This is a genomic window from Mycobacterium sp. MUNTM1, assembly GCF_054660795.1.
The window spans coordinates 1-105,693 of record NZ_BAAGDE010000017.1; the positions used below are offsets into that span (position 1 = coordinate 1).

Annotated in this window: 107 protein-coding genes and 3 pseudogenes; 49 read left to right on the top strand and 61 right to left on the bottom strand. The window is 66.3% G+C overall.

From position 1 onward, the window contains the following. A pseudogene (locus tag ACYQ8K_RS11945) lies at positions 1-238 on the top strand (glucose-6-phosphate dehydrogenase); the annotation flags it as partial. Between the two features lie 24 nt (positions 239-262). Here ACYQ8K_RS11945 and ACYQ8K_RS11950 read toward each other — a convergent pair. Beyond that, the gene (locus ACYQ8K_RS11950; protein ID WP_459969126.1) at positions 263-1,186 is read right to left on the bottom strand and encodes a class I SAM-dependent methyltransferase; all 924 of its coding nucleotides are present in this window, start codon (positions 1,184-1,186) and stop codon (positions 263-265) included. 186 nt (positions 1,187-1,372) lie between these two features. On the opposite strand from ACYQ8K_RS11950, the gene ACYQ8K_RS11955 reads away from it, so the two are divergent. Together ACYQ8K_RS11955 and ACYQ8K_RS11960 are read left to right on the top strand one after the other, a co-directional pair. Then, on the top strand, positions 1,373-2,254 hold the full coding sequence (locus tag ACYQ8K_RS11955) for an HpcH/HpaI aldolase/citrate lyase family protein (RefSeq protein ID WP_459969128.1): 882 nt from the start codon (positions 1,373-1,375) through the stop codon (positions 2,252-2,254). Positions 2,255-2,371: 117 nt separating this feature from the next. Beyond that, the gene (locus ACYQ8K_RS11960) at positions 2,372-3,607 is read left to right on the top strand and encodes an osmoprotectant NAGGN system M42 family peptidase (RefSeq protein ID WP_459969130.1); all 1,236 of its coding nucleotides are present in this window, start codon (positions 2,372-2,374) and stop codon (positions 3,605-3,607) included. A 4-nt stretch (positions 3,608-3,611) separates the two neighbouring features. Here the strand turns inward: ACYQ8K_RS11960 and ACYQ8K_RS11965 are convergent, their stop codons facing one another. The 3 genes from ACYQ8K_RS11965 to ACYQ8K_RS11975 all read right to left on the bottom strand — a co-directional run bounded on the left by ACYQ8K_RS11965 (position 3,612) and on the right by ACYQ8K_RS11975 (position 6,667). After that, positions 3,612-5,069: an aldehyde dehydrogenase family protein gene (locus ACYQ8K_RS11965; RefSeq protein WP_459969132.1), complete on the bottom strand. Its 1,458-nt coding sequence runs from the start codon at positions 5,067-5,069 to the stop codon at positions 3,612-3,614. Between the two features lie 97 nt (positions 5,070-5,166). Further along, positions 5,167-5,934 carry a class I SAM-dependent methyltransferase gene (locus ACYQ8K_RS11970; protein ID WP_459969134.1) on the bottom strand — a complete coding sequence of 256 codons (768 nt, stop codon included), beginning with the start codon at positions 5,932-5,934 and terminating at the stop codon, positions 5,167-5,169. 49 nt (positions 5,935-5,983) lie between these two features. Further along, positions 5,984-6,667, bottom strand: a complete 684-nt coding sequence (locus ACYQ8K_RS11975) for a GAP family protein (RefSeq protein ID WP_459969136.1) — start codon at positions 6,665-6,667, stop codon at positions 5,984-5,986. A gap of 224 nt (positions 6,668-6,891) precedes the next feature. Between ACYQ8K_RS11975 and ACYQ8K_RS11980 the strand changes: the two genes are divergently transcribed. The 3 genes from ACYQ8K_RS11980 (at position 6,892) to ACYQ8K_RS11990 (ending at position 8,846) form a co-directional block, all read left to right on the top strand. Beyond that, positions 6,892-7,371 carry a lipocalin-like domain-containing protein gene (locus ACYQ8K_RS11980; RefSeq protein ID WP_459969138.1) on the top strand — a complete coding sequence of 160 codons (480 nt, stop codon included), beginning with the start codon at positions 6,892-6,894 and terminating at the stop codon, positions 7,369-7,371. Continuing rightward, a complete protein-coding gene (locus tag ACYQ8K_RS11985) occupies positions 7,372-8,133 on the top strand; it encodes an SDR family NAD(P)-dependent oxidoreductase (RefSeq protein WP_459969140.1) in 762 nt (253 codons plus the stop codon). It abuts the gene before it with no gap. Between the two features lie 68 nt (positions 8,134-8,201). Then, on the top strand, positions 8,202-8,846 hold the full coding sequence (locus tag ACYQ8K_RS11990; RefSeq protein WP_459969142.1) for a class I SAM-dependent methyltransferase: 645 nt from the start codon (positions 8,202-8,204) through the stop codon (positions 8,844-8,846). A gap of 1 nt (position 8,847) precedes the next feature. On the opposite strand, the gene ACYQ8K_RS11995 is transcribed toward ACYQ8K_RS11990, so the two are convergent. Beyond that, positions 8,848-9,501 carry a biliverdin-producing heme oxygenase gene (locus tag ACYQ8K_RS11995; protein ID WP_459969144.1) on the bottom strand — a complete coding sequence of 218 codons (654 nt, stop codon included), beginning with the start codon at positions 9,499-9,501 and terminating at the stop codon, positions 8,848-8,850. A gap of 106 nt (positions 9,502-9,607) precedes the next feature. Then, positions 9,608-10,948 (bottom strand): MFS transporter, encoded by a 1,341-nt coding sequence (locus ACYQ8K_RS12000; RefSeq protein ID WP_459969146.1) that lies wholly within the window; start codon positions 10,946-10,948, stop codon positions 9,608-9,610. Between the two features lie 207 nt (positions 10,949-11,155). On the opposite strand from ACYQ8K_RS12000, the gene ACYQ8K_RS12005 reads away from it, so the two are divergent. The 7 genes from ACYQ8K_RS12005 (at position 11,156) to ACYQ8K_RS12035 (ending at position 17,646) form a co-directional block, all read left to right on the top strand. After that, entirely contained in the window at positions 11,156-11,863 is a 708-nt protein-coding gene (locus tag ACYQ8K_RS12005; RefSeq protein WP_459969315.1) for a maleylpyruvate isomerase family mycothiol-dependent enzyme, read from the top strand. Between the two features lie 301 nt (positions 11,864-12,164). Then, positions 12,165-12,785: an LLM class flavin-dependent oxidoreductase gene (locus ACYQ8K_RS12010; protein WP_459969148.1), complete on the top strand. Its 621-nt coding sequence runs from the start codon at positions 12,165-12,167 to the stop codon at positions 12,783-12,785. Between the two features lie 19 nt (positions 12,786-12,804). Then, positions 12,805-13,074: a hypothetical protein gene (locus ACYQ8K_RS12015; RefSeq protein WP_459969150.1), complete on the top strand. Its 270-nt coding sequence runs from the start codon at positions 12,805-12,807 to the stop codon at positions 13,072-13,074. After that, the gene (locus ACYQ8K_RS12020) at positions 13,071-14,432 is read left to right on the top strand and encodes an NtaA/DmoA family FMN-dependent monooxygenase (RefSeq protein ID WP_459969152.1); all 1,362 of its coding nucleotides are present in this window, start codon (positions 13,071-13,073) and stop codon (positions 14,430-14,432) included. The genes ACYQ8K_RS12015 and ACYQ8K_RS12020 overlap by 4 nt, the downstream gene beginning before the upstream one ends. Before the next feature lie 220 nt (positions 14,433-14,652). Further along, positions 14,653-15,552, top strand: coding sequence for a carboxylating nicotinate-nucleotide diphosphorylase (gene nadC, locus ACYQ8K_RS12025; protein ID WP_459969154.1), 900 nt, complete (start codon positions 14,653-14,655; stop codon positions 15,550-15,552). Continuing rightward, positions 15,545-16,264 carry an orotidine 5'-phosphate decarboxylase / HUMPS family protein gene (locus tag ACYQ8K_RS12030; RefSeq protein ID WP_459969156.1) on the top strand — a complete coding sequence of 240 codons (720 nt, stop codon included), beginning with the start codon at positions 15,545-15,547 and terminating at the stop codon, positions 16,262-16,264. The genes nadC and ACYQ8K_RS12030 overlap by 8 nt, the downstream gene beginning before the upstream one ends. 8 nt (positions 16,265-16,272) lie before the next feature. After that, positions 16,273-17,646, top strand: coding sequence for an MFS transporter (locus ACYQ8K_RS12035; RefSeq protein WP_459969158.1), 1,374 nt, complete (start codon positions 16,273-16,275; stop codon positions 17,644-17,646). A 595-nt stretch (positions 17,647-18,241) separates the two neighbouring features. Here ACYQ8K_RS12035 and ACYQ8K_RS12040 read toward each other — a convergent pair. Beyond that, entirely contained in the window at positions 18,242-18,784 is a 543-nt protein-coding gene (locus ACYQ8K_RS12040; protein WP_459969317.1) for an FKBP-type peptidyl-prolyl cis-trans isomerase, read from the bottom strand. Between the two features lie 183 nt (positions 18,785-18,967). Between ACYQ8K_RS12040 and ACYQ8K_RS12045 the strand changes: the two genes are divergently transcribed. Beyond that, positions 18,968-19,246: a hypothetical protein gene (locus tag ACYQ8K_RS12045; RefSeq protein WP_459969160.1), complete on the top strand. Its 279-nt coding sequence runs from the start codon at positions 18,968-18,970 to the stop codon at positions 19,244-19,246. Positions 19,247-19,249: 3 nt separating this feature from the next. Here the strand turns inward: ACYQ8K_RS12045 and ACYQ8K_RS12050 are convergent, their stop codons facing one another. The 5 genes from ACYQ8K_RS12050 to ACYQ8K_RS12070 form a co-directional block, all read right to left on the bottom strand. After that, positions 19,250-19,714, bottom strand: coding sequence for a DUF732 domain-containing protein (locus tag ACYQ8K_RS12050; RefSeq protein ID WP_459969162.1), 465 nt, complete (start codon positions 19,712-19,714; stop codon positions 19,250-19,252). A gap of 415 nt (positions 19,715-20,129) precedes the next feature. After that, positions 20,130-21,290: a serine hydrolase domain-containing protein gene (locus tag ACYQ8K_RS12055; RefSeq protein WP_459969164.1), complete on the bottom strand. Its 1,161-nt coding sequence runs from the start codon at positions 21,288-21,290 to the stop codon at positions 20,130-20,132. Further along, a complete protein-coding gene (locus tag ACYQ8K_RS12060) occupies positions 21,287-22,750 on the bottom strand; it encodes a biotin carboxylase (protein ID WP_459969319.1) in 1,464 nt (487 codons plus the stop codon). The genes ACYQ8K_RS12055 and ACYQ8K_RS12060 overlap by 4 nt, the downstream gene beginning before the upstream one ends. Positions 22,751-22,984: 234 nt before the next feature. Beyond that, complete coding sequence (locus ACYQ8K_RS12065; protein WP_459969166.1) at positions 22,985-23,458, bottom strand: SRPBCC family protein; 474 nt, start codon at positions 23,456-23,458, stop codon at positions 22,985-22,987. After that, positions 23,455-24,150, bottom strand: a complete 696-nt coding sequence (locus ACYQ8K_RS12070) for a DUF899 domain-containing protein (RefSeq protein ID WP_459969168.1) — start codon at positions 24,148-24,150, stop codon at positions 23,455-23,457. The genes ACYQ8K_RS12065 and ACYQ8K_RS12070 overlap by 4 nt, the downstream gene beginning before the upstream one ends. Before the next feature lie 165 nt (positions 24,151-24,315). Between ACYQ8K_RS12070 and ACYQ8K_RS12075 the strand changes: the two genes are divergently transcribed. Beyond that, positions 24,316-24,624 carry a hypothetical protein gene (locus tag ACYQ8K_RS12075; RefSeq protein ID WP_459969170.1) on the top strand — a complete coding sequence of 103 codons (309 nt, stop codon included), beginning with the start codon at positions 24,316-24,318 and terminating at the stop codon, positions 24,622-24,624. A gap of 406 nt (positions 24,625-25,030) precedes the next feature. Here the strand turns inward: ACYQ8K_RS12075 and ACYQ8K_RS12080 are convergent, their stop codons facing one another. The 6 genes from ACYQ8K_RS12080 to ACYQ8K_RS12105 form a co-directional block, all read right to left on the bottom strand. Beyond that, positions 25,031-28,393 carry an ATP-binding protein gene (locus tag ACYQ8K_RS12080; protein ID WP_459969172.1) on the bottom strand — a complete coding sequence of 1,121 codons (3,363 nt, stop codon included), beginning with the start codon at positions 28,391-28,393 and terminating at the stop codon, positions 25,031-25,033. After that, positions 28,386-29,108 carry a DUF4194 domain-containing protein gene (locus ACYQ8K_RS12085; protein ID WP_459969174.1) on the bottom strand — a complete coding sequence of 241 codons (723 nt, stop codon included), beginning with the start codon at positions 29,106-29,108 and terminating at the stop codon, positions 28,386-28,388. The genes ACYQ8K_RS12080 and ACYQ8K_RS12085 overlap by 8 nt, the downstream gene beginning before the upstream one ends. After that, positions 29,105-30,580, bottom strand: a complete 1,476-nt coding sequence (locus tag ACYQ8K_RS12090) for a DUF3375 domain-containing protein (RefSeq protein WP_459969321.1) — start codon at positions 30,578-30,580, stop codon at positions 29,105-29,107. The genes ACYQ8K_RS12085 and ACYQ8K_RS12090 overlap by 4 nt, the downstream gene beginning before the upstream one ends. A 195-nt stretch (positions 30,581-30,775) precedes the next feature. After that, positions 30,776-31,822: a helix-turn-helix transcriptional regulator gene (locus ACYQ8K_RS12095; RefSeq protein ID WP_459969176.1), complete on the bottom strand. Its 1,047-nt coding sequence runs from the start codon at positions 31,820-31,822 to the stop codon at positions 30,776-30,778. 190 nt (positions 31,823-32,012) lie between these two features. Continuing rightward, the gene (locus tag ACYQ8K_RS12100) at positions 32,013-32,456 is read right to left on the bottom strand and encodes a hypothetical protein (RefSeq protein ID WP_459969178.1); all 444 of its coding nucleotides are present in this window, start codon (positions 32,454-32,456) and stop codon (positions 32,013-32,015) included. A gap of 15 nt (positions 32,457-32,471) precedes the next feature. Continuing rightward, positions 32,472-32,993: a hypothetical protein gene (locus ACYQ8K_RS12105; RefSeq protein WP_459969180.1), complete on the bottom strand. Its 522-nt coding sequence runs from the start codon at positions 32,991-32,993 to the stop codon at positions 32,472-32,474. A gap of 206 nt (positions 32,994-33,199) precedes the next feature. Between ACYQ8K_RS12105 and ACYQ8K_RS12110 the strand changes: the two genes are divergently transcribed. Then, complete coding sequence (locus ACYQ8K_RS12110) at positions 33,200-33,628, top strand: cellulose-binding domain-containing protein (RefSeq protein WP_459969181.1); 429 nt, start codon at positions 33,200-33,202, stop codon at positions 33,626-33,628. A 178-nt stretch (positions 33,629-33,806) separates the two neighbouring features. Beyond that, positions 33,807-34,415 carry an LGFP repeat-containing protein gene (locus ACYQ8K_RS12115; protein WP_459969183.1) on the top strand — a complete coding sequence of 203 codons (609 nt, stop codon included), beginning with the start codon at positions 33,807-33,809 and terminating at the stop codon, positions 34,413-34,415. Between the two features lie 121 nt (positions 34,416-34,536). Here the strand turns inward: ACYQ8K_RS12115 and ACYQ8K_RS12120 are convergent, their stop codons facing one another. The 3 genes from ACYQ8K_RS12120 to ACYQ8K_RS12130 form a co-directional block, all read right to left on the bottom strand. Then, complete coding sequence (locus ACYQ8K_RS12120; RefSeq protein ID WP_459969185.1) at positions 34,537-34,998, bottom strand: MPT63 family protein; 462 nt, start codon at positions 34,996-34,998, stop codon at positions 34,537-34,539. Positions 34,999-35,204: 206 nt separating this feature from the next. Beyond that, positions 35,205-36,032 (bottom strand): DUF1906 domain-containing protein, encoded by an 828-nt coding sequence (locus ACYQ8K_RS12125; RefSeq protein WP_459969187.1) that lies wholly within the window; start codon positions 36,030-36,032, stop codon positions 35,205-35,207. A 158-nt stretch (positions 36,033-36,190) separates the two neighbouring features. Beyond that, complete coding sequence (locus ACYQ8K_RS12130) at positions 36,191-37,885, bottom strand: GMC family oxidoreductase (RefSeq protein WP_459969189.1); 1,695 nt, start codon at positions 37,883-37,885, stop codon at positions 36,191-36,193. A gap of 299 nt (positions 37,886-38,184) precedes the next feature. Between ACYQ8K_RS12130 and ACYQ8K_RS12135 the strand changes: the two genes are divergently transcribed. From ACYQ8K_RS12135 to ACYQ8K_RS12150, 4 genes are all read left to right on the top strand, one after another. Then, positions 38,185-38,430: a hypothetical protein gene (locus tag ACYQ8K_RS12135; RefSeq protein WP_459969191.1), complete on the top strand. Its 246-nt coding sequence runs from the start codon at positions 38,185-38,187 to the stop codon at positions 38,428-38,430. Positions 38,431-38,781: 351 nt separating this feature from the next. Then, entirely contained in the window at positions 38,782-39,021 is a 240-nt protein-coding gene (locus tag ACYQ8K_RS12140) for a type II toxin-antitoxin system Phd/YefM family antitoxin (protein WP_459969193.1), read from the top strand. 26 nt (positions 39,022-39,047) lie between these two features. Beyond that, positions 39,048-39,443, top strand: coding sequence for a PIN domain-containing protein (locus ACYQ8K_RS12145; RefSeq protein WP_459969195.1), 396 nt, complete (start codon positions 39,048-39,050; stop codon positions 39,441-39,443). Positions 39,444-39,832: 389 nt separating this feature from the next. Continuing rightward, a complete protein-coding gene (locus tag ACYQ8K_RS12150) occupies positions 39,833-40,408 on the top strand; it encodes a helix-turn-helix domain-containing protein (protein WP_459969198.1) in 576 nt (191 codons plus the stop codon). Between the two features lie 49 nt (positions 40,409-40,457). Here the strand turns inward: ACYQ8K_RS12150 and ACYQ8K_RS12155 are convergent, their stop codons facing one another. The 4 genes from ACYQ8K_RS12155 to ACYQ8K_RS12170 form a co-directional block, all read right to left on the bottom strand. Further along, positions 40,458-41,195, bottom strand: coding sequence for a hypothetical protein (locus ACYQ8K_RS12155; RefSeq protein ID WP_459969201.1), 738 nt, complete (start codon positions 41,193-41,195; stop codon positions 40,458-40,460). A 1,040-nt stretch (positions 41,196-42,235) separates the two neighbouring features. Beyond that, positions 42,236-42,466: a DUF6400 family protein gene (locus ACYQ8K_RS12160; protein ID WP_459969203.1), complete on the bottom strand. Its 231-nt coding sequence runs from the start codon at positions 42,464-42,466 to the stop codon at positions 42,236-42,238. Positions 42,467-42,714: 248 nt separating this feature from the next. Further along, positions 42,715-43,542: an acyl-CoA thioesterase gene (locus ACYQ8K_RS12165; protein ID WP_459969205.1), complete on the bottom strand. Its 828-nt coding sequence runs from the start codon at positions 43,540-43,542 to the stop codon at positions 42,715-42,717. Positions 43,543-43,568: 26 nt separating this feature from the next. After that, positions 43,569-44,576 (bottom strand): CobW family GTP-binding protein, encoded by a 1,008-nt coding sequence (locus ACYQ8K_RS12170; protein WP_459969207.1) that lies wholly within the window; start codon positions 44,574-44,576, stop codon positions 43,569-43,571. A gap of 263 nt (positions 44,577-44,839) precedes the next feature. Here ACYQ8K_RS12170 and ACYQ8K_RS12175 point away from each other — a divergent pair, with 263 nt between their 5' ends. The 7 genes from ACYQ8K_RS12175 (at position 44,840) to ACYQ8K_RS12205 (ending at position 53,297) form a co-directional block, all read left to right on the top strand. Then, complete coding sequence (locus ACYQ8K_RS12175; protein WP_459969209.1) at positions 44,840-46,471, top strand: PPE domain-containing protein; 1,632 nt, start codon at positions 44,840-44,842, stop codon at positions 46,469-46,471. A 46-nt stretch (positions 46,472-46,517) separates the two neighbouring features. Next, the gene (locus ACYQ8K_RS12180; RefSeq protein ID WP_459969211.1) at positions 46,518-47,135 is read left to right on the top strand and encodes a TetR family transcriptional regulator; all 618 of its coding nucleotides are present in this window, start codon (positions 46,518-46,520) and stop codon (positions 47,133-47,135) included. 39 nt (positions 47,136-47,174) lie between these two features. After that, the gene (locus ACYQ8K_RS12185; RefSeq protein ID WP_459969213.1) at positions 47,175-47,846 is read left to right on the top strand and encodes an enoyl-CoA hydratase-related protein; all 672 of its coding nucleotides are present in this window, start codon (positions 47,175-47,177) and stop codon (positions 47,844-47,846) included. Positions 47,847-47,916: 70 nt separating this feature from the next. Continuing rightward, positions 47,917-48,843, top strand: coding sequence for an alpha/beta hydrolase (locus tag ACYQ8K_RS12190; RefSeq protein ID WP_459969215.1), 927 nt, complete (start codon positions 47,917-47,919; stop codon positions 48,841-48,843). A gap of 211 nt (positions 48,844-49,054) precedes the next feature. Next, positions 49,055-49,663 (top strand): TetR family transcriptional regulator, encoded by a 609-nt coding sequence (locus ACYQ8K_RS12195; protein WP_459969217.1) that lies wholly within the window; start codon positions 49,055-49,057, stop codon positions 49,661-49,663. Between the two features lie 302 nt (positions 49,664-49,965). Beyond that, entirely contained in the window at positions 49,966-50,400 is a 435-nt protein-coding gene (locus tag ACYQ8K_RS12200; RefSeq protein WP_459969219.1) for an MmpS family transport accessory protein, read from the top strand. Next, positions 50,397-53,297, top strand: a complete 2,901-nt coding sequence (locus ACYQ8K_RS12205) for an MMPL/RND family transporter (protein WP_459969221.1) — start codon at positions 50,397-50,399, stop codon at positions 53,295-53,297. Before ACYQ8K_RS12200 ends, ACYQ8K_RS12205 begins: the two co-directional genes overlap by 4 nt. Here the strand turns inward: ACYQ8K_RS12205 and ACYQ8K_RS12210 are convergent. The 6 genes and pseudogenes from ACYQ8K_RS12210 to ACYQ8K_RS12235 form a co-directional block, all read right to left on the bottom strand. Beyond that, positions 53,290-54,072, bottom strand: a complete 783-nt coding sequence (locus ACYQ8K_RS12210; protein ID WP_459969223.1) for an SDR family oxidoreductase — start codon at positions 54,070-54,072, stop codon at positions 53,290-53,292. The two genes, ACYQ8K_RS12205 and ACYQ8K_RS12210, sit on opposite strands and share 8 nt — an antisense overlap. A gap of 97 nt (positions 54,073-54,169) precedes the next feature. Beyond that, positions 54,170-55,093: a TIGR03564 family F420-dependent LLM class oxidoreductase gene (locus ACYQ8K_RS12215; RefSeq protein WP_459969225.1), complete on the bottom strand. Its 924-nt coding sequence runs from the start codon at positions 55,091-55,093 to the stop codon at positions 54,170-54,172. Between the two features lie 227 nt (positions 55,094-55,320). Beyond that, entirely contained in the window at positions 55,321-55,689 is a 369-nt protein-coding gene (locus ACYQ8K_RS12220) for a SpoIIAA family protein (protein ID WP_459969227.1), read from the bottom strand. A gap of 107 nt (positions 55,690-55,796) precedes the next feature. After that, positions 55,797-56,663: a hypothetical protein gene (locus ACYQ8K_RS12225; protein ID WP_459969229.1), complete on the bottom strand. Its 867-nt coding sequence runs from the start codon at positions 56,661-56,663 to the stop codon at positions 55,797-55,799. Positions 56,664-56,677: 14 nt separating this feature from the next. Continuing rightward, positions 56,678-57,907, bottom strand: coding sequence for an acyl-CoA dehydrogenase family protein (locus ACYQ8K_RS12230; RefSeq protein WP_459969322.1), 1,230 nt, complete (start codon positions 57,905-57,907; stop codon positions 56,678-56,680). An 81-nt stretch (positions 57,908-57,988) separates the two neighbouring features. Next, positions 57,989-58,119: pseudogene (locus ACYQ8K_RS12235) on the bottom strand (DUF1801 domain-containing protein); the annotation flags it as partial. 48 nt (positions 58,120-58,167) lie between these two features. Between ACYQ8K_RS12235 and ACYQ8K_RS12240 the strand changes: the two are divergent. The 3 genes from ACYQ8K_RS12240 to ACYQ8K_RS12250 all read left to right on the top strand — a co-directional run bounded on the left by ACYQ8K_RS12240 (position 58,168) and on the right by ACYQ8K_RS12250 (position 60,663). Then, positions 58,168-58,974 (top strand): acyl-CoA thioesterase, encoded by an 807-nt coding sequence (locus ACYQ8K_RS12240; protein ID WP_459969231.1) that lies wholly within the window; start codon positions 58,168-58,170, stop codon positions 58,972-58,974. A 62-nt stretch (positions 58,975-59,036) separates the two neighbouring features. Next, positions 59,037-59,555: a nuclear transport factor 2 family protein gene (locus ACYQ8K_RS12245; RefSeq protein ID WP_459969233.1), complete on the top strand. Its 519-nt coding sequence runs from the start codon at positions 59,037-59,039 to the stop codon at positions 59,553-59,555. 7 nt (positions 59,556-59,562) lie between these two features. Further along, on the top strand, positions 59,563-60,663 hold the full coding sequence (locus ACYQ8K_RS12250; protein WP_459969235.1) for an NAD-dependent epimerase/dehydratase family protein: 1,101 nt from the start codon (positions 59,563-59,565) through the stop codon (positions 60,661-60,663). A gap of 5 nt (positions 60,664-60,668) precedes the next feature. On the opposite strand, the gene ACYQ8K_RS12255 is transcribed toward ACYQ8K_RS12250, so the two are convergent. After that, positions 60,669-61,640 carry an aldo/keto reductase gene (locus ACYQ8K_RS12255; protein ID WP_459969237.1) on the bottom strand — a complete coding sequence of 324 codons (972 nt, stop codon included), beginning with the start codon at positions 61,638-61,640 and terminating at the stop codon, positions 60,669-60,671. 92 nt (positions 61,641-61,732) lie between these two features. Here ACYQ8K_RS12255 and ACYQ8K_RS12260 point away from each other — a divergent pair, with 92 nt between their 5' ends. Beyond that, a complete protein-coding gene (locus tag ACYQ8K_RS12260; RefSeq protein ID WP_459969239.1) occupies positions 61,733-63,067 on the top strand; it encodes an acyltransferase family protein in 1,335 nt (444 codons plus the stop codon). 74 nt (positions 63,068-63,141) lie between these two features. Further along, positions 63,142-64,014 carry a pyridoxamine 5'-phosphate oxidase family protein gene (locus ACYQ8K_RS12265; protein WP_459969241.1) on the top strand — a complete coding sequence of 291 codons (873 nt, stop codon included), beginning with the start codon at positions 63,142-63,144 and terminating at the stop codon, positions 64,012-64,014. A gap of 6 nt (positions 64,015-64,020) precedes the next feature. On the opposite strand, the gene ACYQ8K_RS12270 is transcribed toward ACYQ8K_RS12265, so the two are convergent. Continuing rightward, positions 64,021-64,662 carry a TetR/AcrR family transcriptional regulator gene (locus ACYQ8K_RS12270; RefSeq protein WP_459969324.1) on the bottom strand — a complete coding sequence of 214 codons (642 nt, stop codon included), beginning with the start codon at positions 64,660-64,662 and terminating at the stop codon, positions 64,021-64,023. Between the two features lie 108 nt (positions 64,663-64,770). On the opposite strand from ACYQ8K_RS12270, the gene ACYQ8K_RS12275 reads away from it, so the two are divergent. Genes ACYQ8K_RS12275 through mhpA form a run of 3 tightly spaced genes read left to right on the top strand, consistent with a single transcriptional unit; the run spans position 64,771 to position 68,353 of the window. Beyond that, complete coding sequence (locus ACYQ8K_RS12275) at positions 64,771-65,901, top strand: VOC family protein (protein WP_459969243.1); 1,131 nt, start codon at positions 64,771-64,773, stop codon at positions 65,899-65,901. Next, on the top strand, positions 65,898-66,836 hold the full coding sequence (locus ACYQ8K_RS12280) for a fumarylacetoacetate hydrolase family protein (protein WP_459969245.1): 939 nt from the start codon (positions 65,898-65,900) through the stop codon (positions 66,834-66,836). Before ACYQ8K_RS12275 ends, ACYQ8K_RS12280 begins: the two co-directional genes overlap by 4 nt. Then, positions 66,833-68,353: a bifunctional 3-(3-hydroxy-phenyl)propionate/3-hydroxycinnamic acid hydroxylase MhpA gene (gene mhpA, locus ACYQ8K_RS12285; RefSeq protein ID WP_459969247.1), complete on the top strand. Its 1,521-nt coding sequence runs from the start codon at positions 66,833-66,835 to the stop codon at positions 68,351-68,353. Before ACYQ8K_RS12280 ends, mhpA begins: the two co-directional genes overlap by 4 nt. Before the next feature lie 5 nt (positions 68,354-68,358). On the opposite strand, the gene ACYQ8K_RS12290 is transcribed toward mhpA, so the two are convergent. The 10 genes from ACYQ8K_RS12290 to ACYQ8K_RS12335 all read right to left on the bottom strand — a co-directional run bounded on the left by ACYQ8K_RS12290 (position 68,359) and on the right by ACYQ8K_RS12335 (position 77,995). Beyond that, positions 68,359-69,246 carry a universal stress protein gene (locus ACYQ8K_RS12290; protein ID WP_459969249.1) on the bottom strand — a complete coding sequence of 296 codons (888 nt, stop codon included), beginning with the start codon at positions 69,244-69,246 and terminating at the stop codon, positions 68,359-68,361. 99 nt (positions 69,247-69,345) lie between these two features. Then, positions 69,346-70,260: a formate/nitrite transporter family protein gene (locus ACYQ8K_RS12295; protein WP_459969251.1), complete on the bottom strand. Its 915-nt coding sequence runs from the start codon at positions 70,258-70,260 to the stop codon at positions 69,346-69,348. Then, complete coding sequence (locus ACYQ8K_RS12300; protein ID WP_459969253.1) at positions 70,257-70,526, bottom strand: hypothetical protein; 270 nt, start codon at positions 70,524-70,526, stop codon at positions 70,257-70,259. The genes ACYQ8K_RS12295 and ACYQ8K_RS12300 overlap by 4 nt, the downstream gene beginning before the upstream one ends. After that, positions 70,523-71,155, bottom strand: coding sequence for an RNA polymerase sigma factor (locus ACYQ8K_RS12305; RefSeq protein WP_459969255.1), 633 nt, complete (start codon positions 71,153-71,155; stop codon positions 70,523-70,525). The genes ACYQ8K_RS12300 and ACYQ8K_RS12305 overlap by 4 nt, the downstream gene beginning before the upstream one ends. Before the next feature lie 10 nt (positions 71,156-71,165). After that, on the bottom strand, positions 71,166-72,233 hold the full coding sequence (locus ACYQ8K_RS12310; RefSeq protein ID WP_459969257.1) for an acyl-CoA dehydrogenase: 1,068 nt from the start codon (positions 72,231-72,233) through the stop codon (positions 71,166-71,168). A gap of 5 nt (positions 72,234-72,238) precedes the next feature. Further along, a complete protein-coding gene (locus tag ACYQ8K_RS12315) occupies positions 72,239-72,763 on the bottom strand; it encodes an OsmC family protein (protein WP_459969259.1) in 525 nt (174 codons plus the stop codon). A gap of 164 nt (positions 72,764-72,927) precedes the next feature. Further along, positions 72,928-74,244 carry an iron uptake transporter deferrochelatase/peroxidase subunit gene (efeB, locus tag ACYQ8K_RS12320; RefSeq protein WP_459969260.1) on the bottom strand — a complete coding sequence of 439 codons (1,317 nt, stop codon included), beginning with the start codon at positions 74,242-74,244 and terminating at the stop codon, positions 72,928-72,930. Between the two features lie 2 nt (positions 74,245-74,246). Further along, a complete protein-coding gene (gene efeO / locus ACYQ8K_RS12325; protein WP_459969262.1) occupies positions 74,247-75,500 on the bottom strand; it encodes an iron uptake system protein EfeO in 1,254 nt (417 codons plus the stop codon). Continuing rightward, positions 75,460-77,070 (bottom strand): iron uptake transporter permease EfeU, encoded by a 1,611-nt coding sequence (efeU, locus tag ACYQ8K_RS12330; protein ID WP_459969264.1) that lies wholly within the window; start codon positions 77,068-77,070, stop codon positions 75,460-75,462. The genes efeO and efeU overlap by 41 nt, the downstream gene beginning before the upstream one ends. A gap of 91 nt (positions 77,071-77,161) precedes the next feature. Further along, a complete protein-coding gene (locus ACYQ8K_RS12335; RefSeq protein WP_459969266.1) occupies positions 77,162-77,995 on the bottom strand; it encodes a DUF3097 domain-containing protein in 834 nt (277 codons plus the stop codon). A 219-nt stretch (positions 77,996-78,214) separates the two neighbouring features. On the opposite strand from ACYQ8K_RS12335, the gene ACYQ8K_RS12340 reads away from it, so the two are divergent. Beyond that, positions 78,215-78,502 (top strand): DUF3349 domain-containing protein, encoded by a 288-nt coding sequence (locus ACYQ8K_RS12340; RefSeq protein WP_459969268.1) that lies wholly within the window; start codon positions 78,215-78,217, stop codon positions 78,500-78,502. 47 nt (positions 78,503-78,549) lie between these two features. On the opposite strand, the gene ACYQ8K_RS12345 is transcribed toward ACYQ8K_RS12340, so the two are convergent. The 5 genes from ACYQ8K_RS12345 to ACYQ8K_RS12365 form a co-directional block, all read right to left on the bottom strand. Further along, positions 78,550-79,620, bottom strand: coding sequence for an ABC transporter ATP-binding protein (locus ACYQ8K_RS12345; RefSeq protein ID WP_459969269.1), 1,071 nt, complete (start codon positions 79,618-79,620; stop codon positions 78,550-78,552). Between the two features lie 2 nt (positions 79,621-79,622). Further along, the gene (locus ACYQ8K_RS12350) at positions 79,623-80,444 is read right to left on the bottom strand and encodes a carbohydrate ABC transporter permease (protein ID WP_459969325.1); all 822 of its coding nucleotides are present in this window, start codon (positions 80,442-80,444) and stop codon (positions 79,623-79,625) included. A 7-nt stretch (positions 80,445-80,451) separates the two neighbouring features. After that, on the bottom strand, positions 80,452-81,297 hold the full coding sequence (locus ACYQ8K_RS12355) for a carbohydrate ABC transporter permease (protein WP_459969327.1): 846 nt from the start codon (positions 81,295-81,297) through the stop codon (positions 80,452-80,454). A 119-nt stretch (positions 81,298-81,416) separates the two neighbouring features. Beyond that, positions 81,417-82,745: an ABC transporter substrate-binding protein gene (locus tag ACYQ8K_RS12360; protein WP_459969271.1), complete on the bottom strand. Its 1,329-nt coding sequence runs from the start codon at positions 82,743-82,745 to the stop codon at positions 81,417-81,419. Next, positions 82,735-83,730: a sigma-70 family RNA polymerase sigma factor gene (locus ACYQ8K_RS12365; protein ID WP_459969273.1), complete on the bottom strand. Its 996-nt coding sequence runs from the start codon at positions 83,728-83,730 to the stop codon at positions 82,735-82,737. Before ACYQ8K_RS12365 ends, ACYQ8K_RS12360 begins: the two co-directional genes overlap by 11 nt. 168 nt (positions 83,731-83,898) lie before the next feature. On the opposite strand from ACYQ8K_RS12365, the gene ACYQ8K_RS12370 reads away from it, so the two are divergent. Further along, complete coding sequence (locus ACYQ8K_RS12370) at positions 83,899-84,249, top strand: DoxX family protein (protein ID WP_459969275.1); 351 nt, start codon at positions 83,899-83,901, stop codon at positions 84,247-84,249. Between the two features lie 12 nt (positions 84,250-84,261). Here the strand turns inward: ACYQ8K_RS12370 and ACYQ8K_RS12375 are convergent, their stop codons facing one another. Both ACYQ8K_RS12375 and pncA read right to left on the bottom strand, forming a co-directional pair. Beyond that, positions 84,262-85,062 (bottom strand): ketosteroid isomerase family protein, encoded by an 801-nt coding sequence (locus ACYQ8K_RS12375; RefSeq protein WP_459969277.1) that lies wholly within the window; start codon positions 85,060-85,062, stop codon positions 84,262-84,264. Continuing rightward, the gene (pncA, locus tag ACYQ8K_RS12380) at positions 85,062-85,622 is read right to left on the bottom strand and encodes a pyrazinamidase PncA (protein WP_459969279.1); all 561 of its coding nucleotides are present in this window, start codon (positions 85,620-85,622) and stop codon (positions 85,062-85,064) included. Before pncA ends, ACYQ8K_RS12375 begins: the two co-directional genes overlap by 1 nt. Positions 85,623-85,723: 101 nt before the next feature. Between pncA and ACYQ8K_RS12385 the strand changes: the two genes are divergently transcribed. After that, positions 85,724-86,791, top strand: coding sequence for a DoxX family protein (locus tag ACYQ8K_RS12385; protein ID WP_459969281.1), 1,068 nt, complete (start codon positions 85,724-85,726; stop codon positions 86,789-86,791). Here the strand turns inward: ACYQ8K_RS12385 and ACYQ8K_RS12390 are convergent, their stop codons facing one another. From ACYQ8K_RS12390 to ACYQ8K_RS12410, 5 genes are all read right to left on the bottom strand, one after another. Then, positions 86,792-87,370 carry an AAA family ATPase gene (locus ACYQ8K_RS12390; RefSeq protein WP_459969283.1) on the bottom strand — a complete coding sequence of 193 codons (579 nt, stop codon included), beginning with the start codon at positions 87,368-87,370 and terminating at the stop codon, positions 86,792-86,794. 24 nt (positions 87,371-87,394) lie between these two features. After that, positions 87,395-87,784 (bottom strand): TA system antitoxin ParD family protein, encoded by a 390-nt coding sequence (locus ACYQ8K_RS12395; RefSeq protein WP_064881567.1) that lies wholly within the window; start codon positions 87,782-87,784, stop codon positions 87,395-87,397. 68 nt (positions 87,785-87,852) lie between these two features. Next, positions 87,853-88,347: a gluconokinase gene (locus ACYQ8K_RS12400; protein WP_459969285.1), complete on the bottom strand. Its 495-nt coding sequence runs from the start codon at positions 88,345-88,347 to the stop codon at positions 87,853-87,855. Beyond that, on the bottom strand, positions 88,348-90,360 hold the full coding sequence (locus ACYQ8K_RS12405) for a DUF7064 domain-containing protein (protein WP_459969287.1): 2,013 nt from the start codon (positions 90,358-90,360) through the stop codon (positions 88,348-88,350). It lies immediately after the preceding gene. An 18-nt stretch (positions 90,361-90,378) separates the two neighbouring features. Beyond that, positions 90,379-91,896, bottom strand: coding sequence for a carboxylesterase/lipase family protein (locus ACYQ8K_RS12410; protein WP_459969289.1), 1,518 nt, complete (start codon positions 91,894-91,896; stop codon positions 90,379-90,381). A gap of 79 nt (positions 91,897-91,975) precedes the next feature. On the opposite strand from ACYQ8K_RS12410, the gene ACYQ8K_RS12415 reads away from it, so the two are divergent. Then, complete coding sequence (locus tag ACYQ8K_RS12415) at positions 91,976-92,650, top strand: hypothetical protein (protein ID WP_459969291.1); 675 nt, start codon at positions 91,976-91,978, stop codon at positions 92,648-92,650. Here ACYQ8K_RS12415 and ACYQ8K_RS12420 read toward each other — a convergent pair. Together ACYQ8K_RS12420 and ACYQ8K_RS12425 are read right to left on the bottom strand one after the other, a co-directional pair. Then, positions 92,640-93,608 (bottom strand): SDR family NAD(P)-dependent oxidoreductase, encoded by a 969-nt coding sequence (locus ACYQ8K_RS12420; RefSeq protein WP_459969292.1) that lies wholly within the window; start codon positions 93,606-93,608, stop codon positions 92,640-92,642. The genes ACYQ8K_RS12415 and ACYQ8K_RS12420 overlap by 11 nt on opposite strands. Then, positions 93,605-94,819, bottom strand: coding sequence for a cytochrome P450 (locus ACYQ8K_RS12425; protein WP_459969294.1), 1,215 nt, complete (start codon positions 94,817-94,819; stop codon positions 93,605-93,607). Before ACYQ8K_RS12425 ends, ACYQ8K_RS12420 begins: the two co-directional genes overlap by 4 nt. Positions 94,820-94,911: 92 nt before the next feature. On the opposite strand from ACYQ8K_RS12425, the gene ACYQ8K_RS12430 reads away from it, so the two are divergent. Continuing rightward, on the top strand, positions 94,912-95,541 hold the full coding sequence (locus ACYQ8K_RS12430; protein ID WP_459969296.1) for a TetR/AcrR family transcriptional regulator: 630 nt from the start codon (positions 94,912-94,914) through the stop codon (positions 95,539-95,541). 6 nt (positions 95,542-95,547) lie between these two features. Here the strand turns inward: ACYQ8K_RS12430 and ACYQ8K_RS12435 are convergent, their stop codons facing one another. The 3 genes from ACYQ8K_RS12435 to ACYQ8K_RS12445 all read right to left on the bottom strand — a co-directional run bounded on the left by ACYQ8K_RS12435 (position 95,548) and on the right by ACYQ8K_RS12445 (position 98,249). Further along, positions 95,548-96,171, bottom strand: coding sequence for a hypothetical protein (locus ACYQ8K_RS12435; protein WP_459969298.1), 624 nt, complete (start codon positions 96,169-96,171; stop codon positions 95,548-95,550). A 142-nt stretch (positions 96,172-96,313) separates the two neighbouring features. Next, positions 96,314-97,396: an NAD(P)H-dependent amine dehydrogenase family protein gene (locus ACYQ8K_RS12440; RefSeq protein ID WP_459969300.1), complete on the bottom strand. Its 1,083-nt coding sequence runs from the start codon at positions 97,394-97,396 to the stop codon at positions 96,314-96,316. A 64-nt stretch (positions 97,397-97,460) separates the two neighbouring features. Continuing rightward, complete coding sequence (locus ACYQ8K_RS12445; RefSeq protein WP_459969302.1) at positions 97,461-98,249, bottom strand: SDR family NAD(P)-dependent oxidoreductase; 789 nt, start codon at positions 98,247-98,249, stop codon at positions 97,461-97,463. 205 nt (positions 98,250-98,454) lie between these two features. On the opposite strand from ACYQ8K_RS12445, the gene ACYQ8K_RS12450 reads away from it, so the two are divergent. Continuing rightward, positions 98,455-99,054 (top strand): TetR/AcrR family transcriptional regulator, encoded by a 600-nt coding sequence (locus ACYQ8K_RS12450; protein WP_459969304.1) that lies wholly within the window; start codon positions 98,455-98,457, stop codon positions 99,052-99,054. 21 nt (positions 99,055-99,075) lie between these two features. On the opposite strand, the gene ACYQ8K_RS12455 is transcribed toward ACYQ8K_RS12450, so the two are convergent. Next, positions 99,076-100,176 carry an NAD(P)H-dependent amine dehydrogenase family protein gene (locus ACYQ8K_RS12455; protein ID WP_459969306.1) on the bottom strand — a complete coding sequence of 367 codons (1,101 nt, stop codon included), beginning with the start codon at positions 100,174-100,176 and terminating at the stop codon, positions 99,076-99,078. A 317-nt stretch (positions 100,177-100,493) separates the two neighbouring features. Between ACYQ8K_RS12455 and ACYQ8K_RS12460 the strand changes: the two genes are divergently transcribed. The 7 genes and pseudogenes from ACYQ8K_RS12460 to ACYQ8K_RS12490 form a co-directional block, all read left to right on the top strand. After that, complete coding sequence (locus tag ACYQ8K_RS12460) at positions 100,494-101,141, top strand: hypothetical protein (protein ID WP_459969329.1); 648 nt, start codon at positions 100,494-100,496, stop codon at positions 101,139-101,141. A gap of 188 nt (positions 101,142-101,329) precedes the next feature. Next, positions 101,330-102,859, top strand: a complete 1,530-nt coding sequence (locus ACYQ8K_RS12465) for a MorD protein (RefSeq protein ID WP_459969307.1) — start codon at positions 101,330-101,332, stop codon at positions 102,857-102,859. A gap of 22 nt (positions 102,860-102,881) precedes the next feature. Beyond that, positions 102,882-103,682 carry an AAA family ATPase gene (locus ACYQ8K_RS12470; protein ID WP_459969309.1) on the top strand — a complete coding sequence of 267 codons (801 nt, stop codon included), beginning with the start codon at positions 102,882-102,884 and terminating at the stop codon, positions 103,680-103,682. A 16-nt stretch (positions 103,683-103,698) separates the two neighbouring features. Continuing rightward, on the top strand, positions 103,699-103,827 hold the full coding sequence (locus ACYQ8K_RS12475; RefSeq protein ID WP_007770904.1) for a hypothetical protein: 129 nt from the start codon (positions 103,699-103,701) through the stop codon (positions 103,825-103,827). Next, on the top strand, positions 103,824-104,519 hold the full coding sequence (locus ACYQ8K_RS12480) for a hypothetical protein (protein ID WP_459969311.1): 696 nt from the start codon (positions 103,824-103,826) through the stop codon (positions 104,517-104,519). The genes ACYQ8K_RS12475 and ACYQ8K_RS12480 overlap by 4 nt, the downstream gene beginning before the upstream one ends. Before the next feature lie 14 nt (positions 104,520-104,533). Beyond that, complete coding sequence (locus ACYQ8K_RS12485; RefSeq protein ID WP_459969313.1) at positions 104,534-104,956, top strand: hypothetical protein; 423 nt, start codon at positions 104,534-104,536, stop codon at positions 104,954-104,956. 13 nt (positions 104,957-104,969) lie between these two features. After that, positions 104,970-105,617, top strand: a pseudogene (locus tag ACYQ8K_RS12490) (dihydrodipicolinate reductase); the annotation flags it as partial. Between the last annotated feature and the right edge of the window lie 76 nt (positions 105,618-105,693).

Below are 105,693 nucleotides of genomic sequence, written 5' to 3' on the forward strand. Positions count from 1 at the left end.
CGTGCTGGAGGCCTACGAACGACTGATTCTCGATGCGATGCGCGGCGACCACACGCTGTTCAACACCGCGGAAGGCATCGAATCATTGTGGGAGCGTTCGGAAGATCTGCTCACCGATCCGCCGCCGGCTAAGCTGTATCAGCCGGGCACGTGGGGCCCCAACGCGATCCACCAGTTGATCGCGCCGAATGCGTGGCGGCTGCCCTTCGAGCGGGAGTGGCGCGAGGCCAGGCCTTAGCGGAGGCGCTGAAACGCCTCGGGCTCAGGGCAATTCGGCGCTGAGGTAACTGATCGCGTGGCGGAATTGCTTGAGGATTTCGTTGTCCGGCAGCACGAATCCGTAGTGGGCATAGACCTGTTCGGTGGGGTGCCGGGTGACGTTCCAGCCGGTGGCGCCCAAGTGCTCGGCGGCGGGGCGGCGCTCCCCGAGCCAAATCAGCTCGGCGACATCGATATCCAGTCCGTGCCGCCGCCAGGTGCTGCGCATCGCCCGGGCCCGTTCGTCGGTGAAGACGCTCATGTCGGTGATGTTCTCGGTGGCCAGCCGGCTGCCCGGCGCGCTGAGCGCGGTGATGTTGTCCAACAGCCGGTCCTGCGCATCGGGCGGCAGATAGGGCAGCAGACCTTCGGCGATCCACGCGGTGGGGGAGTCGGTGTCAAAGCCGCTGGCGCGCAGTGCGGTTGGCCAGTCATCGCGGAGATCGATGGCGACGGTGCGGCGCTCGGCGGTCGGTTCCGCGCCGATCTGGGCGAGCGTGGCGGTCTTGAAGGCGATCACCTCAGGCTGGTCGACCTCGAAAACCACCGTGCCCGATGGCCACGGCAACCGATAAGCCCGCGCGTCGAGTCCGGCGGCCAAGATGACGGCCTGCCGGATGCCGGCGGCAGTAGCGGTGGCGAAGAAATCGTCGAAAAACCTGGTCCGCACCGCCATCTGCTCACGCCGCTGCTGCAACGTCATCGGCATGTCGTCGGTGTCGAGCGGGATCTGGCCGTCCAGCATGCGGACGAAGAACGGATGCCCGACCGCCCGCACCAACGGCTCGGCGAACCGGTCATCGAGAAGTGGATCCGGTTCGCGCGAGGCCAGCGCGCGGGACGCCGCGACCATCGTCGCGGTCGCCCCCACGCTGGAGGCCAGGTCCCAGCTGTCGCCCTCGGTACGCGCCGAGCCAGATGATGACATTCGCTTTCCCCTTCCGGGATCCACCCGCCGCGTCGGCCAATTCGCCCTCGTGGCCGCTCACCGCCGGCGACTACACCACCGGTACCGAAGGGTACTTTCTGGCTATGCCGCGCGCACCACGCACCCGTCGCGCGGGCATCTGGCTCGCGTCCCCGCTGCACGACGACTCCGAAAGTGAATCACTCCATGGCACCGACCTTGCGCCCGCGCCGATCCGCCCTGTACCTGCCCGGCAACAAGCCCCGCGCACTGGAGAAAGGTAAGTCGCTGCCGGCGGACGTGCTGATTTTCGACCTCGAGGACGCCGTAGGGCCCGACGCGAAAGCCGATTCGAGGGCGGCGGTGTGCGACGCGATCTCGTCGCAGAGCTACCGGCCCCGCGAGGTCGTGGTGCGGATCAACGGGTTGGACACCGAATGGCACCACGACGACCTGGCCGCCGTGGCCGGATCGACGGCCGACGGCGTGCTGGTGCCCAAAGTCGAGACGGGCCAACAGGTTCGAGCGCTGGCCGAGGCGCTCGACGCCTTGGGGGCGCCGAAGTCGTTGCAGCTGTGGGTGATGATCGAAACGCCACGAGCCTTTCTGCGGGCCGAGGAGGTCGCCTCGGCCAGCGATCGCCTGGCCGGGTTGGTGGTGGGCACCAACGACCTGGTCAACGAGCTGCACGGCCTGCACGTCCCCGGGCGCGCGCCCGCCGTGCCCGCCCTCGGCCTGGCGTTGTTGGGAGCGAGGGCGGCCGGAAAGGTGATCTTGGATGGCGTGTTCAACGACATCACCGACGAGGGCGCATTCCGGGCCGAGGCCCAGCAGGGCCGCGAAATGGGATTCGACGGCAAGACCCTGATCCACCCGTCGCAGATCGCCCCCGCCAACGAGCTGTTCGGTCCGTCACACAAGGAGCTGGAGGACGCTCGCAAGATCGTCTCGGCCTACGAGCAGGCGCAGGCGGCCGGGACCAGCGTGATCACGGTCGATGGTCGCATGATCGAGAGCCTGCACGTCCGCGATGCCCAGCGAATCCTGACCCTCGCGGATTTGATCGCGGAGATGGAAGCCGCCTCCTAGGACGGTGGACATGTCGGGCGCGCGCTGGCGGGGGCGCGACGGCTGCCCGCCACGGGCGTTGGGTGCCGCGCACACGGTAGGTTGAACGCGTTCGGCGACGACTCGAGAGGAGACCAAGTGGGCCAGACCGCGGCCATGGCCGAGGCCGACCGCACGTGGATGATCGACACGCTGCTCGCGCTGCTGCAGACCCCGAGCCCGTCCGGGCGTACGGACGCGGTGATGCAGGTGATCGGCGACATCCTCGATGACTTCGGGGTGCCATTCACGCTGACCCGGCGCGGCGCGCTGACCGCCGAACTCGCGGGTGCGTCCGCGACCACCGATCGGGCGCTGGTGGTTCACTCGGACACCATCGGCTGCATGGTCCGCGAGCTCAAGGACAACGGGCGCCTTGAAATCGTTCCCGTGGGCACCTTTTCGGCGCGGTTCGCCGCGGGCGCCCGGGTGCGCATCTTCATCGACGACCCCGACGAGTTCATCACCGGCACCGTCATGCCGCTGAAAGCCAGCGGGCATGCGTTCGGCGACGCGATCGACACGCAGCCCACAAACTGGGAACACGTCGAGGTTCGCATCGACCGCAGGGTGTCGACGCGAGAGGACCTGGTTCGGCTCGGCTTGCAGGTCGGTGATTTCGTGGCCTTGATCACCAGCCCCGAGCTCACCGCCGACGGTTTCATCGTCTCGCGTCACCTGGACGGGAAGGCGGGCGTCGCGATCGCGCTCGCCCTGGCCAAGAACTTCTCCGAGAACAAGGTGGTGCTGCCGCACCGCACCACGATCATGGTCACCATCACCGAGGAGGTCGGCCACGGGGCCAGCCACGGCCTGCCCGCGGACGTCGCCGAGCTGGTCTCGGTGGACAACGCGGTGTGCGCGCCCGGCCAGCATTCCCTCGAGGACGGCGTGACGATCCCGATGGCCGACATGCACGGCCCATTCGACTACCACCTGACCCGCAAACTTTGCCGGCTCGCACAGGAGCAGGGAATTCCGTTCGCCCGTGACATTTTTCGTTACTACCGCTCCGATGCCGCCGCGGCTATCGAGGCCGGGGCCAACACTCGCGCGGCGCTGGTCGGCTTCGGGCTCGACGGCAGTCATGGCTGGGAGCGCACCCACATCGATTCGCTGGAAGCCGCCTACAACCTGCTGCACTGCTGGCTGCAGACACCGTTGACGTTCGCCAAGTGGGACGCCAAGCCGACCGGCAGCCTGCGTGACTTCCCGTCGTCGAAACAGCCCGCACCCAGCGAGCGGTGGGTGCCGCTGTCCCGCGGCGATTACGAAAGCCCCGGCGAGGCATCGCCCGGAACGGTCTGGCCACCATCAGAGGGCCCGCAGGCCTGAGGCGCTACATCTGGGCCCAGACGATCTTGGTCTGTAGGTAGGTCTCGATTCCGGCCTTGCCGGACTCGTGGCCCCAGCCGGACTGCTTGTAGCCGCCGAACGGCATCGAGTGGTCATACGGGAAAGCGCAGTTGAGCCCGACTGTTCCTGCCTTGAGCCGCTTGGCCAGTCGGTGGGAGCGGCCGAGGTCCTTGGTCCACACCGTGGCGGCCAGCCCGTAGGTGCTGTTGTTGGCCAGCGCGACGGCCTCGTCCTCGTCGTCGAACGGCAGGATCGTGACGACCGGCCCGAAGATCTCCTCCTGGAACAGCCGGCTGGTGTCGGGATCGACGTTGGTGACGACCGTCGGGTGCACGAAGTAGCCCTTGCGGTCGAGCCGGTGGCCGCCGGTGACGATCTCCGCGCCGTCGGACCTGCCCTGTTCGAGGTATCCCAGCACGCGATTGAGCTGCTTCTGGCTGATCAGCGGGCCGCTCATGGTGCCCTCTTCTTTGGGGCCGCCCATCTTCATAGCGTTGGCAACCATCGCCATGCCCTCGACGACCTGCTCGTAGACCCCGCGCTGCACCAGGATGCGGGAACCGCACACGCAGGCCTGGCCCGAGTGGACGAACGTGCCGAACGCCGACATCGGGATCGCCTTCTTCAGCTTCGCGTCGTCGAAGATCAGCACCGGCGACTTGCCGCCCAGCTCCAGGGTGACCTTATTGAGGTTGCTGTCCGCCGAGGCGTGCACGATCGCGCGGCCGACCTCCGTCGAGCCGGTGAAGGCGACCTTCTCCACTCCCGCGTGCGCGGTGATGGCCGCGCCGACGGTGTGTCCGTAACCGTTGACCAGGTTGGCTACCCCGTCGGGCACCCCGGCCTCGGCCAGCAGGCGCATCAGGACGTGTGCCGAAAGTGGTGTCTCCTCAGCGGGTTTGACCACGCTGTTGCAGCCTGCCGCCAGCGCCGGCGCGAGCTTGGCGCAGAAATTGAACACCGGCCCGTTCCACGGGAAGATCAGCCCGACCACGCCGTAGGGCTCACGCACCGTGTAGGCGTGCATGTGCGAGTCGACGCCGGTCAGGCCGCCGGTGTTGACGTCCCGCGCAATGCCGTCGATCTTGGTGCACCAGCCGGCGTAGTAGCGGAACCACTCGGCGCCAATTTTCACCTGCATCTCCGCCTGGGCGGGATACATTCCGGCGTTGAGCATTTCGAGCTCGGCGAGAAGATAGGCGTTCTCGTCGATCAGATCGGCGACGCGCCACAGGATCTTGGCCCGCTCATAATCGGGCTTGCCGGACCAGATCCCGGACTCCGCGCTGGCTTTCGCGCGCGCAACCGCCCGGTCGACGGCTTCGGGTCCGCAGTCGGTGAACGAACCGATCTGCTCCTCGGTGGAGGGATCGAAGATCGCGATCACGTCACCGGTGCCGGGGCGCTCCCGAACCTCGTCCAGTACGGATTGCACCGTCATGCGTCTCCTCCTCGCCGGGCCGGTTGCGGCAGAAGTTACGCGCTTAACCCCTGTGCTGTCTACGACATTCGGAAGAAACGCGCCCCCGGCGCGGCGGCTAGCGGCCGCGGGCGATCCGGTCGGCGCGCCAGCACCGGGACTGCATCGGGATATCGATGGCTTCGGCGCCGGGGAAACGCTCGGCCAGGACGGCTCGGGCGCTGTCGAGCCGCCGCGCGCGGTCGTCTGGAGAGGCGATGATCACCCGGCTGTAGGTGCCGAGCATCGCGACGACATCGTCGATCTTCATGGTCCGCACGAACCCGAAAGTCTCGCGCGCGACGTTGTGGAAAACCTGCGGATCGGGAAGGACGACGTTCTCATGGCGCCGGCGGAAGCGGTCGGGCGCATCCAGTTCGGACGTGTCGTCCCCGGGCAGCACCTCGAGGTCGCGAACCCAGTCGACGTCGCGATCTCGGCTGGTCCAGATCAGCCCGAACCGCCCGCCGTCACGCAATACCCGGCCGATCTCCGGCACCGCCCGTTCGGGGTCCATCCAGTGCCACGCCGACGAGACGAACACGGCGTCGGCGGATTCGTCGGGAAGGGGAATCGCTTCGCCGGTGCCCGCCACGGCGCGAACCCCGGGAGACCGCTCAGCCAGCACGGCGCGCATCCGCGCATCGGGCTCGACGGCGACGACGTGCGCCGCCCGGCCGACGAGCGTGCGGGTGAACAACCCGGTGCCCGCTCCGACGTCGACGGCCACCTCACAGCCGGATGGCAACAACCAGTCCACCGCCTGCTGCGGCGGGTGCGGCCGCAGCCCGTCGTAGTCCTCGGCGATCGAACCGAAGGACATTGCGCGCTCTCGACGATCAGTCACACGCGACAAGGTAATCCGTTTCGCTGTGCGGGAGATGAGAAGTTGTGCGTCACCAGAGTGCGCTGTGATTGACCAGGGCATCGGCGATGAGTCCGGTTCCGAAAACCAAAAACAACAGCCGCACAGACATCGGCCCGTAGCGGGTGAGCGCACGGACGATCGCGCGCTGAATGCGCTTGGCTCGCATGGTTTTCCTCATCGAGAGGGCAAGGATCAGCAGCGGCGGCGAGAGGGCGATCGCCCAGTAGGCGATGATGGCCAGTGGCCAGAGCGGCGGTCGTGGATGCAGCGCGGCGAGCATCGCCAATCCGGTGAGGTACGGCACGGCGGTCGGGGCCTGGCCGCTGCCCACCGCGACCCCCAGGAATCCGAGCAGCCACGGCCGTTGCCGCATCGCCGCCAGCGCCCAGCCGGGTGCCGATGATTGTGCGGTCAGCGGGAAGTAGGCCACACCGAGCAGGACGATCCCCAGCAGCAGTTCGCCCCGGAAGCGGATGGCCGGTGTCAGGTGAAAGTCGAGCGCCTCGGTGATGAAGCTGATGCCCAGCACGGTGCACACGCCGAAGGCCGTCGTCACCGCGAACACGCCCGCGATATAGCTCAGGGCGCCGGGAATCGGTGACCGGCGACCCAGCCGGCTGTCGAAGATGACGGCCGAAACCACTCCGACGTTGAGCACATTGAGCGAGTCGAGGAATGCCAGTCCGGCAAGCGCCAACGCCAGGGCCGCCACGCGTCTGTACCGGGCCTAGCGTGCTGCGTACGGCGGGCGGCACACGGACCACGGCAACAGGACCAAGGCGGCGATCATGCCGCAGACTCTAGTGCGAGTGAGAATCTGCCGGGCGACGCCGCCGCTTGTCACCGGCGATGCGGGGGGCGACGGCGTTGAGACAGCCAATGCGCGGCATTATCGATGCGTCGGCGGAGCGGTGACACCACGGAGGAGCACCAACGATGAGCACACCCACCACGCAGAATCTGCGTAAGTACCTCGTCGGGGCCTGGACGCTGGAGTCCTACGAGAGCTCCGACGTGGATGGCACGAACGTGCGCTACCCGCTGGGAACCGACGCCCGCGGAATCATCATGTACACCGCCGACGGCTACATGTCCGCCCAGCTCATGCGCGCGGGACGCGCGCCGATCGCCCGCGGTGATCTTCAACTCGGCACCGACGACGAATTGGCCACGGCGGCCCGGGGGTATCTGGCCTACGCCGGCCCGTACAGCGTGCTCGACGACGGCGTGATCGCCCACCACGTCGATGTCAGCCTGCTACCCAACTGGATCGGCGGAACCCAGTACCGCGCAGCGCAAGTCGGCGACGACCGCCTGCAGCTCGGCCCCGTCGAGCCCGTGCTCGTCAAGGGCAGGCTCCGCAACGGACGCCTGATCTGGCAGCGCGCGAAATCAGCGCGACCTCAGGAGAACTGAATGGGATTGCTCGACAACAAGATCGCTGTCATCACCGGTGCCAACTCCGGGATCGGGCTGGCCACCGCACAGCGGTTCATCGACGAGGGCGTCGACCGGGTCTTCATCACGGGCCGGCGCCAGCCCGAACTCGACGATGCGGCAAGCACATTGGGCCCGCGCGCCGCCGCAGTGCGCGGTGACGTCGGAAGACCGGAGGATCTGGACCGGCTCTACGCCGAGGTCGCGGCCGCCGGCCACGGTCTCGACATCGTGATGGCCAATGCGGGATCGACGCGGGTGGCGCGGCTGGGGGAGATCACCGACGACGACCTCGACACGCTGCTGAACACCAACGTCAAGGGAGTCGTCTACACCGTGCAGAAGGCGCTGCCGCTGCTCAACGACGGCGCCTCCGTCATCCTGACCGGCTCCACCACCGCCGATCGGGGCCGGGCCGGGCTCAGCGTCTACGCCGCCACCAAGGCGGCGGTCCGGTCACTCGCCCGCGCGTGGGCCAACGAACTCGCCGACCGCAACATCCGGGTCAACGTCATCGTGGCAGGATCGACGGCCACGCCGGGCAGCAACGCGCTGGCCGCGCAAACCGATCCCGACGCTTCGATCGAACAGTTCCGCGCCGAACGCATCACCACGATCCCGCTGGGCCGCTTCGCCGATCCCATCGAGATCGCCAATGCCGCAGTGTTTTTGGCCAGCGATCTGTCCAGCTTCAGCACCGGGTCCACGGTCACCGCCGACGGCGGCTTCAACCAAGTCTGACCCGTTCCGAAAAGTCAGCGTGCGTAAATGGGTAGCGATCCGCTAATGATTCGATGAAGATTGATGGGATGTCGACCCCTTCCGCCGCCTTTGCCCGGGACCCCGCCACCGCGGCCTACTATGATCAGCGTGCAGCCGAATATGACGAATGGTATTTGGAGCGAGGGCAATTCGCCCAGCGTGACCGGCCAGGGTGGAGCGCCGAAGTCGAACGCGTGGTGAGGCTGGTCGCCGACCTGCCGGTCGCCCGCACGTTGGACGTCGCTTGCGGCAGCGGGTTTCTGACCCGCCACTTACGCGGCGTTGTGGTGGGAGCGGACCAGAGCCCGGCCATGGTCGAACTGACCCAATCGCGGTTGCCGCACGGCGTGGCAATCGTGGCTGACGCCTTGTCGTTGCCCTTTGCGGACAACGCCTTCGACCGCGTTTTGACTGGACACTTCTACGGGCATCTTCCCGCTGATGAACGTCAAGCCTTTTTGTCCGAGACACACCGGGTGGCGGGGGAGCTGATCGTCATCGATTCAGCACTGCGCGCCGGAGTGGAACCAGAACAATGGCAAGAACGGATCCTCAACGACGGATCCCGTCACCGCGTCTTCAAGCGCTACCTCGGCGGCCAGCAATTGGCGGACGAACTCGGGGGACAGGTGCTGTTCGACGGCACCTGGTTTGTCGCCGCGCAGGTTCGCTGGGGCCGCCCCGCGGCATGATTCAGCGTCGATGATCCGCGATGCCGTCGGCCAATTCGTCGAAGATGGCCTGGTTCAGGCCGAAGGCGAATTTCACCTCGCCGACGATGCGATCGATGTCGCCGGTGTCGGCGCGAAGGGCGTCGAGGCGAGCGCGATAGGCGTCTTTGTACGGTTTGGGCCGCACCGGGAAGTCGTAGAAGGCAAGGCCCTCGCCGCCGAGATCGAATGTGCGATCGAGGATTTTGCCGATACCCCGGCCGCCGGAGAGATCCCCGAGATAGCGCGTGTAGTGGTGGGCCAACAGCGCCCCACCCCACGTGAGCGCACCGAGCCGCTCGGCGTAGGCCGCCGCGGCGGGGGAGTCGACGTCGCGGGCGGCCCCCTGGGGCAACCAGTGCTCGAGGTCGGCATCGATGGCCGTCAGGCGCTCCAGCGCGGGGTCGTACACGGCGGCAACCATCGGGTCGTCGCGGCCGGCGCGGATCGCGTCCTCCAGCGCCGCATACACCACGCGTAACCGGAGTAAGTAATCGGAATAGCCCGCCGCGCCAATCCGTCCGGCGAGCAGCTCGGACATGAACGGGCTCCGCTCGGCGGCGTCATGTTCGGCCGCCGAGCCATCCTTCATCGCGACCGACAGGCGGCGGCTTGGTGGGACGGCGCTCGAGCACATGACCTGCTCAGATTACATTGGTGATCGCGGCGGGGCGGGTTACCGCGGCGCAGGCGAATCAGCGCCGGGCACATCCGACCGGAAGGGCGCGGCATGTTCGCCACCCTCATCGCCTCGCGGGTCGATCTCGCCGCGTTGCGGTCGGAGGCGTCGGCTGCGAACGGATGCCGAGAAGCCATGCCAGCGAACCGACTGCAGCAAGTCCGGCCGCCGCCGCTAGCGGGATTGCGAAGGACGCGGTCACGTACGCCAGGAAGCCGGTGACGATTGGCCCCAACAGTCCGCCAACATTGCTCACACCGTTGATCATTCCGGCGGCTGACCCGGATAAGTTCAAGTGCCGCACCACGTCTTGGGTGGCGGCCCAGGATGCCCCATTGGCCAGTGAGATTCCCGAGGTCGATACGCACAGGCAGGCAACTGCGACAGTGCTCGATGTCGAAAACGCGGTGCCTAGCACGGCCAGCGCCGCAGCCATTCCGGCGACCAACACCAACTTGCGTGCGCTCAGCGCAGACAAGCCACGCTGGTAGGCCACGTCGGATAGGCGCCCACCGATCAGCGTCACCACGAAAGCGCAGATCCACGGAACCGAGCTTAACCAGCCGGATTTCAGCAGACTCAGGTGCCGATCGGCGACCAAATAGCTGGGTACCCAGCTGACGAAGGTATACAGGACGTACATCAAACAGAAATATCCCGCGGTGATCGCCCAGATCTCCCGGTGTTTCAACAGGGTCTGCCACGGCGCGCGGCCTTGGCTCGGGTAGGGCTCCTGCCCTCTTTCAATCAACTCAAGCTCGTCAGCGGAGAGCCGTTTGTCCTGCGTGGGGTGGCGGTACCACAGCCACCACGCCCCCGCGACCACCGCCGACAGTGCGCCGGTGGCAACGAAACTGCTGCGCCAGCCGTAGGCGCTGACCAACGGGGCAAGGAGCGCTGGTCCGACCGCTGAACCGAGTGAGACCCCGGAGATGAACACGCTGCTGCCCAACCCACGCTCGGTGCGGGGCAACCAGTCCGACACGGTTCGGACCGCAGCGGGGATGAATGGTGACTCACCGACGCCCAGCAATAAGCGCGGGCCGAACATGCTTGCCACTGAGTTGGCTGCCGCACCGAGGAAGCTGGCTAGCGACCACACGGACAGTGCCGCTGTGTAGGCCACGCGGGGGCCGACTCGGTCTACGAGTATGCCGGCGGGCGCATTGAGCAATGTGTAGGTCCAGCTGAAGCTAGACAGCAACACTCCCATGACGGCGGGATTGGTGTGAAATTCCTTGATTAGCAAGGGCGCTGACACCGACAGATTGGTCCGATCCACATAAGCGACGGTCGTGACCAGCAGCACGAACACGATCACAAGCCATCGGCGCCATTGGCGCTGCGGCCGAACAGCTTGGGCCCGTGGCGTCGCCGGCGTCTGGGCCCTACCTGCGACAGACACGTGAAGGTTCCTCAGCAAGATCCCCGGTGGCCGGCGGAATTGTCCGCCGGATGAGGCGATTCATCTGCACATCGCAGGCCTCAATCGAAATGATCAGGTATGAATCCAGTTTCGGCAGGGTTCTCGCTCTAGCTGAGTCTAAGTATGTCGCTTTGAACGCGACCGGTGCCAGAGTCGGATTACGCAGTGGGGAGGTAGTTGCCCAGTATGGACGGGTTGGCGGCGTTCGCTCTTGTGGCCGAATCGACTCGACGCTTCGTTGAGTCGGTGGCGCGATTATCCGATGCCGAAGTCGGTGGGGCGACGCTCATTCCGCCGTGGACACGCGGGCATGTCATCACGCATGTGGCACGTGCTGCGGATAGCTATTGTCGACTGCTGGCCGGGGCCACCGAGGGCCTGGCCACGCCTCAGTATCCGAGCATGGAGTTTCGCGCCGAACAGATCGAGGCCGGCGCTGGCCGGTCGGTCGATGAGCTCGTCTCCGACGTCACCGCGAGTTCAGATCGATTCGAGCAGGCCATGCGCAGCCTTCCGGCCCACGCCTGGCGGGCTAAGGTGCGAATGCGACCCGGTGAACTGCGGGCCCCGGCGGTCCTGCCGTTGATCCGACAGCGTGAGCTCGAGGTGCACCACGTCGACCTCGCTGTCGGCTACCGGTTCAGCGACATCGCCGCCGAAACCGCCGGGTGGATTATCGACGATATTCTGATGGAGCTGCAACGCAGGGACCCTGTTCCGGCGCTCGCTATTAAGGCGACTGACACTGGCCTGACCCGCGAGCTAGGAGTGGGCGCACCCCTGATCTCTGGAACGCAAGCGGATATTTTGGCCTGGCTCAGTGGCCGCTCCAACGGAGCCGGGTTGTCGAGCAGTGGGGGCAACGAGGTGCCGTTGGCCGCCTACTGGATTTAGGGCACCGTGGGTCGGTCTGCCGTCGACGGCAACGCAGCGACCTTCAGATACGCCTGTGCTAGCACAAACCGCGGTCCTGCCGTAGCGGCGAAACCCGCTCGTCCACATAGGTATTGATCACCGCCGGTAATCCAGGCGATCAAACATGATGTAATGCAAGGGGTTTGACTTCGCCTGTGCTAGCTGCAGGTTTGGCCAACGTTGATCCTAATCATTGGCGTCATCGCCAATACGTCCTAGATTTTCGGCGACCGATAATCGGTGGGGATCGTAGGCCAGGTGCTGGTATGGGGAGGGGTTTGTGCCGCAGGTTTCTGAAGCGCGACGTCGATTGCATTTGGGCCAACTGGTCGATTCTCGGGCTGATGCAGCGCAGCTCATTGCGGCAGTGCGCGAAGCCGAAGTTGCGAAATTCGACTTCGTGCTGTTCGACGGTGGGCGCGCCGCCGGCGCGGCCAGTGCTGCGCTCGATCCGTTCACGGTGGCGGCCTACGCGGCCGTGCGCAGCAGCCGGATCGGTCTGCTGGTGGCGGCCGACCCCTTGCGGTATGAGCCATTCAATCTGGCCCGTCTGGTCGCATCGCTGGACCACATCTCCGGAGGGCGAGCCGGTTGGTATCTGGCCAGTGCGCCGGCCGATGCGGCGCAGTCCCGTATTCGCGAATTCGTCGCTGTTGTACGCGAACTGTGGGACAGCTGGGCCGACGGCGCATTCATCCGGGACAAGGCCAGCGGAAGGTTTGTCGACCCCGAGAAGATCCGGACCATCGACCACGTTGGGAAGCACTTCCGGGTGCGCGGACCGCTGAATGTGGCCCGTCCACCCCAGGGGCAGCCGGTGCTGGCTCGTGCCGGGGGGGGCCGACGATCCGGTTCCAGCCCAGATTGGGGCCGAACTGCTCTTGCCTTCGGGCGCAGGTGATTCGGTCGGGGGATCGTTGGTGCTGCCGCACCTGGCCAGTCGCCGCCTGGCCGAAGACCCGGCCGCCACCGCCGATGTGATCGAAAGCGAATTCGCCGCTGGCGCGGTGGACGGATACCTGCTGCCCCCGCCGCCACTGCCCGAACAACGGTCCCCCTTCAACGAACTGGTGCTGCCGCTGCTGCGTCGGCGCGGGCTGTTCCGGCACGACTACACAGACGACACCCTGCGCGCGCACCTGGGATTGGCCCGTCCGGCGCGCCGCCGCGAGCGGGCGGTGGCCCGATGACGCGGCGTCTGCACCTGGGCTTGATGTTCTGGGCCACCGGCACCCACCCGGCGGGCTGGCGACACCCGGACTCACACGCGGGCGCCGCCTACGACGTCGGCTTCATCCAACAGGTCTCCCGAATTGTCGAAGACGCCCACTTCGACTTCGTGTTCCTGGGTGACCGATTGGCCTCCGATCCGTCGCTGGCGCGCACGAATCCGGCGCAGATGTCCCGGCTGGAGCCGTTCACCGCGGGAGCGGCCATTGCCGCGGCGACCGAGCGCATCGGGATCGTCGTGACCGCGAACACCACCTACTACGATCCGCTCGCGGTGGCGCGGATGACCGCATCACTCGATCACCTGAGCGACGGGCGCATCGCGTGGAACCTGGTCACCGGCGCCGACCCGGCGGCGGCGGCCAACTTCAGCCGGGACGAGCACTGGAACGGCGACCGGCGCTATGACTGCGCCGCGGAGTTCCTCGATGTCGTGCGCGCGCTGTGGGACAGCCGCGACGAGTCCGCCGGGCAACTCACGTCGATCGACCACAAGGGCCGATTCTTCGAGGTGGCCGGCACGCTGGAGGTCGCTCGCCCGCCGCAGGGGCAGGTGGTGCTGCTGCAGGCCGGAACGTCGGACCGCTCGCGTGACCTGGCAGCCAGGGAGGCCGACGTGATCTTCTCCGGTCACCACGATTACGAGTCGGCGCGCGAGTACTACTCGGATGTCAAGGAGCGGGCGGTCGCCTACGGGCGTGACCCGGATGACCTGTTCATCCTGCCGGGCCTGAGCGTCGGGGTCGGTGCAACCACCCGCGCGGCGGTGGCCGACCAGGACCTGCTCAACGCATTCGTGCCCCTGGACCCCGAGGACGAGATCACGGGCCCCCTGCACGGCGGCGGCGCGCTAGGGCAGCGGCCGCGACGCAACCTCACCTCGGTGTCTCTGCAGTTGGGCGTGGACGTGCGGGGTAACGACCTGGACGCCGCGGTCCCGGCCAGTCTGGAGGACGAGCTCAGCGAACCGGGCCGCGCCCTGCTCACCCAGGTGCGCCAGCTGACCCATCGGGAGCTGTCCGGACCGGACCGGATCACCTACCGGGACCTGATCGACGGGATGGGCGTCGGCACCGGGCGGGCCTCGGTGGTGGGCGACGCCAAGCACGTCGCCGACTTCATGCAGCACTGGTTCGACGGCGGTGCTGCCGACGGGTTCAACATCTTCCCCCCGCATGTGCCGGGCTCGGTGCACGCGTTCATCGACCTGGTGGTGCCGGAGCTGCGGGCCCGAGGACTGCATCCAGAGGGCTATGCGGGCAAGACCTTTCGCGACAACCTCGGTCTCGCTGTGCCGCCCAACCGCCACTTGACCTGAGACATTCGGCTCGTCGCGCTTTTTACCGCAGACATGGATCGGCCGACCCCCTAATCTCGATTCACGGGGTGCCTCGGTGAGATCGATTCGCGGACAACGTCTCTGCGATCAAGGCTGTGTCGCATCAGCTCGTCTGCTGAGTGCCGGAGCACCACGGCTCCGGTTCGTCGAGTTCCCGCACCGCCGGAGCCGGTGCGGGCCTGAGCGCGAGGTGAATCGGATGCAACTGTCGAGTTTCATGGTCCGGCCGTTCGTGGAGCAGGGACTGCGCGAGGAGCTGGGTGCGGGCGACACGACCGGCGGCTTTTTGGCCGGCCCCGACGACCTCAGCTCGGCGCTGATCTACGCCAAGAAGCCAGGCGTGGTGTGTGGGCTGTTGCTCGCCGAAGAGACCATCAAAACGGTCGAGCCGGGTGCCCGCGTCTCCGCCGAGGTGCGCGACGGCGACGAAATCCGGCCCGGCGACGTGCTTCTGCGCATCGAGGCTCGCGCGTTGACGCTGCTCGCCATCGAACGCGCCGCACTGGACTGGCTCCAGCACCTTTCGGGCATCGCCACGAAGACCCGCCGCTACGCGAGACTGGTAGAGCCGTACGGCGTTCGCATAGTCGATACGCGCAAAGGTGTGCCCGGCATGCGCGTCCTGCAGAAGTACGCCGTCCGGGTGGGCGGCGGCCACAACCATCTGTTCGGACTGCACAACGCCGTCCTGATCAAGGACAACCACATCAAGATCGCGGGCAGCATCACCGCGGCGGTGCGGACATTGCGCGCCGAGGCGCAGCACACCTTCAAGATCGAAGTGGAATGCGAGACGCTGGACCAGATCGAGGAGGCCATTGCCGCCGGAGCCGAGATCATCATGTTCGACAACATGGATCTCGGCACCATGCGCCAAGCCGTGGCCTTGATCGCGGGGCGCGCGCTGACCGAGGCGTCGGGCGGTGTCCGCGAAGACAACATCGTTGAGTGGGCTCAGCTCGGAGTCGACGTCATCTCCATCGGAGACCTCACCCACAGCGTCGAGGCCGTCGACCTCAGCCTCGACATCGGCGAAATCAAACCCAGCGCACAACGATTCATCTCCCGGGCGCTGCAGGCAGACATCGTCCGTGCCTGAGACCGACGGCGGCGTCGTTCCCGCCCTCGACGTCGACTCCGTCGACGCCCTCAAGCACCTCGTCGAGCTGACCACCGATGTCGACGGCATCGTCGCCTATAAGCTCGGAATAGCCGGCGCCCTGCGCCTCGGCCTGCCGGGCGCGGTCCGCGCGATCCGCGAGATCTCTGACCTACCAATCATCTACGACCACCAGAAGGCGGGGCCCGACATCCCGGACATGGCCCGCAGATTCTCGGCCGTGTGCCATGAGGCCGGGGTCAACAGCCTGATCCTGTTTCCGCTCGGCGGGCCGGGGGCGGTTCGCGAGTTCGTCTGCCAAGCGCGACAAGTGGGCCTGGCACCGATCGTCGGGGGCGCGCTGCCGTTCCCCGAATACTCTGCGAGCGGCGGCGGCTACGTTGCCGACGACGCGCTCGAGCGCATCCTCGCCGCCGCGCTCGGCCACGGCGCCATTGATTTCGTGCTACCGGCCCACGATCACGCGCTGGTCGGTCGGCACAGCCGGTTCCTGCGGGAGCATATCGACCGACCGGGGTTGTTCCTGCCGGGAATCGGACCGTTGGGCGGCAGCATTCCCGAGGCGTTCGCCGCCGCGCCTGGGTGTCGGCGTTACGCCGTTGTGGGCAGAGCGATCACGGCGGCCGATGATCCGCGCGAGGCCGCACGGCGGCTCGGCGGCCAGGCGTTGACCGCGGCGACGACGGACTAAGGAGCAACATGGCAACAACGTCGTCATCGATACCGGCGACCGATGTCGGCCCGGCGGATCACAGAGTCACCGAAGTCCGCGGAAGTCGGCTCTGGGCAGCGGTTCTCGCCTCGGTTATCGGCTTCGCGTTCGACCTCTACGACCTGTTCATCCTGCTGTTCGTGGCGTCGGCCATCAGCGAACTGATCTTCCCCGCGAAAAGCCCCACGCTGTCCCTGGCCGCGGTGTACGCGTCGTTCGCGGTCAGCCTGGTCATGCGCCCACTGGGGTCCTTCGTCTTTGGGCCGTACGCCGACCGACTCGGACGCAAGCGTCTGCTGGTGATCACAACCGTCGGTGCCGGCCTTTCGACGGCGCTGATGGGAGCGGTGCCCACCTTCGCCGCCGCCGGTATCACCGGACCGATCGCGTTCATCCTGCTTCGGCTGGTGCAGGGCCTGTTCGTCGGCGGCATCGTGGCGTCGACGCATACCCTGGCCACCGAGACGGTGGCCGAGAACGTGCGCGGCGTGATCTCGGGGGTGGTGGGCGGTGGCGCCCCGGCCGTCGGCGCGGTGCTGGCGTCGATCGTGAATCTGTTGCTCCATATCGCCTTTCCTGGAGCACAGTTCGCCGTGTGGGGTTGGCGCTTCATGTTCTTCACCGGCCTGCTCGGCGCGCTGGTGAGCCTGGTCATCCTACGCAACGCCGACGAGTCCCCGTCGTGGCAGCAGCAACGCGCGACCGGTGAGCTGACGGAGGCCCCGGTCCGCAGCCTCTTCAAACGCGACCGGCGATCGCTCTCGCTCAACTTCCTGGTCGTTTCCGGTGCGGGCACCTCGTACTACCTGACCTCGGGCTACCTGCCCACCGTGTATCAGAAGATCAACAAGCTGAGCGGCACTCAGACAAGCAACTTCCTGATCTGGATCAGCATCATTGTCGTCATCGGCGGCGTGGCCTCCGGGGCGCTGAGCGAGGTGCTGGGCCGCAGGAAAACGCTGCTCGCCGTCGGCTCGGTGACCATTGTCGTTGTGCCCTGGTTGTATTGGCAGATCACCCGCCTCGACGCAACCTCGCCGGGGCTGATCCTGCTCTACTCGCTAATCCTGGTCTTCTTCTCCAACGCGATGTACGGGCCGCTGATGATCTATCTAAACGAGTCGTTCCCCACCCGCGTGCGCGCCACCGGGACCGCATTCACCTGGAACGGAGGATTTGCGGTCGGCGGTCTGATGACGAGTGTCGTCACGTTGACTAGCCCGACGCTCGCCGACATCCCCTCACGTCTGATCGCTTTCCTGATCGCGTGGTATGTGATCTTCCTGGTCGCCGTCTTCGCCGGGTCCGAGCCCCGGCGCGGTCTCGAGCGGGAGGCCACGCAGGCTCAGATTTTCAAATAGCCGCTGTCCCGAATAGGTGCGCCGAGCCGGTGGATGGTCTGCGCCGCCGACCTGTGCCGCGCCGTCGAACGCGACGGCCGCATCTTCGCCCGCGGCGCCCCCACGCCCGGGCCAACCCCTGCCGTCCTGCTTGTCGCGATGCGGCCGGTCGAAAACCTCGCCGCCCATCGGCGGGCTGAAATACACGCCCAGCACCTTCACCGTCGAACCCGAACAGGGTCTCATGGAACGTCGTGCGGGCCGAAACCCTCGGCCGGGCCGGCGACATCACGGCGACGGGAATCTGGACGGCGATGGCGTCGGGCCACACCGACGACGACGTCACCATCATCACGCTGCGCCGGCCCTGAAGTCTCGCTAGGCGATTCGTATATCGGCGCCTAATCGAGCGCCGGCCATCTACAGTTCGACGAAGAGCGAACCGTAACCGCGCATAATGGACAGCGCGATGGCGAAAAGTGTTGAGGGAGCCATCACGCACTGGCGCGAGTATTGGGACACCACTCACGTCGCGCAACAACTCGGCATGGATCCTGCGCTCATGTTCGCGGCGCTAAGTGATTGACCTGCGGCGCAAGGGATTTAGCGAGTGGAGCTAACCCGTCGCGTTGAGGATCTTGATCGCGAACACCAGCGAGTCGCCGGGCTGGATGCCCGCGCTGGGCTGGCCTTGGGGGTAGCCATCGGCGGGGACCATCGCGACGGCGACCGTCGACCCGACCTTTTGCCCTGCGATGGCCTTCTGGAAACCCGGCACGACTCCGGTCAGCGGGAAGTCGACCGGGGCGCCGCGCTGGTAGCTGCTGTCGAACACCGAGCCGTCACGTCCGTTGACGCCCATGTAGCAGACCGAGACCCTGGCGGTGTTGGACACCACCGGCCCGTCTCCGGCGTGCAGCGTGTGCACCTGGGTCTGGCTCACGCTGAACGGGGCGGTCACGTTCACCAGCGGAGCCGTCGTATCCGTCGATCCGGTTACCGCGACGCTGCCGGTGGTGCCGCTCAGTGTCCAGTCGGGCGTTGCACCGTTCTGCGGCGCTGCGGTGGGGCATGAGCCGGCGGCGGTGGCCGTGCCCGCGCCGGCGAATGTCATGACGGTTGCCGCGACAGCAGCCGCGAGCGCAGCGGAGGAATACATCCGGGGGGACTTCACGGCCGTCACGCTACAGGCCACTTGACGCGCCCTTTACCGGGAGCCCCGCATGCCTTTCCTCTTTGCCCACAACCGCGCACCCTGTCAGTTGGGATCGGTAGCGCACGGGCCCGGGTGTACTTACCGCAACGGCGCGACACGAGGCGGCGCGCGGAAAGGAAGGCCACGATGAAGGCCACTCGGATCGTTGCCGTACCGCTGGTCTCGGGCGGCCTCGCCATCGCCGGCCTGACGCTGGCGGCGACGGCCCAGGCCGGCCCGTCGTATTGGCACTACTGTCCGGGACATTGGCAGTACACCGTTCCCGTGCCGCCGGGAACCGACCTGAGCGTGTGTCACTGGTTCGCCGTCACGGTCACTCGCGGCCCGTCGGGCCCGGTCTACAACTTCGTCGAAGTGGACCCGTCGCAAGTGCCCCCGCCCGCGCCCGGTTTCCCGTGGCCCTGAGCGTCAGGTGCACAGGCTGGGGGCGTCACACACGTTGCCGGGGCAATAGATCGAATGTGCGGCATTGACAAGGCTTCCGACGTCGAGCAACGTGACGCCCTTGGTGTCCAGGCGGGCGTGCAGGTCGTCGGCGATCTGTTGCGGTGTCCAACCCCAAGTGAGGTCGTAACAGACGTCGTGAGCCTCGGCGATGAGTGCCTCTTCGGTCTTCGGCGGCCAGGTGAGGCCAACGGCGCGCAATTGCGCGAGGTACGCATCGTCTTGGGGGGTCGCGGACGCAATGCCGGCGCTGCTCACAAACGCAGCGGCAATCAGTACGGAGGCAGCGATTCTGAGCCTTCGAGGTGAGGGCATTTCTTTTCTCCTGAAGCCAGAAGCGTGCCGGTCCACAGCCGCGCGAATATGAAGAATGAAGAATAGCGAAAGGCCCCAAAAACAGCCATCGGGAAACAGTTCACTTCCTCGCATGCGCCATGGCCCGATAGCCCTCTCGCACGCTGGGGAATTGAGGCTTCCAGGTAGTGGCTGAGCGGAAACGAGCGTTACTGACGCGCAGTGACCGCGTCATGGAGGTGGTGCGATCTCCGAGCAACAGCGCGAGCCGTCCGGGCGCGTAGATCCAGGGTTTAGCGCCGACCGCATCGGCCAGTGGTTTCGTGCGCACCAGGGCCGAAACCGTGTGTCCGGCAGCTGGATCAAGCCGCCATCGATCTCCATCACCTCGACGAAATCCATTTGCTCACCCTGCGGCGTCACCTGCGGATATCCCAGGTCGCTCTCCGCGCTAACCCGGCGCATGTTCGACCTGGACTGGATCCGTCGCATCGACCAACGCCGCGAGGTGGTGCTCACCGACACCGGTCGGCAAGGGCTCACCGAGACCTCAATCCAATTCGCGTGCCACCGCATCGAACGCGCGCAACGTGTCGAGCATGTGCGGCTCATGCGAGTCCAGTTGGGTGGACAGCTTGGCGGCGACCAGCTCCACGCGGCGGTTGACGTAGATCATCTGACCGCACATGCCCTGGCACAACACGACGTCGTTGCCCGGATAGGGGAACCACATCTGGTTGCGGTACATCCCCCCGGGCATTTCGTTGTCGTCGGGGCTGGCGGCGAAAGCCTGGCGCGAGTCCGGCCCGCCGTCGAGGGTGTCGGCGATCCACGCCTCCGGCATCACTTGCTGTCCGGTCAACGAGACGCCGTCGCGCAAGAACAGCGAACCGAACCGGATCATGTCGGTCAGACAAGCGCTGACGCCGCCGTCGAAGAAACCGGTCCCTGCCGCGTCTACGGCGATGGTGGCATCGCATCGGGCCCCGATGCGGCTCCAGAGGAGTTGCGACATCAGTTCGGGCATCCGCCGGCCGGCGACGACCTCGCAGATCCAGCCCAGCACATCGGTTTCACACGAACGATATTCGAACGGGCCGCCGTGCGGGACCTTCTGCCGCAAGGTCAACAGAAACTCCTGCAACGTGGCGGGCGCATGACTGTTGCTGGGCGCCCAGCCCATCGCCTGGTCGAGAAGATGAATTTCCGCGGCTGGGTCTTGATAATCCTCCGAGAAGCCGATGCCCGACCTCATGTCCAACAGGTGCCGCACGGTCGCGCCCGCGTATCCACAATTCGCCAGTGCCGGAACATATTTCGTGACCGGCGCATCGAGCGCGATCGCACCGCCCCCGTGCAGCGCACCGACGACGGCCGCCACCAGCGACTTGCTCACCGAGAACAGGAGGTGCCGGGTCTGCGCGCCCATGCCGCCGAAATACTCCTCGGCCACCAACGATCCGCGGTGCGCGACGGCCCATCCGTCCGTCGCGGTACTGGCCATCACCCCGCCCACCGTGGTGGCGACCTCGCCCGCGCTGACCAGGGGTATCTCGGCCAAGGGGGAAGCGGCGCCGGGAAGCGCGGCGACCGGTCCGGTCCCGCGCGAGATGACGGCGGTCGGCACAAAGTCTTCGACGTGCTGAAAGGACCACTGCGCGTAGGGCGCCGAGAGCCAGTTGTCCAGGGAAAGACCGGCCGGCGCGCTCACGCTCGTGCGACGAGCCGAGAGACGATCGGCGCGGCCGGCGTCAGTGGCGTTGAGACGAACTTCGCCTTCATCCCCTTGACCCAGCGCTGGCAGCGCTCGCTGAGCTTGTAATCGTCCGTCTGCAGGTGTGAGCGGGTGACGAGCACGCCCAATTGTGCGCCCTCGGAACGTAAGTCGCCCGGCGCCGCGACCCGCATGTAGAAGGCCTCGGAGCCGTCGAGCAGCGTGGCCCAGTCGTTGGCGGTCCGCGAAAAGGAGACCCGACCGTCGTCGTCGATGCGCCATACTCCGGTGCGTGGCGTGGCGGTGAACAGCTCGACATCCGGCGACGTCTCCGTGATGATCACCTGGCCCCACACCTCGTCCTCGCCATAGCCGCGCTCCCAGCGCGCGTTGATCTCATCGATGTCGAGCTCGTAGTCCACGTCCATGTACTCGAGCAGGTGAAAGAGGAACAGCGGCATGTCGGCGTAGGCCTCGGTGGTCAGATTCGTCATCGGGCTGGCGCCGGACAGCCGGGGGTTCACCTCGCCGAGGTAGAGCTCGTTGGAGTCCAGGTCGTGCAGCAGGTCCACCTCGAAGTAGCCGAGATAACCCTCGCGGCGCATGACATCGCCCAGCTTCGCCACCATTGCCCGCGCGGCGTGGGTCTGGGCGGGCGGCAGCACCTCGCGCCAGATGTCATTGCCACACCAGCTGCCACGGCTCGGGGTCAGCTCCGAATAACCGACGAGGCTCGTCATCGCGGGGCCGACCACGGTGCCGTGGCGGGTCACGGCACCCTCGAGGCAGACCTCGACATTGCGGATGCGCTTCATGACCTTGAGTTCTGGCTGCGAGGCCAAATTGCCCGCATGCTCGTCCCAGTCGCGCTGACCGTGCACGAAGAACGTCCCGCTGCCGGCGTTGCCGTAAGCGATCGAGATGACGAGGTCATCTCCCAATCCGGCGCCTTGTGCGAGCGCCAGGAGTTCGTCGTAGGAACCGGCCCGTCCGATCACGTGCGGCACGCTCGGTATGCCCGCCTCGTTGGCCAGGCGCGTCATGACGATCTTGGAGCCCAGGCGCTGGCGCAGCTCGATCGGCGGATGCATGACCTGGAGGCCCGCCGACCTCGCGAGGGCCTGGATTTCCTCGTTCAGCATCACAAAGCAGCACTTGCCGCCGGGGCCTTTACCGGCGATGAACTCGACCGTCTCGGGATCGGACAGCAGGTGGCTGCACACCTCGTCCATGGAGTCGAAATCGCGGCGGTCGCGCCGCCGGGGCACGAACACGCGCGAGTGAGTGCCCTCGAACGAATCAAAGTAGGTCAGGTAGAAGAAGTTTCGTATCCATCGGTCAACGCCGAGCAGGTTGAACGGCGTCGGCGAGATGAAGTAAAGCGGCACCTTGTTCGTGTGAAAGAACGCGCGTATGTCCGACAGCCCGTTCAGCGTGCGGCGCGGCTCGGACCCCATCACGCGGCCAGAGGTGGTGCGGTCAGCGCAACGGCGATGAAATGACGTGCCTCCATTCGACAAGTGTGCGCCCTGTCGGCGCCCGTGTCGAAGGGGAGCGGTCCCGAACGCCGACAGGCGCCCGGACGGTGCGCCTCGCCTCAACGGGTGCCGTTATCATCTATATCGTTGTCCCACAACATATTCAGCATTTCCCCGGCGGCTAGCCTGCGTTCACGCCGCGCGGCTGACTGCTCAGCTCGCGACCGATCGCTCCAGAGTGGCCAGCGACGCGGCGAGGTAATCCTCGGCGAAAATCGGCATCTGGCCGACTCGGTCCCGGAACGTCTGCGGCGTGCCGCTCCAGTTGTAGGTGAGGGTGACGTCGGTGCGATCACCGTTGGGGGCGAGGTCGTAACGCCAGAACCAACCGCCGGGAGTGTGGTTGCCGGCGTCATCGAGCTGGCCCGGCATCCAACCGATCGCACGGTCCTTGTCGAACACCGTGACCAGGTTGTAGGTGACGTAGTCGCCACCCGCCTGCGTGAGGTACATGTTCATCGCGAACATCTGTCCCGCGCCGGTGATCGGCTTGGTGTCCACCGCGTCGCGGACCCAGTCGGTGGGCTCGGTGTTCTGGTGGCGCGACGGGTCGGCCAGGACCGCGAAAACCTCCGCCGGGGCCGCGGCGATGGTGCGGGCGACGACATACCGTTCGACGGCGCTCATGATTCGTCCGATCCGTACGCGGCCGCAATATCGGGGGAGTCGAGCCATCCCGAATAGGTGGGCCGCGAGGGCCAACCCTCGGGCGAGTCGAGCCATTCCTCTTGACGTCCCCACGGCAGAATGTCGATCAGCCCGAAGGAATGGCTGAGCTGCTCGGTGCCTCGACCGTTCGTATGCCATGTGCGGTACACCGTGTCGCCGTTGCGCAAGAACACGTTGATCCCGAATCCGCCGCCCGGCGGCGCGTCCATGTCGGCGCCGAACGTGCTCTGCGACGACGAATACCAGTCCATGCGATTGCCGACGCGGTGCTTGTAGGCGAGCGCTTCCTCGATCGGTCCGTTGGTGACGATGACGAACCGGGCGTCGTAGTTGTCGAGGAACTCCAGCCGGGTGAATTGCGAGGTGAATCCCGTGCATCCGCCGCATTGCCACCGCGCGCCGTCGGACCACATGTGGTGATAGACGATCAGCTGCGATCGGCCGTCGAAGACGTCGGCCAGCCGGATCGGACCGTCGGCGCCGATCAGGATGTAATCGGACAATTCGACCATCGGCAGCCGCCGCCGCTGGGCGGCGACCGCATCGAGTTCGCGAGTGGCGGCTTTCTCGCGTTTGCGTAATTCGTCGAGCGCGGCGCGCCAGGTGCGGTGATCGACGACCGGCGGCAACGCCGTGTTTGTCGGGGTCATAGCTCCACCTTTGCTTTCGATTTGTCCGTCCGGAAGGTCTGACCGGTGGACGGCGCCGAATTCATCGGCAAAAGCCGCCCACCTCCACTACTCGATCGCCAAAAATGCTCTTGACCCGTATGCCCGGTGCTGGGTTCGATATGAAAGAACGATGGGAGGCCCGCGATGAGGACGTTCGTTCGTCAATTTGTAGTCATCGTCATGTTGGCGTTCGCGTCGATGGCGGCGGTGACGATCATGACGCCCGCGGTGAGCAAGGCCGACTGCGGAGAAGGCGAGTGGTGGGACCCGACCGGCAAGGTCTGCCGACCGCTCGGAGTCGGCCCGCAACCCTTGGCGTGCGACCCCGGCCAGTGGTGGGACCCGACGGCGAACGTGTGCCGGCCCCTCGGTGTCGGGCCGCAACCCCTCGCGTGCGACAACGGCTGGTGGTGGGACCCCGGTGCCAACGAATGCCGTCCCCCCGCGGGCTGATACGCACACGGGGAGCCCGTCACCCTGGGCTCACGGGGTTCCTGAACACATGAAGGGAAACCCGCACCAGGGCTTTCGCGCCGCCTCGGGCGGCGGCGGCCCGCCCTCCCAAATACCGGGAGCGGCGTTGCCATGCCCCCAGACGACGCCGTACCAGGTGTGGCATTGGCTCGCGTCCCAGTTGACTTGCGTCCCAGGACATCCACGGCCGGTCTGGGGGTGCAGCCCGGTCTTTTGGTCTTCCGGGCAACAGGTGTAGGGCCCGCTCGCACCGGGAAGTGTCCACAGCATCGTCCTTTCGCTGCTATCGGGCATTCAACGCCGACAGCTGGCGAAAGTCTTACTTTTTTGCTCGGCTACCGATCCCAAAAGGGGCTCGGTGGGCGCCGCGGCTCGGCGACTGGCGTCACACCCCGGCGGGGACCAGCGCGGCCGATGCCCGCATCTCTTGCCGCAGTGCGGTGAAGTCCGTGATCGTCTTGGTGGTCACGGTCGCCACCGGGCGCGAGTTGCGGCCGGTGGCTTCGCGCTTGGAGACCATCACCACGCTGTCGATGTACGGCTGGATGGTCGTGGCGTTCTGCACGGTCGCCACGATGACGAGCTGGAAACCGAACTTGCGGAAGGCCTGCAACGCCTGCTGGGCGAACTGTGGGTCGGACTTGGAGAACGCCTCATCGAGCATCAGCTGGGCGAAAACCGGTTTGTTGTCGGCACTTTCGGGGTTGGCCAGGTTGAAGCTCAACGCACCGGCCAGGCAGAAGGCCATCAGCTTCTCCTGCTCGCCACCCGAGTTGTCGCCGGCGTTGCTGTGGGTGCGGATCAGCTCGTCGCTGCTGACGTCCCATTCGGCGCAGTCGAAGGTGAACCGGTTGCGGACGTCGAGGGCGTCGCGGGTCCAGGCCTTGTCTTCCGGCGCGGTCGACGCCAACCGGTTGCGTAGCCGCAGGATGTCGGCGTACTGGTCCAGGATGGCCTGCTTGTCGCCGAGGCCGACCTCGGCGATGCGCCGTGAGATGGCCCGCACGATCTCGGTGAGTTCGGCCACCGCGGTCAGGCTGCGCGAGGTCGCGCGCAGGGTGAGCCGGGTGCCGCGGTTGAACTCCACCGCCCCCAGTCCGGTGTTGACCCGTTCGATCTGCTCGCTGATTCGCCGCGCCTCCTGCTCGGCAACCCGGTGCAGCGTCAAGATGGCGTCGGGCGCCTGCTCGGTGACCAGCCGCATCATCCGCTCGTAGGCCTCGGGCAGTTCCCGCTCGTCGATGTGACGGCACAACGCGACGTAATCGTGCACGCGTTCGTCGAACACGTCGCTGTCGTTGGGGATGGCGTCGGGAAACGCGGTGTCGAACGTGTTGAGGATGCGCGCGAGCTCATCGTATGAGCGCCTGCGGCTTTCACGCAGCTGCTCGCGTTCCCGCCGGATCGCGGTGAAGACCGCGTCGCGGTGCGGTTCCGGGTTGAGCATGTCGAGGGAAACCGGCACGTCGGCGGCGTAGCGGTTCAGCAGGTCGGTCAGCGGCTCGGACACGAACGCCGGAGCCAGCCGTTCCTGCAACTCGAGCAGTTGGGTGCGGCGAGCGTCGAGATCGGCGCGGCGGGTCTGGATGGCGCCGCGGCGGGTCATCAGTGCCTGGATTTGCTCCCAGCACTCCTCGGCCCGCGCGGTGAGGGCCTCGATATCGGGATTGTTGGCCAGCAGCAGCTCGAACTGTTCGCGCAGCCGGTCGGCGTGCCCGTCGGCGGTCTCGGTGTCGACCTGGGTCCACTGCTCGAACTGATCGCAGATCGCCTTGAACGCCGCGGCCCGGTCCCGCCATTGCTGACGCTCGGCGGCGATCTCGTCGGCGACGCTGCGGGCCCGGCGAAACGCCTCTTCGGCGTTGGCGAGGTCCACGGTCAGCGCGTCGACCTTGGCGGCGACATCGCCCTGGTAGATGTAGTCGGCCTGCTTGAGCGGGCGGCGGTCGTCCTTGATGGCCAGGCGCTCGGAGTCCTTGTACAGGCCGGTGTCGGTGACGGCGCGCCGGAACCGGGAGAACACATCGGGGGAGTCGACGCAGATGTGATCGCCGGCGGCGGCGATCACGTCGGCGGCCTCGGCGGCGCAGTCATGGGTCGGGTCGACCACAAACAGCTTGCCCGCCAACGTATTCGGCTCGGCCTCGGCGACCTCCGCGCCGACGAACCGGGTGCGGACGTGGTGCAGCTGCAGTCGCCCACCCATGTTGGTGTCGTTGACGAACCGCAGCACCGCCGCGTAGTGACTGTCGGGCACCAACAGCCGCAGGCCCACACCGCGCAGCACCTTTTCGACCGCGACGCGCCACCGGCTCTGCTCGGGCCGCAGATCCATCAGCTCGGCGATATAGGGCAGCTCACCGGGATCGATACCCACAGCGGCACAGATGTGTTCGCGCATGGTGAGCGCGAACTCCGGCAGCGCCGAGCCGACGCGCTCGACGCGTTTGAGTTCCTTGGCGGCATCGTCGCGGGCAATGCGGGCGACCTTCTGGGCGTACTCGGCATCGGTCGAGGCTTCCCGGCCGCGGTCCAGTTTGGCCAGCAGCTCGGTGGCCCGAGTGCTGAGTTCCTCGCGCAGATTCCAGAATTCGTCGGCGGTGTCCGGGATGTCCAGACCGTGTGTGTTGAGCATGGATTCGTAGGCGGTGCGCCGGCGCGACACCTGTTCGGCGTGCGCCTCGGCGGCGGCCACCTGCGACTGCAGCGGCCCCAGGCTGGTGCTGGATCCGCCGATCTGCGCGTTCAGCGAATCACCCTCGGCCTTGGCGAGATTGAGCTGACGGGTGAGGTCTTCGTATTCGTTGCCGAGCTGGTCGATGGTGGCGTCGAGCGATTCGATCTGGGCGGGGCACTGCGCGAGGCGGACGTGATCGGTGTAGGCGCGGACCATCGGCTGGTCGACGAGGTCGATGATGCCCAAGTCGGAGGACTCCGAGGCGTAGCGCTGCTGAATCTTTTCGATGTCGCCGAGGATCTTGCGTTTGCGCTGCGCGACGGCCAGCAGTTCACGCGCGTCGACCAAGGGGTCGATCTGCTTGAGCGCTTCGGGCAGCCGGGTCAGGCTGCTGGGCTCGTCGAGCATGAACTCCCGAACAAATTGCTCAAGCCCGCCAACGCTTTTCAGCGATTTAGCCTTGCCGAGCAGCTGCTGCGCGGCGTCGGAGGCGCGGATGCCGATGGTGGCGTAGAGCTGGGCGAGGTACTGCGATTCCACCTTGGTGGAAAACCGCCAGTCGTCTTTGAACACCGCGGCGTCGAAGCGGCCCGCGGCCCAGCGGTTGCAGACGTGCTCGATATCGCGATCGCCGTCGGCCAGCACGAACCGGCTGGAGGAGTCCGACCGAGATTCGCCGGTGAGCCACTTGAGCACCAATCCGGTGACGGTGCGGCCGGTGTTGCTGCGGTAGGTGACGGCGATCGCCGACCAGGCGGTGCCGTCACCGCGCAGGTACATGACCTTGCTGGTGCCGCCGTCGCTGCGCTGGCCCCACGCGCCGCGGACGTATTTGTCGACGGTCCGCCGGCCCGCGCTCGACCCGGCGGCGGTGTTGTCGCCGGAGGCGTTGAAGTTACGCCGGTTGAACGGCAGGAAGCCGAGCGAAATAGCGTCCAGCAGTGAGGATTTGCCGCTGCCGGAGGCGCCGGCGATCAGTGCGCCGCCCTCGCTGAATCCGATGGAGTGATACCCATCGAAGACACCCCAGTTGATGACCTGCAGACGCGACAAATGGAACTGTTCAGTCATCCTCGCGCTCCTCCTCGTCGTCGCGGCCCTGCTCCTCGGGCACGCCGCCGCCCAGCAGGATCTCGAACTGCTGCTGCAACTCGGTGATCACCGAGGCCGTCATGACGGCGTTGATGACCGGGCTCACGGTGTAGCTGTCCTCGTCGTCGCGGGTCTTGCGCAAGATCTCCAGAGACGCCAGCCGCGCGATGGCGCCGTCGATGCGCGCGGTGAAGGTGACAGCGTCGCGGTCGACGTCGTTGAGCACGCCGGAGAACAGCCCGTGCATTTCGTCGCGGCTGATCACGACCGCCTGATCGCCCGAGGCGCGCATCATCTGCGCCAGGTGCAGCGCCAGGATCGAGTCATAGGTGCCCAGCGGTTCGCGGCGCAAAAGCTTTACGCCCCGGGCGGATTCGTAGCGCGCCTGCTCGACGAACGCGACGTCAGCGCCCTCGACGATGCGCAGCAACAGATCCAGCTCGGAGAGCCTGACCGCCAGTTGGGCCCGGTACTCCAGCACCCAGGTATAGAGGTCGCGGTCGGCTTCGGCGCTGATGTAGCGGCGCGTCAGCAACTGTTGCAGAGCCCAGCAGGCACGGTCGGGCAGCTCGGATACGTCGCCGTCGAACCGGGGTCGCCGCTGGTGCGGGGCGCGGGCCGTCTGGTCGACCTGGGGGAGTGCGGAAAACCCGCTGTAGTCCGCGGTCTCTTTAAAGGTCTCTTCGACGGTCACGCGGTAGCCCCCAGCAGGGTGGAAACCGGTTCGGTGAACATCAAGTGCGGCACCTCCATTTCGCGGTCACGCCCGTCCAGGGACCGAAAGCGGACCGTGACCGACTCGGAACCCCGTGCGCATTCCGGTTGTTTGAGCGCCCAGGACCACAGCACGATGACGTGGCCGAGGTAAGCCGAATCGAGCATTGCGACCGCATCCGGGAGCGACAGCTTCGCACCGGAACTGATTGCGGCGTTGATCATCTCGGACATCGCGGGCGCGTCGACCTGGGTGGTGAGCGCGGCGAAGCTGCTCAGGTCGACCTCGCCCTCGGCGACCTGAGCCGGCTTCGGATTGGACAGGTCGCCGATCCTAAAGCTCAGCGCGCCTACCGAACTGAACGCGTGGCGGGCCAGGGGGAGTTCGATGTCCAGCCGGGAGTCGGTCAGCGAGGTTTTGAGCAGGTTACGGGCGGCGCCGATGGCCTCGTTGAGCTGACGGGCCACGCCGCGGCTCTGTTCGAGGGTGCCGAATGCGGTGAACCGTTTGACGCGCTGCGCGCAGCGCTGCTGGATGCGTTCCACCTCGTCGATCTGATGGCCGACCAGTTCGAAGAAGCCGGCCATCACCTTGCGCAGCGCCGGGTCGAGGGCGGGGAGCGCCTCGGCGACCGCGGCGACGTCGGCCTCGAACTCGGCGCGCTGGTCGGGGTCGTTGATCATGCGCAGGAAGGCGCGGTGTGAGTCGCGACCCTGGGAGTCCCAGGCGGCCTCGTAGTCGGCGTACATGCGTCGCTGCCGGTCGCGGTATTCGACGTTGCTGTCGATCGGCTCGTCGAGGGCGGCGGTGGCTCGTTCGATCATGGTCCCGTACTGACCGATGTCGGTGATCAGGCGTTCCATCTGCAGCGCAATCGCGTGGGCCTCGTCGTAGGCGTCGGTGAGGTCCACGTCGTGGCTGCGCTCACCCGAGTCGACCCCTTGATCCAGGGCATCGAGTTCGGTTTGTAGCGCGGCGATTTCGGCTGCTATACCGGCGCGGATGCGGTCGGGGTCATTGCCGACGCGCAACGCGACTTGCTTGAGGCGGGATGCGATGCCGTTGATCGACCCGCCGGTGGCGATGCTGTCCTGCCGCCGCATGCCGCGCAGGAAGTCGAGCGCCCGGCGCGCCTCCTGGGTCAGGTAACACAGGTTGCGTTCGACGCCGGAGCGCTGGTCGGCGACGCGGTGCAGCCAGCCCTGGCTCGCCCAGGACTTGATCAGGGCCAGGCCGGACTGCTCACCGGCCTGATCGAGTTCGGCGAGATCGCGCTCGAGGCGTACGACAAGGTCGGTCTCGGGGACCACGCCGCCGCTGAGTTGGCGCTCCATCAGGGTGGCGTAAAGGTTGAGGTTCAGCGTGGCGAGCAGGCGAACCGTCGGCGAGCTCTGAAGGCCACGATTGAGTTCGAGCAGGTCGGCAGGCGACAGCGTGGTGTCGTCGTCCAGCACATGCCCTCCGTCTCGGTCGATCGGGTCTCGGACGATCCAAGATATGGCACGGACGCGACAATCGGCGTCCAGCTGGTGGGGTGTCGGGGGATGGCTTGGGTTGCTCGGTCCCAGTGGTCTCAGGCATCGTTCGAGTCTCACTGGTCACTGCCGATAGCCGACGATGGACAGCCGCGGCCGGCCTGAACGCTCCTACAGAAGGATGGCCAGCAGCAAACGCACCAGCTCGGCTTGGCGGTGGGTGTCGGTCTTTTCGAATACATGCTGCAGGTGCGTCTTGACCGTCGCCGTTGAGAGCGCCAGGTCCGCCGCGATTGGTTTCAGACCCCCACCGTTGATGACCCGCAGCGCGACATCGGCTTCGGCATTCGTGAGCCCGAAAAGGCGTCTTATCAAGATTTTTGGCGGTTCGTGCTGCTGCTCGGGGTCGACGATCATCACCAATGCTTTCGCCGCCGACGGCTGGTCTGCCGGCGTGGCAAGCGGCACCCCATGTATGACGTACGGACGCTTCCCGGACGGGCGACCAACCGCGAGCGAATCGCCGCTTCGAGCCCCACATCGCTGCTCGACAAGCGACCGGGTGATGCTGCTCTGCAGGTGCTGTTCAGTTGCTGTGCGGGTCGCCGCGATGTTGCCCGCGCGGATGCACAGCCCGTCGCCGGCGTTGAAAATTCGTTCGGCCGCGGAGTTGAGATGCTGGACACGGCGTGTGGTTCCGATGATGGCGACGCCGTGTCGGAGGGCGTCGACCACCTGAGTGACACCGATTGCAGTTTCGCCCAACGCCGCGAGGTGGGCTTGGGTGCGAAGCGCTTGCTGGAGGTGGGGAATCAACGCGCCGACGAACTGCACCCGTTCGGCGGTATCGAAACACTCACTTCGGTGCGGCGCCGAGATGGCGAAACTTATGGGTGTCGGCCCCGCCGACAGTTGTACGAACAATCCGTCGGTGAGTTCGAACGGACTCTGCCAATCGGCATAGAACTCTGAGTTCGTCTTGCTCGCAACGAGTTCCCGCCCACCGCGGATCAGGCCGACAGGGCTGTTCTCGCAGGCGTGCAGGATGAAGTCGATCGCGTAGTAATACTGCCCGTAGGTCTCGACTGCCTCCGCCGGCATGCCGGCCCCCAGCATGACCGGGCAGCCACTGCCCGCGCCGACCACGAGGCCGCTGCCCGTCGCGTCGAGCACACGACTGATTTCGGCCATCGCCACCGTCCAGTTCGCGGGATCCATCGACGAGGCGTAGACCTCTGAAACGACCCGTGAGAACTCATCGATTGTGATCATCGCCGATCCCGCCAGTTGCAGCGTGCTCCCTGCTCGCCGGTTAGCTGGACTGTAACGTGACCTTTTGCTTGGCGTATTGCTTAGACGAGTTTCGAGTGGACTTCCGACCCCTTCGCCGTCAACGCGCGAGTGACGGCTAACCCCAGTAGGCGAAGTTACAAACGGGCCGCGGTTCGCTTTTGAGGGACACGAGCTTGTCGCCATCCATGATGATCGTGCAGATGAGGGCGACGTCCCCGCCGTCGGCGGATACCTGCGACTCCAGTTCGTTGTAGACGGGGTACTGCTTTTCCCATGGCAGGGGCACATTGGTCTCGGTCTGCTCGGGGCCGCCGTTGATGCGGTAACGGATCGTCACCGGGGCGCTGCCACCACTGACCTTCATTGTCGCCGTGCCGACCGGCCAGCCGGTCGGCACCGCAGGGGCCGACGATGGCGGCGGCGACGCGCTGATCTGCGAGCTGCCGACACGGCTGGTCGGTGCCGCGCGTCCGGCGGTGTTCTTGGTGCATGCCGTCGCGGCGACGCCAGTCGCAACCACGCCGATAATCACCCCGATGGCATGACGGCGCGCACGCATGTCCGGAGCCTACGATCACCGGCGCAGGAGTTGCGTGGAAACAGTTGAATCGGCCGCTTTTCGGCCGTTAGCCGAGAAGTCAGTTGGGATCTGCCGAAGTCGACGGCGCCGTCGCAGAGGCCACCAGTGACGGCCGAGTGGGCCGGCCGCCTGCAGGCGCGCAATGCGCACGCTGCCGCCGATCAGCACCGTCGCCAGCGGTAGCTCACCGAGGACGGCGGTTAGCACCGACACTGCAAAGTCACCACGCCGGGCGGTCAGCATGTCGAACCAGGCATCGCAGAGCAGAAGAACGCCTGTCGCAAACGCGAACAGCGGTAGCAGGCGGTGCCGGGCGAAGCCGAGCGCGGCGGTCGCGAGCAGGAAAGCCAACAGCAATAGATCAAAGCCGACCCAGGTTGCCTGCCAGTGCTGGGCGGTGTAGCTCTGCGGCAGCGTTAATGCGAGATAGACGGTCCAGGGAATCAGCGCGATCGACGCGCTGAGCGCCAGCCACTCGCGGATACGCCGGATCTGGCTCCAACGCCGTGATCGCATCGACGAGTACTACCACGGAATCTTGAACTTTTAGAGAAGACGAAGCGGCTCTTGCCCGCCGGAACCGCTTGGCTCGCTGCCGTCTCGACTAACGGCACCGGCGATCGAGGCCAGAATTTCACGACGGTCTCGGTTGGGCAAAGGTACGGCAGCTTACCCCGCGACGCGAGGGCCGATATCGCGCGTTGGCTCTAGTGTTGGCAGCTATGGACCGACAGAACAATTGCGTGAAGCGCTGGCGCACAGCGCTTCACGTCACCGTGTCGGCACTGATGGTTGCCATCCTCGGACTCGCCATCAGCCCCGCGGCCCATGCGGCTGCGGCCACGGCGACGTTGTCGGTGGCACATACGTGGCAGACCGGTTTCATCGCCAACTTCACCGTTACCAACGCCAGCGTGGCGCCGCTCTCCGATTGGAAGATCGAATTCGATATGCCGCCGGGACAATCCGTCCTGCACACGTGGAACAGCACCGTTACCCAATCTGGCACGCACTACGTTCTGACCCCCGCGAATTGGAATCGCGTCATTCCACCCGGCGGTTCGGCCACAGGTGGCCTAAGGGGCGTGCTGAGCGGTTCTTACTCGCCACCGACGAATTGTGTGCTCAACGGGCAATATCCGTGCAGCTAAAGGCGACTGCGCACTAGATCTTCGACGGCTTCCGGACGGCCGAACGCATTGCCGCGTCTACTGCGCGGCGTCGCCCGAACGGCCCTCCCTACCGAGGTGCTCTGGCTCGCCGTCCATGACCGCGGCGTAAGTTCGTTCGGGAGCTACGACACCACGGGAAGACGCGGGAGGAAGCCCCTTGAGAACGATCACATACCGTCACGCGGCAATCGCCGGCCTAGCCGCCGTCGCGCTGGTCGCCGTGGGCTGCAGCAACGGGAAGAGCAGCAACGCATCGGCACCGCCTCACGTCGGAGTGAACGCCACCTCCACGTCTCAAACCCCAGCGCAGCCCACCGAGGTGAAACTCATCGGGGAGCGCGACGTCGAGGTGACTTTGACCGGCCCGATCGCTGTCAAGTACTCGTCGGCCACCGATGACCAGAAGAAGGCTCTCGGCAAGCCGCTCACGGGTGACCGCAACGCGGGGACACGCGACAGCGGCCTGGTATTCCAGCAGTTCCAAGGCGGGGTCATCACCGCTAAGAACGACCAGCCCGGCACGCCCGCCTATATCACCCTGGGCAAAATCCGGGAGGCCTGGAACGTCCCCCGCGATCCGGACGGCGTGCCTGCGGTCACCGGCACCAACGGTTCGGCAGGTCCGCTGGGCTATCCGACCAGCGATCAGAACGTCGTCGGCGATCTGCTCGTGTCGAACTTCGAGCACGGCACGATCGGATACAACCAGAAGACCGGCCAGGTCGAGGTGACGGTTAACGGCAAGCCCGTGCCGTCCGGGCTGTAGCCCGAGTCAGGCGTTCAGCGAACTGCAAACATCGTGAGCCACGACGTCGCGGTCGGGAACGTGACACCAGCAGTGCAGCGGGGTCCGACATCGGGCTTGTCCCGTGGCGAGACCTTGGGGCCTACGAACTACCCTTCCAGACGACCTTGTCCGTGCCCCCGGCGTCCCGATAGACGACACTGTCGGGGTTCGTACCGTTGCGCACGTCGAAGTAGATGCGTCCCGTAACAGGGGTGCCTAAGGGGAGTGGCCCCTCAGGAAGGCCGTCGGTCTGGTTGCCCTTCATCACCGCGAATGTGGAGCTGTTGACGGCCCGAGCGTTGAAGTCGGCAATGTTCGGAGTCGCGTTACCGCTCACGCCTTTGGCCGTGACGTCGGAGTACCAAATCCCGTCGTTGTGGCCACTGGGCTGCAGGTTGCTCACGGTGTAGTCGATGGTGCCACCGTTACTGGACAGCTCTGCCTGCTGCCCGAATTGCAGCACTTGCGGATCGGCGAATGCCGGCGTCGCCGCGAGGATTCCGGCCGCCGCCAGGGCAGCTGTCGCTGTCATTGTTTTCGATGCGATGTGTGAGAACGCCACGTCGGGCTCCCTTCCTGAGGTGCCGGCTATCCAGGAGCGGCAGTTGGATTGAGGTCTATCCAAAGCCCGGATTTTCAAACCTGAAGTTTGCTGAATGGCGCCTGCCGGGAATGGCGGCGCTAATCGACTTATTCCACGGCCTCGCGCGGCGCGCGCTGCGATGAGCATGACCGGCGCGTTCGTCTTGCCGGAAGTGGCAGCAACACCTATCGCACATCGCCGCCTGGGCGACCCGCATGGAGGTTCCACTGGCCGCAGTCGGGGGCCAGGACGTCGTTGACGTCCACTTCGAGTCCGCCGACCTTCGGGCCGGGATTGGACGCGGTGCTCACGACGCGCTGGTAGAGAACAGCTGCGGGGTGGACCTGATCACCGGACCAGGCTCGAGTTTGCCAGGCCCACCGGCGGCCAGGTGTGCTCGACGACCCGATAACGCCGTCAGCCGCGGCCCACTGGCATACCCTGATGCCTCCGTAGACCCCAGTGCGCTGAACCCCGAGAACCGAGTTAATTCCGCGAAACCACGGCAGCGCGGTGTGATTCCAGGTGTCGCGATTGATGTCCTCGTCGATGGTGAAGAAAATCGGCGCACTCTGGCCGCCGCCGGCGGCGGTGTGCAGCTGCCACGCGGTGCGCGCGTCCGCGATACCGCCAACGTAGCCTCGCGTGAAGTCCGACGGGGCTGACCCACCCGGCTTGCCGTATTGGTAGTTACTGACGATCACCAGGCCCGCGGCTTTCAACGAGTCGGCGTAAGTCCGAGTGATCGGCTTGGCGCCAAACGATGAGCCAGGACGCGACGCCGAAACGTAATTGATCACCCCGCTATATCCGGCAGCCCGGATCTGCTGCGGCGGAATCTGGCGCGCGGCGAAGTCGATCAGTTGGGGAGTAGCGGCGGCGGCCGCCGTGGGCATGCCGAAGGCCATTGATGCGGCACCCAGACCGGCCAACGCCGCAGCGTAGCGCAGCGCGTCGCGGCGGGAGGTCGTTCGCAGCCGCACATCGCCGGCCGGCGGAAGCACATTGTGCATCGCGCGATGTTAACGATGTGACTGTTGTTACCGATAGACCTGCGCTAGCCGAAACGCGGTTGCATTCCCAAATGGATACCGTACGGTGACCGTTCCGCTATGACCTCGGACGTCACATGCGAAACCACCCGGCGTGCAAGCAGATTGATGTCTCGGTGTCAACCGGCTTGTTCCACGATCGCCCGCGCCGCACGTTCGGCGATGAGCATGGTCGGCGCGTTCGTGTTGCCAGAAATGATGGTCGGTATGGCCGACGCATCGACGACTCGCAGGCCGGCGACGCGATATACACGGCAGTCGGTGTCAAGCACCGTGGCGGACTCTCGCGGCCGGCCGTGGGCGTCGAAGGCTCCCATCGCGCAGGTGCCCACCGGGTGGAAGATTGTCGTCCCCAGTTCACTGGCCGACTTCTGCAGCTCTTCGTCGCTCACCAGTTGGAGGCCGGGAAGCAACTCCTGGGGGCAATAGCGGGCGAGGGCCGGCGCCGCCATGATCTGCCGGGTCATCCGGAGGCCTCGCACGGCGATTTGACGATCCGCGTCAGTCGACAGGTAGTTACAGAAAATCTTCGGGTTGGTCAGCGGATCTGCATTGGCCATGCGCACATGGCCACGCGAGGTGGGCCGCAGGTTGCAAACCGAGGGAGTGATCGCTCCGAAGGGGTGCAGGGGTTCGCCGAACTTCGGTAAGGACAGGGGCTGCACATGCCATTCCAAATCCGAACTGGCTAGCGCGGGGTCACTTTTGGCGAACGCCCCGAGTGTGGAAGGCGGCATGGTCATGGGCCCCGATCGAAATAACAGGTACTGCAGTCCCATGCCCGCACGGCTGATCCAATTCCGGTACAGCGTGTTGACGGTCGGCGCGCCCCGGATCCGGTAGATCGTCCGAATCTGCAAGTGGTCTTGCAGGTTTTCGCCCACTCCGGGCAGATCGACGGCGACCGGCACCTGATGCTGCTTCAGTAGGCCTGCCGGGCCCAGACCCGAGACCTGCATCAGATGCGGCGACCCAATAGCTCCGGCGCTCAGGATGACCTCCCGGCGTGCCCGGACGTCGACGATTTGGCCGCCTTTGAGCAGGCGCACACCGGTGACGTGGTGCTGGGCCGTGGTCCAGGCGCCCCGACGCTGATCCTCGTAGACCCGGTCGTCCAGCAAGAGCCGCAAGGACTGAGTATGCGTGTAGACGGTGAGATTCGGCCGATGGGCGATGGGATGCAAGAAGGCATCGGCCATCGACCAGCGGCGGCCGCGCCGCTGGTTGACGTGAAAATACGCACAGCCGGCGTTGTCGCCCTGGTTGAATTCCTCGATCGGGGAGATGCCCACCTGGGCGGCGGCGGCCTGCCAGGCATCCAAGATCTTCCAGCGCACCCGCGGCAGCTCGACGCGGATCTCACCACCGGCGCCGTGCCAGTCGTCGGCTCCGCCGAAGTAGTTTTCCAACTTTCGATAGATCGCCAGTGTCTCGCCGGGACGGTCCGGGCCGCCCCAGAGCCAGCGCTCGTCACCGGTGGCCCTTGCCCAGAGCTCGTAATCACTCGCCTGTCCGCGCATGTGGATCATCGCATTGATCGACGAGCAGCCGCCGATCACCCGGCCCCGCGCGTAGTGAATGCTGCGGCCGGCCAGGCCGGGGTCGGGCTCGGTGGTGAAGCACCAGTCGGTGCGGGGGTTGGCGATCGTGTACAGATAGCCCACCGGCACCTTGATCCAGAACCAGTCATCCTTGCCGCCGGCTTCGATCAAGAGCACGCGCCGATCCGGGTCGGCGCTGAGCCTGTTGGCGAGCAGGCAGCCCGCGCTGCCCGCTCCCACGATGATGATGTCGAATTCGGCGACCGTGGTCATTCGGGTATCGGTCCTCCAAGCGTCGGATGCGCGTCCTAGTGTGCGCGACGATGGCCTCGTCTCGTCGGGAAATGGGTGGCCGCACCCGAGTCGACCATTGACCGAGCACAACGCTTTAGCCTTGGCATCTGAAGTTGTTGCATCACTGCTCGCGGCGCAGTGCGGGAGCAGGACTGTGTGCCGTGACCGTTAAGGATCGTTACCGCAATCGTGATCTCGCACTCGTATCTTCGGGTATACGAGAAAGCTTTCGACCGTCGAGTAACGCCAATCGGCGTCCGCAGGCCCGGGGGACTGATATGACGACCGCAATCGCCGCGCACAACCCAGTCAAGGAAGACGCAGCAGACGGGCATGACGATCTCCTTCTGGCGGTCGCGAAAGTGAACGCAATTGGCTGCCCAAGGGGCACCGTTCGCGTCGACTTGAAGCCGCGCCCGAGACTCACGGAAGAAGAGATCGTGCGCGCGGCGATCACGGTGATCTTGGTGTCCTTTGTGACGGTGATTGGCATCGCCGCGGGCGCAATCTTGACGATGGGTTAGGCCGACGCAGCTTCGCGCCACAGTGGTAGTAGCCGCTCACCCGCGGCGCGCGCCGGATCCGGCTGAAATTCGCAGTCGAACCGGAACGATCTCAGCGGGCGTTCGATCGATCGAGATTCACGCTGGTAGAGCGGCTGCACTAGGCGACACTTTACTGGTAACCCGCCAGCTTCCATTCAGCCGTATTCCCAGCGAACGAAGTAGCGTCAGCACACTCGTTGGGGGCGCCGTGCCTTCTGAGTGGCTGCGAGCCTGTCGGCATCGGGTCGGTGGTGGATGGGCGCCAACGTATCGCCCGGGTTTGCTGTCAGCTGCGCACGGATATGTCTCACCGGTGATACGATTGGATGCATGACCGAGGTGGTGACGGTCCGCGACCTGCGGAATCACGGTGGGGAAGTGCTGCGCAGAGTGGAGCGGGGTGAGCGGATCGTGGTGACGCGTGATGGTGCGGCGGTGGCCGAGCTGAGCCCGTTACCGCGTCGCAGTGTCAGTCCGACTGAACTGATTCGCCGTCGCCGAAACCTGCCGCGCGTGGACGTCGAGGCATTGCGCTCGGATGTGGACAGCCTGATGGACCCAGCGCTGTGACGGGATCAGTCGACCAGTCAAGAGGCATGCTCGACACGTCCACCGTGATTCTGCTCGGGCGCCTGGCGGATCCGGACGAGCTGCCAAACGAGTCCGTGATAAGTGCCATCACCCTCGCTGAGCTGTCTGTGGGACCGCATGTCGCGCCGACAGCTGCGGAACGTAGCGCGCGGCAGCAACACCTGCAGCAGGCGGAGGCGGATTTCGAGATCCTTCCGTTCGACGCAGAGAGTGCGCGGGCATTTGGGGTTGTCGCTGCCGCGTTGCGTACTTCGGGTCGCAAACCGGCCGCGCGGGCCTATGACGCGCTCATCGCGGCCAGTGCCGTCGCGCACGGTGTGCCGTTGTACACGTGCAACCCAGGTGACTTCTCCGGGATACCTCAGCTGGACCTACGTGCGGTTACTCACCCGGACCACTAATGGCTGGACGTCGCCGACCTGAAAGGCGTTGAGCAACAACGCGATAGTGCGTACTTTACTGGTAACCCGCCATATTCGATCCCACCGAATTCCTCCCGGACAGTAGTAGATCGATCGAAATGCGGTGGGGGAGCGGCTCTGGTGGTTCACGCGCGAGTGTGCGTTTCGGTCCCGCACCGGGCAGTGCAGATGATTTGGTATCGGAGTCGGCACGCCGCGGCCGAGAGTGCGCGAGGATTTATGCCCTCAAATCCCTTACCGCTAAAGTCCAGACTCAGACGACGGAGCAAAACCGCCAACCCAACTGGCCGCAGGTTAAACCGAAAGCCATTGCAGGACAACATAACATGCGCAAATGGAGCAGTTTACTGCTAGTAAGGATTGAGTGAATGCCGGCATTTGGGCGCCTGGGCGTTCTTTCGACTCGCATCGATGTGTTGCGTCAGGTCGCGGATGAGCGACGGTACTTCCTGCCCGACAACGTAATCGAGCTCCTCGCCAGCCGGCCAGCAGAGGATTTTGCACAATTGACGGAAACGTTGGACGAGGTCGTCACCCTTGCTCGCCGAGCGATGGTGAGGCCCGACATGACTTTCGTCGAAGACTGTCTGCGTCGCGGCCTTCCGGGGGACGGGACGTTGCGCGATGCCCACGTCGCTGCCGACGTCACCACCAACTTCTACGGCCTGACGCTCGCCGAACTCAGTTGCAAACCCGCAACCCGACGAAAACGTCAAGTCCGGCTGGTCGCAATGTACTTATGTTTCGAATTCTCCAAACTCTCAGTGCAAAGAATCGGCCAGATCTTCGACAGCGATGCCAGCCACGTCAACTTCGCCCGACATAACGTGACCGGTCAAATGGAGGATCGGCCCGAGCTTCGTGACGAGGTCGCCGAGTTGAGGCAACGAATCTTGAAGTGCCTCCGACAGCCTGAAAGAAAGTCTGGCGACGGATGGACGTGATCAACTTCGGCAAGTCGGAGGGAGGACAGGCACGAGGTTACGGGCACGGTCACTCCTCGCCGTCCTCGACGCCTCCGGCCACTCGTTCCCTCAGGTGGTCGATGTAGTCGGAGCGGATCAGTCGATTACACCGAGGGCGCTTGCCGCGGTTGATGTCCTCGACGTACTTGGCCAGCAATGCCGGGTTCTTGCCGGACCAGCCGTGGGCAAGCGCCCATCCCTGCATCGCGTCGCCATCCATCGAGATGCCGGCATCGCGGAGCGCGAGGAGCACACCCACGACGTCGTCCTTCTCGTAGCCCGCCGCGATAGTGTTGTTGTGGTTGATCGTCAGCGTGAGGCTCTTCATCGCCTCAATCACCACCGGGTCCAACTCCGGCGTCACGTTCTCCCACTCCGAACCGTCGCCGAGGATGTCAGGTCGCATCTGCGTCACCCACGGCCGAATCCGGTCGGCGTTCCAAGTGATGACGCAAAGCCCGCGGATCATGTGACTGCTGAATCGGACCAGCTCGCCGATGTCGTCCATGTCCGGCCAGGCCATCAGCACGGCACCATGGCCGGGCAGGTACCCGCCTCCTCTGCCGGTCACATGCTCGACGTCGGAGTGGCTGCTGACTAGTCGGTCCAACGCGTTGCAGTTGCGCAGGTTGGACTTTAGCTTGGTCCAAATGGTGAGGGTGTCGCCCTTCTCCATGTGGGACGCGCACCAGCGGATGGCCTCAGCTACACCGTGGTCGTCATAGCTAGCCACAGCAGTGGGATAGTCCACCTCGTCATCGAACATCGATAGCTCCTGCTTCGTCCTTGGGAGTCACTACGTTAGCCAGCAGTGCCGACAGTTCCTGGTCCCCGCGCTGGGGACCGAGCTGGCGTCATAGTTGATGAGTTCGACCTGACAAAGGACGCCCACACGGCGCGGACCGCCGCTGTCACCTATTAGTCTCTAGGTGGCGCACCCCTGAGTTGGCATACAGACCCCACGGCTGCGCTACGAGTGCAGCGTGTCGATGTACGACCTGGTCGAGTGGCGGCCAACACGAGCACCAGTGGTGATTCATCTGTTGCAATATGCAGTGTTCGACTTGACATAATGTCGCTTATCGGCACAACGCCGAACCGGCTCAAGCCCGCTCCGCGGGCGGTGATCGCCTTTTGCTCAGTCGCCCCACCGCCCGTACCGCCGCGCGGATAGCCGTTATCGACGGGCGCCGACGCCGGACGCCGCCGGCGATTGAGCAGTGGCCACCGGGTGGTCCGATTGCGCGTGCAACGGGTTGCACTTACCCCTCCCACCAAGTTGAGCGCGCACCAGCTCGATACGTCACAGTGACGAATTGCCCTGCACCGCAGGCGCTTTCGAGAAGCATCTCCGGCGACCGCCTCGGTGGTGCGCAGCACCGGGCGTCGGACACACCGGGCTTCAAGGTCCAATCCCAAACGAGGCCGCCATCGACGGCCCATGCCCCACATCAAGGTTTCGCCTGCCGGCACCACCCCAGACGGCCCCTTTCCCCTTTCCGCTCATCGCCGTCAATACGTCACTGTGACGAATAGCGTTGCGGCGCAGGGCCATTGAAATGTGGCGTCGGCCGGTATTAGTTCGGCTTGTGCCCCCACGACCTGGGGCGCGAGCGGCGGTGCGTGTCGGTCGACCAGAGATGGCCGCAATCCGAGCACTGCAGATGCACCAGGGTGCCCTTGTTGCTCAGGAGATACTGCCAGTGCGTATCGCAGTTGCGACTGCTTCGGCAATCACCACACCTGGCGCCGTGATCGCAGCGCGGGCAGGGCAACCATGCCCGGCGGCCGCGATCGGCGGTCGGATCAATCGGTAGCACGAGCAGCGGTTCTTTCGGGCAGGACGCCGGCGCGGACCAACTCGTCGTAGACGCGTTGCTGCTGCTCATCCAGGTTCGAGTACAGCATGTCGTACGCCTGATCTTCCTCGCTCAGCACAGCGATCGGGTCCCAGTCGTCACCCATCGCTTCGAACATCGCGCTGCGCCTACGCGCCTCGTCGAGGGTCAGGTCATAGGCAAAGTCGAGGTCGGCCATCGCGCTCCCAGCCATTGGATAGATATGCAAACGAACGGCCAGGATTCCCCAACTGACTCCGGTCAAGCTATGAGCTACGTCACTGTTGCCGGTTGACTTTCGTCACACTCGGCGGGGGTGACGTCACGGCTCGCCAGGGTGCCGCAAGCCCGGAACGGGGCCGCGAACCCACTGCTCCCCTTCCCGCTTGTCGCCCGCAATACGTCACTGTGACGAATCCCTGTGCACGGCAATGCTTTTGACGCGCCCTAGACGTTGTGCGGCGGAAAGTACATCTCCTGCTTCACCGTGCACACCAATTCGCCGTTGCGGTTGAACATCATCCCACTCGCCAGCGCCAGCGGCCCGGCGCTACTCGGTGACGACCGGTCGTAGAGCAGCCAATCCGTCAGCGCGGCCGGCGCGTGGAACCACACCGAATGGTCGCGCTGAGCCGACGCCCCGACACCGCCTCGGGCCGCGTACGCCGGCTCGGTCAAGGTCACCGCCGAGAGGTAGGCCACCAGGCTGGCGGTCAGCGCCGGATCGTCGGGAACGTCGCCGTCGGGCCGCCACCACATCGGCGCCCGCGCGGGTGGCGTGATGTCGGTGGCGATGATCCGGCGCTCGAACCAGCGCAGGCTTGACCACCGCCCTTGGGCGCCCGCGTCGGACTCGGCCAGATGCGGAGCAACCCAGGGCAGCGATTCCGGGCCGGGAGCCTCGGGCATGGGTGGTTGATAGACGACCTGGGCGGGCGCCGAATCGGCGACTTTGAACGACGACATCGCCTCCATCAGAATCTTGCCGTCTTGGCGCGCAGTGACCCGTCGCGACGAAAACGTCCGGCCTTCTTGAAGGTCGACGACTTCGAAGTCCACCGGCCGACGCGAGTCGCCAGGCCGCAGGAAGTACGTGTGGACGCTGTGCGGGGTGCGACCCGGCGCGGTGTGGCTTGCCGCCAACAGGGCCTGGGCGGAGATATGGCCGCCGAGAATGTGGTTGGCGGGTGCAGGTAGTTGCTGCCCGACGAAGACCCACTGGTCGACGCGCTCGAGCTCCAAGGTGGCGAGCACGTCGCCCAGCGAAGATGACATCACGACGTATCTTGCCGGATCGCGTCTCACGCTCCGGGCCGCCGGTACCTCCGTAACCTTCGTAGCGCCTGCCTCGACGCCGGCCCAGACGTCGGCAGCAGCGCGTTGTCCAGTCGCGCACGGACGCCGGCGATGTCGAGATGCATCCCGATCGCCACCAGACAATTGGCCGCCGCCCCCGGTGGCGCCTTCCCGATATCGATCGCGCCGCCGACCAGGTTGACGACATGGTCGCGGACAGCCGCTCGGTGGCGCACCGCCACAACGCCCTTCATCCTGAATACCTGCGGTGGTGGGTCTTCGAGAAGGTCCACCAGGGCATCGGGGTCGACGCAGCCCGCACCGCTGACCGTGACGGCATCGGCGTGGACGTGGTCAAGGTCGTGCTCGGGCTCCAGATCCAGAAACGAAAGCTGGGTAGCCTGATCGGTCGTGACCGACGCGTCGAAGAGCAGCTCCGGATCGATCCGGCCGGCCGTAGTGCCGACGACATGTACGCGCGGATTGCGTTGTGCCGCCCGCTCTGTGACGCGCCGGATCACCGCGGATCGCTCATCCTCGGGAATCTTGTCGAGCTTGTTGACAACAATCAGCGAGGCCGCACCGTAGCGCACCGGCGGCAATGTGCCGCAGTCGACGGTGTCGAAATGGTTCGCGGCATCGACGACGTCGACGAGTCCGCCCGGACGGACGCCACGGATCTCGCTGAAGCCGATGATCCGCGCGATCGCCACCGGGTCGGCCAGGCCGCTGGCCTCGACGACGATGGCGTCAAGGCCCCGCGCCGGGTCAGCGAGCTTGATCAATGCCTCATCGAGCCCACCATCGTCGGGCAGGCAGCAGATGCATCCGCCGGCGATTGAGGCCGGCTCGTCGACCTGCCCCGCCACCAGACCGGCGTCGATGTTGATATCACCGAAGTCGTTGACCACCACGCCGATTCGTGTACCGGGATGTCGCAGCAGGTGGTTGAGCAGCGTCGTCTTGCCGGCCCCGAGATGGCCGGTGAGCGCGATGACGGGTATCGCAGCCAAACCTTTGCCCTCCCCATCGACATCCGGACACCCGATGCTAACCGGCGCTCGTCTGCTCCTTATTTACAGATATTTGCCAGCATTTTCTCCGCATTTGCGGAAGTTGGTGGTTCTAGACTCTGTGCCTGCGGCTCATCACCAGCCCTGTGCCCGCATGGTCGTGCAACGTCGGCGTGGGTGGGCTCCAGCCGGAAAGGAGCAGCGGTGCCACCCCTCCGCGATGACATGTCGGCGCGGCGCCGGCCCGCCCGGACGGACCGGCGATGACCGCGCCAATCTGGCTGGCTTTTCCACCAGAAATACACTCGGCGCTGCTATCCAGCGGCCCAGGACCGGGGCCGCTACTCGCCGCCGCGAGCGCATGGAGCTCGTTGAGTACCGAGTACGCCTCGGCGGCAAGCCAACTCACAGCGCTACTTGGTGAGGTCCAGGCCGGTGCATGGGAAGGCCCGAGCGCCGCGCAATATGTCAGCGCACACGCGCCCTATCTCGCCTGGTTGGTGCAGGCAAGTGCCGACAGCGCCGCGACGGCGACCGCACAAGAGACCACCGCAACTGCGTACACGGCTGCACTGGCCGCGATGCCGACGTTGGGCGAGCTCGCGGCCAACCACGCGATGCACGCGGTGCTGGTGTCGACAAACTTCTTCGGCGTCAACACCATCCCGATTGCGCTCAACGAGGCCGACTACTCGCGCATGTGGGTCCAAGCCGCGACCACCATGAGTACCTATCAGGCCGTCTCGACAACGGCAGTCGCCGCCGCTCCGCGGACCATGGCGGCGCCGCAGATCATGAGCGCCGACATGAATTCCGGCGGCATGAATTCCGGTTCCGGGATGAGCGGTGGATCAGGAATGGGCGGCAATCCCTACATCATGGGAACGTCACTGCCCCAAAATCTTCAGGAGTGGCTTGAAGCGCTCTTTCCGTTCAACCCGTTTTCCCCGCAGGGCTGGTCTATGCATCCGAGCCTCTCGATGTTCCTGTCACGCGTGGAAACCTTGATCCCGATGTACGCGCACAACCCCGCGCAACTGCTCGAGGCGATCGTCATGCTCGCTCTCCAATTCGTGATTCACCGAACGCTCGTATTCATCAATCTGCTTCTCTTCAACCCGGTGGGACTTCTGAGTTTCTTTCTCAGCAATCCGATTTACACCCTGGGGTTGGCCGTCCCACTCGTGGCTGTTCCCGCCGGCGCGGCGGGCGGCTTGGCCGGACTCGCAGCCGTGGCCGCGGCGGGGCCGGCGCCCGCGATCACGCCAGTCCCCTTGCCGCCGACCACAATGCCCCTGCCCGAAGTCCCGCCAATGACCGCCGCTGGCGCCGCACCCACGATTACACCTGCCCCGCTGCACGCACCTGCGGCCCCGGCGCCCACATCCATCGCCGCGACCGTGCCCAGCGGCCCACCCGGGCCGCCGCCGGCGTTGGTGGGACCCGAAAGCGCGATGTCCGCAACCGGTTTCATGTCCCCGTATTTGGTCGGCGTTCTGGGCACTGCAGCTGAGATGAACGCCCCCGGCAAGGCCAAAAAGCCCGCCTCCGGTGCCGTCGCGGCCGCGGACGCCGCGGCGGCACCGGCCATGACCAAGCAGCAGGTTCGCCAACGCAGGCGAAAAGCACCTAAGCGCATTGATCGCGGCTACCGCTACGAATTCCTGGACTTAGGCGCCGCATTGGAGACGGCTCCGTCGAGCGCCGCGACACAGGCGAATTCCTCGGCGACATCTGGCCAGGCCGCCGCGCCGCTGGGACTCGGCGCCACCGCGACAACAGACACCAAGCAGCGTGCGGCGGGGTTGGCCAGGCTGACCGGTGGCGCGTTCGGCGGAGCGACGGCCGTCCCGATGATGCCCAGTACTTGGCGGCCGCGGCCCGAAGCCCTATAGCGGCCGGGCGAAAATAACAGAGCATTCGCTCTGTTATTGTGGCCGCATGCCACGCCCCCGTGTCCACGATCGCGACGCCGTGCTCGACGCCGTCGAGGACTTGGTGGCACGGGCGGGCCCATCAGCGGTGACCATCCGAGCGGTCAGCGCGGCGGTCAGTATGTCCAACGGGGCTGTGTACCACACGTTTACGTCGCGGGGCGGCCTGATGGGCCAGGCGTGGCTGCGGGCGGGCCAGCGATTTTTGGCGGTGCAGACCGCGTTGGTCGACGAAGCGATGACCGGTGGCGACCCCGTCGAGGCCGTGGTGGCCGCCGCCGACGCGGCGGTGGTGTTCACCGAGCGGCATCCCGGCTCATCGACGCTCGTGCTGCGCGTGCGGCGCGAGGAGGTGCTCGCCGGCGACGTTCCCGGCGATGTCGCCGATGAGCTGCGGCGCCTCGACAAGCTACTCGTCGCGTTGATGGTGCGGCTCGCCCTCGCGGTCTGGGACCGCAAGGACGCCGCGGCGGTGGACGCGATCACGAGCTGTGTCGTCGACCTGCCCACCGCGCTGCTGCTGCGCCGCGACAGGCTTGGGAGTGCCATCGCGCGGGCGCAGCTGCGCGCGGCCGTGCGCGCGGTGCTCACGGTAGGGCCCACAGCGCGACAGCGGCGTGGGTGACGAACCTTCCTAACTACCAGCGCAACTCAGGAGGCACAGATGACAGTGACATTGGACTACGCCGACAAAATCGCCATCGTGCGCCTGGGCGAGGACGAGAACCGTTTCTCCCCTGCGTTTCTGGACGACATCGATGGTGCGCTCGACCAAGCCGTCTCCGACGGCGCCCAGGGGCTGGTCACAACCGCGGGCGGAAAGTTCTACTCCAACGGCCTGGACCTGGAATGGCTGGGCGCTCACACCGACCAAGGTCAGTGGTACATCGGCCGGGTGCACCAGCTGCTGGCACGCATGCTGACGCTGCCCGTGCCCACCGCGGCCGCGGTGGTGGGTCACGCGTTCGGCGCCGGCGCGATGCTGGCCGTCGCCCACGACTTTCGCGTGATGCGCGCAGATCGCGGGTACTTCTGTTTTCCCGAGGTCGACATCCGCATCCCGTTCAACCCCGGCATGGCCGCGCTCATCCAAGCCAAACTCACGCCCCGAGCCGCCGTCGCCTCGATGACCACCGGCCGACGCTTCAGCGGCCCCGACGCAGAACACCTCGGCATCGTCGACGCCGCCTGCTCCGAGGATGCGGTCACCGACACGGCCCTCGACCTGGTCCGGCCCCTACAGGGCAAAGACCCGGGCACACTAGGCGCGATCAAACAGACCATGTTCGATCGCGCGGTGCGCGCACTGGTCGCGGACCCGAGCGAGTCGCCGTAACCGCCCTGGACACCAAGCCCGTTCCTGTATGGTCAGCGATGTCTGCCGGCGCTAGGGTTTAGGGGCTTCGATGGCAAACAGGCTCCCCGACAACGACTTCACGTCCCCACGGGTTGTAGACCCCGGCCTTCGCAAGATGGCGCGATTCGTGCCGCGCGGCTACTCCCTGCACCGCGGTATGAAGTTGCAGCGCGCCGTCATGAACCTGATGGGCAATGCGGGACGCCTCCGCAGCGTGCCCGTCGCCGCCGTCAACCAGCACGTCACCGTCCGCCTGCATCGCCCGGCCGGCCTTCCCGACCGCGCACCCGCGCTGCTGTGGATCCACGGCGGCGCCACCATCATGGGCCACGCGGCCCAGGACGATAAGTACCTGCGCAAGCTGTCTCAGCGCACCGGGTTCGCGATTGCAGCGGTAGAACACCGATTGGCTCCCGAACACCCGTATCCGATACCGGTCGAAGACTGTTATGCCGCCCTGCTGTGGATGGCCCGCCAGTCGTGGGTCGACCCTGATCGGTTGGCCATCGGCGGCGCCAGCGCCGGTGGACATTTCGCGGCCGCGGTCGCCCAGCGAGCGCTCGACCGCAACGACGTCCGGATCGCCTTCCAAATGTTGGTGTATCCGATGCTCGACGATCGCACCGGCGCCACGCGCGACGGCCCAAGGCGCCTCATGTGGACCGAATCCGACAATCAACTGGCGTGGCAGTGGTACCTCAACGGGGCCGATCCCGAGGAGGCGGCACCGGCTCGCCGGAAGGATCTTTCGGGTTTGCCGCCCGCCTGGATCGGAGTCGGAACGCTGGATCTCTTCTATCAAGAGAGCCTGGAATACGCGCGTCGCCTGCGCGAGGCGGGCGTGCCGGTCCAGGAGGAAATCGTGCCGGGTGCTTTTCATGCGTTCGATCAGATCGCCGAAAAGGCGCCGGTATCGACGCGGTTCTTCGAAAGCCAATGCGATTACCTGCGGGGCGCACTCGCGCCCAGCGGATGACCGCCATCATCCGGAGTGCTGAGCCGGATTACGTTGCACCACAACGAGTTATAGATCCATAGCGGGCCGACCCCTCCGTCGCTTCGGCCACCGATCCCGATCGGCAATCGTTGCCGCCGGACGTGCCCCACGACGCCATCGACCCCGAAATCGACCCCGAACGCGGCACCTTTTGACTGCAAAGTGTGCACAACGTGCAACTATATGGGGTATGGGCAATCCCATAGGGCTGCGAGAGCGCCGTCGGCGCCAGACGAGCGCCGACATCCGGGACGCCGCGGTGCGCCTCACGCTGCAACGCGGATTCGACAAGGTCACGGTCGACGAAATCTGCGCCGAAGCCGGAATTGCCACGCGCACGTTCTTCAACTACTTCCCCAACAAGGAATCGGCGCTTGCCTACGGCCCCTCGGACATACCCCCCGAGCTGGTGGCGGAATTCGTCGCCGCAGGTCCCGCCCCCTACTCGGTGGTGCTGGCGGAGCTGATCACCCTGGCCGCACACCACCTCCGCGACGTGCCGCCGCGACGCGAGCATGCGGCCCACATGCTCGAACTCGCCAAGACCTCTCCCGCCGTGTTGGCGGCGTTTCTCGCCGACCTGGAGCGGTTTCAAAATCAGCTCACCGACATCATCGTGCGCCGGCAGGCGATGAAGCCGGACGACGAGATGGCGGCACTGATCTCCGCCCTGGCACTGACGGCGGTGCGTTCCGGCATCGAGAGGTGGGCCAGCGGCGAGGCAAATGAAACCGCCGACACGCCGATGCCCTATGTTGAGCGTGCTGCGGCGCTGGTGAACAGCATCTTCACAAAGTGACCTGAAACACCAGTAGCAAATGTTGCATGCACTGCAAGATATGCACATCATGTACTATGCGCTGGTGGCGGTACCCGGGGAGGCTTCAGCAAGACGGCGAGCCGGGTGTCGGCGCCGGGAACGTCAGCCGGTGTGGGTGGGCAGCATTCACCGCGCTTGACGCTCCAGCGCGCGCGAACCGTAGCAATCGACGTACTTCGTTGTTGAGCAACGCGACTTGTGGGCACTCACCCGCCCACGATTTCCGGTCGCGCAAACGCTGATCCACGTCACGACCGCGTGACGGGGAAGGGACCACCTAGGTGCAGATATCGAGACTTGTGCGCAACGCCTGGTTGCCACTGTTGATCGTGGCGGTCGTGGTGGTCGGCGGCTTTGCGGTCGTCAGGGTGAAATCGTTTTTCGGTGCCCACGACACCGGCATCATGAGCAGCCCGCGGCTCGATGACTCGAAGCCGTTCAAGCCCAAAGTCGTCAAATACGAGGTCTTCGGCTCGGCCAGCCAGGCCAACGTGAACTACCTGGACCTGTCCGCCGATCCGCGACGGATCGACGGCGCGCCGCTGCCGTGGACGCTGGTCCTGAGCACCACCGCCCCCTCGGTGTTCCCGAACCTGTCAGCACAAAGCGATGGCAATTCCCTCGGCTGCCGCATCACGATCGATGACGAAGTCAAGGCCGAGAACATCACCCACGGCGTGCACGCCCTGACCTTCTGCTTGGTGAAATCCGCATGAGCACAACAGTCGACGACACCCGGACCGACGCACTCCCCGTCGTCAAAGAACCCGTGCATGACAAGATCCCCCGGATCATCCGCACGCTGGCCGTGCCGATCATCGTGGGCTGGATCGCGCTCATCGCGGTGCTCAACGTCGTCGTCCCGCAACTGGACGAGGTCGGCAAGATGCGTTCGGTGTCAATGGCACCCGACGATGCGCAATCGGTGGTCGCGACCAAACGCATGGGCGCGATATTCAACGAATACAAGTCCAACAGCTCGGTGATGATCGTCCTCGAGGGCCAGAATCCCCTCGGCGCCGACGCGCACGCCTACTACGACCAGATCGTCAAGAAGCTCGACGCCGACACCAAACACGTTGAACACGTTCAGGATATGTGGAGCGATCCGCTGACCGGGGCGGGCGCTCAGAGCAATGACGGCAAAGCCGCCTACGTCCAGGTCTACCTCGCCGGTAACCAGGGCGAGGCCCTGGCCAACGAGTCGGTGGAATCCGTCCAGCAGATCGTCAAGAGCGTGCAGCCCCCCAAGGGGGTCAAGGCCTACGTCACCGGGCCCGCAGCGCTGTCAGCGGACCAGCACACCGCCGGTGACCGCAGCCTGCAGCTGATCACGGCGGCCACGTTCACCGTCATCATCGGCATGCTGCTGTTGGTCTATCGCTCGATCATCACGGTGCTACTGACGCTGGTGATGGTGGTACTCGAGCTGTCCGCTGCGCGGGGCATGGTCGCTTTCCTGGGCTACTTCAACATCATTGGGCTCTCCACGTTCGCCACGAACCTGTTGGTCACCCTGGCGATCGCGGCCGCCACCGACTACGCGATCTTCTTGATAGGCCGATATCAGGAAGCCCGGGCCGTCGGCGAGACCCGCGAAGAGGCGTACTACACAATGTACAAGGGCACCGCCCACGTGGTGCTCGGATCGGGTATGACCATCGCCGGGGCGACATTCTGCCTGCACTTCACCAACCTGCCGTACTTCCAGACGCTGGGTATTCCGCTGGCCATCGGCATGGTGGTGGTGGTCGGCGCGGCGCTGACGCTGGGTCCCGCGGTGATCTCGGTGGCGACGCGCTTTGGTAAGACACTCGAACCCAAACGGACGCAACGCATTCGCGGGTGGCGCAAGATCGGCGCGCTCGTCGTCCGCTGGCCCGGGCCGATCCTGGTGTTGACGATCGGGATCGCGCTGGTGGGCTTGCTGACCCTGCCGGGCTACCGGACCAACTACAACGACCGCAACTACCTACCCGCGGACCTGCCGGCGAACGAGGGCTACGCCGCCGCGGACCGGCACTTCTCCCAGGCGCGGATGAATCCCGAAGTGTTGATGATCGAGAGCGATCACGATCTGCGGAACTCGGCGGACTTTTTGGTGATCGACAAGATCGCCAAGACGGTCTTTCGGGTGCCGGGAATCGGTCGCGTGCAAGCCATCACCCGCCCGCAGGGCACGCCGATCGAGCACACCTCGATCCCGTTCCAGATCAGCATGCAGGGCGTCACCCAGCAGATGAACCAGAAGTACCAGGAAGATCAGATGGCCGACATGCTGCATCAGGCCGACATGATGCAGACGACCATCGACAGCATGGAAAAGATGTCGAGCATCACCGCACAGATGGCCAACGACATGCACATCATGGTCAGAAAGATGCACGACATGACCATCGACATCAACGAATTGCGAGACCGCATGGCGGATTTCGAGGACTTCTTCCGCCCGATGCGCAGCTACTTCTACTGGGAGAAGCACTGCTACGACATCCCGGTGTGCTGGTCTCTTCGCTCAGTGTTCGACGCGCTCGACGGCATCGACACGATGACCGACGACATCCAGAGCCTGCTGCCCATCATGGATCACCTCGACACCCTGATGCCGCAGATGGTGGCGCTGATGCCCTCGATGCTCGAAAACATGAAGGCCATGAAAACGACGATGCTGACCATGTATTCGACCCAGAAGGGTCTGCAGGATCAGCAGAACGAGGCGCAGAAGAACTCCAACGCGATGGGCAAGGCGTTCGACGCCTCCAAGAACGACGACTCGTTCTACCTGCCGCCGGAGACGTTCAACAACAAAGAGTTCAAAAAGGGCATGAAGAACTTCATCTCCCCCGACGGGCATGCCGTGCGCTTCATCATCAGCCATGACGGCGATCCGATGTCGCAGGAAGGCATTTCGCACATCCCGTTGATCAAGAAGGCGGCCTACGAAGCGCTGAAGGGCACCCCGCTGGAGGGCTCCAAGATCTATCTCGCGGGTACCGCGTCGATCTACAAAGACCTCAGCGACGGAAACACCTACGACCTGTTGATCGCCGGAATCGCCTCGCTCTGCTTGATTTTCATCATCATGCTGATCATCACGCGAGGAGTCGTGGCATCGGCGGTCATCGTGGGAACCGTCTTGCTCTCGCTGGGCGCGTCCTTCGGGCTTTCGGTACTGATCTGGCAGCACCTGATCGGCATCGAGTTGCACTGGATGGTGCTCGCGATGTCGGTCATCATCCTGCTGGCCGTCGGCGCCGACTACAACCTGCTGCTGGTGGCCCGGTTCAAGGAAGAGATCCACGCCGGCCTGAACACCGGCATCATCCGCTCGATGGGCGGCACCGGTTCGGTGGTGACCTCGGCGGGGCTGGTGTTCGCCTTCACGATGATGACGATGGCGGTCAGCCAGCTGACGGTGATCGGGCAGGTCGGCACCACGATCGGACTGGGTCTGCTGTTCGACACCCTGATTGTCCGGTCGCTGATGACACCGTCCATCGCTGCGCTGCTGGGCAAGTGGTTCTGGTGGCCGCAACGGGTCCGTCAGCGGCCCGTTCCGTCGCCTTGGCCCCAACCGGCCAAGGAACGCGAATCGGTAACCGCCGCTACGTAACCCAGTCCGGCTGCTCGCCGGTCTGCACGTTGGAGAAGTCCTTGTGTCCCAGGCCGGCGGTGGTGCCGCCGTCGACGACGAACTCCGAGCCGGTGGAGTAGCTGGACTCGTCGCTGGCCAGATAGACCACGAGGTTGGAGACTTCCACGGGTTGGGCCGTGCGGCCCAGCGCCGTCTGGAAGAGGTCGTCGGGAACCCAATCGGTCATCGGGGTCTTGATGAGTCCGGGATGGATTGAGTTGACTCGGATTCCGCTCGGGCCCAGTTCGAGCGCGGCCGATTTGGTCAGACCTCGAACGGCGAATTTCGTTGCGGTGTAGCCGTGGCAGGCTATGGTGCCCGCCATGCCCTCGATCGAGGAGATGTTGATGATCGATCCTCGGCCCGCTTCCTTCATGGGTTTGACCACGGCGCGGATGCCGAGAAAAACGCCCGTCAAATTGATGTCGAGGATGCGCTGCCATTCCGAGAGCGCGTAATCCTCCAGCGTGCCGATGTTGATGATGCCGGCGTTGTTGACCAGCACGTCGATGCGGCCGAACTCGCCCAGGGCGGTGGCCACCGCCGCGTCCCAGTCCTCGGGCTTGGTGACGTCGAGGTGTTGGTAGCGAACCGCGTCACCGACCTCCGCCGCCACCGCCTTGCCCTCGTCGTCGAGGATGTCGCCGAACACCACCTTGGCGCCCTCGGCGACCAGCGACCGCACGTGCGATGCGCCCATCCCCCGGGCACCCCCACTGACGAGGGCAACCTTGCCCGCCAACCGTTCCGCCACTGCGTTCTCCTGTCGTCTGAGTTCGTCTATGCACCATACGTACCGCGGGCAATGTATGGCCATAGCCCGAACGTCTGGGGCTGACGATCTCTTCGGGTCAGGAGTCGTACGCGCGCAGCAGCGCCCGGGTGCGCGCCCGGCCCTCCGGCGACGGATCGAAGGCCGCGGCCACGTATTCGTCGACACCCGCGGCACGCAGCTCGTCGAGCCGGCCGCGGACCGTGTCCTCGTCGCCGATGATGGCGGCGTCCTCCGGCCCCGCGTAGCCCTCGCGGTCGAGCATCGCGCGGTACGACGGCAGCTGACCGTAGATGGCGAACTGCTCGGCCGCCTGCTTGCGGGCGGCGTCGACATCGTCGGTGACGCTGACGGGCAACGACGCGGCGACGCGCACCTGACCCTCGCGTCCGGCATCGGCGGCGGCCTGGCGCAACGTCGGCGCGACGTGCCCGGCCAGGGTCGCGGGGCCGGTCATCCAGGTGCAGGTCCCCGACGTGCGCCGCCCCGCGAGCTTGAGCATCTGGGGACCCAGCGCGGCGATGTAGACGTCGGGCCGCGGTGCCCCCGCGATCAGCAGCGCGCCGCGAGTGGTCACCGTCTCCCCCGTCGCGTCGGCGCGTTCACCGGCCAGCAGCGGCAGCAGCCCGTCGAGGTATTCGTTTAGCCTGCGCACCGGCTTGTCCCACGGGATGCCCCACATCCCTTCGGTGACCGCCTGATGGGTCATGCCCAGCCCGAGCGTGAACCGACCGCCCGAGGCCAGGCTCACCGTGAGGGCGCGCTGAGCCATCTGCATCGGATGCTGGTTCTGGATGGGCACCACACCACTGGCCACCTCGATCGTGTCGACCTCGTGCAACGCGATGGCCAGGATCGTGAGAAGGTCTGGCTCGTAAGGTAATTGGCTCATCCACACGCGTTTGAAGCCTTCGTCGCGAAGCATCGCGAGGTTGGCGATCGTTGCGTCGATCGGCGATTCGCTGCCCGACCCGCTGAGTTGCCCGAACATACTGACCTGCATGGCCACCCCGCTCCTTCGCGTCACCCTTCCGCAGCGGAAGGTTGTCGTCGGTCAACTCTACGGCCAGGCAACAATCACCGGCGTCCAAACCGAGTGCAGCCTGGGGTTGCTCACCGAGCTTTTACGCGGGCATCCATCACAAGTTCGCCGAATTGCGCTGCTAAAAAGGGGTTTTAAGCGGGTGATGCCGGCAAACCGCGAGAAGCGCGACATCGAATTTCCAGGCCTCAGCCGGCGGCCCAGGACTTGGCACGCTCCAGCTCGCCGAGCCCGAAGACCGCGAGCTCGCCCGGGACCATCCACGCGAGCGCGTGCAAGGTATGGGCGACCCATTCCTTATCCGACACGACCGCGATTCGCTTGAAAGCCGAATGATGCGGCAGGACGGTGCGCAAGCCCAGCCTGAGATCCTCGACGAGACCACCAGGCCCGAAGCCCTCGTAATCGGGCGCGATGACCTCCACGATCCTGATCTCACCGGTCTTCAGCGTCGCATCGAGGATGGGGCTGATCTCGCGTAGTTCATCACCTCGAAGCCGGCCCGACACGCGGATTCCGGTAACGCCGTCCGGCATGTCCGGCAGCACCTCGATCATCGAAAACTCCTTTCCCGCACTTCTTGAGCGTGGACCGGGACGGTGACGACTGGCTAGTGCCGTACGTCACTAGGTCGCTGAGCAAATGACCGCTGGGTGCCGCCGGCTCAGCCGACGATGTCGAAGACCGCGGCGGCCGAGGTGACCGCTTTGTCGGCGTTGCCCTCGTCGTGCAACAGCATGCGCACGCCGACGCGCCCGGGTCCGCCCGGATGCGCGGTGCCCTCGACCCGGAAGGGCCCCACCTTGCCACGCGACATGAACATCACATGCCAGCTGACCACCTGCAGCTTCTTGGTCCCGGCGACCTCGGCGGCGAGGTCGATCGCCGCGGTTTCGAGGACGACGTGCTGGGGTCCGATGTGCAGCGCGGCATCCGGCGACGCGAGCTCGGTGCTCAGCTCGGGCAGTATCCAGTGCCCGTCGCCCCGCCGGCTGGCACCGAAGGCCTGCCACAGCGGCGGCAGCTCGGGCGAGTCCTCGATCACCAGCTCCGTGCCCGAAACGTCCATGCGGTCCAGGCCTTCCGGCGGGATGCCGATGATCGCGCCCTGCCCCTCGTTGAAGGCGATCACCCGGCTCGGGTTGTCCGCGTCGACGATGGTGCAGCGCCCGTAGCCCATGGTGCGGCCCTGGTGCACGATGCCCGAACCAACGATCTCGATCCTGGCGACGTCGTAGCCGGGATCGACGATCTGTACCGACGCGATGACCGGGTTGGGCACCGCGACCATGTCGGTCTGACAGCCCTCCGGGGAGGAAATGGCCAACGGCGCCACCATGATTCCGCCCGCTTCGTTGCGCATGTCGCGACGGATGGTGACGGTGTCGTCGGTCTCCCCCAGGTTCATCGACGAATGTTTGCGACCGATGTAGCGGTAGCTCAGCAGGCCTGTCCATCGCCGATAAAGCTCGTCGCGGTAGGCGTCGGAGTCACCCATCAACTCTCGGATGTCACGAAGTTGACCACTCAATTCCGTTCGCCTCCTTAGCTTTTGCCGCGCCGCACCTGGTTGAAAGGCACACCGCGGTCGTCGGCACGCTCGCGCGGGAAGTTCAGCACCCGCTCGCCGATCACATTGCGCGCCATCTCGGTGGTACCGCCGCCGATGCTGGCGGTCTGGCGGCCCAGATAGCGCGTCCCGACATCGACCAGCCCGCCCTCGTCGTCGACCACGGCCGCCGGGCCTGCCACGGCCAGCGCGGTATCGGTCTCGACGTCGTGCACCTCGGCCATGTACAGCCGAATGATCGACCCGGCCGCGGGCGGCAGGGTTCCGCCGGCCACCGCGTGGAAGACATGCTCGCTGAGTTGGCCATGCACGGCCCGGTGCACCAGCGCCCGGCCGACCATCTCCTCGAGTCGTTGGTTCCCGGCCTGGTTCGTCCTTTCGATCAGCGCTATCAGGTCGACCGAAACATCGTGGGCCTCAGCGATTCCCGGTCCGCTGGTGTACTCCGAGCCGTCCCCCATCGTGCGCCGCTCGTGGTAGAGCTGTCGCGACGCGACGTCCCAACCCTTGCCCGGTTCACCCACCACCGCGTCGTCGCCCACGTCGACGTCGTCAAAGAACTCCTCGCAGAACTCGATGGACCCGTTGACCTGCTGGATGCGGTTGATGGTGACGCCGGGATGGTGCAGCGGCACCAGGAACATCGTCAGCCCATCGTGTTTGGGCACGTCCCAGTTGGTCCTGGCCAGGCACAGGCCGTAGTCGGCGGCGAAGGCCCACGTGCTCCAGGTCTTGGCGCCGTTGATGATCCATCGCCCGTCCCGGCGCTCGGCGCGGGTGATGACGCCCGCCAGATCCGATCCGCCGTTGGGCTCGGACAGCAGCTGCACCAGCACCTCGTCGCCGCGCAACGCCGCGGCGATGTGCGTGCGCTTCTGCTCCTCGCTGCCCATGTCGAGAATCGTTGCGCAGCAAATGGCGAACGACGGCACGTTGAGCAGGAGCGGAGTCTCATACCCCTGGGACTCGATGTCGAACGCCTTTTTGTATTCGTAGCTCAGTCCGAGCCCGCCATACTCGCGCGGGAAACAAATCCCGGCGAATCCGCCGTCCCACAGCAACTTTTGCAGTTCGCGAGCCCGGTGCCAGGACGGCAGCTCATCGCGCTCCAGCTGCGCCGCCTTGGCCGGATCGAGTCGTGGCATGGTCGCGGCCAGCCAGGCCCTGGCCCGGTTCCGAAATTCCTCGACCGACTCGGAAGTCACACCGATGGCCTCTCGTTCGAGCATCGACCTTGTGCTGGGCGACTGTACAGCACGGCCATGCGGGTGTACAGGTTGGCGTCGTTAGGAGCGGTTCAATGCCACCGCGGCGCGAATGAGCGCCGTCGACGCATTCTCATCGATCTTGTCGCCCTCGTGGAAGTCGATCGCGCGTCGGGTGTTTTGTTTCCGTCCAGGCTGGAGTTGAACATGCCCCGTGTCCCGCAGCGCCGCCGCCCGCAAGTAATCTGCGGTCGATCACTATGACCGATACACATCCCTTCGACGAAGCCCTCCGGCTCGAGCCGATCGGCGCGGACGTCAGGCGCGGACGCACGCACCCGGAGTGGGCCAACATGGTCGGACCTTTCGGAGGGATCACCGCCGCCGTCATGCTGCGCGCCGTCGAGGCGCACCCCGATCGCCTCGGGGAACCGCTGGCCCTGACCGTCAACTACGCCGCTCCCATCGCCGACGGTGACTTCGACATCACGCTGCGCGCCGCGCGCACCAATCGGACCAATCAGCACTGGATCGTCGAACTCAGCCAGGACGGCGTGGTCAAGACGACGGCGACCGCGATCTTCGCGCTCCGGCGCGAGAGCTGGGCCGACACGGAGAGCCACCCGCCCACCGCGCCGCCGCCCGAGCAGGTGCCCGCGGTCGATCCGGGCCTCGTTCGATGGACCAGCCTCTATGACACCCGCTACGTCGAGGGCGCCATGCCCGGCAAGGGCGGGGATCCGAGCCCGTCATCGACCTCCACCTTGTGGGTCCGCGACGGCACGGGACGCCCCGTCGACTACCCGGCACTCGCCGCACTGTGCGACATCTTCTACCCGCGGGTGTTCCTGCGCCGGGGAAGCTTCGTCCCGTCCGGGACCATCTCGCTGACCACGTATTTCCACGCCGATCAGGCCCAACTCGACGCGCTTCACAACGACTTCGTGCTGGCCTCCGCGCACGCGAACCGCTTTTCCCGCGGCTATTTCGACCAGAGCGCGAAAGTGTGGACCGGCGACGGCGGGCTGCTGGCCACCACACATCAGATCGTCTACTTCAAGGGGTGACGGGTTTACACTTCGCCAGTGAAACGTCACGCCGGGACGGGTACCGAAAGAATCGAGCCGCAATGACAGAGCGCGCGCAGGGCCTGGTGGCCGAGACGCTGCCGGCGATCGAATCCATCAAGCAGCTCAAAGCCCGCTACTGTCGCCACCTGGACAGCAAGGATTGGGCGGCATGGCGGACGATTTTCGCCGACGACTTCGTCAGCGACACGTCCGAAGCCGGGGGCAAGGTGATCGCCGGCGCCGACGATTTCGTAGCGTTCACCCGCCGGGCCCTCGGCCGCCCCACGCAGCCCACCGCCCACCAGGTGCACACCCCCGAAATCGAGCTCACCTCGACGACGACGGCGCGCGGCATATGGGCACTGCAAGACGTGGTCCGATTCGGCCCCGGGGTAACCTTGGTCGGCTACGGCCACTACCACGAGACCTACGAGAACATCGCCGGCCAGTGGCTTATCAAGAGCTCCAAGCTAACTCGACTCCGCGAGGACATCGTGACGCCGTTCTTCTCGATCTACGTCTCCCCCCGGGTTCGCACGGCGATCGGCCGGATCGCCGGCCGCCTGATGGATCGGTGACGCACCCATGACAGTCGACACCGTCTTGGTCACCGGCGCGTTCGGGCAGGTCGGTAAGCGCTGCACGCAGATCCTGCTGGAGCGGGGACGGACCGTCGTCGCGATGGACCTGCGCAACGACAACACGGTCGCCGCCGAAAAAGAACTCGCCGCCGGCGGGCGGCCGGGGACGCTGATTCCCGCATACACCGATCTCCTGGATGCCGAGGCGGTGAACGAGCTCGTCGCGGCTCACAACCCCGGGGCCGTCGTACACCTGGCCGCCGTCGTCTCCCCGCTGTCGTACCGCAAGCCCGCGCTGGCCCGGCGCGTCAATGTCGGTGGGACCGAAAACCTTTTGGCGGCCTGCTCGGCGCTCCCCCGTCCGCCGCTGTTCCTGATGGCCTCCAGCGCCGCGGTCTACGGATCGCGCAACCCCTACCGTCAGCCCGAGCGCATCACCCCGGACACCCCGGTGAACCCCATCGATCAGTACGGCCAGGACAAGGTGCTCGCCGAGGCGGCCATCCGCGGCAGCGGACTGCCGTACGCGCTCTTTCGGCTGGGCGGCGTCATCTCGCCGGACACCCACACGACCGTCAACAGCGACTCGCTGCTGCTGATGCGATCGATGCCGGGTGACAACCGCATGCATGCGGTGGACGCGCGCGACGTGGCGCTGGCGTTCGCCAACGGGGTCGATCGCGAGGCCACCATTTCCGGCAAGGTCGTGCTCATCGGCGGCAACGAGTCCTACGTGCTGACGCAGCGCGGGCTCGAGGACAGCATGATGCAGGCCTTCGGCCTGGGCCCGCTGGGCCCGTCGGCGAGCCTGCCCGGCGACCCCGCCGACGACCGCGGCTGGAGTTTCACCGGCTGGTACGACACCACCGAAGCGCAGGCCCTGCTGGACTTTCAGGAGCACGACTGGAGCCAGACGCTGGCGTGGATGGCCGAATCGCAGGGCCGTCTACGCCTGCTGCTGCGGGTGCTCGCCCCGGTGCTGCGGCCGGCGTTGCGTCTGGTTCTGATCGTTCAGCGCCGGCTCGAGGGACGCGGCCCCTACGCCGACCCGTGGTCGCTGATCGAAAAGAAGTACGGCACAGCGGCATTGGCGAGCGTCGACTAACGCGACTAGCGGTCGATCCAGGCCATTTGCGCATCGGCGTGATGCCCTCCGGTGGGTGGGGTGAGCCCATCCAGTCTGGCCAGTTGGTCGGCGGTCAGTTCCACGGCGTCGGCACCGACGTTTTCTTCCAGGCGCGTGACCCGCTTGGTTCCCGGAATGGGCACGATGTCAGGGCCTTTCGCGAGCAGCCAGGCCAGGGCGACCTGAGCCGGCGTCGCGCCGACGTCCGCGCTGATGTCACGCACCTCGTCCGCGCAGCGCAGGTTGTGCTGAAAGTTGTCGTCGAAGAACCGCGGATTGGTCTTGCGGTAGTCGGTGTCGGGCAGCTCCCGGGTGGAGCGGATGGCGCCGGTGAGGAAGCCACGGCCCAACGGCGAATAGGCGACGAACCCGATCCCCAACTCGCGCAGCGCCGGCAATATCTCGTCTTCCTGGTCGCGGGTCCACAGCGAATATTCCGACTGGACAGCCGTGATGGGGTGTACCGCGTGGGCGCGACGAATGGTGTTCACGCCGACTTCGGACAGGCCGATGTGCCGGATCTTCCCGGCGGCGACCAGCTCGGCCAGCGCACCGATAGTCTCCTCGATCGGGGTCTGGCGGTCGAGGCGGTGCTGGTAATACAGATCGATACGGTCAGTCGCCAAGCGACGCAGCGAACCGTCCACGCCGACGCGGATGCTGGCGGGGCTGCTGTCGAGGCCGTCGCGGCCGGTATGCGAAATGAGGCCGAATTTGGTTGCCAGGACTACTCGATCGCGTCGCCCCTGCAGGGCACGGGCCAGCAGTTCCTCGTTGACATACGGCCCGTAGACCTCGGCGGTGTCGATCAGCGTGACGCCCAGGTCGATGGCGCGGTGCACGGTGCGGATCGATTCGGCGTCGTCGCTGCCCGCGCCGGCATAGGCCACCGACATCCCCATAGCGCCCAATCCGAGGCGACCGACCTGTAATTCGGCGAGTTGGGCCGATTTCATGGGATGTCTCCTGTTCTGCGGTTGCGCGAGACCCCGCTGGGTGCTGGACGGTACCGTGGCGCTGTGTATCGCGTCGAGCTTCCCCCGATCTGATGGACCGCGCAAACACCCCGCGTCCGGCCCGCAATCTGGCGGTCGACTACTACCGGGTGTCGGGCGTGGTGCTGATCGTGCTGGGGCACTGGCTGGCCGGCTCGGTGACCTACCACGACGGACAATTCGGCCGACAGAACCCGCTCGTCGACCTGCCCTGGACCCAGTGGCTGACGTGGCCCTTCCAGGCGGTGCCGGCATTCTTCCTGGTCGCGGGCTACGCCGCCGCGGTGTCCTGGACCCATCGGCACGACACCGACGGCGTTTCGCGCCGAACCTGGGTGCAGCATCGGATGGCGCGAGTCCTCGGGCCGACGGCGGTGTACGTCGTGCTGGTGTCGCTGGTGGTGGTGATCCTGGGCGCCCTCGGGGTGGCCGGCTCGGTGCTCGAGTACGCCGGCTGGGCGGTGGCGATGCACCTGTGGTTCCTGGCCGTGTATCTGGTGGTGGTATCGCTGACGCCGATTGCCATTGCCGCACAACGCCGTTGGGGACTGCTGGTGCCGACGGTTCTCGCGCTGGCCGTCGCGGCGGTGGATGTCGCCCGGCTCGCCGGGCACCTGCCCTACCTCAACTGGGTGAATTATCTGCTTGGTTGGGGCACCCTGTATCAGCTCGGGATCGCTTGGCACGGTGGGTCATTAGCCGGCCGCAAACCCTCGCTGCTGGCCTGCGTGTCCGCGGTGGCGCTGGCGCTGCTCGTCTGGCTGAAGATTTATCCGGTCAGCATGATCGGCGTTCCCGGACAGACCATCGACAACACGACACCACCGACCGTGGCCCTGTTGGCGTTCGGGTGCGCCCAAACCGGAATCGCGATGGCGGTCGCGCCCGCGCTGAACCGCGCGCTACGCGCCATCCGCGTCGAGCGCGCGTTGTCGGTCGCCAACAACAACATCATGGCCCTCTACCTGTGGCACATGATTCCCGTCGTGATCGTGGCGATCGTCGGTTACCCGGCCGGGCTGTTGCCGCAGCCGCCCGAAGGCAGCGCGGACTGGTGGCTGGCCCGGCTGGAATGGGTGGTCATCCTCAGCATCGTGACCGCGGTCGAGATGATGCTGCTGTTCTGGGCACGAAGGCTTTTCGCCGCTCCCCTGCCGCTGCTCGGCGTCCCGCTCACCGAGCGCTGGGTCGAGCCGGTGATGCTGGCCGGTGGCGCGATGGCGGCATACGCGCTGTCCATGATCGCGGCCGAGGGCTTCGCTCCCGATGGGCACTTACCGTGGCTGACCGCGGTGATCTTCGCGGTCGGAGCGCTACTGGCGGCGTTTCGCCCCGCCACCCGCTCCGCGCCTCGTACGCAGGCGGCGCAGCAAGGCCGCAAGGCCTGACGCCTGGCGTAATCGCCACTGGGCTCGTCGGTACCGCCAGGAAGGATCGTGGCGGTGACGTTGTTACGAAGCATATGACCGCCACCGGGTTTCACGAGGGAGAACTCGCGATGCAGCGCCGAGCCGGGGTCGAAGCCGAGGCCCGCCGGCTCGAGGGCATGCTCGACTCGTCGGGTCTGTCCGAAGGCGCCGCACGCTTCGTCGCGTCACAGCGGTTCGCCGCGCTGACCGGACGCGACCACAACGGCGTCCTCTGGGTCTCGCCGTTGGCCGGGCCGCCGGGCTTTCTCCACGGTCAAGACGGAGTCTTGCGCGTAGGGACCTCTCCCCGTGAGGGGGATCCCCTGCGAGACATCCAGATCGGTCAACAGGTCGGACTGATCGCCATCGACTTCGCCACCCGCCGCAGGCTACGGATAAACGGCCAGCTTGCCGGCGCCGACAATACGGGCATGACCGTCCACGTCGACCAGTCGTACGGCAACTGTCCCAAATACATTCACCGCCGCGCGATCGATGTCGTCGGTCTTGCTGCACCCGCTTTGAAACGCCCGGGACGCGCAGCGGTTCTCGGCCCCTCCGATCAAGCGATGATCGCAACGTCCGACACGTTCTTCCTGGGCACAAGCCACCCCACCCGCGGTAGCGATGCGTCACACCGCGGCGGCCCACCCGGATTTGTCCGAGTCGACTCGCCGGACCGGCTGCGGTGGCCGGATTTCCCGGGCAACAACATGTTCAACAGCTATGGCAACCTAGCCGTCGATGACAAAGCCGCGTTGCTGTTCCTGGACTTTGCTACCGGCGCCACTTTGCACGTCACCGGCACCGCACACGTGCGGTGGACCAGTCCCGGCGCGACCGGTGATGATGGCGCGGTTGGAAGGAGCGTCGCATTCGCGGTCGACGCCGTCGCGACGGTCGCCGGTCTGGGCATGCACGCGTAGCGATGCCTAAGTCGCGCCAAAGACGCTGTCGGGCAACGGACGCCGGCACACCGCGCGTGCCTCGGCGGCGCTGAGGCCGAACAGCCGCAGCACGCTTTCGGTCACCGTGTCGGCGGCCTCCGCGTCATCGCGGTCCGGCTGGTCTCGCAACAGGTTGCCCAGCCCCAGCAACGCACCCCCGGCCATCGCGAGGGCGAGCTCGGGATCGTCGACGGTGAACCTGCCGGTCTCGACCCCCGCCTTGATGTCGCGCAGCGCGCGTGGCGCCAGCCCATTGGGCGAGGACAACAGCGCCAATCCGTTGGCCAACAGGATCCGGCTCTCCTGCGGGCGCCGCCGGAAGAGCCGGCCGGTCAGCCGGAAACTGGTGGCGAACGTCTCCGCCGGGTCGTCGATGGATTCGGTGAGCCGGTCCAGCATCGCCCCGTACGCGTCGAGCACGTCGGCGACGGCCGCGTCGAACAGCTGCTCCTTGCTGTCGAAGTGGTTGTAGAACGAACCCATCCCGACGTCGGCGGCCTGAGTGATCTCCAAGACCGGCACGTTGACCTTGCCCTCGGCGATGAGCCGCTGGGCGGCGCTCACCAGCGCCGCACGGGTGCGCTGCTTGCGCCGCACCAAGCGATTGGGCGTCTGACCATCGGGCATCGCTCTCATCTCCAGCAGTATGCCTCAGTTATGAGGATTCCGTCAGAAACCTTGACTGAACGTTGACTCGTATGTGACGATTTCGTCAGTTAGCGTGGGAGACGGCCGATGAACCTGACCAACAGCGCCCCGCGGGACGCGCACAGCCCGCAGGGCGCACTACCCGACGAGCACCCCGGTCGGTCGCGCAACCCGGTGATCAAAGTCGTCGACCTCGCCTGGCTGGTGTTCGAGCGACCGGACCTGACGCGCGCCGAGGCTTTCGCGCGGGCCTTCGGGTTCCAGACGGCCCTGCGCGCCCCGGACGAAGTGCAGTTGCGCGGCACGCTGCCCGGCGGGCCGTGCCTCATCCTTCGTCGCGGACCGAGGCCACGCTTCGCCGGGGTGGCGTTGCGGGCCTGCGACGAGGCCGACGTGCTGAGGTTGGCCGACGCCCACGGCGCTCCCCCGCGGCCGCTGCCCGACGCCGTCGGCGGCCTCGCGGTCGATCTGGTCGACCCCAGCGGAACGCCGGTCAGCGTCGTCGCCGGCATGATCGATCTACCGGAACTTGGTGCGCAGCAACCACTCTCACTCAACTTCGGGACCAACCCGCTGCGCGTCAACGCAACCCAGCGTCCGCGGCGGGCGCCGGCCCGCGTGTTGCGGCTGGGCCATCTGGTCATGCAGTCGACGAAGTACCTCGAGGCGCTGAACTGGTACCTGGACAACCTGGGCATGGTCGTCAGCGATTTCCTGTACTTCCCCGGCCAGCGCGACCGAGGACCGACGATGAGTTTCATCCGCTGCGATCGAGGCCGCACCCCGGCCGACCATCACACGCTGGCGTTGGCGCTGGGCCCGGCCAACCGCTACGTCCATTCGGCGTATCAGGTCAGCGACCTCGACGCCCTGGCCGCCGGCGGTGAATACCTGCGCGAGCGCGGCTATTTCCGGTCCTGGGGAATCGGCAGACACATTCAGGGCAGCCAGATCTTCGACTACTGGCGCGATCCCGACGGCTACCTGTTCGAGCACTTCACCGACGGCGACCTGTTCGACAACACCCTCGAACCCGGCTGGGCGCCGTTCACCGCCTCCGGGCTGGCCCAGTGGGGACCCGCGGCGAGCAGGGACTTTCTCGGGGCAGGCCTCAAATCTGCGCGCCACGAACTGGTTTCGATTGCCACCGCCCTGCGCGCACGCAACGAATTCGATATCGGCCGCGCGGCCGGACTACTGAAAGTGGCCTCCTCATGACCGTTTCCGTCCTGCACACCGCCGAGGCCTGGTGGCTCAAAACCGCGAACGGTGCCGCGAAGATCGACACCAGCGCCACCAGTACCGCCGGGCTGCTGGCCGACCGGGCCGCTATCGACGCGGCCGCCAGCAGTGCCGACCTTGTGGACCTCGGCGATCTGCGGTTGGTCTCGCCGGTGACCAGGCCGTGCCGGGTGATCGCGCAGATGACCAACTTCGCGTCGCACGTCAAAGACGCGGGTATGGACCCGTCTTCGGTTCCCCTGACCTTCTTCCGCAAGGCGTCGGCGTCGATCAACGGCCCGTTCGACGACATCGTCAAACCGGCACACGTCAAGCTCCTCGACTACGAGGTGGAGATCGGGCTGGTGATCGGGCGCACGATCCCGGTCGGCACCAGCATCTCCGATGCCAACCTCGGCGACCTCATCGCCGGGCTGGTCGTCACCAACGACGTCTCGGCGCGCGATGTCCAACTTCCTCAGACCCAGTTCTACGAGGCCAAGTCGTATCCGACGTTCACGCCGGTGGGCCCGGAGTTGGTGCTGCTCGGCGCGGACGAACTCAAGCGGTTCGGCGATCTGCGGCTGCGGCTGAGCGTCAACGGCGACGAGCGCCAGAACGCGCTCGTCGACCCCGACATGCTGTACCGGCCGCTGCAGGCGCTGCAGTCACTCACCCAGTTTCAGGAACTCGCGCCCGGCGACCTGGTGCTCACCGGAACCCCGGCCGGAACCGCATTGAGCGCTCCGCCGAAGCCGCTGCAGATCATCGGAAACCTGTTGCCGCCCAACCTCAAATGGAAGGTCTTCTTCTCGCGCCAGGCCGAGAACACGAATTACCTGCAAGACGGTGACATCGTGGAGGCGTCGATCGGCACCGACGACGGTGGCATCGATCTCGGAACCCAGCGCGCCACAGTCCGATTCGCGTGAGCCACGGTGACGGTGGGCACCACTCGGTCGTCATAGTCGGCGCCGGACCGACCGGCATCACCGCCGCGACCCTGCTGGCGCAACACGGCGTGGATAGCCTGGTGCTCGATCGCTGGCCCGCCGCGTACCCGCAGCCACGGGCCGTGCACCTCGACGACGAGGTCTATCGCGTCCTCGCCCGTCTTGGCATCGCCGACGAGTTCGCATCGATCTCCCGGCCCGCGCTGGGGTTGCGGTTGCTGGGCGCGGATTTCGGTGTCCTCGCCCAGTTCAACCGCGACCAATCCCGCGTCGCGAACGGCTTCCCGCAGGCCAATATGTTCGACCAGCCGGAGCTGGAGGCGCTGCTGCGCGCCAACCTCAAGCGCTACCCCAACGCGCGGTTGCGCGGCAACGCCGAGGCCACCGAGATCACCGACGGCGCCGACGGCATCGGCGTCACGTTCACCGACCGCTCCGACGGCCACGTGCACCAGGTGGCCGCCGACTATCTGCTGGGATGCGACGGCGCCAACAGCCTGGTGCGCGCCCACCTCGGCGCCACGATGCGGGACTTGAACTTTGAACAACGCTGGCTGGTCGTCGACGTCGCCACCGACGCCGACCTGGACCAGTGGGAGGGCGTGCACCAGGTATGCAACCCTGCCCGCGCGGCGACCTACATGCGCATCGGAAACGCGCGCTACCGATGGGAATTCCAGCTGCTGGCCGACGAAAACGCCGGGCAATTCGGCACATTGGACGCGTTGCGGCCGTTGATCGCGCCCTGGACGGCGACGGTGGCCGACAGTGAGCTGACCCTGCTGCGCGTCGCCGAGTACACCTTTCGCGCTCAGATCGCCGACCGGTGGCGCCGCGGCAACGTGTTCATCCTCGGCGACGCGGCGCACCTCACTCCCCCGTTCATCGGCCAGGGCATGGGTGCTGGGGTTCGGGACGCGGCCAACCTGACGTGGAAGCTCGCCGCGGTCCATCACGGCACCATGGATGCGCACGCTCTGGACAGCTACGAACAGGAACGCATGCCGCATACCCGACAGATGATCCGGTTGGCGTTGGGCGTCGGCTGGGCGATGACCGGTGGTGGCCGCGCCGGCGATGCGACGCGCCGGCTGGTCTTGCCGCGGTTGCGCTTCATCCCAGGCCTGCGCCGCAGGATCGTCGATTCCACCACGCCGCCACTGCATCGCTCTGCGCTGGTGTGCAATTCGCGCCGGCTCACCGGCAGGCTCTGCCCGAATCCGTTGCTACGCGACGGTCGGCGCCTCGATGATGCGCTCGGGGCGGGTTTCGCGCTCATCACCACGGTCCGCCCGCCCGCCGCCGACGAGGCGTCCCTGCGGCGGCGCGGCGTCGCCGTCCTGATCCCCCAACCCGGCGATGAATTGGCGACGTGGTTGCGCCGCGGGCACGCCGACGCCGCCGTGGTACGCCCCGACCGGACCGTCGCAGGGGCCGGACGCGACGTTGCGGCGTTGTGCGCGTGGATAACTGGCGTGCTACGCGAACGGCGGTGACGGGCCTATTTGGAGGGCGGCCGAGCGACGATGACCGGCACCCGGACCGAGTGCAGGACCGCGTTGCTGACCGAGCCCAACAGCATCCTGCTCAGCCCACCCCGACCATGACTGCCGACGACCACCAGCTGTGCGGCGTCCGCATTGTCGATGAGGTGTCGCGCCGCCCGATCCCGGGCGACGAAGCGATGAACGGAGACGTCGGGATAGCGTTCCTGCCAGCCCGCCAGGCTCTCGGCCAGGCTGCGCTGGGCTTCGCCTTCGACCGCCGGCCAGTCGACGTCGAAGACCTCGACCACCGCTGCGTCGCTCCATGCGTGAATGGCCACCAGATCCACGCCGCGACGCGAGGCCTCGTCGAACGCGATTTCCGTCGCGAGCTCGGACGCCGGTGAGCCATCGGTGCCCAACAGGACGTAGCCATTCCGCTGATCCGGCAGCTCGCCGTCCCGGACGACCGCGACCGGACAATTCGCGTGCCGCACCACGGCCGAGCTCACCGACCCGAGCAGACCACGTGCCAACAGTCCGCGCCCGGAGCTGCCCATGACGATCATCTCGGCCGCGTCCGACATCTTCAGCAGGGTCGGCACCGGGGGCGAATAGACCAGTTTCCTGCCGATGGGCACCGCGCGGTCGACAGGCATCGCGTCTTCGGCGACCTTCGTCGCGTGCATGATCGCCTTTTTGCCTTCGTCTTCCAGGTTCGTGACGAGGGACTCGGGGTACGGAACCGGCGGGTATGTCGCGGTGGGAGTCGACACCGCGTGCACGACGGTCAGCGGGATGTTTCTCATCGATGCCTCGCGGGCCGCCCAGCCCGCGGCGACGGTTGACGCCGGCGAACCGTCGGCCGCGACGACGATACCGAGTTCTTTGACGGGTGCGGACATTACGTTCTCCCTCCATCGTCACCGACGCTATCCGAGGAGGGCGTGCCGGTCGTGAGGCTTTAGTCCTCAACCGTCGGGCCGGAGGTCTCCCGTCGCCTTCTAGATCTTGCGCCGTTGCAGTTGCGCGATGATCCAGAACGGCAACGCCACGAACACGGTGCCGCCGATGAGGTTGCCCAGCGTCGTGATGCCGATATTGGTGAGCAGACCATGCTGGCCGAAACCCCACCCGATCGCGCCTCGTGGTGCCACCGGGTGAAAGAGGTTGAGCAGCAGGGGAAGACCGAGAAATCCGACATTGGCGATCACGTGCTGGGTGCCGCCGATGACGAACGCGAACGGTCCGTAGAACGCGAACGCCATCCGGGCGACGTCACTGCGGGCCTTGAAGAACATGCACATCGAGGTCTGCAGGAACCATGTGCACACCACGGCGAGCAGCAGTGCCGTCCAGAAGGGTTGGCCGGCCTTCAGCGTGCCGACAGTCGCCGCTCGCTCGGCGAACGCGCCCAGGTAGGGGCCGCCGGCCGCCGCGCACACCGTGACGAAGACCAGCGCGCCCAGGATGTTGCCGATGAGTCCGACGGTCACCAACACGATGTAGCTGCGCACGCTCAGGTTGCGCTTGAGCACGGCGAGAAAACCGGCCGCCATGTCCGCGGTGATCAGTGACATGCCCGACACCAGGATAAGGACGAAGGACATCCCGAAGGCCAGGCCCATCAAAAGGCTTGCCACACCGGGGGTTTTGACGCCGGTGCTCACCACCAGCGACAGCAGGGCCCCGAACGCCACCATCACGCCGCCCACCAAGGAGCGCATCAGGAATGCCCAGGGGTGCGCGGCCTTTTCCACCGCCATGGCCGCCACCCGATCCACCATGGCGCCCACCGACAGCGGCTCGAACGGGTCCTCGGGCGTCTCACTTGCCCTGACGCCGGATGGGAACGCGGTCACGTTATCCACAACCACGGCGTCGCTCTGCAGCTGCGGCGCTTCAGCGTTGATCGTCATCCGTGTTCGCCTTTCCTCAAGGTGTTGATCGCGGTGATGACACCGGAAATGTGGTCCTCGCTGAGCTGCTCGCCGTCGAATACGTGGCTGAGCAGGATCTTGAGGTCGAGCATCTGTTGCAGGTAGATCAGGCAGGGCGGGCATTCGTCGAGGTGCTTGGCCACGATCGGTCCCCACTGTTGCGGGTCGGAGTCGACGAGATCGTCGACCAGGCGCACGAAGTCGACGCAATCGATGGTGGGAACGGTGTTGTCATGAACGGTCATCGTTGATACCGCTTTTCCAATTCGGCTCGGAGATTTCCCCGGGCGCGGTAGAGCAGCGCCCGCTGGGCTTCGGCGGACAGTTCGAGCAGCGCGGCCGCCTCGTCGGCCGAGGTTCCGACGATGTCACGCAAGATGACGAGTTGGCGCTGCCGTTCGGGTAAGGCGTCGAGAGCCGTCCGCACGTAGCCGAGGAGTTCACTGTCGACGGTGTGCTCTTCGGGGAGAAAGCGCCGCGACGGCGGCAGGCGCCAGTGTCCGGCATCGGGGTGACCGGCGGGGTGCATGCGGCCCGACAACGGGTCGTCGGCTTCACCCTCCGTGGCGGCGGCCAGCACCTCATGATGGCGGATCCGTGATTCCCGTCGCCGGTGGCGGGACGCGGTGTGTTTCACGATGCCGAACAGCCAGGTGCTCACCGACGAACGACCCTGAAACGAATCCGACGACTGCAGCACCTGTACCCACGCCTCCTGCACGGCCTCCTCGGCGACCGTCGCTGAATCCACCATGGTGCGAGCGAAATTCACCATCGGCCGGTGAAAGTCGCGCACCAGGCTGGCCAACGGGACCCCGCCGACCAGGCGTTCGGATTCGGCGCCCTCCGGCGGCACCGCCACCGGAGTCACCATCGACCCGCGCTCAGCCGCATCTGGCCAATTCCCAGCGCAGTTGGCCTTCGGACGGGGACTGGACGGGGATGAACGCGGCCTCCCGATAGCGCCGGCTTGCCGGCGTCCTGCTTGCGTACCCCTTTCCGCCGGCGGTCCGGATCTCCAGGTCGGCGCTGGCGCTGGACAATTCGGCCGCCGCGAGCCGCAGCGACAGCAGCTGCCGCTTGCTGGGTGGCTCGGTTCCTCCCACGGCCGCAGCGAGATTGGCCAGCGTCGCTTCGGCGCCGACCAGCTTCTGCGCCACGCGCTCGACATCGTCACCGAACACCGCGTTGACTCCATCGAGCCCCAGCCGAGCCTGATCCAGGGTCGTCCGGGTCAACCCCAGGCACATGGCCGACTGCAGGACAAGGAAAGTCGGTCGCACCGCCTGCAGGAAGCCCGCGAAGTCGCGCGACAACACTTGTTCGGCGGGTACGTAGGCGCCGTTCAGGTTCAGGTAGGAGGAGGCGGTGCTGCCCATGGCCAGCAGATCGAAATGCTCGCCGACGTCCACCCCGGGCGTGCCCAGGGCCAGCGCCACGATCAGTCTCTCGCCGGCATCGGTGCGCACCGCGGTCACCATCGTCGAGTCGGGATACAAATTGCTGGCCCACCTGATCGGCCCCGACACCCGGTAGCCGCCGGCCACGGACGTGGCGGTCAGCTCCACGCTGCCGCAACCGGCCGCCTCCTTGAACGCAGCGGCCATGCCCGTGACCCCCAGCACAGCTCCCGACAGCAACGGCGCGACCGCGGCAGTGCTGAATTCTGTTGCAGCCGTGAGCAAATACTCGATCGCCATGCGATGCGCCCACAACGAGAACCCGGTGCTCATGCATGCCCCGGAGATCAGCCGAATCACCTCGGCCATCGCCGGAAGCCGGTTGTCGATGTTGCCCGGGGCGCCGATCCCGAGCAGTCCGGCCTCCCCCAGCCTGGTGAAGCTGCGCCGCGAATGATCTTCGCCACGGTCCAAGGCGGCGGCGTGAGCCCGAATATCCTCCAACAGCTCGACATCCAACGTGCCGGCCGCGGGATCAATGGTCGCCGTCATGTCACCTATTCCGTACTCAGAGTCGAGTCGACGATCACCGGGTTGCGAAACGTGTTCAGCACCGGTGACCAGGCGATCGCGTTGTCGTGAATCTCTTTCAGCGTGGCGTCGTCGGCGTCGCCGGCCAGGCGCACCCTGCAGCGGACCGCGCTGAATCCCAGGCGCTTGTCCTGCGGGGTGTCGCCCACGCCCCACACCGCGGAGATGTCGATGTCGCCTTCCATCTCGACCTCGATCCTGGTCAACGTCACGCCACGATGGGTCGCGTTGGCCAACAGGCCCACCGACACGCACGAGCCCAGCGCGGCCAGCGCGGTCTCCGAAGGATTGGGGGCCGAGTCATCGCCCAGCAGCGCGGGTGGCTCGCCCACCAGCATCGGCGCCAGGTCCCTGACGTAGGTCATGTTGCGGAACCCGGTCTCGCACACCGTCTTGGCTTTGAGCGTCTTCCTGCCTGTCTCGGGGTTGGCCTTGGCGTTACAGGACAGCCGGTCAAGGCCTTCGGCGTCGATGACGAGCGCATCGGTCATGTGACTCTCTCCGTTTCTCGCTGATTCTGCGGCGTCACGGAGTTAGTGCGCGGCGGGCGCCGATGCGTGACGGCCGGCGCGCTTGATTTACCGGCCCGACACCAAACATCACGCGCGCGAAACACCGCGCCGCCGACCGGCCACCGCCCTTCGGCGAGATTTGCTCAGCTGAACAGGCTTTGCCCGATGTAGTGGCCTTCAGCCGGCGGCGGCGGCACCGCGAAGATTGCTGATCCGATGTGCCGGACGTATTCGTTGAGCAGGTCGTGCGCGCCCAGCCGGTTCTGCAGGCGAATAAAATCTTGGGGATCTTTTTGGTACGAGATGAACAGCAGGCCGGCGTTGAGTTGGCCGTTGGCGTCGAGACCGTCGGTGTAGTTGTAGGACCGGCGGCGGATCATGATGCCGTCGTTGTTTTCCCGGGCCGCGAGGCCGACGTGAGACATCGGATCGATGAGCGGGTTGCCGTCGGCTCCTTTGGCGATGAAATCCGGGGTGTCGAACTCGTGCTTGCCGCTCAGCGGTGCCCCTTCTTCCTTGGAGCGCCCAAAGATCCTCTGCTGATTGCCGATCCGGTCGACATCCCATGTCTCCATCAACATCCGGATCTTGCGGACGACCTGGTAGGTCCCGCCGTTCATCCAAGGCTGGTCGCTGTTGTCCACCCAGACGAATTTGGCGTACTCCTCGTCGGTGGCGATGTTGCGGGTACCGTCCTTGAATCCCAAGAGGTTTCGTGGGGTGTGCTGGCCGGGGCCGGCGGAGGCGCGGCCGAAACCCAAGACCGCCCAGTATGGCGAGACGATGTTGCGGCCGAGCCGGGCCAGGTTGCGCACGGCGTGGTAGCAGACCTGGGGGTCGTCGGCGCACGCCTGCACGGACAGGTCGCCGCCGTGCAGGCGGGGATCCAGGTTGTCGCCGTTGAGCGGCGGCAGGTCGGTGAACACGGCGGGTCGCCGGGCGGCCAGTCCGAACCGGTCGCCGAACAGCGACGGGCCCAACCCGATCGTGACGGTCAGACTGGCGGGGCTCAGGCCGTAGGCCTCGCCGGTGTCGACGGGCGGCTGCACCTCGACCTGGGGCTGAACGGTTCCGACCGGCTTGCCCTGCTGCAGGATGGCTGCCGCGGCCGACCAGCGGGCCAGCAGGGTCTGCAGCTCGGTGCGACCGGCGCCGCCGGCCACCGAGAACGACATGAACATGGCGTATCGCTGTGGCGGCGTGTCGATTCCGCCTTGGTGAGGTTGGCCGTAGAAGGGGTAGCTGCGACGTAGATCGACGGTGTCGTCATCGTCGCCGCGTTGTCCCGCCGCCATCGCGTGACCGGCGAAACCGCCACCGACGGCACCGATGGCGGCGCCGCCCAGCCCGGCCAGCATGGCGCCGCCGAGCGCGCGCCGGCGCGACACCGTGGCGGCGTCGGGCGGTGCGCCGGCGTTGTTCGGGTCGCCGTCTGAGGGGCCGGTGATGTCGTCGGTCATGATCAACCGGCCGTGACGACTTTTTGGGCGACGGTGGACAGGCTCTGGTGTAGCGGCTGGATCACCGCGGTCAACTTCGGTGCGTCACTGGCCTTCAGCGCCGGGGTGTAGGTCTTGTAGCCGCCGAGTGCGGCCGGGTCGCGATACCCGTCCAGCGTGGCGAGCACGGTCTGGAACTGCTGATCGATCTGGTGGACCAGATTGGCGTCGATCTTCTCCAGGCCCGGCCGTAGCGACGCGTACGCCTGCTGAGCGCCTTCGACGTTGCCCGAAAAGTCCACCAGGTCAATGTGACTGAAGGCCTCTTCCTCTCCGGTGATCTTGGTGTTCTGGATCTCTTCGATCAGGTCGCTGGCACCGTTGGCCAGGTCCTCGGGTTTGTACTGCAGGCTCGCGACGATGCCGTTCAACTTGCCGACGTTGCCCACCAATTCGGTGCTGAACGCCTTCGTCCCGGGTGTGATTGCGCCGGCCTGCCACAGGTCGCGCTCGATCGCGTGGAAGCCCTTCCAGCCGACCTTCGCGTCCACCGGCGTCGACTCACGCATGTCGATCAGATAGTCCAGACTGCCGGCATTGTCGCCGACCGCGAAGCCCGGCAGCACGAAGCCCTCCACGGTGGATTCCGAACGCTCCCAGAACAATCGGGCTTTGGCGTAGGCCGCCTTTGCCCCATCGACGTTGCCCGACTGCACGGCCGCGTCGAGCGCCTTCACGCCGTCGTTGAGCTGACCGATCTGGTTCACAATGTAGCCGGCGTAGTCCTTGGTGCCCTGGCTGAGGATGCTGGCCACCGTGCCCGTCGGCGTCGCCGGCGCTTTGCCCGTCACCGTCAGCGTCTGGTACTCGGTGCTCGCCCCCGGGCAGTACAGCTGGTAGGCGCCGCCGTCCAGCGAGACCGTGAACGACACCGGGTCCAGGCCGGGCGCGAGGTTTTCCTTCTCGCCGACAATCCGCTGGTCCCTCAGCAATTCAACCTCGCTGATGCCGGGCGCATTCGTGTTGGCGACCGTGAAGGTCACCGGCCCGGCGGGCACGCTGGTGGTGTCCAGCGCGCAGCCGTCAGCGCCGCCGTTGTTGGCCAGGGTCACCTTGACCGCGTTGGCGCTTCCGACGTTCGGTTGCTGAGCATGGTTCGAGTTGTCGCCCGAGTGGCCGCACGCGGTCACCGGCAATACCGCCGTCGCAGCAAGAATCGTTGCGGTCAAACAGAAGTCACGCGACCGGCACGTTGCCGAGGCGATGCGACTCACCATCAATCGGTTTCCTCTCATCCTCTTGCCTGCGGTCCACGCGCATCGAGGCTATCGCTGACAGCACGCACGCCAACGCAAATCCCGCGAATACCAGTGGCAGCCAGACGTTCCAGAGTTGACGCTCCCCGCGGTCGCGGTCGCTGGCGACGATGTCGGCCACCGCCGCGTGGTCTTCGGCGGCGGACGTGGACCAGTCCGTCGACAGCCCGCCGAGACTGACGGTCTTGGCCCCGGTCAGCCCACCGCCGGTCAAAATCGCCGTCCGGTTGCTCGTCGTGTGCGCGCTGACCACGAAATCACCCTGCGCGAACACGGTGTACCCGGTGGTCGTCGACCATTGACCCGCAAACGGCCCCGGAGTGCGGCCGGCCGCGAGACCGACCGGCAGCCGGCCCCCCGCCATGCTCAGCAACTGATCCAGCGTGACTTCAGGCGCGCCGTCGGCCCCGGCGGCCTCGGAAGCCTGCCATACCTGTACGGGCACGCCGTCCACCGTTTGGTCGTCTGCGGGGATGAGCACGACGTTGTGGACGGTCGAGGCGCCCTGGGGGGCGACGGCCAACTCGCGTCCGTGCGGCCCGATCGCCATCGACACCGCAGAGGTGTGGCCGTCGCGGTCGGTGACGGTGCGCACCCGCTGCGTCTGCGACGGGCCGGCGGCGGGCGTCATGAGGGTCAGCCCCGCCCCGACGATGATCAGCACCGCCGACGTGGCGGCCAGCAGCCTGCCGCGGGCTCGCGGCGTGGCGGCGAGCCGGGCGGGCCAGAGAAAAACGACCAGTACCGGCACGGCATACAGTAGCCAGCCCAGCACCTCGATGAGGCGAGGATCGGCGGGGATGCCGAACACCCCGGTCGTCGCCGCGCCCAGCACCGAATTGCTGGGTATCCAGCCGGACAGGTCGAGCACCTGTTGCTGGCCGATGGTTATCCACCCGGCCTCGTGCGCGGTGCGCAGCGCACCCAGCACCAGCCCGGCGGCGATCAGCACCAGGAACACCCCGGTCACCCGGAAGAACCGGCCGAGGTTGATCCGCAGGCCGCCGTAGTACAGCGCCACCCCGAGCCCGACCGAGGTGACGATGCCCATGGCGCCGCCGAGCACGGCGAACCACCGGTTGCCGTGCGACGTCTCGGCGGCCGCCAGCAAGAACACCGACGTCTCGAAGCCCTCCTTCAGGACGGCCAGGAACGCCATGACGACCAGGGCGAACGCGCCACCGCGGTTGACGGCCTGGCGGGCTTCGCGCTCGAGTTCCCCCTTCAGCTGGGCGGCGTTGCCGTTCATCCAGATGATCATCGACGTCACGAACACCACCGCGATGGCGTTGATGACGGTCTCCATCATCTCCTGCTGGGCCTGCGGCAGGCTGGCGGCGAACAGGTCGAGGCCGACGCCCACGCCGACGCTGAGCAGGACGGCCAGGGCGACGCCGGCGAACATCGGGCGGATGGACTGGCCGTTTCGCTTGAGGAAGGCGCCGACGATGCTCACGATGAGCGACGCCTCGAGGCCTTCACGAAGACCGATGAGGAACGTGCCGATGAATACGCCGAATACGCCCTGCATACGCCCTGTTTCTGTCCCGCCGATCGGGACTGTCGGCCTAGCGTAGCCGAACTACGAGATGGGCATTAGCCCTGGTCCGCTGGCTGCCGCGTCAGGAGACCGGCGCCGTCACGAAGTCGATCAATTCTTCGACCCGGCTGATCAGCGCCGGCTCCAGATCGTTCCAGTCGCGGACCCTCGAACGGATGTGCCGCCAGGCCCTGGCGATGTCCGCCTGGTCGTTGTGCGGCAGACCGAGCGCCTGGCATACGCCGTGTTTCCACTCCACCTGCCGTGGCACCGTCGGCCAGGCCTCCAGGCCCAACCGCTGCGGTTTCACGGCCTGCCAGATGTCGACGTAGGGATGACCGACGACCAACGTGTCGGTGCCGCCGGGCCCCCGCCGCACGGCGTCGGCGATCCGCGCCTCCTTGGAGCCCGCGACGAGGTGATCGACGAGCACCCCGAGCCGGCGCCCCGGCCGCGGGGCGAATTCGGCGACGATGTCCACCAGGTCGTCGACGCCACCGAGTTGCTCGACGACGACGCCTTCGATTCGCAAGTCCTCACCCCACACCTGTGCGATGAGTTCCGCGTCGTGGCGGCCCTCGACGTAGATGCGGCTGGCCCGGGCGACGCGGGCCCGAACGCCGGACACGGCGACCGAACCGGACGCGGTCCTGCCCCCGGCGGTCGGTGCCGGCCGTCGCGGCGCGGTGAGGATGACGGGACGCCCCTCGAGCAAATACCCAGGGCCCAAAGGGAAGCCACGCACGTGACCGCGCCGGTCCTCCAGGTCCACTCGACCGTATTCCACGCGCACGATCGCGCCGACGTATCCCGTCTCGACGTCCTCGACCACCAGGCCCAGTTCGGCCGGGTGCTCGGTCGAGCGCGGCTTGCGTCGCCCCGCGGCGAGGACATCGGTTCCATAGCGATCCACCACGCGGCAATACTAGAAACCCTTGCCGCCAAACACCGTTACGGCGCGCCACGTTCGGCGAATCGTCACCCAAGTCACTGTCGGTCCGCCGGCACCCGCGACCGTAAAAAATGCGTTTAACTGTGTGGCGTTACTCAGCTGATGGGCTCGCCGATGGTACGTTGCTAGCTGAGCAAGCACTGCCGCTTACGCGCAACTTGCGGCGGTTAGCGAGGTGGACATATGGACCTGTCGCATTGGGTGACGAGCATTGTGGCTTTCGTGCGGGCCGGCTACCCCGCCGGCATGCCGGCCACCGGCTACGTGCCGCTGGTGGCGTTGACGCGCCGACGGCTCTGCGACGATGACATCACCGCCATCGCAAGGGATCTCATCGCGCGTCGGCTCTGGCCGATCGATTCCGTTGATATCGGCGTCGAGATCACCCGGATCATCAACCAGCTGCCCTGTCCCGACGACGTCGCGCGCATCCAGCGACGCGTTCACGCGCTTCGCTGCTCCCGCGGATAGTTATCGCCGAAGGATTCATCACCGTCGCGGTAATCTACGGGAGCGCGTCAACAGATTCGGCGGCCATCCACGCCGAAGAAGTGCAGGTGCCCGGGTTCCGGATGCAGGCGTAGCCGGCTGCCCTTCGCCGGTGGGTTACGACCGTCGGCCCGCGCGACGATGGGCCCATCGATTCCCTTGCCGGAGCCGGTGATTCGCCCATACAGATAGGCGTCTGCCCCCAGCTCCTCAACGACGTCGACCTCCATCTCGACACCGAGGCCACCCAGCTCGAAATGTTCGGGCCGGACCCCGACCACGACCTCGCCCGCGCTACTGGTGATCTCGCGCGGCAGCTTGATGGGCCAATCCCCAAGCGACACCGCCGAATCCACAATGGGCAGGGTGAACAGATTCATCGCCGGCGATCCGATGAAACCCGCCACGAAGACGTTGTTCGGGTTTCGGTAAAGCTCGCGCGGCGGAGCGAATTGCTGCAGCACGCCGTCGCGCAGGACGGCGACGCGGTCGCCCATGGTCATGGCCTCGACCTGGTCGTGGGTGACGTAGACGGTGGTGGTGCCCAGCCGCCGTTGTAACGCGGCGATCTGATTACGCGTCTGCACGCGGAGTTTGGCATCGAGATTGGACAGCGGTTCGTCCATCAGGAACACGTGCGGCCTGCGCACGATCGCGCGGCCCATCGCCACTCGCTGGCGTTGGCCACCGGAAAGATCCTTCGGCTTGCGATCGAGATAGGGTTGCAGGTCAAGGAGTTTCGCCGCGTCCAACACCCGCTCACGAATTTGCTCCCTCGGCGTCTTGGCGATCTTCATGGCGAAGCCCATGTTCTGGGCCACCGTCATGTGCGGGTAGAGCGCATAGTTCTGAAAGACCATCGCGACGTCGCGATCCTTGGGGTCGACGTTGGTCACGTCCCGGTCGCCGATCCGGATACGCCCGGAGTCCACGACTTCCAGCCCGGCTACCATGCGCAGCGACGTGGTCTTCCCGCAGCCGGACGGCCCGACCAGGACGACGAATTCGCCGTCGCCCACCACCAGGTCCAGGTTGTCCAGGGCCGGCCGGTCGGCTCCCGGGTAGCGCCGAGTCGCTTGCTCGAAGGTCACCGAGGCCATGGCTAGCCGCCCATTCCGGTGACGGCGATGCCGCGGACAAACGAGCGTTGCGCGATGGCGTAGATGAGGACCAGGGGCAGCATGATCAGCATCGAGGTTGCCATCAGCACCGGCCACCGGGCAACATATTCGCCCTTCATCCTGACCAGGCCCAGGGTCAGCGTGGCCAGGCTGTTGCGCTGAATCATCAGCAGCGGCCACAGGAAATCGTTCCAGACGTTGACCCAGGTGAGCACGGCGAGCACCATCACCGCCGGTCGTGCGTGGGGCAGCAGGATTCGCCAATAGACCTGCCACGGCGTACAGCCGTCGAGTATCGCGGCCTCCTCCAGATCGGTGGGCAGGGTGCGGAAGAACTGCCGCATCAGGTATGTGCCGAATGCGCTGCCGAAGAAACCCGGCGCGATCATGGCCCAGGGGGTGTCGACCCAGCCCAGGGTTCGCATCACGAGGAACTGCGGGATCACGGTCACCGTCAGGGGAACCATCAACGTGCCGAGGTAAACGACGAACAGCGCATCGCGGCCGCGGAAATCCAGTCGCGCGAAGGCATATCCGGCCAGCGAGCAAAAGAAGACGTGCCCCGCCGTGACGCAGCCCGCGTACAGCACGGTGTTGAAGAACATTCGCCCGAACGGCATCAACGCAAACACCTCGGTGTAGTTGGACCACCGCGGGTGGGCCGGCAGCAGCGTGGGCTCGCTGACCTCACCCTCCGTTTTCAGCGAACCCGACACCGCCCACGCGATCGGGAACAGCGCGCACCAGGCGACGACGAGCAGTGCGCCATAGACGATGCCGCCCCGCACCACGGTGTGCCTGATGGCCCCCTCACTTAAGCCCACGCGAAGTCTCCAAGGATCGTCGATGGCTGACACGCAACTGCACCACGGTCAGCACCAGCAAGACGGCGAACATCACCCACGCCAGCGCGGAGGCGTACCCGAATTCGAGGAACGAGAACGCGTGCTGGAACAGCATGATGCCCAGGACGTAGGTCGCCGATTCCGGCCCGCCGCTGGGACCGTTGAGGACGTAGACCATGTCAAACGCCTGGAATGCGTGGATGACCGAGATGATGATCACGAACGATATGGACCCCCGGATCAACGGAACGGTGATGGAGACGAATTGCCTTATCTCGCTGGCGCCGTCGATCTTGGCCGCCTCATAGACCGTTTCCGGTATGCCCTGCATCGCGGCCAGCAGGACGACGGTGGCGAAGGGCACGCTGCGCCAGACGCTGACGATGCACAGCGACGCCATGGCCCAGTGGGGGTCGACCAACCACGGCACCGGACCGAGCCCGACCCAGCCGAGCATGATGTTCAGTAGACCGTTGTCGGTGTTGAAGACGAACTGCCACACCACCGCCATCACGACCGACGAGATGGCTAGCGGCAGAAAGACAATCGTTCGAAAGATGCCGATGCCCCGGACCTTCCGGTTCAGCACCCCCGCGACGGCCAGGCTGATGAGGACCGTCGGCACCACCGTGCCGAGGGTGAAGATCACCGTATTGCGGATCGCGATCAGGAAGAGCGGATCGGAGGTGAACAGGTCTGTAAAGTTCTTCAGGCCCACGAACTTTGGCGGCGTGAACACATCCCATTGCTGGAAACTCATGTACAGCGAGAAGCCCAGCGGAAAGAGCATGAACACCGCGACCGCCACCATGTTGGGGGCGACGAACAACCGGCCGGCCCAGGCGTGCCGGCGCCATGGGCTCGGATCGTCGGGGGCATTTCGCGTCGCCCTCCCGGCTGGGGCGGCCGCGCCGGATGCGTCCATCGAGGTCATGGGCTGCGCAGCACTTCGTCGACGGAGCGGGACAGCCCGCTCAAGGACGTGGCCGGCTGGCGGCCGCGCAGGACGGGCCCAAAGTTGCGGTCCATCAAGGCATTGACCTTCTCCCATGCCGGCGTGATCGGCAAGCCCTGCGAAAAGGCCGGCCCTTCGGTGAGCACGCTGAGATTGCCGAGCCGCCGATGGGCCTTGGCGAATCCGTCCGATCGCAGCGCCGACCGCAGCACCGGAACAAAGAGGCAGGATTCACCGATCAACGCCTGACCGATGGGCCCGGTGGCGAACTTCACGAATTCCCACGCCTGCTCCTTGCGGGGGCTGCTCGCCGAGATCGCCAGTCCGGTGGCGCCGATATCCGAACACGCGGCGTGCCCCTTTCCCAGCGCCGGGCCGACGGGCAGCGGGGCGACGTCGAAATCCAGGTCCTCGGCGCGGATGTAGGTCTGGTAGCGCCAGTGTCCGCCGAGGGCGATCGCCGCCCGCCCCACCGCAAACAGGTTGGGCGTCGACATCGACTGTGTCTCCGATGCGTTCGGCGCAACCCGGTACGTGTTGGCCAGATCGGCATAGAACTGCACCGCTTCCTGGAACGCCGCGTTGTCGAAGTTGAAGTGACTCGGGTTCAGCCGCGGGTCAGACCAGGCAACGCCATTGTTCATTGCGAACAGGCCCGCCGAGTAGTAGGACCCCCAGGTGTTGACGAAGCCGTACTGCGCGGCCCGCCCGGACGCGTCGCGCTTGGTCAGCGCGCGCGCCACATCGAGGAATTCGGCGAAATCCCAAGGCTGTGCCCACGTCTTGGGCGGTGCGGGCACCCCGGCTTCGGCGAAGAGCCGCTTGTTGTAGAACAGGTAGTTGCCCGACCACTGTTCGGGCAGCGCGTACTGCTTGCCGTTGAACGTGAAGGTTTCGTACAGCGCCGGGATGCTGTCCGCCTTGAGTTGGTCGGCGAACGCCTTGTCGCGGGCCAACAGCGTGTTCATGTCCAGCAGCACACCGCGGTCGGCGAGTTCGGCGTAGGACAGCTCCCACGCCATCAGCACGTCCGGGCATTTCCCGCCGACACAAAACGTCGAAAGCTGTTGCATGACGCCCGGACCGGACTGCACCGGCCGAACCTTGATATCGGGATGGCGGCGCGCGAACTCGTCGACGATGCGCATCCTGGCGTCACGCTCGTCCGGGTTGGCCGCGAAAAAGAAGGTGAGGGCGTCATCGTCGTCGGAAGCGCATCCGGCCGGCCACGGTGCCAGCGCCGCCGCCGACAGCGCGCCGGCACCCCGCAGCAGGCTGCGCCGTCCGAACGGCTTATCGAGCATTGCTCTCCCGGTCTTGCCCCGTGGCCGGTTTCCCGGTCGACTGTGTCTGACGTCCTTGGTACCCGATGAGGTTGTGATCTTCCTGGATCGGCCACCGCGGCAGCGTCAGCGCGGCCCGACGGATTCGCTCGGCGTTGCCGGTGATGTCGATCGTGTGGATGCGATCGTCGGCACCGATGCCGATCACCAGCAGGACCTGAGCTCGCCCGCGGGCCACCAGCACGATGCCCGGCGTCCCGTCGATGAGCATGACAGCACCGGCGCGCGCCCGCCGAGCGAACCGGCGAGTCTCCCCGGTGACCTCGCGGGCGCCGCGCAACGTGGTTGGCACGTCCGCCGGGACGAGGGCGGGATCGACGGTGCGCACCACCTCGGGAGCCAACAGGTCGAGCAGGCCGGCGATGTCACCGCCGCGGGTGGCCGCCAAAAACGCCTCGACCACCCGCAGGTGATCGGCGGTGCGGCGGGGCGGGGCGGCCGGCTCGGCGTGCAGGCGACCGCGCGCCCTGCTGGCCAGCTTCTTGGTGGCCTCCGGTGACCGATCCATCAGCCCGGCGATCTGCTCGAACGGCATCGCGAAGACGTCGTGCAGCACGAACGCGACGCGCTGCGCCGGGGAGAGCCGGTCGAGCACGACGAGCAGGGCGCTGCTCACCGACTCCGCCAGCAGTGCGTCCTCGTCGGCCGGTGCCGACGCCGCCTGGGTCAGTCGGTCCAGTTCGTCGGCCCCGCCGAGCGGTTGCTCGGCGCGACGCTTACGCACCCGAAGCTGGTCGAACGCCTCGCGCGCGGTGATCGTGGTGAACCAGCCGGACAGGTTGTCGACGGCGTCGAAGTCCGCACGGCTGGCCTTGAGCCAGGCCGACTGCACGGCGTCGTCGGCGTCGGCCACCGAGCCCAGCAGCTGGAACGCGACCGACCTCAGGTGTCGTCGATCGGCGTCGAAACGCCGTGCCAGATCCGTCAAATCCTGTGTTGCGCTCATGGGTCACCTTTTCCGCGCGGAAGTCGTCAAGAAGATGACCGCGTCCAACGGACTTCCTGTGGCAAAGGAGACAAACACCATGACCTTACCGATTGTGCGCCGCGGCGCGCACCGCACGCATTCGACCCGCCGCTGCGGAAATCGCTGCGCGACAAGGGATTGATCCGGATGAATACCGCACTTGTCGTGATCACGCTGATCACCGCCGCCATCACCGCCGCGATCGCCATCGCCGACCTCGTTCCGGCGCGATTCGTGCTGGCGAACTCCGCGCAGGTCGGGGTGCCGCGGTCGTGGTTGCCCGCGCTGGGCGCAGTGAAGCTGGCCGGAGCCGTCGGGATCGTCGTCGGCCTGCTGGGCCCGCGGGAGTTGGGCATCGCTGCCGCCGCCGGCCTGGTTGCGTTTTTCGTCGGCGCGGTGGCCACACACCTGAGGGCACGCGTCCTGTACAACATCGCGTTTCCCGGCGCGTTTCTGTGCCTGTCCGCGGCGTCGCTGGCGCTGATGGTGGTCCGGTGAGGCATGCGTGGGTCAGGCGGGAAAGTACCTGATCCGGTTGATCGCGTTGCCGCGCCACGCCACATCGGCGAACACGATGGCGCGCCCGTGACCCGAATGGAGCGACACCGCGACGGTGGGGCCCGCGCTGGTCATCTTTGTCGCGCCGGCCCCATCCAGCTGTTCGGCCAGCTCGGCCAGTTCCAGCGGGTCTCGATCGCCCAAAGTTATTGCGGCATCCGATGACACCAGCCGTGCCGCGGAAAACGTGTCTTTCCGCGCGACCGCGTCGAGGAACGTGGTGACCAGCCGCTGGTGACGCGCTCCCACTCGGCGGAAGCCGGTCATGAAACCGGCCGTCCCCCGCCAGCCTTGGTTGCTCACCAGCGCCTTGGACAGGTTCAGCGCGGGGCCCACCGCCCCGGAGCCGGTACGCAGGAACTGCACCATCATGGCGGGAAGCTCCCAGTAGGCCCGGAGTTCACCAATCTTCCACTCGCCGTTGGCTTCTCGAAGGTCATAGCGCAGGAACGCCGGAATGTACATCGTCACCGCCGAACCCATCGCCACCTCGAGCTCGAGGTCACGCAGCACCGCCGTGCCGACGACGATGTCGAGATCGCGATGGAACTTGATGTCACGCGGACCGATGAATGTGTCGTAGAAGCGGCCGATCTGGTCATGCCCCACGTGCGGACGCGAGCCCACCGGGTCCTCGATCCGGCCGTCACCGGTGAACAGTCCCACCCATGCGGCGCGATCGTGGGCGGCGGCCGCCTGCGGCGAGCGCTCCACGGCGGCCAGCAGCTGCTCCCGACCCAGCGGCACCACCATTACGGCCCCCCAACCAACTCGATGCCGGCGGAGCGCATTTCCGCCAGCGCCTCGGCAGCGGAGTCCACGGCCGCGGCAGCGGTCAGGCCCACCAGCACCCGGGTGGTCAGGCCCGCCGCCGCGGCGTCCTCGGCGGTTCGCCGGACACAGAAGTCGGTGGCGATGCCGACCACGTCGACCTCGTCGACCCCCCGCCGGCGCAACCATTCGAGGAGCGTCGTGCCGTTCTCGTCGACGCCCTCGAAACCGCTGTAAGCCGCGGCGTGAGCGCCCTTGCGAAAGACAGCGTCGATGCGCCGGATGTCCAAATCGGGCCGAAGATTCGCGCCCTCGCTTCCGGCGACGCAGTGCACGGGCCAGGAGGACGAGAAGTCCGGCCGGTCGGAGAAATGATCACCGGGATCGATATGGAAGTCCTGGGTGGCCACGACGTAGTGGTAGCCGGGGTCACCGGACAGATAGTCGTTGATCGCGGGCGCCAGCGCGGCGCCGCGGGCCGTCGGCACCGAGCCGCCCTCGCAGAAATCGTTTTGCACGTCGACGATGATCAACGCTCGCACGCGCTCCACCCTATCGGTGTGCACCTGTATGTCTATGCCGGTCTAGCTGGGGATATCGCCGCCACGGTTTGCTCGACAGGCAGCCGGGTAATACACCGGCCATGGTGCTCAGGAGAATCGCGCGACCCCTGTTATCAGTGGCATTCATCGGACAAGGAGTCAATTCACTGCTCAACCCCAAATCCGCGGCCGAGGCCGCGGCCCCGACGGTGGACGGTCTCCAGGCGTTGCCGGATTCGGTGAGCAGCAGCATTCCCAGCGACCCCGAGACGGTCGCGCAGATCACCGCGGCCGTTCAGATCGGCGGCGGCCTGCTGCTTGCCACCGGCAGACTCCCCCGCATCGCGTCGGCGGCGCTCGCGGTGACGGTGTTGCCGGCCAACCTTGGCACGCACTCGTTCTGGAACGAGAGCGACCCGGTGGCCAAAGCCCAGAAACGCCAACAATTTCTCACCGATCTCAGCCTGTTGGGCGGGCTGCTGATCGCGTCCGCCGACACCGCCGGTAAGCCCTCGCTCGGGTGGCGCGGCCGGCGCGCGGCGGAACGGCTCTCCGAGCGGGTGTCATCGGCGTTGCCCGGTTCGGCCGACTCAGGCTTCGATACCGATTTCTCCGAACTGGGTGAGCGGATCGCGCACGGCTTGCAGGTCGGCGCCGAGCGCGGCCGCGAACTGGCCAGCACCGCGGCCGAACGTGGCGCGCCCTACGCCGAGGCCGCACTCGAACGCGGCCGCGAACTCGCCAGCACTGCGGCCGAACGCGGTGCGCCCTATGCCGAGGCCGCACTCGAACGCGGCCGCGAACTCGCCAGCACCGCGGCCGACCGCAGCCGGCCGTTGGCGAAGAAGGCGCGCAAGCGCGGCGAGGAATGGGCCGACGAGGCCGCCGACCGCGCCGCATACCTTGCCGAAAAGGCCCGCAAGCGCAGCGAAGAACTCGCCGACGAGGCCGCCGACCGGGCCGCGCCGCTGGCCAAGAAGGCCCGCAAGCGCAGCGAGAAACTGGCCAAGAAGGCGCGCAAACGAAGCGAGAAGCTGGCCAGCACGGCGCGGGCGCGCGGCGAGGAATTCGCCGAAACCGCCCGTCAGCGTGGCAGCGACCTGGCCGACACCGCGCGCGAGCGGGTCGGCAGTCAGGTCGACACCGGCCGCCGCAAGCTGTCCTGGTAGCTAGTCGGGCCAGCGCGCCCGCAGGTTCTCCGGCGTCCACCCCGGCCACTCCGGCGCACCGATGGTCAGGCCGCCGCTGAGCCGCGCGACGATGCGCGGGCCGCGCAGTCGGCTGTTGTCGTAGACCGTCGCGAGGTCAGACGAGGCGAGGGCCTCGGCGACCGGCGTCCACAACCGGCGGTGGCGCTCGCGGATCTTGACGTCCGGCACATCATGTCCGCCGGCCTGCACGCGGTGCCGGACGCGTTGCACCGCAAGGTCTTCCGGGATGAGCAGCACATGCAGCACGACGGTGAAGCCCGCCCGGCGCGCGGCGTGGAGAAGGTCCAGCTTCGAGGGATGGGAGAACACCGTCTCGGCGATGAAGGACCGACCCAGTTCAATCAGCTTGGCGCGCGTGTCGGCGGCGACACGCGCCGCGTCGTAGGAGTGCGAGGTGGGATCCTCGGGCCAGCGTTGCCTCGCGATCTCGTCGGCGTTGACCACGAGGCTTCCCGGCAACAGCGGCGCCAGGGTGAACGCGATGAACGTGGATTTGCCGGCACCGTTCGGCCCGACCACCAGGTCAAGTCGATCCATCGGGCCGCGTCGACGATCGCCGGGTCAGCGCCCGCCCGCGAGCACCACCGCGGCGCCGTCGGGGCGGTGCTCGACGATCTCGCCGTCGTCGTTGAGGGCCACCGTGGTGACCCCCTGCCCGGCCAGCGTCGCCCCGTAGTTGGTGCGCGCCAGGCTTTCTTCGATGGCCGCGGAGATCTCGGCGTTGAAGACGACGCCCTCCTCGACGGTGAGCTCGCCGGTCGCGAGCTGGCCGGCGAGGGCGGCTTCCACCCGCCGCCGCGACGCGGTGTGCTGGCTGGACACCGCGCGCCCGACCCGCGCCCAGTGGTCGAGTTGCTGCTTGGCCGAGCGGCTTTGCCGGGCACCCTCGGCGGCCGCGCTGTCCATCAGGTCGGATGCGACCCGGGTGACGCGATCGAGAGCCTCGGCCATCACTTCCTCCAATGCAACATTCCGTTACAGACCGTAGCATAATGCTACACGGCTGGGCCGGACCCGGTCTACCCGCGCGCCCGCACGACGGAATCCACGATCGTGTCGACGGCCGGACCGACGTCGACGCTCATGCCGGCCTCGTCGGGGCCGAGGGGTTCCAGGGACTCCAGTTGCGAGCGCAGCAGCGCGGCCGGCATGAAGTGATCGGTCCGGGTCGCCAGCCGGCCGCCGATCAGCTCCGCCGAACCCGAGAGATGCAGGAACTCCACCTCCGGGCAGTGCGCGCGCAGCTGGTCGCGATATTTCCGCTTCAGAGCCGAACAACTCACCACGGCGCCGTCGCGGTGGGCCGCCAGCCAGTCGCCGACGCGCTCCAGCCAGGGGTAGCGGTCGTCGTCGTCGAGCGGTTCGCCGGCAGCCATCTTGGCGATGTTGGCGGCCGGGTGCAGGGTGTCCGCGTCCACGAACGGGACGCGCAGGCGCTGCGCGAGCGCCGCCCCCACCGTCGACTTGCCCGATCCGGAGACGCCCATCACCACGACGGGGGCCGATCCGCTCACCTAGGCCTGTTCGCCGAGATTGCGGTTCCATTCCAGCCAACCCACACCGCTGCGCCCGTCAGCCGTGCTGATCGTGGCCCAGACGCGGGGGAACTGGCTCACCCGCCCGTCCGTCGCGACGAGCCGGACCGGCGCCTGTCCGCGCACGTTCACCTCCGCGGTGATCTCGGCCGGCGTGAGCCGTAAAGTCGCGTCGAGTGGTAACCCGTTGTCGGCGAACGATTCTCGCGAGTCAACGGCCTGCAATTCGGTGACCTTGCCGTCGGCGCCCTGTGCGTAGCCGATGCTGAACGCGGGGGCCCCGGGAATCCGGATGTTCACGCCGTGCAGATGAGTGCCGTCGTTCAGGTGCAGCGCGCTCCAGATCCAGTCCATGCCCCACCAATCGCGCACACCCCACGAGTGATCACGCTGCCCAGGAACGGATTCCAGCCGGTAGCCGGTGCCGCCGATTGTGATGTCACCCGAGACGGTGCATGGAATTTCGTAGCGCGTCGTCAGCCCGTACTTATACGGCGTGCCGTCGGTGGCCCACACCAGGTTCAGGGTCAACTCGACCGGGGTTCCGGGCTCCCCGCGCAGCAACGCGGACGGATCGGCGTAGGCCTGGCCGCGCGCCCGCACGTCGACGCGGTAGCTTTGCAGCGGCACCTCGGCGGAATGGCCGAGTTCGAAGTCCTCGGTGCGCACCGCCCACGGGTCCGACGGCAGCGGCACTTGCGCGTCGACGGCGACGGTCGGCATGTCGGGGCCGCACAACAGCACGTGCACCCAAGCGGTCTGTTCGTTGGCCACCCGGCCGAGCCGGAACCAGCCGCCCAATCCCTGTGCGGCGTCGGCGAAGTCGGCGTACCAGCTCTCGCTCCACAGCGGTTCGGCGGTGGGATCGTGGGCGCGTTCGTCCTCGTCCGAGGGCCGCAACGGCTCGGGCGCGACCGGTGCGGGCAGCGTCGACAGCGCATCCGTGTCGAGCACATGGTCGCAGTGCCGTTGCAGCATCGTCATGAACATCCGGTCGCCGCGGTCGGTGCGCTCGACCAGCATGGGCGAGACGATCGCCATCATCACGCCGAAGAAGCTCTGCCGGCGGACCCCGTCGGCGACGTCGGCCAGGGTGAGCGGCGCCTGCGGACCCAGCGCCTCGTGGTAGGCCCGCAGCAGCGCGTCGTAGTGCTGCCGGCGGTGCTCGGTGGGCAACGCGCCGCCGAGGAAGTAGGCCAGGTCGGTCAGGGCCGGACCCCAGGACACGGTCTGCCAATCGACCACCGTCAGCGCGCGATCGGCGCCGTCGGTACCGAACAGCATGTTGTCCAGGCGGTAGTCGCCGTGCACCAGGCCCTGGAGGCGGCCCCGCTCGGGCGCCTCGGCCTCCTGGCCCAGGTAGCCGTCAAAGGCGGCCACCAGGCGTTCGCACACCACGCGGTGCTCCGGCGCGATCTGCTCGCCGTAGCGGTCGACGAAACCCGCATACAGCGGGGTGATCATGGCCTGGTTCAGCGGAGGCTCACGGTTGAGCCAGGGCGCCTCGGCCAGCGAGGCGTCCCCGAGCAGCGGCCCGTGCAGCCGCCCGAGTTCGACGGCCCCGAGGCGAGCCTGTTCGACTGTGGCGCCGGCGATTTCGTCGCCGACGACGGCCGGCCCGGCATCGCCCAGCAGCAAGTCGAACACACCCGTCGAGGTGTCCACCGCCGCGTGGTAGCAGGGCGCGATGGGCCCACCCAGCCGCGGCGCGATGTCACCGTAGAAGCGCACCTCCCGCTCGTAGAGCCCCAGCGCCAGCCCGGTCTGCCGGCTGATCGGGTCGGTGGCCGCGACCTTGAGCACCACCGACTCGGGCCCGTCCGAGGGCCCCTCGGCATAACTGAGCCGGACGCGGTAGCACTCGCTCATCTGGCCGGTACCGATGCGCTCCACCGAGAAGTCGGCGATGGGCCCGGTGCCGATGACCGCGGCCAGCCAGGAGGCGGTGAGGTCACTGGGTTGTTCGATGACTTGCTCGGTCTCGGCATGCATGAGGGTTAGCGTGCCAGGTCAACGCGCCAGTGAGAAGCCGTCCCAGGCCATTCGGCGATGCGGATGCGGATCGAACTCGACACGGGACTTGCGGTCGAAGACCATCACGGCCCGGTCGTCGGCGGTGTAGAGCGGCCAGTCCTCCCCCGGCACGCCGGTGCGGCTGAAGGCCCGCCAGCGCCGCTGCACCTGATTGCTCACCCGCAACGCGGCCCGCCGGTCGGCCGCCGCAGTCAACAACGCACCGAACCTGGTGCGGTAGACGTCGAAAACCGCGAGCAACTCGGTGGCATGGGTGGCTCCGAAACCCGACCAGCGCAACGTGCGCGGGGCGTAGTCGTACCGGTAGAGGTACGTGGGCGCGTGCGCGCCGTGGGCCTCCGCGATCTGCCAGGCCGCCGACGCGAACGCGAAATCACCGCCGAGCTGGATACACGCCGCCCGCTCGGGATAGTCGGGGTATGCGGCGGTAATGCGTTCGCGGATGGCGGGTTCCGCCTCGGCGAGCAGCTCTTCGACCATCGTCTCGTTGGTCGGCAACATCGCCAGGAACCGGGTGAACAACCGACCTTCTTCGGCGTTGGTGCCCACGATCAGCGGGACACGGTGGGCCTCGCCGCGCCGCATCGCCTCCACCGGATCCAGCGGCAGGATGTCGTCACCGAAGACGGGGCCGATCGGGAAGGCGCCCAACCTGTTTCGCATGCCCTCGTCGATCAATTGGTGCTGGGTTTCCACCAGTTGGGCGGCCGACACCGACATCAGCGCGTTGGCGGCGTCCTGCCTGCGCACGCCGAGCAGGTTGGCGAAGCGGTTTGCGAACTCCGCGGCAACCTCTTTCGACCGCACCAGGCCCGAGGCCGGGCTCTCCGAGATCGCCCGGGCGAACAGGCCTTTGGCGGCGGGCACCGCCAGCAGTGAGGCCGTGATGCACGCGCCGGCGCTCTCGCCGAAGATGGTGATGTTGTCCGGATCGCCGCCGAATCCCGCGATGTTGTCGCGAATCCACTGCAGCGCCAGCACCAGGTCGCGCAGGTACAGGTTGCTGTCGATGGTGATCTCCGGCGTCGACAGGGACGAGAAGTCAACGCACCCCAGCGCGCCCAGCCGGTAGTTCACCGACACGTACACACATCCCCGGCGTGCCAGGGCGGCGCCGTCGTACAGCGGCGTCGCCGAGCTGCCCAGGAAATAGCCGCCGCCGTGGATGAACACCATGACGGGCAGCGGTCCCTCGACCGCGCCCTCGGGCGCCACGACGTTGAGGGTCAGGCAGTCCTCGCTCATCGGCTGGTAGCGGCCGCCCAAACCCGACATGCCGAGCAGGGTGTAGCGGCGCTGTTGGGGCGCGCAGTTGCCGAAGCCGTGGCAGTGCCGGACACCCGACCACGGCTGGGCCGGCCGCGGCGCGCGGAAGCGCAGATTTCCCACCGGTGGACGGGCATACGGGATCGACCGCCACCGGGTGACCCCGTCGCGGGTGAAGCCTTCGACGGTGCCGATGGCCGTGCGTGCGCGGACAATGCGCTGATGCATAACCCGACGGTAACCGACATGACCGTCGTAACGCGCGCGCAGCGCCTTAATTGCCCGGCGCGGCGGTTAGCCTGACTGGATGCGGATAGCTGCGATGATCGCCGCGTCATTACTGGTCGCCGGGTGCTCACACGCCACGGGCGGTCATTCGGAGCCCACCGGGAGCACCACGCAGGCATCGACCGGCGCCGCGGCGCCGGGAAGCACCTCACCGGGACACCCCGCCGCTCCGGGCGCGGGAGCGGCAATCTCCGACGTCATCGCGTGGATCGAGGCCGGCCACCAGGCCGATCCGGGCCGTTTCCACACCGCCACGCGCGACGGGGCGGCCACGCCGCTGGGCGACGACATCGCGCTGACGGCGATGGCGGGCAAGGTCTCCTGCATGACCGATGCCAGACACACGGGCGGCGCGCTGGCCTGCCTGGTGAGTCTGACCAACCCGCCGCCGGCGCCCGCCACGGCCTACGGCCAGTGGCAAGGTGGCTGGATCGGCTTTGATGGGGTGAACCTTCAGGTGGGATCCGCCCGAGCCGATCCCGGTCCGTTCATCAACGGCAACGGCCCGGAACTGGCGAACGGGGATTCGTTGTCGTTCGGCGACTACCGGTGCCGCGCCGACCAGTCCGGTCTGTATTGCGTGAACTATGCGCACCAGTCGGCGGCCAAGTTCAGCACCGCCGGCATCGAGCCGTTCGGCTGCCTGAAGCCGGCGCCACCACCGGATGGTGTCGGCTCGGCGTTCAGCTGCTGAGGCCGGCCATGATGGTCGCGAAGAGCTCGCTCATCTCGTCGGCGGTTCCGCCCGGCACTTTATAGCCGGTTTCGTCGCGAATTTCCGCGAGGTGATCCCGCACGTCCTCGATGGACAACCCGGGGCGGTAGAAGCCCTTCGTCCTGCCGATGAAGAACCGTGAAACGTGGCCTGCGCCAACGGTGTAGATCTCGCCCGACACCGGACACTCACGATGGGTCAAGAAGGCGGCCACCGGGGCGACCAATGCCGGATCGAGCTTCTGAAGGTATTGGCCCGCAAGGTCATCCAGCACGGCCTGCGCGGCGGGATCGTCCGGCTGCGCGGCGCCATCCACGGAGTGCGCCAACATCCGGGTGTAGGCGATCGGGGCGACGGCATTGACCTTGATGTTGTGGTCGGCGCCTTCGGCGGCCAGCACCCGGGTCAGACCGATCAGCCCGGTCTTGGCGGAGCCGTAGTTGCTCATGCCGGCCGCCCCGAGTATCCCTGCGGCCGAACAGGTATTCAGGATGCGGCCATATCCCCGCTCGCGCATGACCTTCCAGGCCGGCCTCGTGACGTAGAACGCACCCTTGAGATGCACGTCCAGCAGCGGCTCGAACCGCTCCGCGGTCATGTCCTCGAACGGCGCGTCCCCGACGATGCCGGCGTTGTTGATCACGATGTCGACTCGCCCCCACGCGTTCAGCGCGGTGTCGACGATCGCCTGTCCGCCTTCGGGACTGGTGACGCTGTGAACGTCTGCCACGGCGTGACCGCCCAGGTCGCGGATCTCGGCGGCCGCGGTGTCGGCGGCCTGGGTGTCGATACCGTCTCCGGTCACCGAGCCGCCCAGGTCGTTGACCACGATGCGCGCTCCACGGGAGGCGAGCAGCAGCGCGTACTGCTTGCCCAAACCGCCACCGGCGCCGGTGATGACGGCGACTTGGTCGTCAAACCTCAGCTCGCCGGTCACCAGCTCACCGGAAGTTCTTTCATGCCATAGATGTTGGCGTCTTTGAACCTCAGCTGCTCAGGCGGCACCGCCAGTCTGAGCCCGGGCAGGCGGCGCGCCAGCGTGGCAAACGCGACCTGCATTTCGACGCGGGCCAGGTTCGCACCGATGCATTGATGCACGCCGTAGCCGAAGCCCAAGTGCCCGCGGGTGTTTCGGTCGACGTCGAAGGATTCGGGATTGTCGACGAACTCCGCGTCCCAGTTCCCCGCGAGCAGGCTCATCATCACGTACTCCCCCGCGCGAATCAGCTGGCCACCAATCATCAGATCTTCGGTCGCGATGCGGTCGACCTGGCTGTGCACAATGGTGAGGTAACGCATCAGCTCTTCGACGGTGTTGGCGATGACGGCCGGGTCGTCGCTCTGTCCGAGCCGCTCGAACACCTCCGGATGTTCCAGCAGCGCAACCGTTCCCAACGAGATCATGTTGGCGGTGGTTTCGTGGCCGGCTTGCATCATGATCACGCCGTTCATGGCCGTGGTGGCATGGTCGAGTTCACCCGTCGCCACGTATTCGGTGACCAGCCGGCTGATCAAGTCATCCCCGGGCTCGCGCGCTTTGCGCTCCACCAGTTCCTGGATGTAGGCGTACATCGCTCCGAACGCCTGTCCCTTTTCCGCGTCGGTGGATTTCTGGTCGAGCCCCTTGGTGGTGTTGAACTGGAAGAGTTCGAGGTCTTCGGGTGGCACCCCGAGCAGCAACGCGATCACCATCGACGGGACCGGCAGGGCGAATTCACGCACCAGATCGGCCGGCGCGCCGCTCTCGATCATGTGGCCGAGGTAGTGGTCGACCCATTGCTGAATGTGCGGTCGCATCGATTCGCAGCGCCGGAAGGTGAAGTTGCTCGTCATCATGCGCCGCAACCGATGATGCTCGGGATCGTCGGTCCGCGCGAACATCACCGGGACCTTGTTCTCCTCGTCCTTGGGCATGATCGAATCCGGAATTGTCTTCGCGGACAAGCGCGGATCGACCAGCGCCGCCCTGATGTCCTGGTAGCGGCTGACCACCCAGACGGGGTTGCCCTGGAACATCGCCATTCGGAGTCCGGGTTGTTCCCGCCAGTCCCCGAACTCGTCCGGGGGCGCGAGCGGGCAGCGTGCGGGACGCGCGATGGGCAGCACCGGGAGATCGGCGTCGGAATGCACTTCGGAAGTTGTTGACATGCCCCATGTTTCCTGTTAACTGTCAGCCGTCTGCCAGTTATAGAGCGTAAAGCGGCCGTTGTTGGCAGTCAACCGTCAGTTACTCTGTCAGGGTGACCGCGGTGGAAGACCGGCCGTTGCGGGCCGACGCGGCGCGCAACGTCGAGCGCATCCTGCGCGCGGCGCGCGAGGTCTACAGCGAGCTGGGGCCCGACGCCCCAGTGGAGGCCGTCGCCCGCCGGGCGTGTGTCGGCGAGCGAACCCTCTACCGCAGGTTTCCGGCCAAGGCCGACCTGGTCCGCGCCGCCCTGGATCAGAGCATCGCCGAGGACCTCACCCCGGTGATCGACAAGGCGCGCCGCGCCGAGGATCCGCTGCGCGGTCTCACTCAGCTGATCGAAGCCGCGATCTCGCTGGGCGCGCGCGAACACAGCCTGCTGACCGCCGCGCGCCGGGCCGGGTCGCTCACGTCCGACGTTTCGGTGTCGCTCAACGACGCGCTCGGCGAGCTCGCCCGCGCGGGCCAGCGGGCCGGCCGCGTCCGCGCCGACCTGGTCACCGACGACCTGCCTCGCCTGATCGCGATGCTCTTCAGCGTGCTGTCGACTATGGATGCGGGCAGCGACGGCTGGCGACGTTACGTCGCCCTCGTGGTCGACGCGATCTCGGTCAACGACCGTCAGCCGCTGCCCCCAGCCGCCGCCTTGCGCTACGAGGTGCAGCCGGACAGCTGGCCCCTCTGACCAGGCTCAGCTAGCCGGCAAGCCCGCCTTGACCGCGTCGTCTTGCTTACGGGCGAGATCGAGCATGATGTCGGCCGGCGTGGGATTGCCGATGACACAGTCGGACTCCAGGTCGACCATTGCCCTGCCCTCGACGAACACCGCCTCGGAGATCTCCATTGGGTTGGCGGGATCGGTTCCCTGTCCGATCACCATGAACCCGTTGGTGCCGACGTCGATGGGCTGCTGTTGCCCATTGACCTTCTTGCCGACGACGTCGCGCATGTTCGCCGCGGTCTGGGTGGCCGTGGCCGCGTCGGGAAACACCGCGATCGTGTCGATGATGGTGCGCTTGCCGTCGGGGTTCTTGAAAACCTGTCCGACGCCGGTGATGCCGCTGGGATTCTGGGTCGGCGGCCCGTCAACGGTGGCGTTGGGGCCCACATCGCTGGGCTTGATCAGCAGGTTGCTGTAGTCCGCCGGCGCCCCGGGCGACGCCGGCGCCGCGCTGGTCGGTGAGCCCGGCGAGGCGGCCGAGCCGGACGATGACGCCGAACCCGATGATGCCGTGGGACTCTTGCCCCCGCCGCAGCCCATCACCGTCGCGCCGATCAACAGCGCGGTAGCAGTCAAGCCGAGCACCGTCTTCATAAGGCTCTCCTTTGAGAAGTCAGCTCTTGTGTATCCGTTACCGCGCGCGCCGGCGGTGCGAACACGCAAAATTCGGCCGCCGGAGGAATGTCCACCATCCAACAGGCAGCCTATGGGGTTGACGCGATCGCGGTAAGGGTGGCTAGCGTTCTTTCCACATCACGCCGCGCATGGTCGCCGAGAGCGGAATGTCCTCGACGCCGATGAGCCCCTGGGGCGCGCGGCACACCCAGTCGATAGCGTTGACGACCCGGCCGGCCGTCGAAATGCACCCGGCATCAGTGGAATCGAACAACGGGTGGGAAACGTGGGTGTTGATTTCAACCCGCGGCTCGCCCTCCACGACGACGCGATGCACCCCGGTGTGACCATCGGGCGGAAATTCCCAGTCGGGCGCGGCGGCCTGGGTGAGCCTGGTGACGTGCTCGAGGGTGATGACGGGTTCGCCGTCGCGGACGCCCTCGGTGGCGAAGCGCACCGCGGCCATCTGCCCCGGCTCCACCGTCATCATCGTGCAGTCGATGCGTTCCGGCGTGAACCAGCGTTCGATGCGCTGGCGCACGTCGTCGAGCTCGACGCCCAGATTGTCCGCCAGGCTGCGGACCTGACCACCCCACATCGCCACGATCACCCCGGGCAAAAACATCATCGGCGAGTCGTCGTCCGGAGTGGTTCCGAAACCCATTGCGGCACCGGTGAACTCGGCGTCGTCGTAGTTGCCGTAGTCGAAGATCTCCTGCACGGTGATCGAAGAGACCCGGGTGGCCAGGCTGACCGCCGAGTGCACCAGCGTATCGCCGGAGAACCCGGGGTCGATCCCATTGACGTACAGCGAGGAGTTGCCGGACGCGCAGGCGCGCTCGAGCGGTTCCCGCAACCAATCGTCGGCGTGGCGAGGCGTGACCAGCCAGACCATCGACGTGCCCACCACGTTCGTGCCCGCGGAAAGAAATGTGGCCATCTGCTCGATGGCTTCCATCGGCCGGGTCTCACCCTGCGATGTGTAGACGACGCAGTCGGCGCCGAGGGAAACCAGTGCATCGATGTCGTCGGTGGCGACGATGCCGGTCGGTTCGTCGAGCCCGCACAACTGCGCCGCGTCCCTGCCGACCTTCTCGGCGCCGGCGGCATGCACGCCGACCAGTTCCAGGTCCGGCCTGCCGATGATCGCCCGCAACGAATGCCGGCCAACGTTTCCGGTGGAGAATTGGATGACTCTGCGCACGGCTGCCTGGTCCTTCCGGCGGTGGGTGACGACCCATCATGACGCGTTCGAACGCCGCGCAGGGTCAGTAATCCGGTATCGGCAGCGGCGAGTTGTTCGAGTCGATGCCACCGTCGACGTGAAAGATCGCGTTGGTCGCGTAACAGTCGCGCGTGCAGAGGTACACCGTGAGCCGCCCGAGGTCCTCCACGTCGCCGAGCCGATGCAGCGGCGTGGCCTCTTGCATCTTCTCCAGCGAGCCGGGCATTAGGTCCAGGCTGCCCCGCAGGCCGTCGGTGGCGAAAGAGCCCAGGGCAATGGCGTTGACGCGGATCTTGGGCGCGAGTTCCTGGGCCATAGCGCGGGTGAGCGCTTCGAGGCCACCCTTCGCGACGCAGTACGCCGTCAGCGCCCGGATGCCGAACCGGGCCGACCCGGACGAGATGTTGACGATGGAGCCATGTCCCGCGGCGAGCATGTGCGGCGCCGCGAGCTGGCTCATGATGAACGCCGACGTCACGCACCAGTCGAAGGTGTGCCGGAAATCCTCGTCGGTGATGTCCAGGAAACGCGCATAGGTGGACCCGCCGACATTGTTGACCAGAATGTCGATGCGGCCGAAGCGCTCCATGGCGGTGTTCACGACGCGCTCTCCGTCCGGACGGCTCATCGCATCCGCTACCAGCGCCAGGCCCTTCCCACCCGCGGCCTCGACACCGTCAATCGTGCCAACGATGTCCGCTTCGGTGCGTGCGGTCCCGACGACCGTGGCCCCCGCCTCCGCCAACACCCTGGCAATGCCGGCCCCGACACCCTTCCCGGCGCCCGTGACGATGGCAACCTGTCCGTCCAGCTGGAATTGCTCCAACGCCATGCCGGGCTCCCTCGTGAGTGTGCGCGCCGTTCAATCTAGGAACATTACTGACTAAAGTCAACGAATATCCAGGGCGGATGTCGGTCGCAGCGGGTTACACCCGAGAATGATCAAGTTATGCAAGCGTTTTTGGCGGCGGCACGGCATAATGGTCGATTGAGCCTGGCCGCTTTGGCACGAGTCAGGTCAACCGTGAGGAATGACAATGGCTGTGACGGACCGGCTGTCGGCGCGAGAAGCCAAACGCCTGCAGACACGGGAGCGTTTGATGGGCGCCGCGATCGCCGAGTTCGCTCGCGCCGGCATGGCCGAGGCCGACGTCAGCGCGATCGTCGCCGCCGCGGGAGTTGCCCACGGGACCTTCTTCTTTCACTTCCCCACCAAGGAGCACGTGCTGCTGGAGCTGGAGCGCCGCGAGGAGGAACGGATTGCCAAGCAGTTCGCGCAGTACCTCAAATCCAAGCACGATCTCGCTTCCGCGCTGAATGAGGCAGTCCGCCTGGTGGTCGGATTGGAACGCCGGCTGGGCGACCTGCTCTTCAATGACTTTCTCGCGCTGCACTTCTCCCAGACCCGCCCGCAGACCGAAGACGGCCGGGACCACCCGTTGATCGTGTTGGTCGCCCGGGAAATCGAGCAGGCCCAGGAGCGTGGCGAGACCGACCACGAGGTCAATTCCATGAACAGCGCGGTGTTCTTCTTGCTGGGCCTCTACGCGCTGTTGATCACCACCAACCACTGGCCCACGGGGCATGCTTTGCTCGAGGACTACGTCGCGAGGACCCTACGCAGCCTGAAGCCCTGACGTTGCAGCGGCTTACGCGCGCTAGCGGACCACGCCGAGCAACGGCACCAGCCCGAGCTCCTTGTGGGTCAAGAATCCCGGTGCGGCATCACACACGGCCGGAACGGTGTTCGCCGGGCCCATCGCGGTCCACGTGTAGCCCGGCTTGGGGTAGTTGCCCTGGGAGTCCGCCGGCGCCTGCAGGATCAGCTCGGTGGGCTCGTCCCCCTCGATGACGATGCGGTAGTGATAATGCCCGCCCCAATCCGGTTGCGGCTCAATGGAATCGTACGAGTCCATGGTGTACATCTCGTGGAAGGTGATGAGGGGCTTACCGTCGACCCACGTCGTCCACCTGTGATGCTGCGAGGCGACGGTGCCCTTCTTGATCGTGCCCTTGAAGCCCGGCATGTCACTGGACGGCCCGCCTTCAAAAGGAATGTCGCGAGTAGCCGTGCCCAGTTCGACGTCCGTCGTGTACTTGTCCACCGTCTTCCCGAAGCCGTCGACCACCATGGCCATCGACTGGGCGAACAGTGGCCACGCGTTGCCCAGCAGGTTCGGTCCGGCCATGAATTCCTCGGGGTCGCTTCCCATGCCCATCTCGTGCAGGTACTTCAGCGTGTCCTTACCGAAGTTCACCACCTCGTAGATGTGGATGGCGTCGATACGGCTGACGATCCGGGCCAACGTCAGGACCAGCAGGTCTCCCGCGAAACCGGGGTTGACACCGCCCGCGTGAAAAGACGTTCCGCCCTCGTGACAAGCCGCGTCGATCTTGTCGATGTCGGCCTTGCTGTGCTCGGTGCGATACCACCACGCGCCACCCGAGGCGACGACGTTCTTCCCCCCACGCAGCAGCCGGCAGACCTCGTCGGGATCCGACCACAACGGCGCGTAGAAGACGCAATCGGCGTCGAGGGCTTCGATCGCCGCCTTGTCGGTGGTCGCGAGCACCCCGATCGGCGCGGTGCCGGCCAGTTCTCCGGCGTCCCTGCCCACCTTCTCCGGACGGTTACAGAGCACGCCGACCACCTCGAAGGCGGGGTTGTGCGCGAAGTGCCGCAGTGCCACCGTCCCGACATTGCCCATGCCCCACTGGATCACGCGATATTTCTTCTCGGCCGGCGATGTCAGGGTCATTGCTACTCCTTTGCGTGGCCGCAACGGCTGAGCGCTCGCTGAGCGTAGGCGTCCCCGCAAGCTGTGTCAACGGTTCCCGGACTGACTTCCGTCAGTAGATATGGTTCAGCTGTACGTGGTTTACCGCAGTACCTGGGCTAATTCCACCAGCGTGCCGTCGGCAGGCGGACTCGCGGCGACGCCTTCTGCTGACTACAGTCAGCCTGTTATAGTGCAAACGCCGATCCAATCAGTGTCGACGACGGGGAGGGTTCGTGAACCTGCCGAAGCTCGAGTCAACCGGCACCGCGCAAGCGAGTCTGACCATCGACGAGCACATGGAACGCTCGCAATTCGCGCAGCGCCAGGCCGACAAATGGCTCATCTCCGGCAGTCTGCTGATCGGCACCGCGGCCCTCGGCGTCTTCGGCCTACCGCTGTTCGGATGGGGAGTGCGGTTGCTGCGCCGGGCCCAACGCGAGGGCCTCTCGGTGCGGCCGATGCTGGTCACGCTGCTCGGCTACCTCGTCATCATCGACGCCGCGATCAACACCGTCGGCTGGGCGCTCGACCTGGTGGCAAACCACACCATTCTGGCCCGCGTGCTGCTCAACGGCTGGGGCAACATGTTCGACGCCGGCTACTTCTGGCACTACAACGAGCTCTGGATCGGCGGCGCGGCAGGCCCCGGTGAAAAGGCATTGGAAGTCGGCTTGATCCTGACCGTCTTCACCATGCGAATCGCCGCGGCCATCGGCTTCCTGCAGATGAAGCGCTGGGGCCATCAGTGGATGGTCATCACCTGCTGGATGGGTGTGGTCATCTGGATCACCTACGTGTTCAACATGACGATGTTCGCCGACGTGCGGTTCGCCGGAGTCGTGCTACCGGTCGTCGGCTGGTGGCTTTACGACATCTTCTACATCACCCCATTCCTGGCCATCCCCTATCTGCACACCGTCAACCGCGAACTCTTCTCCGACTGACATGCGCGAGCTGAAATCCATTACACCAACGAGGAAGTCACATCATGGGTTATCTATGGGAGATCCTTCGCTACGTCGCCGCATGGGGCGGAACGGGCCTGATCATCTGGTTCTGGTACTGGCTGTTCTCCAACATCGGCACGTTCTGAGCGACGGGCCGGGTGGGCAAGACGCGCGGGATTCGTGCCATGGCTGACCAAACCGATGCGCACGCGATGGCGCTGGAACGCAGCTGCGCCGTGACGGCGGTCGCGCTGAGCGAGCAGCGCCGCGAAGGCGTCCGGCTCGTCACGGGCGAGCGGCGCGGCTTCGGCCTGAACGCGGCGCTCACCTTCGTCCACGTCCCCTATCCCGTGCCGCCCGAGTGGACACGCCGAACCCTCACCTGCGGTGTGGCCCTGCAATGTTCACCGTCGAAGGAACGCGTCACCGACTATCGCCTCAACGAGCTCACCGCGCGCGAGCTGAGTGCGCTCACGCTTGTCGAGGCCGGCGTCGCGCTCGGCTGGATTGCGTCGCGGTGGCCGGGCCTGCTCCCCGAAATGCACAGGCTCCTCCCCGACCTGCACGCCGAGGCCGGCGGCCTGGACGGTGCTGAGATGCTCAACCGGGCAATCGCATTGGCGGCAAGCGGCCGGCCCTTGCCGATTCATCCCCTGCTGGGCTCGTTGCCCGTGGCGTACACCGCCCCGCACGGACTGGCCGACAAGCTGCGGCGCAGCTTCGGCAGGATGCCATGGACCACAACACAAAAGTGCCTGCCGCGACCGTACTCGGTTCCGGTCGGCGGTGACGGCGGCGTCCGCAACCCCAACCTGCCGCCGCCGAGCCGGCCACAGGACAACGATCTGGACGTCACCCCGCAACATCGGCCCGGGATCCCCTATCCCGAATGGAACATGTGGACACAGCGATTCATCCAAGACCACGTCGCGGTTGTCGAACACGCCGACGGCCGGCACGCCCGGCGCCCGGTGCCGGTGGCCGTCGACGTGCGCAAGTGGTTCGAAGAGCACACCCACCGCGCGATGACGAACCGCCTCGAAGACGGCTCGGACCTCGATGTCGACCAATACGTCAACCACTACATCGATCTCGCGACCGGCGAGGCCAAGGAGCCGAAGGTATTCCGCGACCTGCTGCCCAGCAGCCGCGACGTCACCACGGCGCTGCTGCTCGACGGCAGTTCGTCGTTGGGGGTGCACGGGGGGCGCGTATTCCAGCTGGAATTGTCTTGTGCCGATGCACTTTCGCGGGCCATGACGCTGGCGCACGAACGACACGGTGTCTTCGTCTTCACCGGCAACACTCGTCATCGAGTCGAAGTCCGCTGCCTGAAGGACTTCGAAGACCGGCGGTTCGCACCGCCGAGCGGGCTCGGCCTGTCCACCAGGGGATACACCAGACTCGGTGCGCCGCTTCGCCATGTGACGAGCCGGTTGCTGGCGCAGGCCTCCGAACGCCGGCTTCTGATCGTCATCGGCGACGGGCTGATCTCTGATGAGGGATACGAGGGCCGCTACGCGTGGGCCGACGCTGCGCACGCGGTCGAGGAGGCCAACGAGGCCGGGGTGTCGATCTACTACGTGGGGGTGGGGCCCACCCGCGTCGATCCCCTGCCCGAGGTGTTCGGGCCGCGCCGGTCGCAGCGGATCCGGCGCATAGAGGAACTGCCCCGGGTATTGGCCCATGTCCATCGCGAACTGGTCGCCGCGTGAGCGCCTGCCACCTGAGGAAGAGATGACCACCGACACATACTTCGCCAACGGCAACGAGGTCCAGCTGTTCGAACAGGCCTTCCGCCAACGGATTCCGGTGATGCTCACCGGCCCGACCGGCTGCGGCAAGACCCGCTTCGTCGAGCACATGGGCTCTTTGCTGCAGCGGCCCGTGGTCACCATCAGTTGCCACGACGACCTCACCAGCTCCGACCTCGTCGGCCGCTTCATGGTGACCGGCGGCGACGTGGTCTGGACCGACGGCCCGCTGACCCGGGCCGTCAAGGCCGGCGCGATCTGCTATCTCGACGAGGTCGTCGAGGCCCGGCACGACTCGCTGGCGATCCTGCATTCGCTCACCGATCACCGGCGCTCGCTCTACCTCGACCGGGCCGGCGAGGTGGTGACGGCGCCGGAGGAGTTCATGTTGGTGTGCTCGTACAACCCCGCCTACCGCAGCTCACTCAAGGAGCTCAAACCGTCGTTCCGCCAGCGGTTCGCCACGCTGGCGATGCACTACCTGCCGCCCGACCGCGAGGCCGAGGTGATCGTCGCCGAATCCGGAATTCCTTTGGCCACGGCGCAGCGGCTGGTCGGATGCGCGGTCGCCATCCGCACCGCCGACGAGGCCTTCCACTTCGAACCCCCGTCGACCAGGGTGCTGGTCACGGCCGCCCAGTTGATCGCCGCCGGGGCAACCGAATTGGACGCGGCCGACGCCTGCATACTCGCGCCGTTGAGCACCGACGGCGCCGTCACCGACGGCCTCCGCGAAGTCGCGGCCGCCAGCCTGGGCGCCGCCGGCGCATCGAACAGTCCTTAGGAAAGGAGCAACGGGCATGGACCGACAAGAGGAGAAGCGCAAGAGGGCGCTCATCATCTTCCAGATATTCATCTACGGCTACCTGCTGGCAATGTTCGGCGTCCAGCTGTACATGTCGTTTGCGCGGGGGTGGTGGGATCTATGACTCTCTCTGCCGCGCAAGCGAGTTCGGTCGGCCTCGAGGATCACCACGACGAATCCCGCCAGGCTCAGCGCCGCGCCGATAAGTGGATGATCGTCGGCGCCGGCCTGATGGGGATGTGGGCGCCGGGCCTGATCGGCTTTCCCATCTTCATGCGCGGGGTGTGGCTGCAGCGCCAGGCCCTGCGCGCCGGACTGTCTGTCCGGCCCATGATCGTCACCCTGATCGGCTATCTGGTGCTGATCGACGGAATGCTGAACAGCCTGGGCTGGGCCCTGGACCTGGTGGCCAACCACACGCTGATCAACCGCGTGCTGATGGTCGGCTGGGGCAACATGTTCGACGCCGGCTATTTCTGGCACTACAACGAACTTTGGGTAGGGGGCGCCGCCGGTCCGGGCGAGAAGGCCTATGTGGCCGGGCTGATCCTCACGGTCTTCTCCATGCGGGTGGCCGCGGCGATCGGCTTCCTGCAGATGAAGCGGTGGGGTCATCAGTGGATGGTCGTCACGTGCTGGATGGGCGTGGTGATCTGGTCGGCCTACGTCTTCAACATGACCATGTTCGCCGACGTGCGGTACGCCGGAGTCGTGTTCCCGGTCATCGGCTGGTGGCTCTACGACATCTTCTACATCACCCCGTTCCTCGCCATCCCCTATCTGCACACCGTCAATCGCGAAATCTTCTCCGACTAGCAAGGAGTCGTGCCATGACAAGCCCTTCCGTACCGGCGTCCGCCGAAGACAAAGACCCCGAGCTCGAGCCGGGGACGACGCCGTACTACGCGCGGATGCACAAATGGATCAAGCGGGCCGTGTTGGTGTGCCTGGTGGCCCTGGTGATCGAGGGGGCCTTCACGCTGCCGTTCATGGCCGTCTACTACGGCTACCCGACCCTGAGCCTCACCCAGATCTGCAGCGAACTGCTCAAGATCCGATACTCCAACGACACGCTGGAGTGCAAGTACCCCTACCCGCCGTTCGGCCCGCCCGAGGGCGCCGAGGGCAAGGCGACCGCGCAGGACGTGTGGGGCATCCAGCCGATACCGAAGTATCACCGGCTGGGATTCCGTGAACTCGTCAAGATCCACGACGAGCGACTGGCCCGCCAGCACGCCGCGTCGCACCCATGATCGGTTTGGCGCCTTGACGTATCGGGTCGTCCAGTGGACGACGGGTAACGTCGGCAAGAGCTCGGTCAAAGCGATAGCCGCGAACCCGACGCTGGAGCTGATCGGATGTTATGCCTGGTCGCCGGAGAAGGCCGGGTGCGACGTCGGCGAGCTGTGCGGCATCGAGCCACTGAACGTCAAGGCCAGCAACGACATTGACGCGCTGCTCGGGCTCAAGCCGGACTGTGTGGTCTACAACCCGATGTTCGCCGACGTCGACGAGCTGGTCCGCATCCTGAGCGCGGGCGTCAACGTGGTGGGCACCGCCGGGTTCATCACCGGCCACTTCCTCGGCGCCGGACGGGATCGCATCGCGCGGGCCTGTCAAGACGGCGGATCGACCATCTTCGGCAGCGGCATCAACCCCGGTTTCATCCAGCTGTTCGCCATCGTGTCGGCGGGGCTCTCCGACCGGGTGGACAAGGTCTCGATGCTGGAATCGGTTGACACCACGATCTACAACTCGCCCGCCACCGAGATACCCATGGGATTCGGCTGTCCCATCGATCAACCGGATCTTCCGGCCATCACCGAGACGGGCTCCGGCATCTTCCGCGACGGCGTGCTGCTGATCGCCGAGGCGTTGGGCGCCGAGCTGGACGATGTGCGCTGCGAAGTCGACAGAGAGAATGGGATGTCGCTCGCGGCGGTGGTCTGACTCTGAAGTCCATTGACGCCGCTTGGTTGTCCTTGCGTGG

Bases quoted from the DNA above. Each gene is read 5' to 3' on its own strand.
- ACYQ8K_RS12155 (WP_459969201.1), bottom strand. From the start codon at position 41,195: ATGTTCGATGACGAGGTGGACTATCCCACTGCTGTGGCTAGCTATGAC.
- ACYQ8K_RS12080 (WP_459969172.1), bottom strand. From the start codon at position 28,393: ATGACTGAACAGTTCCATTTGTCGCGTCTGCAGGTCATCAACTGGGGT.
- ACYQ8K_RS12275 (WP_459969243.1), top strand. From the start codon at position 64,771: ATGAACCTGACCAACAGCGCCCCGCGGGACGCGCACAGCCCGCAGGGC.
- ACYQ8K_RS12290 (WP_459969249.1), bottom strand. From the start codon at position 69,246: ATGTCCGCACCCGTCAAAGAACTCGGTATCGTCGTCGCGGCCGACGGT.
- ACYQ8K_RS12160 (WP_459969203.1), bottom strand. From the start codon at position 42,466: ATGGCCGACCTCGACTTTGCCTATGACCTGACCCTCGACGAGGCGCGT.
- efeB (WP_459969260.1), bottom strand. From the start codon at position 74,244: ATGACCGACGACATCACCGGCCCCTCAGACGGCGACCCGAACAACGCC.
- ACYQ8K_RS12100 (WP_459969178.1), bottom strand. From the start codon at position 32,456: ATGCGTGCGCGCCGTCATGCCATCGGGGTGATTATCGGCGTGGTTGCG.
- ACYQ8K_RS12365 (WP_459969273.1), bottom strand. From the start codon at position 83,730: ATGAGCGCAACACAGGATTTGACGGATCTGGCACGGCGTTTCGACGCC.
- ACYQ8K_RS12300 (WP_459969253.1), bottom strand. From the start codon at position 70,526: ATGACCGTTCATGACAACACCGTTCCCACCATCGATTGCGTCGACTTC.
- ACYQ8K_RS12455 (WP_459969306.1), bottom strand. From the start codon at position 100,176: ATGACCCTGACATCGCCGGCCGAGAAGAAATATCGCGTGATCCAGTGG.
- ACYQ8K_RS12295 (WP_459969251.1), bottom strand. From the start codon at position 70,260: ATGACGATCAACGCTGAAGCGCCGCAGCTGCAGAGCGACGCCGTGGTT.
- ACYQ8K_RS12040 (WP_459969317.1), bottom strand. From the start codon at position 18,784: ATGTATTCCTCCGCTGCGCTCGCGGCTGCTGTCGCGGCAACCGTCATG.
- ACYQ8K_RS12485 (WP_459969313.1), top strand. From the start codon at position 104,534: ATGACAAGCCCTTCCGTACCGGCGTCCGCCGAAGACAAAGACCCCGAG.
- ACYQ8K_RS12035 (WP_459969158.1), top strand. From the start codon at position 16,273: ATGGCAACAACGTCGTCATCGATACCGGCGACCGATGTCGGCCCGGCG.
- ACYQ8K_RS12250 (WP_459969235.1), top strand. From the start codon at position 59,563: ATGACAGTCGACACCGTCTTGGTCACCGGCGCGTTCGGGCAGGTCGGT.
- ACYQ8K_RS12255 (WP_459969237.1), bottom strand. From the start codon at position 61,640: ATGAAATCGGCCCAACTCGCCGAATTACAGGTCGGTCGCCTCGGATTG.
- ACYQ8K_RS12405 (WP_459969287.1), bottom strand. From the start codon at position 90,360: ATGCATGCCGAGACCGAGCAAGTCATCGAACAACCCAGTGACCTCACC.
- ACYQ8K_RS12310 (WP_459969257.1), bottom strand. From the start codon at position 72,233: ATGACGGCGACCATTGATCCCGCGGCCGGCACGTTGGATGTCGAGCTG.
- ACYQ8K_RS12165 (WP_459969205.1), bottom strand. From the start codon at position 43,542: ATGTCATCTTCGCTGGGCGACGTGCTCGCCACCTTGGAGCTCGAGCGC.
- ACYQ8K_RS12130 (WP_459969189.1), bottom strand. From the start codon at position 37,885: ATGACCACGGTCGCCGAATTCGACATCATCATCGTGGGAGCGGGCAGC.
- ACYQ8K_RS12395 (WP_064881567.1), bottom strand. From the start codon at position 87,784: ATGGCCGAGGCTCTCGATCGCGTCACCCGGGTCGCATCCGACCTGATG.
- ACYQ8K_RS12445 (WP_459969302.1), bottom strand. From the start codon at position 98,249: ATGGCGTTGGAGCAATTCCAGCTGGACGGACAGGTTGCCATCGTCACG.
- ACYQ8K_RS12215 (WP_459969225.1), bottom strand. From the start codon at position 55,093: ATGCAGGTCAGTATGTTCGGGCAACTCAGCGGGTCGGGCAGCGAATCG.
- ACYQ8K_RS12465 (WP_459969307.1), top strand. From the start codon at position 101,330: ATGGCTGACCAAACCGATGCGCACGCGATGGCGCTGGAACGCAGCTGC.
- ACYQ8K_RS12480 (WP_459969311.1), top strand. From the start codon at position 103,824: ATGACTCTCTCTGCCGCGCAAGCGAGTTCGGTCGGCCTCGAGGATCAC.
- ACYQ8K_RS12240 (WP_459969231.1), top strand. From the start codon at position 58,168: ATGACCGATACACATCCCTTCGACGAAGCCCTCCGGCTCGAGCCGATC.
- ACYQ8K_RS12135 (WP_459969191.1), top strand. From the start codon at position 38,185: ATGACGACCGCAATCGCCGCGCACAACCCAGTCAAGGAAGACGCAGCA.
- ACYQ8K_RS12390 (WP_459969283.1), bottom strand. From the start codon at position 87,370: ATGGATCGACTTGACCTGGTGGTCGGGCCGAACGGTGCCGGCAAATCC.
- ACYQ8K_RS12195 (WP_459969217.1), top strand. From the start codon at position 49,055: ATGGGCAATCCCATAGGGCTGCGAGAGCGCCGTCGGCGCCAGACGAGC.
- efeU (WP_459969264.1), bottom strand. From the start codon at position 77,070: ATGCAGGGCGTATTCGGCGTATTCATCGGCACGTTCCTCATCGGTCTT.
- ACYQ8K_RS12315 (WP_459969259.1), bottom strand. From the start codon at position 72,763: ATGACCGATGCGCTCGTCATCGACGCCGAAGGCCTTGACCGGCTGTCC.
- ACYQ8K_RS12270 (WP_459969324.1), bottom strand. From the start codon at position 64,662: ATGCCCGATGGTCAGACGCCCAATCGCTTGGTGCGGCGCAAGCAGCGC.
- ACYQ8K_RS12470 (WP_459969309.1), top strand. From the start codon at position 102,882: ATGACCACCGACACATACTTCGCCAACGGCAACGAGGTCCAGCTGTTC.
- ACYQ8K_RS12360 (WP_459969271.1), bottom strand. From the start codon at position 82,745: ATGCTCGATAAGCCGTTCGGACGGCGCAGCCTGCTGCGGGGTGCCGGC.
- ACYQ8K_RS12125 (WP_459969187.1), bottom strand. From the start codon at position 36,032: ATGCACAATGTGCTTCCGCCGGCCGGCGATGTGCGGCTGCGAACGACC.
- ACYQ8K_RS12095 (WP_459969176.1), bottom strand. From the start codon at position 31,822: ATGGATCCCGCGAACTGGACGGTGGCGATGGCCGAAATCAGTCGTGTG.
- ACYQ8K_RS12075 (WP_459969170.1), top strand. From the start codon at position 24,316: ATGAGGACGTTCGTTCGTCAATTTGTAGTCATCGTCATGTTGGCGTTC.
- ACYQ8K_RS11950 (WP_459969126.1), bottom strand. From the start codon at position 1,186: ATGTCATCATCTGGCTCGGCGCGTACCGAGGGCGACAGCTGGGACCTG.
- ACYQ8K_RS12435 (WP_459969298.1), bottom strand. From the start codon at position 96,171: ATGAAGACGGTGCTCGGCTTGACTGCTACCGCGCTGTTGATCGGCGCG.
- ACYQ8K_RS12355 (WP_459969327.1), bottom strand. From the start codon at position 81,297: ATGGTGGCGGTCGCGGTGTTCATGCTCTTTCCGCTGGGCTTCTCGCTG.
- ACYQ8K_RS12415 (WP_459969291.1), top strand. From the start codon at position 91,976: ATGCGGATAGCTGCGATGATCGCCGCGTCATTACTGGTCGCCGGGTGC.
- ACYQ8K_RS11980 (WP_459969138.1), top strand. From the start codon at position 6,892: ATGAGCACACCCACCACGCAGAATCTGCGTAAGTACCTCGTCGGGGCC.
- ACYQ8K_RS12070 (WP_459969168.1), bottom strand. From the start codon at position 24,150: ATGACCCCGACAAACACGGCGTTGCCGCCGGTCGTCGATCACCGCACC.
- ACYQ8K_RS12265 (WP_459969241.1), top strand. From the start codon at position 63,142: ATGACCGCCACCGGGTTTCACGAGGGAGAACTCGCGATGCAGCGCCGA.
- ACYQ8K_RS11965 (WP_459969132.1), bottom strand. From the start codon at position 5,069: ATGACGGTGCAATCCGTACTGGACGAGGTTCGGGAGCGCCCCGGCACC.
- ACYQ8K_RS11985 (WP_459969140.1), top strand. From the start codon at position 7,372: ATGGGATTGCTCGACAACAAGATCGCTGTCATCACCGGTGCCAACTCC.
- ACYQ8K_RS12180 (WP_459969211.1), top strand. From the start codon at position 46,518: ATGCCACGCCCCCGTGTCCACGATCGCGACGCCGTGCTCGACGCCGTC.
- ACYQ8K_RS12425 (WP_459969294.1), bottom strand. From the start codon at position 94,819: ATGTCAACAACTTCCGAAGTGCATTCCGACGCCGATCTCCCGGTGCTG.
- ACYQ8K_RS12045 (WP_459969160.1), top strand. From the start codon at position 18,968: ATGAAGGCCACTCGGATCGTTGCCGTACCGCTGGTCTCGGGCGGCCTC.
- ACYQ8K_RS12185 (WP_459969213.1), top strand. From the start codon at position 47,175: ATGACAGTGACATTGGACTACGCCGACAAAATCGCCATCGTGCGCCTG.
- ACYQ8K_RS12410 (WP_459969289.1), bottom strand. From the start codon at position 91,896: ATGCATCAGCGCATTGTCCGCGCACGCACGGCCATCGGCACCGTCGAA.
- ACYQ8K_RS12050 (WP_459969162.1), bottom strand. From the start codon at position 19,714: ATGCGAGGAAGTGAACTGTTTCCCGATGGCTGTTTTTGGGGCCTTTCG.
- ACYQ8K_RS12375 (WP_459969277.1), bottom strand. From the start codon at position 85,062: ATGGTGGTGCCGCTGGGTCGGGAGCAGCTGCTGGCCGCCGTGGAGCGC.
- ACYQ8K_RS12385 (WP_459969281.1), top strand. From the start codon at position 85,724: ATGGTGCTCAGGAGAATCGCGCGACCCCTGTTATCAGTGGCATTCATC.
- ACYQ8K_RS12345 (WP_459969269.1), bottom strand. From the start codon at position 79,620: ATGGCCTCGGTGACCTTCGAGCAAGCGACTCGGCGCTACCCGGGAGCC.
- ACYQ8K_RS12460 (WP_459969329.1), top strand. From the start codon at position 100,494: ATGGAACGCTCGCAATTCGCGCAGCGCCAGGCCGACAAATGGCTCATC.
- ACYQ8K_RS12145 (WP_459969195.1), top strand. From the start codon at position 39,048: ATGCTCGACACGTCCACCGTGATTCTGCTCGGGCGCCTGGCGGATCCG.
- ACYQ8K_RS12140 (WP_459969193.1), top strand. From the start codon at position 38,782: ATGACCGAGGTGGTGACGGTCCGCGACCTGCGGAATCACGGTGGGGAA.
- ACYQ8K_RS12060 (WP_459969319.1), bottom strand. From the start codon at position 22,750: ATGGGGTCCGAGCCGCGCCGCACGCTGAACGGGCTGTCGGACATACGC.
- ACYQ8K_RS12340 (WP_459969268.1), top strand. From the start codon at position 78,215: ATGGACCTGTCGCATTGGGTGACGAGCATTGTGGCTTTCGTGCGGGCC.
- ACYQ8K_RS12245 (WP_459969233.1), top strand. From the start codon at position 59,037: ATGACAGAGCGCGCGCAGGGCCTGGTGGCCGAGACGCTGCCGGCGATC.
- ACYQ8K_RS12105 (WP_459969180.1), bottom strand. From the start codon at position 32,993: ATGCGATCACGGCGTTGGAGCCAGATCCGGCGTATCCGCGAGTGGCTG.
- ACYQ8K_RS12305 (WP_459969255.1), bottom strand. From the start codon at position 71,155: ATGGTGACTCCGGTGGCGGTGCCGCCGGAGGGCGCCGAATCCGAACGC.
- ACYQ8K_RS12475 (WP_007770904.1), top strand. From the start codon at position 103,699: ATGGACCGACAAGAGGAGAAGCGCAAGAGGGCGCTCATCATCTTCCAG.
- ACYQ8K_RS11955 (WP_459969128.1), top strand. From the start codon at position 1,373: ATGGCACCGACCTTGCGCCCGCGCCGATCCGCCCTGTACCTGCCCGGC.
- efeO (WP_459969262.1), bottom strand. From the start codon at position 75,500: ATGGTGAGTCGCATCGCCTCGGCAACGTGCCGGTCGCGTGACTTCTGT.
- ACYQ8K_RS12370 (WP_459969275.1), top strand. From the start codon at position 83,899: ATGAATACCGCACTTGTCGTGATCACGCTGATCACCGCCGCCATCACC.
- ACYQ8K_RS12450 (WP_459969304.1), top strand. From the start codon at position 98,455: ATGGCTGTGACGGACCGGCTGTCGGCGCGAGAAGCCAAACGCCTGCAG.
- ACYQ8K_RS12175 (WP_459969209.1), top strand. From the start codon at position 44,840: ATGACCGCGCCAATCTGGCTGGCTTTTCCACCAGAAATACACTCGGCG.
- ACYQ8K_RS12280 (WP_459969245.1), top strand. From the start codon at position 65,898: ATGACCGTTTCCGTCCTGCACACCGCCGAGGCCTGGTGGCTCAAAACC.
- ACYQ8K_RS12150 (WP_459969198.1), top strand. From the start codon at position 39,833: ATGCCGGCATTTGGGCGCCTGGGCGTTCTTTCGACTCGCATCGATGTG.
- ACYQ8K_RS12110 (WP_459969181.1), top strand. From the start codon at position 33,200: ATGGACCGACAGAACAATTGCGTGAAGCGCTGGCGCACAGCGCTTCAC.
- ACYQ8K_RS12065 (WP_459969166.1), bottom strand. From the start codon at position 23,458: ATGAGCGCCGTCGAACGGTATGTCGTCGCCCGCACCATCGCCGCGGCC.
- ACYQ8K_RS12190 (WP_459969215.1), top strand. From the start codon at position 47,917: ATGGCAAACAGGCTCCCCGACAACGACTTCACGTCCCCACGGGTTGTA.
- ACYQ8K_RS12020 (WP_459969152.1), top strand. From the start codon at position 13,071: ATGACGCGGCGTCTGCACCTGGGCTTGATGTTCTGGGCCACCGGCACC.
- ACYQ8K_RS12260 (WP_459969239.1), top strand. From the start codon at position 61,733: ATGGACCGCGCAAACACCCCGCGTCCGGCCCGCAATCTGGCGGTCGAC.
- ACYQ8K_RS12220 (WP_459969227.1), bottom strand. From the start codon at position 55,689: ATGATCGAGGTGCTGCCGGACATGCCGGACGGCGTTACCGGAATCCGC.
- ACYQ8K_RS12205 (WP_459969221.1), top strand. From the start codon at position 50,397: ATGAGCACAACAGTCGACGACACCCGGACCGACGCACTCCCCGTCGTC.
- ACYQ8K_RS11990 (WP_459969142.1), top strand. From the start codon at position 8,202: ATGTCGACCCCTTCCGCCGCCTTTGCCCGGGACCCCGCCACCGCGGCC.
- ACYQ8K_RS12005 (WP_459969315.1), top strand. From the start codon at position 11,156: ATGGACGGGTTGGCGGCGTTCGCTCTTGTGGCCGAATCGACTCGACGC.
- nadC (WP_459969154.1), top strand. From the start codon at position 14,653: ATGCAACTGTCGAGTTTCATGGTCCGGCCGTTCGTGGAGCAGGGACTG.
- ACYQ8K_RS11995 (WP_459969144.1), bottom strand. From the start codon at position 9,501: ATGTGCTCGAGCGCCGTCCCACCAAGCCGCCGCCTGTCGGTCGCGATG.